We start from the raw sequence: 115343 nt of genomic DNA, 5'->3' as shown, positions 1-115343 counted from the left end.
CAAACGGCTCGATCGATCGATTAACCAGAAGAATCTTTCCTTTCTCCTCGACCAGTCATCGCTGGCTTTTGAAAATGCCGCCCGGTATGTTTCGGCCAGGAATCTGATCAATATCGATGAATTGACCGGTCTCTTCAACTATCGTTACCTGGAAGTGGCCTTGGAACGAGAGGTCAAAAGGGCCGAGAGGTATGGTACCAGCTTATCCGTCATTTTCCTGGATATCGATCAGTTCAAGGAGATTAACGACACCCATGGCCATCTTGTCGGCAGCAAGGTTTTAAAGGAGGTCGGCAAGCTGCTCAAGGGGTCGGTTCGGGAGATAGACACTGTTATCCGTTACGGCGGGGATGAGTACACCATATTGCTTGGCGAGACCAGTCTTGAGACCGCCGCAGGTGTGGCGGAGAGGATTCGAAGATCGATAGAGCGGCATCGTTTCCTCGCCAGCGACAGGATGAACATCCATATTACCGCCAGCCTCGGCTATGCCTGTTATCCCGAGGATACCAAATCCAAGTTACAGCTGATCGAACTGGCCGATCAAGCCATGTACCGCGGTAAAGCAAGCGGCCGGAATGTGGTCTTCTCGGTTGCCAAGACCCGTCAATAACCCTTTTCCCGATCTCCCCTGTAAAGGGGCGAGTCGGAGCCTGTTTTTCCTCTGACATTTCAAACGAATAGTTGCGGTTGGCTACAGGTTTTATTTTACACCCGGCGTCGATTTTGTTAGGATTGCTCTCCATTCAAAGCCCTCTATGACCCATCGAGCCGAACATACACCGATGATGAGACAGTATCTGGAGATAAAGTCCTTATATCCAGATGCGATACTCTTTTTTCGCCTGGGCGATTTCTACGAGATGTTCCTGGATGATGCGGTCAAGGCCTCCAGGATACTGGATATAACTCTGACCTCGCGCGGGAAGAGCAACGACGGTAATGACGTGCCGCTGTGCGGTGTCCCTTTCCATTCGGCATCCCCTTATATTGCCAAGTTGGTGGAGGCAGGGGAGAAGGTTGCGATCTGCGAGCAGGTGGAGGACCCGAAGAGTGCCAAGGGGATCGTCAAGCGGGAAGTGGTCAAGGTTGTTACTCCGGGGCTCGTGGTTGATACCGAGTCTTTGCACCCCACCGAAAACAATTACCTTGCCGCGATTGTCCCGGTTTCGAACGGCTCGTGGGGATTTGCCTGTCTCGACATCTCGACCGGCGAGTTCCGGGCGGCTGATTTCCCGGATATAAATTCGATTATTTCGGAATGTTATTGTGTCAATCCCCGCGAGGTTCTGCTGCCGGCTTCATTGAAAGACGGCGATGGCCTTGTGCCGCTTGATGAACCTTTGAGCGAGCGGACGGTTACTTTCATCGACGAATGGGTGTTCGAGCCGGACTATGCAAAGCGGTTACACCAGATGGCCTTTTCGGCGCCGATCCCTTCTGCGCCGGAAGGTGGAGAGATGCATGGCGGTGCCTTGGCTGCCGGGTCATTGCTGCATTATCTTCGCGAAGCCCATATGGGCGGGGGCGCTTCCCACCTGCGGCCAGTCGTCCCCTACACGGTCAGGAGCCACCTTGTTCTGGACGAGATGTCCCGCAGGAACCTGGAACTCAACGCGACCATCCAGGATGGAAAGAAAAAGGGGTCGCTCCTCTGGCTGATTGATAGAACCGTCACCGCCATGGGGGGGAGAAAGCTAAAGCAGTGGATTAATTATCCGCTGGTATCTGTACGGCAGATAACCGAACGTCTTGAGGCTGTTCAGGAACTGCTCGAATCTCAGGTGCTGCGCGGCGAGCTTCTTGCCAACCTGGATGGAGTAGCCGATCTGGAACGGCTGAACGGCAGGATCAGCCTCGCCTCGGCGTCTGCCAAGGACCTGGTGGCATTGAAGCAGTCACTGATGCGTCTCCCGGACCTACTCTCGACTGCCCAACCGTTACAGGCATCTTTGCTGCGGGAAACCCTCTCCGGCATCGATCCCTTGCGGGACGTTACCGAACTGGTCTCCAAAGGGATCGTGGACAACCCGCCGTTCATACTTCGCGAACGGGGGGATAATCGCTCCAGGATACAATCCGGAACTGGACGAGCTCAGAACGATCAGCAGGGAGGGGAAAGGATACATCGCTCAGCTGGAGGCCAGAGAAAAGGGGCGCACCGGTATATCATCGCTCAAGGTCCGCTACAACAAGGTGTTCGGATATTACATCGAGATAACCAAAGCGAATCTGGCCGGAATCCCCGCTGATTACATCCGCAAGCAGACCCTGGTCAATGCCGAGCGGTTCATCACCCCGGAGCTGAAGGAATACGAGGAAAAGGTGATCGGCGCCGAGGACCGGATTGCCGAGCTTGAATACGCACTGTTCCAGGAGATCAGGGGAGAGGTTGCCGCACAGTCCGAACGTATAGCCAGGACTGCGGAAAGCATTGCCACCCTGGATGTGCTCGCATCACTGGCGTTGTTGGCGCATGACCGCGATTACTGCCGCCCGGAGATCGACAATGGCGATATCATCGAGATCGTGGATGGCAGGCATCCGGTTGTCGAGGCGATGCATGCCGCGGAGCGGTTCGTGCCAAACGATACCATACTGGACAATGACGAGAACCAGTTGCTCATGATTACCGGGCCGAATATGGCCGGCAAATCGACCTATATGAGGCAAGTTGCCCTCATTGTGCTGATGGCGCAGATTGGTTGCTTCGTGCCCGCTGCAAGGGCCCGGATCGGGATTGCCGACCGGATCTTCACCCGGATAGGCGCTTCGGACAATCTGTCCAAAGGTCAGTCCACATTCATGGTGGAGATGGCAGAAGCCGCTTCCATCCTGAGGCATGCGACCCCCAGCAGCCTGGTGCTGCTTGATGAAATCGGTCGTGGAACCTCTACTTTCGACGGGGTTTCCATTGCCTGGGCAGTCGCCGAATTTCTCCATGACACGCGGGATCATGCCGCAAGGACCCTGTTTGCCACCCACTATCACGAGCTCACCGAGCTTGCCGTGACCCGCAAGGGGATAAAGAACTTCAATATTGCGGTACGGGAATGGAATGACCAGATCATCTTTCTGCGCAAGATCATACCTGGTGGCGCATCGCATTCGTACGGGATTCAGGTGGCGAGACTGGCCGGCCTGCCGCATGAAGTCGTACAGCGGGCGCGGGAGATACTGAAGAATCTTGAACAGGGGGAATTTACAGAAGGTGGAGAGCCGAGGATCTCCGGCAGGAAAGGGCGGCGCCCGGCCGCCGACGCTGCCCAGCTTTCCCTCTTCGCCGCTCCGGACGACGATCTTCGCCAACGATTGAAGAGTATTGAGGTGGCGAAACTTACCCCTCTGGAGGCACTGAATATTATCGATGAACTGCAAAGGATGGCTTGAGGTTATGGGTGGTAACATGTTGCGAATCATATGTTTTTTCGTCCTTGTGATGCTGCTGCCGGTCTGCGGTTCGGCGTCGGCCGAGGAGAGTAACAGCGCCAAGGCTGGCGCCAAATCCGGCACCGATAAGTCAGTGAAAGGAAAAGCCGCCAAAAAGAAAGCCAAGAAAACCGTAACCAAGAAAGCCGATTCCAAACGGGTAAAAGCCAGGAAGGATCATGTTCCGGCCGTGCATGTCAAGCCGCCCGAGGTGAAGTTGCCGGCAAACGTCAAAGAGTTGCGATCCTGGTCTAACCCTGACTATACCAGGATAGCCGTTACCCTCGATCGCGAGGCGACTTTTGAGTATCACCGTATCGGCCAGAATCCCGAGTCGAATCTGGCGGGCCGCCTTTACCTGGACATCAATGGCGCGCGTCTGAATCCTGATGTAAAGGATGTCCCGGTTGCCGACGGTCTCCTGAAAACGGCCCGGATCGCGCAGTACCGCCAGGATACGGTTCGCGTGGTTCTCGACCTGGAAAGCATCAAGGACTACAAGATCTTCACATTTTCCGACCCGTTCCGGATCATGATCGACATCCGGGGGGACCGCAGGCAGGAGATCTCGACCCTGAAACCGGTTATTGAAGCAGCGCCGCCCGCTCCGCCGGTTGCCAGGGACCAGGCAGCGAACAAGCCCCATCAAAAGGTGCCACCCCCAGCCGTTTCGAAAGTCAGACGCATAGTTATCGATCCTGGCCATGGCGGCCACGATCCGGGCGCTGTGGGCCCGGATGGCACCAAAGAGAAGGACGTAGTGCTGGCAATCGGCCTGAAGCTGGCAAAAAAGCTTCGCGAAGAGATCGGTCTCGACGTGGTGATGACGCGGACGACGGATGTCTTTCTGGAGCTTCAGGAACGGACTGCTATTGCGAACCAGGTTGGAGCGGACCTGTTTCTTTCGATCCATGCCAATGCCGCTCCCAACAGATCTGCTTCCGGCATTGAGACCTATTACCTGAGCCTTGCGAAGACGGAAAAGGCTGCCCAGCTTGCCGCCAAGGAAAACGGTACTTCCCTGGAAAAGGTAAGCATGCTGCAGGCCGTGCTGTTCGACCTGATGGCCAATTACAAGATCAATGATTCGGCCCATCTTGCCGAGATGGTGCAGAAAGAACTCCACAAGAAGGTCGACAGCCGTTGGCCGGTCAAGTCACTCGGAGTGAAACAGGGGCCGTTTTATGTGCTTGTCGGCGCCAGTATGCCGAGCATCCTGGTCGAGACCGCCTTCCTGAGCAACGAAAAGGAAGAACAACGGCTCAAGGATGCGCATTATCAAGACACCACCGCAGACGGAATTGCTGTCGGGGTCAGTGCCTACATTTCCGGCGCCAAGTAGTTTCCATCAGGAAATAGCTCTTTTCCGCCCTGCCGGTTAGTAACAACGAGGTCTTATGGAATTCGATATCAACAGGTATTTCCCCGATGAAGCCCTACATTCCGGCGATTCCGGGCGGGCATCCTTCGAGGAAAAACGGCCGCTCTATCTAGCCGCCAGCAAACATTTCCTGGCCCATTACCGGGAAACGATCAAAAAACGGCACCGTTCCGGTACGCCAGGAGATGAGGTTGTCGCTGACATCACCAGGATGACGGACACCCTGATAGTAAAACTGTTCAAATGCATCATGGCCGATATGCCGCCGGTAAGACGCCGGGACGAGCAGCTTACCCTGGTTGCAATCGGAGGATACGGCCGGGGAGAATTGAATCCGTTTTCCGACATAGATCTGATGTTCCTTTACCTTGGGAAGGACCCGCAGCGTATCGAGGATATCGCCCAGAAACTGCTCTACTTTCTCTGGGACATGCGGCTAGATGTCGGTTATTCGGTGCGGACAATCCAGGACTGCGTGGAGATGGCGGCAAGCGACCTGACGGTCAAGACTGCCCTGCTTGACAGCCGCTACCTGGTCGGCGGAAGGGTGCTGTTCAAGGAGTATCAAAAGGTCCTGCTCTCTCAGGTTGTGGCAAAGGGGAGCGATGCCTTTATCAGGGAAAAACTGGCCGAGATGCGCAAACGGCGGGAAAAGTACGGCTCGTCCATATATATCCTGGAACCTAACCTCAAAGAGGGGGAAGGCGGTTTAAGGGATCTGCACTCGGCGATCTGGGTGGCAAAGATCAAATACAAGGTCAGCAGCCCGAGAGAGCTGATCGTCAAGGGGATACTGTCTGAAGAAGAGCTGCAGGGCTATTATCAGGCCCTTGCCTATCTCTGGCGGATCAGAAACGAGCTCCACTATCTCGCGGGCCGCAAAAACGATCAGTTGACATTCGAGGCCCAGGCCAAGGTGGCCGAGTATCTGGGCTATGCCGATTCCGGCCGAGTGCTCGCGGTTGAGGAGTTCATGCGCGACTACTACCTGCACGGCACGCGGGTGGAGCATTTCTCTTCGCTCATGGTTTCAAAGTGCGTAGTAAAGGATGTCGGACCGCTGAAGCTGTTGGGGTATTTTATTCGGCGTCCTCTGGGTGAAGGGTTCTATGTTCTGAAAGGGGAACTGGTGGTTCCGGATGAATCGGTCATTCAGAAAGATTCGTCCCGGTTGATGAAGCTGTTCGAGTATGCCCAGAAACAGGGGGTTGTTCTGAGTCTCCGGGTCAAGTCCCTGATCCGGGAGAGCCTTGATCTGGTTAATGACAAATTCCGGCGCAACCGGGAAGTAAACGCCTCGTTCTTCAGGATTCTGCGTAGCGAGAAAGGGGTGGCCGAAACCCTGCAGTTGATGCATCACCTTCAGTTCCTAAACCGCTTCATCCCTGAATTCGAGAGAATCTACTGCAAGGTCCAGCACGATCTTTACCACATTTACACGGTGGATATTCATTCGCTGTTTGCCGTGGAAGAGATCATCAGGCTCTGGAAAGGGGAGCACGCAGAGGATCTGCCGCTGATGACCAGCGTTGCCCGTGATATCGACAAGCGCGAACTCCTGATGCTTGCGGTTCTGTTGCACGATATCGGCAAGGGGGACGGTGGAAGGCATGCCGAGCGCGGCGCGGAGATGGTGCCCACCATTGCCAGGCGGCTGGGGCTTTCCAAGGAAGACAGCGAGCGGCTGGAGTTCCTGGTGCTGCATCATATCCTTTTTGCCCATATATCTCAGCGCCGGGATCTCAACGACGAGAAGATGATAGTTCAGTTCGCGCGGCAGATGGAGACCAGCGAGAATCTCAAGATGCTGTATCTTCTCACCTATGCGGATATCAAGGCGGTTGGCCCCGATGTCTGGACGGAATGGAAGGCCAGGCTGACCCAGGAACTTTATGAAAAGGCATTCCAGGTCCTCGAACGGGGCAATTTCAGGCTTGAAGCGAGCAGTGAGCGAGTCAAGAAAGTAAAGCGTCAGGTTCTCGAACTGCTTGGGGATGAGTATCCGCAGGCGGCCATCAGAGAAGAGCTGAACGCGATGGCAACCAGGCACATCCTTTCAAACGCACCCCGGACACTGGCGGAACATGTCAAGGTGCTTCTGGCCCTTGAAGGACGTAATATCGTTACTATTGTGGAACATGACCAGGAAGGCGGGTTTTCCAACTTCACTGTCTGCACTCTGGATGTCCCGGGGCTGTTTTCCATGATAACCGGGGTCATGGCCGCCAACGGCATGAACATACTGGGTGCCCAGATCCACACCAGCACGAACGGCAAGGCTCTGGATGTCCTTCAGGTCAATGCTCCCCAGGGGTTTGCGATTACGGACGAATCCCGCTGGAATCGAGCCCGGGAAGATCTGCAGCAGGTATTGGAAGGCCACGCCAATGTCCGTAAGCTGGTGGAGAAGCGTCAACGGGTAACTCCGCTGGCCGAAAGGCCGAAGCCGCGCTTTCCCACAAAAGTGGAGATCGACAACGAGGTCTCCGCCGAGTACACGGTCATCGATATCTATACCCACGACAAGGTCGGGCTGCTCTATCGCATTACCAGTACACTCACTGAGCTCGGTCTTTACATCGGGATATCGAAAATATCCACCAAGGTGGATCAGGTTCTCGACGTATTTTACGTTAAGGACATCTTCGGGCATAAGGTGACCAGTGAAAGGAAGATCCAAGAGATTCAGGAGCGCCTTTACACGGCAATCGATCAGGAATGAACCAATATCTCGATCTGTTCCTCGGGTATCTGACTGTAGAGAAAGGATTGTCCCGGAACACCCTTGAGGCCTATAGTCATGACGTCGGGAGGTACATAGATTATCTCTGCACCCGGTGCGGGATTAATGAACCTTCAGGGATCACGCCTCTGCAGGTGTCCGGCTTTCTCGCATTACTTAAATCATCCGGTCTGGCCCCGCCGAGCAGGGCTCGCGTTCTCTCCAGCGTCCGGATGTTCCACAAATTTCTCATGATTGAAGGGTATGCCGAGGTAAATCCAGCCTCTCTGATCGAGGCCCCGAAGACGCTGCGCCTTCTCCCCGAGGTTCTGTCACCGGCTGAAGTCGAAGCACTGCTTAGTGCGCCAAAGACGGAATCGGCACTTGATTTGCGTGACCGGGCCATGCTTGAACTCCTTTATGCAACCGGTTTGAGGGTCTCTGAACTTGTTTCCCTGAAACTGCAAAACCTGAATCTGCAGGCCGGGTACCTGATGACCATGGGCAAGGGGAACAAGGAGCGTGTCGTTCCGATGGGGGAATCCGCTCGCCGGAGCCTTGAGCATTACTTGCTTTCGTGCCGGGCACAGGTGGACAAGCGAAGCGGTTCCGAATATCTTTTCATCAGCAGGCTGGGTGACCGGATGAGCCGGCAGGCGTTCTGGAACCTGATCAAGAAACGCGCCCTGGAGGCAGGGATTGTAAAGAACATCTCGCCGCACACCCTCAGGCATTCATTTGCATCGCACCTGCTGGAGAATGGGGCCGATTTGAGGAGTGTGCAACTGATGCTGGGACATGCCGACCTTTCCTCGACCCAGATCTATACGCATATTACCAGGGAAAGGTTGAAACGTTTGCATGCGGAACATCATCCCAGGGGGTGATGCAACAGGGGATTCACATTTGACCAGTTTTGCGGTATTCTCAGCACTATTTCAATAAAAAGGAAATAATCTGATGAAGCATATAGTATTGCTCGGCGACGGAATGTCCGACGAAAAGCTTGCTCAACTCGGCAATAGGACCCCTTTACAGGCTGCGCATACCCCCAACATGGATTTCATAGCCAGGAGGGGGAAATTGGGGATTGCCCGGACAGTGCCGGCAGGATTTGCGCCCGGCAGCGACGTGGCAAATCTCTCGGTTTTCGGTTACAACCCGCAGACATGTTATACCGGGCGTTCCCCATTGGAGGCTGCCAGTATGGGGGTTGAACTCGGACCCGATGACGTGGCGTTTCGGGTGAACCTGGTCAATCTTCAGCCCCGGGGTGGCCGGCTTATCATGCAGGATTACTCGGCCGGGCATATCAGCACCGAAGAGGGGCAAGAGCTTATCGAAGCCCTCAGAAACGATTGCAATGGAGGTGAGTTCCAGTTTCACCCCGGTGTCGGTTACCGGCATCTGCTCGTATGGCGCGGCGGAGTGGTGGATCTGATTACTACACCGCCGCACGACATAACCGGCAAGGATATCCTCCCCTATCTGCCGCAGGGAGAAGGGGCCAAGGGGCTGATTGAGCTTATGAATAGCTCGCAGACGCTCTTCTTCAACCATCCCCAGTACCGGAAGAGGCTCGAAGCGGATAAGGTCCCGGCAAACTCGATCTGGCTCTGGGGGCAGGGTAAATCGCCCACCATGGTGCCGTTCAGCAAGAAGTTCGGTCTTACCGGTGCAGTGATATCGGCTGTTGACCTGATCAGGGGAATAGGGGTTTGCGCCGGCCTGGAAATCATAAAGGTTCCAGGCGCGACCGGATACATTGATACCAACTACCGGGGCAAGGCTGAAGCTGCCCTGGAGGCCCTGGAGAGGCATGACTTCGTTTATCTTCATGTGGAGGCGCCGGACGAAGCAGCGCATTCAGGTAACCTGGAACACAAGATGAAGGCCATCGAGGATTTCGACGCGCAGGTTGTGGGGCCGATTCTTGCCGGTGTAAAAAAATTCGACAGTTACCGGGTGCTTTGTACGCCGGACCATCCCACGCCGGTGGCCAAAATGACCCACACCTCAGATCCCGTACCGTTTGTCCTTTATAGCGGAGAGGATCAGGAAAACCATTCCATAGCAGGGTATGACGAGGATTCTGCCCGGATGACCGGTTTGGAACTGAAGGAAGGGTTCCGGTTGATGGAAATGCTACTAAAGGGTTAGCCTTGGTGTAAACTATTTCGACATTTGTATTTATCATACGAAAAGGGGTGTCCATCCGGACACCCCTTTTTGTTACTGCACCAAATATTACGGCTACTTTTTCATTTTTCTGCGGATCAGTCCGGCGCCAAGGAGACCGGCACCGAGCAGCGCGAAAGTGGATGGCTCGGGAACCGGAGCCGATGCCCCGCCTTCGATAACGTCATTACCGCAACTCTCCCCCCAGTGAAAACCGAAGTTGTTGAAATTGTCGAAGAAATTGGTGGAAAGGTCGAAGATTAACTCATTGGTGTCCTTGTTGATCGACCATGTCCCGGCATTTTGTGCTATCTGGCCGTAACGGGTGTTGATCTCGACTTCCTGGTAGTTTCTGTAGGTCCCGTTTGCGTGCGAGAGAACAATATTATTGTTCGCACCGCTGTTGTAGACGTTGTACAGACCCAGGGTGCCGCTCGTGCCTCTGAAGTCCTTGCTGTGCACTTCCGAACAGGCATTCAGGACAAGGGCGTATTCCCACTGTTCCCCGGTCGTGTTTGTGTCATAAATCCCGGCAGCTGTATAGCCGTTGGTGCTGATGAAGAGATCGCCCATATGGGTATCGTATTTACCGAGATAATCAACATAATTTGTATTGATCCTTACCCGGTCAAGGGCTCTGCCGTTGAAGTCGACCGCCATCTTATTGATTCCGAAATACGCAGCATCACCCACTACATCCTTGCCGTCCCAGGAAGTATTGCTGTTCGTCCCGCCAGCGGGGTTGCCGCCGATATATGTGTCGTTGATCGTAACCGTTGTATAGGCCTGGGCTGCTCCGGCAAAGGCTGCCGAGGCGATCATTGCCGTAAAGATAAGTTTCCATGGTTTCATCGCATAACTCCTTGGGTGTATTGCTCGGGGGTAATAATTAAACAGAACAATCTGAATACTAAAGAGTTATCCAAGAATGATGCCAAGATGGGGGAGGGTGGTAACGTATCGATAACGAGGCGTTTTTATTGATGTTGGAAGAGTTAATTAAAGCGGTGATGTCTGAAGTGTAAATAATCCCGACAGTGCATATTGTTACCAAATATCGGTCTTGATACCCAATGGCCGCTTCGGGAGCGGGGTGTCATGCCCGTGGTAGTAGGGATCGACCAGGTTGGTGCCAGGGATGAGGAAAGGGAGTTTTCTTTCTTGTTCAGGTGTCCAGAGATGGGACTGCCGGATGGCAATCACCGGCAAACGGGCAGATTCCCATTTTGTTTTTGTCTGCCTCTCCGGTTTTACTTCGCCAACAATAGTGATCGGGACTCCTTTAGGATAAAGATCTGTATCCAGCAAAGTTGGCGATGTGGCGAGAAACCGTCCCGAAGATCCAAGCGAATCATCAGGGAAACCATCCTCGTCCAGCCGGTATTGGATAACTTCTATTTCCGCTCCCTGCGGCGAGTTGAGCACATTGCTGATTACTCCGCCGAGCATCACAGTTTTTCCCTGATAAGCCTGGGGCTTATCCCTGATCTCTTCATAGCTTGCCGGCGAAACCTGCAGGGATTCGTCGCTGTTCATTACATGGACACAACCCGACAAAACTGCGATAGAAATGGCAACTGCTGCGACGCTGGTTTTCATCGGCCGACTCCCTTTGTCCCTAAATTTCATTCATAAATATGAACATAAGCGCACTGTTTGTCAAACGGCTCAATTAGTCTCAAGAAAACCGGTAACTTGCCGATCTGATAAATCATTACTAATTTGATGCTTGCCCGGAGGGACTATGCGCCGTTTATATCTTGCGATCCTCATTTTAACAGCAATCGGTATCGCCATGGTTCGACCTTCCAGCTGCTTTGGCGAAGAGTCGCTGCTGGAACAGGGGGTCAGGGAATACCGGGATGAAAATTTCGAAGAGGCGATGGTCACGCTTAAAGCCGCAAGGGGAAAAGAGCCCGGTTCATCGGTCGCAGCCTTTTACCTCGGGCTGACATTCAAGCAGACAGGTGAATACAGCGCAGCTGCCGAACAGTTTCGCGATGCGTTCCGTTTAACCCCGCCGATTCTGGACGCGCCGCTGGAACTGGCAGAGACCCTCTTTACCATGGGGGATGTTGCCGGGGCGAAAAAGGCGTTGATCGACGCGGAAAAGAATAGAGTGCGGCCGGCAGCGGTATCGTTTCTAAAGGGAGTAGTGCTGGCCAAAGAAAACGAAATCGACGATGCAATCGACTGTTTCCGGACAGCGGCAAAGCTTGATCCATCACTTGCCCAGCCTGCGGAGTTGCAGATTGCCATTCTGCAGGCCAGGGAGCGTAGAATTTCCCAGGCCCGCAAGAGCCTCCGGACGCTCATCGCCATGGACCCGGCGTCTGATGCGGCATCCATGGCCAAAGAGTACGAGACCACATTCACGAGGCTGATCGAAGCGCACAGGTCATGGCGGCTTACCGCAGGTGCGAATTATCTTTATGACGATAACGTCATATCCAACCCTGACAACGATACCCGCCTGGATCAGCTCGACAGAGACAGTGCCTTTGTCGGGACCTTCAGGATCGATTATGCGCCCCTTATTGATCCCCCTTGGGGGATAATCGCCCAATACAACTTCCAGAGCACGACCTACGGGACTCTCTACACCATGAACACCCTCGTCAATTCCGTATCCATTGTTCCCAGCTACACGCAGAGAAACGGCGCTGCCAGTTTGCCGGTTTCCTACAGTCATGTTCTGCTGGCAGACAAAAAATATATGGGGATTGCCTCTGTAAGGCCGACCCAGAGCCTGCTCTTGCCATTCAGCCACATTGTCCAGTTGAATCTGGCTTATACGCGTCGCGAGATGTTGCGCGATCCGTTGCTGTTCGATGAAGATCGCGATGCCGACATTTTCGGGGCCGGAGCGGCATACGTAGTTCCTTTTGCCGAAGGCAACGGGATGGCAAGCCTTCGGTACGAGTTTTCCTACGACAATGCCATCGGCCAGAATTGGGTCAACAGGGGGCACAGGGTAAACATCGGCGCAAACTTCCCGGTAGTCGACGGCCTGTCCATCCAGGTCAACGGCGATCTATTCGATCAGGACTACCTGCACCGGCACACAACCTTTGGCAAGGTGCGCGAAGATACGATTTATACGGCAATTGCCGGCCTCACCTGGGATATTTCAGCCAATATTTCGCTCAATTTCCAGTACAACCATACCCGATCGGTTTCGAATATCGATCAGTATGATTACCGCCGGAATACCGTAATTGCCGGTCTGGAAGCAAGCTTCTGAGGAGAACGCCATGAGAATCGACCAGGACCGTTTTCGAAATCTGATCCGGATAGTAATCTTATTTGCATATTTGTTGCTGTCTTGCCCGGTGCTGTACGCCGCAGACGATGGCGTGGGGGTATTCAGCAGGATCGATGGTGCTGTCGATCTGATGCGGGGTGGCGCTCTGCCCGCAGTTCCGGTAAAGGCGGGTGACCCGGTCCGGAGCGGTGATTTTATCCGGACCAAGAGCAATGCCCGGGCCGAGGTGACCTTTAAGGATGGTAACATCCTGAAGATCGCCCAGCGAAGCAGGCTGGATGTCTCCGAATATCTTGCCGCCGGCAGTGGCGACCGGAGAAAGTTCAACCTGCCGCGGGGCAAGGTCCAGGCAGTGGTCACCAAGGGTGGAACCGGGGAAAACAAGGGGAGCCGTTTCGAGATCCATACCCCCAATGCCGTTGCCGGTGTCAGAGGGACCGACTTCTTTGTCTATCACGATCGTAACGTTACCGGCATCCTGGTAAAAGAGGGCTCGGTATATGCTTTTAATCCGAAATTACCGCAGAACATAGTAACCGTCCCTGCCGGCACGGTTACTACCGTAACGGCCAAGGGGGCGCCGTTACCGCCGAGGTCTGCGACCGATGCGGAAAAACGGAACGTGGAAAAAGAGACGACACTAAAGCAGAAGGGTAATGGAAAGTCTGAGAAAAAGGACGAAGCGGATCAGGGACAGACCGAATCCCAGCAGACTTCCGGAATGAACGGTTCTGGGGCCGGACTTGCCTCTGAGCCGCTGCCGGATTCAGCCATCAGTTCGACCACATCGACTCAAGCTGATACCATCATACCGCCCAAGGTTGATCCTCCTCCAATTACGGAAACACAGCCGGATCAAACACTCCCTTCGCAGGACACGGTTCCGCCGGTAATCACTCTGGTCAAGCCACCACCCGCCACCAGTACCGGGACGCCAACCACGTTTTCCGTGCAGTCGAGCGTAAGCGGGACAATCCGGTACCGGCTTGACAATGCAGCGTGGCAGGATTATCCCGGGAGTATCGGAGGGCTGGCCGAGGGGACTCATCTGGTCGAGTTCCAAGTGGTCGATTTGGCCGGCAATGCGTCGGCTCCGGTGGCCACTACCCTGTTTGTCGGCTCCCGAGCCATTGCCCTGAAAGGGAAGATGACCGGACCTCCGGGTTCTCCTGCTGATCTTACCGGACGTTTGTTCGAATTCGGGGACAGGAGCGCCGGTTCCTGGCAGTTCAGCGCTTCCGGAACCGGGACCCCGACCCAATTTGCCCTTCAAGCCGGTGGGGTGGGAAATCTCGACGGCACAACCTTGGACGGTTTCTGGCAGCTCAGGAGTCCGTCCCTTTCCGTAACCAGCGGTTCAATTGCCGGAGACTTCACTTATACTTACCTTGGTGTGGATCGCTTCGTCAGCTCTCCCGGCATGGTTTCCGGCAGTTATGACGCCTCAGGGTGGAATTTTGCCGCTACCGGCAGCGTTACAGCCGGCTATTCGACCCCGCTCGGATTTGTTAGCGATATCAACGTAGGTCCCATGTCCAGGGCGAACAGCATCGATGCGAACAGCAATCTCCTGACCATAGAAAACCAGGGTAATATGAGCGGGCTTCTCGGTGGAGAGACCGGCCTCTGGAGCAGCCCCACAGTACCGATTACTCTTATGGGCATATATCAGGGGCCAGGAAGCCGCAACAGCTACTGGAACGGAAAGATCAGTTCCCATAACTACCTGACCGGCGGCATCGGCAGTTACGACGGTGCTGCATTCAGCGGCTTTATCGGCGGCGCCAATCTCGATCCGATCGGGACAACGTCCGGCAATATTTCGGCAATCTATGTGGCGCCCCGGGGCAATGGTGAGTTTGGCGCCGGATTAATCTACGGCAACTTCAAAGGCAACCTCGGTAACGGTTTCTGGGAGGGGAGCGGCTCCATGGAGCGGCAGGAACTCAACAGCACAATAGCAACGGATCCGGCAACCATGCCGGCGGACTGGTGGCAGACCAAGACGGTTTCGGTTACTCCCCCGGTCGTCACCGGTCCTGTGTTTTCTCATCTGAATAACGAGAATAATTCCGATGGATTCCTGCTGGACGCCTCTTTGAATATATCCTCCCGGATGAAAAATCGTGGCGACGTGATGAACCTGACGGTATTTACCCCTGATCCGACTTTTGGCGTCTGGCAAAGGGAGTCTTTCGGCAGTTTCTCCGGAACAGGCACCGACCTGGTGCTGGTGACCGATGCCGCCATCGCTGCACCAACAAACGGAAAAGGGGGACCGGACCATATTTTCAATGTCGTATCTTACTGTGCCTGGGGAACTAATGGTGATATTTCCGGCAAGGCATATGGCGCCTGGGGTGACTGGAGTGTCGGCAAGGCGCGGCTCCTGAGCGGGACCATGACCGGCAGTTACAACCAGGGGGTTGGGACGTTCGGAGCAGTGACAACCGGTGCCTGGCTGGATGTGAGCCGTTTTCTCTCCTTGACGCAGGCTGAACGGCAACAGGCGGGCTTCCCTGGCATTCAGACCGGCACGTTTGCCCTCAGCGGCAGCAATACCGCCGGAAGTTCGGTGACCTTCGCCAATATCCGCACCTTCACCCATGCTGCCGGCGACCGACTCTCGCTCTGGGCGACTGATTCGGTCAGCGGCACCTTTAGCGGCGCCATACCGGAGGGTGAACAAATCGCCGTAAGTGATGGCTCGCATATCATGGGGACCTTCCGCCTGGAGCACGGCGGTATCAGCCCGACAACCGGGAATAACGTCTGGCTTGCCGAGATCAACGGTCTGGGAGAAACCAGCGGCTCGTTCCGGTCTTCATTCAACGGCGTTGCCGCAGGAACCTGGAGCGGTTCGACCTTTTCCGGGACGGCTGCCGGGATCACCCATCCGATCACCTATTACAGCAGCTTCGGCAGTGTCAACCTGTTAAAAAGATACGACGGTTTTTCCGGTTATCAGTATGACGGCGCTCTGAGCGGGGTATTCGGCGGATTGTCTCTCTGGAAGGCTAACGAAAACGAGCGGTCCGAGTTCGATATTGTCGGTCTGCATACACCGGCCGCGTTGAAATACAATAATTACATCTTCAGCACGGCTCTCGCTTCGTTCGACGTTCCGACCGGTTCTGGCGGAACTGCCGATGGCGGGGCATACAAGGGCTATCTGGCCGGAGCGCTCAGCAACGGGGGATCTTATCCTGAAGAGCCGATTGACGGCAGGATTGCTGCCATTTATGCCGCCCCTGACGGCAGAGCCGGCATTCTTGCCGGCAAGTTGTCCGGATATCTTGATATGAACGGTGTCTGGGAAGCGCATGGGGATTGGTTCCCGATAGAGATCCTTTCCCTGCCCGGTTCAGTACCGCCGTCGACTTGGAACGTGCAGACCGCATTCCTGCCGCTAAACATGGCTCAATCCGGTGCCTTCATCGGAACCGGCGGCAGTATCATAACCCCAATTACTCCTGGTAACGGCTTCGATCGCACCTGGATATCCACCATTCCGGTATGGGGGGTATGGAGTCTGGCTACGGCAGGAAACTACAGCGGTCCGACCTCTAATAACTGGAAATACAAGCTATCCGCAACCGACGGGAATTTTTCCGTGGACGGGGAGATCCTCGGCGACCGGTGGGAAGCATTGCCATTCATGCCGCCGGCTGCTTCTCCTGTTGCCGGGAAACTGCACGGTATTGTGGGGGGAAGCTGGGTGGATATGTCTCAGGCCGTGCCGATGACCGGCATCCTGATCGGAGAGAATATCGGCACGTTTGATCCGAACTCTGCAAATTGGCAGGCCATGGCTGTCGGAGCATTCATGGAGACCAACACCTTTCTCCAGATGGCGGCAACCGCAGACGGCCAGGCAAAGCTAAGGCAGTTGAACATCCCGGCCTTCGAGATCGGCAGTGCCAATTTCACCGGCTCAGGCGGTGCCAGTGGCGATACCGTCACCATTAGCAGGGCCGACGTGAAATTTTTCGCACCAACAGCCGGAGGCCGGCCTATTATCTGGGCAACCGGTAATATCCTGGGGAGTTACACCGGCAATCCGCTGGCGGTCGGAAACGTGCCGCTCAGCGGGTCCAGCGCGACCGTGAACGGCTTATCGCCGACGCTTACCATGGATAGCTGGACCGGCGGCAAGTGGCGGGCATCCATAAGCGATACCACCGGCACCGGCACGGTAGGGGGCCACACGAATATAAACATGTTCGGCAGGGGGGCCGGGAGCTACTCAGCAGGGAGTTTCAGCGGCACGGCAAGTGGAATGACCCGATAGCTTTATTTTTCCGTGAGTTGCAGCGGTTCCATCTCGGGGCAGGGAATTATTACCGGAGGCAGGCCAGGCTCGGCGAGAAGGGCGACACTGTGAAGCTCGACCGGGGCCTGTCTCCCTTTGACGATTACGTTTGCCAGCCCCTGGATTATGATGCCGTTCATGGCCCCTGCTTCGATAGCAGGCAACAGGGCCTTCAGCGTGCCATCCGTAATCAGGATCGGGGCCGCGAATTTTCTGGTCTGGGACTCCACCCTTGATCCGAGGTTCACCTGGTCGCCGATTACCGTGTACTCCATCTTCTTCCCTTCGGCGCCGATATTGCCGACTACCACCGCACCGGTATTGATGCCGATCCCGGCCTCCAAAACCGGCTTACCTTCGGACCGCCAATTGTTCTGCAGTACGGCGACCCGTTTCTGCATAGCCAGCGCGCATTTCACCGCCAGTTCGGCATGCCGGGCCGTTTTGATCGGGGCATTCCAGAACACCACAATGGCATCGCCGATAAACTTGTCGAGCGTCCCCTCATGCTCAAGGATTATCTCGGTCATGGCAGTCAGGTACTCGTTCAAAAGTCCAACCACCTCCTCCGGTGTATGGTGTTCAGAAAAGGTGGTAAAGTCCTTGATGTCCGAGAACAGGACGGTTATTTCCCGTTTTTCGCCGCCAAGTTTTGCCATCTCCGGGTTTTTGATCAGTTCGTTGACTATGGTCTGGGTAACGTAACTGGAGAACATTGCCCGGATCTTCCGGGCATGGCGTTCTTCAACTGCGTAGTTGTAAGCCGTGACGGCAACGGTTATGAAGATGGCGTTGTTGAGCGGGTAGGCAAGGTTGACCCATATCCCCCATCTGCTGAACAGCAGCACCCCGGTTCCGCCTAGCAGGGCCAGGGCAGCCGCGGTAATGAATACGTCGCCGACCAGCTTGCTCCTGGCAACGAGAATGGAGAGCAGCAGGCCGCTCACCCAGAGAATTGCGATGTTGGCAGGAGAGCCGGTTTTGGTTACGAAGCGCTTGTCCAGGATCGAGGCGATAACGCTGGCATGTTTTTCGATCCCCGGCATTGCCGCGGCATATGGAGTAACCCTGAGGTCGTAGATCCCGACGGCAGTTGCGCCGACCAGGACTATCCGGTCTTCGAGCAACGAAGGCGCAATCTTGCCGTCAAGAATATCTGATATGGAGATATGGCGGAAGGTACGGTCCGGCCCGTAATAATTGATTATGGTCCGACCCCACTGGTCGGTGGGGATTACTGTTTTCCCGATCTGGACCGATTCGGCGGCGTTTACTGCCAGCCGGTCTGCCGGGATGCCGAGGTATGCGGCGGCGCTTTGGAGACCGAGACAAGGGTAGAGCATCGAGTTATAAAGTATCGCCAGTGGTTCCCAGCGTAATGTGCCGTCTGCATCAGGAAACATGTTGATGTGCGCCATGGACATTGCCGACGACCGGAGCGGCTGGACCGGAAGGAGGATACCGCGTGCCTCTATCGGCGGGAACCTGGAGAAGTTCTGCTCGTTTGACAGCAGTTGAAAGGCCGTTGCCTGGAGGGAGGGATCGGCTATGGGATTGTCTTTTCCGGAGAAGTCGAAGACGATCGGCAGAATCACGTTCCCGGCCTGCTGGAGAGACTTGGCGAGAACCGGATCGTTGCGTTCCGGTTCCGACAGTATGATGTCAAATGCAATAACCCCTGCATTCGCAGCGGCAAGTTTATCCACCAGCCTGGCCAGAACCGAACGGTCCCACGGCCAGCGCCCCAATTCTTTTATACTGTGCTCGTCAATGGCCGCAATAACGACCTTGTCCGGTGTTGATAATGAGCCGCGTAGCTTGAAACGGAGATCAAGAAGCTTGACTTCCAGGGTTTCGAAAGGGGGGAACTGCAGCAGCAAGAGGAGAGTGGACAGGACGGTTGCTGCAACGCCGACCAGCACCCGCCGAAATATCAATTTCCGATCCATGCAAACCCTCCGCAACTACACTGAGTACCACACACCTGGTTGGATGGCAACCTGACCGGACAGATTTCTCTTCTGTTTCCGCTGCGCATCGAATTTGCGACAGGTCCGGAATGTTTTTCTTGACAGACAACAGCTACATGAAGTATATAGTCACTTCTGCGAGCCATTCATAAGCTCATTGCCTCTTTGGGCCACCGGAGAGGTTTTTGTATCTGTAGTAGGTTGATTTCGGCGGTGTAGCTCAGCTGGTTAGAGCATACGGCTCATATCCGTAGTGTCCGGGGTTCAAGTCCCTGCACCGCCACCAATTGATAGTCCGGCAAAGTCCGGTTTGTATAAAAGCCCTGAGAACTCAGGGCTTTTTTGTTTATCCGTAGTCTTTTGCCGTCCAGTTGCATCCATTGACATGCCGTAACTTATTGGATACTGCAAGAAGGCAACATATTTTGTTGCTTTCGTCGCGTGTTTACTCCCTTTCTCACCCCTTTCTGCCACGAAACTACAAATCTCAAGAAACGAAACTGTGTTGATGATTTCTCAGGTAAATAAGCGCAACCAATATGTCTAAGATATCCTGAGTGTACTGTGGTTGTAACTAGTCGATAAGGCAAGATAATGAGGTGGTTTGCGGGATTAATCGAAGTCTGTTTGCAATATCTGTGGCAGCTGACAAAAAACAACAATGCACATATGGAATCGTATTATCAGCAAACTTATGTGCTGACTGTGTCAGTAAGTGATTAATATGTTGCAGCTGAACTCTTCGGAGGGCAATAGAGATGCTTTGTAAAATATTAAAATCATTAAATATTTGTTTTGGGTAGAAAAGGCGCAAATGGTGCTAAATCATTTTTAACTGAACTTTGATGAAAGTGGAAAATGCAAGCCCAATAAGGATTTAAGCTGTCACTATTCCCACTAATAATACTGGAATGGGAGGATGGTTAAAATGATCATATTTCTGCTCAGATCAGTGCGCAGGTTCTTCACTGCAACTTTCATGGTCGTTACTATCATGGCCTTGCAAGGACATGCAGATATGACAATCACCAGTCCTGACTTCAGAAAGCCGATCCTATCTCCGGAGTCCCAGACAAATGCCTGGACTAATGTGATTCCAAACGCCCTGGCAAGTTACTTCACCTATGTCCCTTATCGCACTGCCGATGCCGTGAAGTTGGGATTCCCCTCCACATGCGGCAGGTTGCCGGACGATCCCGCCAGTAGCGAAGACTGTTATACGATCACCGTTAAAAAGTTTCAGCAGGCCTTGGATCTTCACGGGATCTTCGGCGGGGGGCAAGGGTTGCTTGACGCGGCTGGCACTCCGTTTGGCCCCATTACCTGGGTCCATGGCTACGGGTCCGGCGGGCAGAACTGGGTTCCGCCGGGAGCGCCTGCGGGGGTATCGGTAACCGGCAACGCTCCAGCTCCTTTTGTGGATAATACCTTCGGCACATCCGGCATTTGGCACTTCCCAGCCCCAACTGTCAAGGCAACGAAAGGAAGGCCGGTCCGGATCACCTGGCTCAACGAACTCCCCAACGAGAAGCCAACCGGTTTCGACCCCACCATCTGTGATAACATGCCCGAGAACTGCTTCCCGTATAACCGGATCGTCACGCATTTGCATGGTGCCCATGTCACCCCCGAAAGCGACGGCTATGCTAATGCTTGGTACACGCCCGGTTTTGCCATCAAGGGTGAGGGGTGGGAATCAACCGCCCAGTATGGTCCGGAAGGGACCTATCGCTATCCGATGGACCAGCAGGCGAGCACTCTCTGGTATCATGACCATGCCATGGGTTTAACTCATAGCAACACCAACATGGGGATGGCCGGATTTTTTCCTGTCACGGACGATAATGAAAAGTGTCTTCAGGGGGTTGGCGCCGGTTGTACCAAGTATCTCCCCACCGGTAACTATGAACTCGGCTTCGCCCTGCAGGACCGTGTTTTTTACTCTGATGGCCAACTGGCCATGAATGACACTCCGATCATCGATTCCAGGGACATCGTCGACCCAATTAACCTCGCAAACCCCCTCAACTGTACCTACACCTATCAGAGTGACGGCACCATCACCCCCAATGATCTTTCAAAGTGTGCCAATACACCGCTGTTTATGAAGGATCCTGCGGATGGGCACCTCATCCCTTATGTGGCAGCCCCAGGTGTACAGCCGCTATTGGCCACAAGTACCACGCTTGAGTTCTTCGGCAATCTGCCGGTAGTCAATGGTGTTGTGAACGGCAAGTATGATGTGGAGCCCAGAGTGTATCGGATGCGTTTCATCGGCGGCACCGACTCACGTACCTGGATCATGCAGCTAAAAAATGGTACGGAGACCATACCTTTCTGGCAAATCTCAACCGAGCAGGGCTTTTTGAAAAATCCGGTTCGGCGCGACAGCATGGTATTAATGGGTGGCGAGCGACTTGATGCGCTGGTGGATTTCAAAGGCGTCAAACCCGGAACGCGGGTAGTCATGAAGAATCTGGGTCCGGATGATCCCTTTAACTCCAGCGGTACCCAGGATTCATCGGTAATCATTCCCCAGATCATGGTGTTCGATGTTGTAAATTTCGCCAACGATCCAAAGACCGGACAACCTTATCCAGATGTTCCAGCGCCCAATGCCAGCCTCTCCCTCAACACCATTCAGCCGCTCACCCCGACCCCGGGGGTTGCAGTACGGAAGGTTTCTCTCTGGGAGATCATTGACCCGTATGGTCGAATCATGCCGACCATCGATGGCCGCGGTTTCGGAGGCGGGATATCCGAGCTTGTCAGATTTAACGACACCGAGCAATGGGACATAATCAATACCACCGTAGACGCCCACCCGATGCATCTGCACCAGGTTGCTTTTAAGCTCATCAACCGTGAGCCAATCCAAGTTCTGGGCACTGATCCGGTCTCCGGAGACCCGATATTGAATGTCACCAACGCCGGTGTTCTGCCAGGGCCGCTTACGCCGCCAGACTACGTCGGCACCGGCCAGATTGAACCTCCTGGCGACCATGAAAATGGTTGGAAAGATACGATCATGTGTCCTCCTGGCAAGGTCACCAGAGTCATCGCCAAATTCGACATACCCGGCCTCTACGTCTGGCACTGTCATATCCTGTCGCACGAAGAACACGATATGATGCGACCATTCGTAGTCACGACAGCAGCCGATCATGTGAATCTCGCGGCATCCTCGACAATCAGCTCACAGTTTTCCGAGCCGGTTAAACCGGTAACACTTACTGCTTCGACAGTCACTACTCTGGCCGCCTATCCAAATGGTAGCGGATTTGAGTACCAATTCAGCGTTATGCCCCCCCAAGGGGTGCCAGTTACCCAGCCAGTGCCAAATCAGTCGATGTTTACCGGGTCTGCCGCTGGCTTTACCTTGATGCGGGAAGCAGTCTGGACTCCGCCCAAAGTTCCCGGGACGTATGTGATAACCGTGAATGCCAAGCCAGTCGGGGCTCCAGCCAGAGCACCCGACATGGTTACCGCTTCCCTCAATTATATCGTCGCGCCTGTGACAGGTGACTTGAATGGAGATGGGCGGGTAGATCTCGTTGATGCCTTGATGGCTTTGAAGATCAGTATCGGACTGGCAACGCCAACTACGGAACAGCTTGTTCGCGGGGATGTGGCGCCAATGGCTAATGGCGTACCGATTCCAGACGGTTCTATCGATACTGGGGACGTTATTGTAATACTGAAACGGGTCATCGGCCTCCTGAGCTGGTAAACTAAATCGGATTCGGATGAGACCAAGTAAACTTCATAAAGGTGGTGTGAAATGATCATTAGATCGGCGAAAAAATGTGCGATGCTTGCGGTGCTGGCAGGATGCTTGGCCCTCATGACCGGCTGCGGCGGTGGCGGCAGCAATAACAGCAGCAGTACTCAAACATTCAAACTTTATCTGGCAGCAGCAAACGTTCCGACCGGGGTACAGCTTGGAACTATCAAAACCTCAATAACTCTACCAGCGGGGGTTTCAATTCCGGCCGACAATACCGGGCTGGTGGATGCTAGTTCGATTGTTGCGACCGGCACAACTGTGAGCGGCACGTCGCAGGTATTGGGGAATTACCAGGCTTCTGCCCGGACGCTGGTCATTGGCCTGGTAAATACTACCGGGTTCGGTAATGGCGACTATCTGGTCGTCACGTTTGATGTCAACAATGGCACTACAGTAACGGCAGCAGATTTCTCCGTGACCGTAACTGAGGCGAAGGACAATGGCCCAACCTATGGTCAGGTTTCTGGGGTGACTGTCGCAGCCAGATAAGCGCGGAACCAGGCGGAGGAATCGATTTTCTTTACGGCCTTTTTCCGGGCTTTTTTGCGTGGATGGCATAGCAATGACTTGATAAACGCTTGCCCGCTAACGGAGTTTTGTTTATCATGCCGCAAGGCAAAAATTTGGCGGCTAAACCCGGCCTGTCCGGTTTGTAATATAAGCCCTGAGAATTCAGGGTTTTTTTGTTGATGCGACTACCGGCAGAAGTTTTTGGTGGCAGTTCGCAACCTTAGAGAGGAAACAACTCCCAATGGCATTACCCTCAACTGTCTATAAGGCAAGCTTGCAGCTCTCGGATGTTGATCGTGGCATTTATGAGACCTTGTCGGCAACAGTAGCCCAGCATCCATCGGAAACCGAAGAGCGGCTGGTGGCCAGGTTGCTGGCATTGGCGATCTTCTATGAGACGGATTTGACCTTTACGAAGGGGTTGTGTGCGACCGACGAGCCGGATATCTGGGTAAAGGGTGGCGATGACCGGGTAAAACTTTGGGTTGAAGTCGGGATTCCTGATGCCGACCGGGTCGTAAAGGCGAGCCGCCACGCCGGGCGGGTGGCGCTACTGGCTTATGGCCGCTCCCTTTCGAGTTGGGATCAGCAGCATCTCCCCAAACTGGCAAAAATTTCGAACCTGACTGTCGTCAGTCTCGATCAGCGGTTCATCAATGGCCTTGCATCTCGATTGGAACGTGTCATCAACTGGTCGATAACCATTACCGAAGGGACCCTGTATCTAGCTGTTGGCACCGAGACCCATGAAACCGCCATACAGGTCAAGGCAGGAATAACCGCCGAATGAATAAGGATCTATTGCGACCATGTGTTGAGGCTACCGGTGATTCGGATGAATTACTGGAACTGGCTGCGATGCGAATGCCGTTCGGCCGGTACCAGGGTTTGTTGCTGATCGACCTGCCGGAACCTTACGTCGTCTGGTTTGCCAAGAATGGATTTCCGGAAGGCAAGCTGGGGCGGATGTTGCAGACGGTTTACGAGATCAAAGTCAACGGGCTGGAGTATCTGTTTGATCCATTGCGGAAATAAGGACAGCCATTTCCCCGGGGTTACGCAAAATATCAATATAACTTTGTAATATACGCCGGAGGAAAAAATAAAAACAGACTGTTTTTCCGGCACCGATTGGATATAATGTAATCAAGGTATCGATACCTGAAGCAGTAAGATTGAAGTAAAAGGAGCAACATCGAAGTAGAAGTTCCAGACGGAAGTGCATGTCACAGGAGGATTGCATGACTGAGGACACTCCACCAGGCTGTTTATGGAACATAGGATTTTGAACGAAAGGCTGTAATACTAAGCCCGATTACCCTTGCAATGGGTAAAATAAGATGAATCTTAAGAGGCCCGTGATGTTTCCGGGCCTCTTTCCATTATGCGATACAAGACGACACTGCCTGTCAATACAGATGGTCTTACTGATCGGGAGTCTACACCAGCTCAGGTCAGTAATATTTTGATTGCTATGATCAGAAGAACGGCACCAAATAACTTCTCCAGCACCACGCCCGACTGGCTGGTTGAAGGCGACGCATCTCCACCTTGGTTACACAAATGTTGCAGCAGCAATATCCATCCCTTACCCACAATATTGACGGTTAATTAAGCGCCTACACAAACTTCACAGTGAATTGCTGCAAAATATATTTCAGCCCGAATCTGATGGTGATTTTCGTAAAAACCCATATATCGCCATTCTACGACCACATTCCCGCGGGCACGGATTCTGCTTTTGTGGGTATGGCAGGTGAAACTCTTCCATCCGGAAAGGAACGAGCAATGAAGGGACATGAAAAGATCATCGAGCATCTGAATCTACGACTCGCAGAGGAGCTCACTGCAATCAACCAATACATGGTTCATGCTGAGATGTGCGACAACTGGCGTTATGAACGGCTGCACAAGAGCATTGAAAAGCGCGCTTTTGGCGAGATGAAGCATGCTGAGAAACTGATCGCCCGTATCCTGTTCCTGGAAGGAAGGCCGATCGTCAGCGAACTGAACAAGCTGCATATTGGTGGTGCCGTGCCCAAGATGTTTGAAAATGATCATGCTGCCGAGGTGAGCGCCATCCGCGGTTATAACGAAAGTATCCGCCTGGCGGTCGAACTTGCCGATAACGGTACCAGGGAAATGCTGGAGCGAATTCTCAAGGATGAAGAAGAACATATCGATGAGATTGAGGCCCAATTGGACCAGATCGGACAGATGGGGGTACAGAATTACCTTGTGGAGCAGATCGATTGATCCTGATATGCGCCGTTGGCCTGGCGTCCTTCGGAAAAATACACCGGATAACGGTGAGTTGTCTGTAAGGAAATCCGAGGTCGGGAGACACCTTGGATATGGCACGAGGTAGGAATGCTGACCGATAAGATCCTTGAATTCATCGCTGGCAAAGATTTTGCCTTTGTGGCCACGGCAAACGGGGCAGGGGTGCCGCACATTGCAACTGCCAGGTCGCTTCAGGCCGACGCCAACGGCCAGCTGATATTTGAAAACTGGTTCTGCCTCACGACCTTGGAGAATGCTGCCGTGAATCCGCAGGTGGCCGTTGTCGTTGCTGATCCGGCCACCGGTTGCGGTTATCAGTTCATAGGCCGAATTGTAAAATTCATCGATGTTGCGGTGCTCAACGGCTATGCGCCAGAACTGGAAAAGCCGGGCGGGCCGCAGGCACTGACCAGTCTCACCATACAGTCAGACAAGGTCATGGAGTTCAGTTCGGTGATTCATTCCGACATGCAACTGCCCTGATAAGGCCGGGGTTTCTCGTACATTCCAAACAACTGTCGAGCGATGCTAGAATACTCTTCCCCGACCTTCCAGCAGCTTTCTTTCCATTGTTGAAACGCCATCATTGATTTGATGATTCAGGTTCTTATGCAATAATAATTGCTATTCGCAGAAATGTATCCTTTGGCCGGTTCATGGTAGCCGTATAACCAGAAATGCTCTCAATGCGAGGGCGTAGGATCTACAAATTTTGTTCGGATCTTATGATGGCCCGGACTGTTTCGTGCTGGCAGCGGGGTGCCTATGCCGATAAAAAAGCAGTTGCTTGCCGGAGTTCTGCTGGGCGTTGCCGGATTTGCCGGCAATTGGTTCCGGTATCCGTTGTTCCTCAATATTGATTTCCTCTTCGGCTCCTTTTTTGTTATGTCGGCGCTCTTGCGTTACGGTATCGGTGCCGGGGTTGTGGCAAGCCTGCTGGCGAGTTCCTGTACCTGGCTGATGTGGAAGCATCCGTACGCCATAATTATTTTCACTCTAGAGACGGTCATTGTCGGCATTCTGAACAGTAAACGAAAAAAGGCCGACATTCTGTTCAATGACATTGTCTACTGGTTCTGCTTCGGAGCGCCACTGGTCTGGCTTTGCTATCATAATCTGCTCCATGACAACCATGCCTCCACCATCCTGATAATATGCAAGCAAGCGATGAACGGCATTTTCAACGCCCTGCTGGCCTCGATTTTTTTCCTGATTCTCCTGTCGCGGGAAAAGGCTGCTGCAAATCTCCCATCATTTCGTCAGCTGTTATGCACCATTATGATTTCCTTGGTGCTTTTCCCAGCATTTATCCATATCTTTTACAATCTCAGAACCACCTCCGGCATAAGCAGCAAACTGTTGGCCCGGCAAACAACAAATGCCGCCAGTTCGGTCGGGGCAATTGCCGGATTCTGGCTTTCGGATCATCAAAGTGGAGTAGCCGGCGGCTTGCAGACCGAGGCTTTATTACGCCAGATCAAGGCTATCGTTGGGGCGCAGGAGATGCATATCACCATACTCAACCAGGTCGGGCGGGTGGTGGTTAGTACCCGTAACGATCTTGGCTCCGGGATGCCATTCCAAGGCCAGGTCAACGGTTCGAAGCGACCGATCACTTCTGAGGTTGACCATTTGATCCCGGCACCGGAAAAGGGCAGGAACCTGATGCAGCGCTGGGCTAAATCCTGGTATGTCGCGGAAATAGAAGTCAGCCCGGAGAGCCGCTGGCAGGTAGTTGTCGAAAATGCCTATGCGCCGCTATTGAATGATTTACGCGACAATGCCACAACAGCCCTGGCCGGGCTGGTATTTTTATCACTTCTGATTGTTCCTCTTTCAAACTTGCTGAGCTACCGCCTGACGCGCTCTCTGGAGAAACTCAGGAATACCACCCGATCGTTACCGGAGGACATCAGGAATAATATGCCTGAATCGCTTCCGTTAAGTTCGATCCGGGAAGTTGCCGAACTGGTTGAGAATTTTCATGTTACGCGGGGGGTGTTACAGGAACAGCATGACGAGCTTCAGCAATATAATGAAACCCTGGAGGAGAAAAATGCTGTTCTGGTTGCCAATGATGCTGCCATGAAATTGCTTCTGCAGCGCTTTTCCCAGGCTCAGAAGGCTGCCGATGCAGGGTTGTGGGATTGGGACATGCAAACGGACAAGCTTACCTGGTCGCCGGAGCTGTTCATGCTGTTCGGGCTCGACGCGGAACGGGATGAGGCCAGCTTCGAGCAATGGCAACGGGTAATGCATCCCGACGACTGGTTGGGTGCAGAACTTCGAGTCAAGAGCGCCGTTGAAAACCGGGAACGACTTTACAATGAATACCGCATCATGAGGGGGAGCGAGATCCGCTGGATCTCCAGCATCGGCGATACAACCTATGATGAGCCCGGTGCGCCTGTGCGGATGTCTGGGATTTGCCTCGATATCACCAAAAGGAAGCAGGCGGAAGAACGGCTGCATCTTCTTGCGGATACTGCCGGCATGCTGCTGATGAGCGACTCTCCGCAGGATGTGGTCGATACCCTGTGCAAAAGAGCCCTGCCGATTCTCGGTTGCGACGCTTTCTTCAATTACCTTGTTGACCAGGGTAGCGGGCGTCTGCGGTTGAATGCCTGCACCGGTATCCCTCAGGAGGACAGGGAGAAGATCCTGTGGCTCGATTTCAGGGTGGCCGTTTGTGGCTGTGTCGCTCGCGACGGGTGTCGCATTGTGACCGAAGATATTTTGTCTACACCGGATGATAATACTGACCTGATTAAATCATTCGGAATAAATGCTTATGCCTGTCATCCGCTCATGCTTGGCGAGGAGGTTTTGGGTACTCTTTCCTTTGGGTCCTGCAGCAAAGATCGTTTCAGCGAGGACGACCTGGCTGTGATGAAGGCCGTGGCAGACCTGGTCGCAATAGCGCTAGAGCGTAAGCGTTCGGAAGTGATAATTCAGCAGGCAAAACGGGAGTGGGAACTGACCTTTGATTCAGTACCGGACCTGATTGCCATTCTCGATGAACAGCATCGGATCATCCGGGTGAACCGTTCCCTGGCTAAACATCTCGGCCTGGGACCGGCTGAATGCATCGGGCGGTATTGCTATGATGTCGTTCATGGTTTGGTCCACGCGCCGGATTTCTGCCCCCATGCCCATACACTTTGCGACAATAAGACACATGCGGTGGAGGTCTATGAAGAGTCGTTGCATGGAGATTTCCTGGTGAGTACCACGCCATTGCATCAGGATGACGGCAAACTGATCGGAACGGTGCATATTGCCCGGGATATCAGCGACCGGAAGAAGGCGGAAAACAAGTTGCAGCAGACCTTGGATCAGTTGGAGGAAAAGGTTCGAGAACGTACTGCTCAGTTGGAAGATACGATCACAGTGCTTCAAGAAGAGGTTAATGAACGGCAAAAGGCCCAGGAGTCGTTGAGAGTTGAAATGTTGGAACGGGTAAGGATAATGGAATCTCTGCGGGATCAGGAAAAACTGATGATCCTGCAGAGCCGCCAGGCCGCCATGGGAGAAATGATCGGCAATATTGCCCACCAGTGGCGGCAGCCACTCAATATTCTCGGTCTGCTTCTGCAGCAGATGGAGCTGTTCTTTGAAACCGGGAAATTCGATGCCAATTATCTTGGACAAAGTGTTGGCAAAGGGATGGGAATCATCCAGCACATGTCTCGCACCATTGACGATTTCCGGAACTTCTTCCGTCCCGACAAGGAGCAAAAACGGTTCAGCATCAGTGAAACGATCAACAACACCATTGCCCTTATCAGCGACAGTTTTGTCAGCCATATGATATCAATAGAGGTAAATAATACATGTGAACTTGAGGTTGACGGTTACCCGAATGAATTCGCCCAGGCGTTGCTGAATATTTTGCTCAACGCCAAAGATGTTCTGCTGGAGCGGAAAATTGCCGGGCCGCGGATCTCGATTGCCGTCAGCAAGGCAGCCGGTAAAGGGATGATTGTGATCAAAGACAATGCCGGCGGCATTGCGGAAGAAATCATCGACAAGATTTTCGATCCCTATTTCACCACCAAGGGGCCGCAACAGGGGACGGGATTGGGTCTTTACATGGCTAAGATGATCATTGAAAAGAGCATGGGCGGGGATTTGCGGGCCAGAAACGGTGAGGAAGGGGCGGAGTTCTTCATTGAGGTCGGTAACGTCACTACCTGAAGGTGAATTTCCGCCCTTCCGTTAATATTGCTGAAAAAGCCATGTGCTGATGCAAACTATCGAGTAAGCAATTTGCATCCAAGCAGTCTTTGAAAGTCCCGGTTTCCCAGCTTTCAGTGGTTCCCGCTTATGTCACAGTAATGTCGAAGTTTCCTTCCCATAAGCCATGAAGGTTGCAGTGCTGCCGTGCAACCAGGGTAATTTTACCCTCTGTTGCCGATTCTTTAGGGATTGCTAGTGTGAATGCCGCCTTCGGCTTCATGTATCCTTTGGGCTGCAGATCAATCCTCCCTGCCGGTTCATTGCCTATGGAGAGTTCGATGTACTGAATCCAGTGTGCTGGTCCCATGGGGTGGAGGGTCTCTCCTACTGAAACCTCGACGGTGAATAGGTCACCGGCCTTGACCGATGCCGGCGCGATGATTACTGGCGCGTGACCCTTTTCCAGAGGCGTTTTAGCAGCCGGGTCTTTAACCCTGTTAATGTTTTGGAAAAGAGCCTGGTCGACCTTGGTCGGAAAATAGCTGATTGCCGCAGCCGTTCGGTAGCTGACAGCAACTACAGCTCCTGTCAAAGCGCTTTGCAGAAACATTCTTCGGTTCATTACGGTTGCCCCTTTCTGTTCCTTGGATAATGCGGACAGCCTCTAATCATGGCCGGTATACTTACTCCCGCATCTACTATTACAGCCGTTGTTCCGGAAATATTATAAGCAGACAGTGTGCCGTAGTAATAAAGTGGCGCATTAACGGTATGTTTCGCCCAGGTTGCCGGGGGTGGATGTCTGCATTGGTGTAAAAGTTTGTTGAAGCAGTAAAGTTTATCCGGGCAGGCAAAGAGGCGAGTGGCATGGTAACAGAGTGCTAGACACACTTGTTGCTATTGCAACGTTTAATGACTATGAAATCTGTCAGGGGGGGGTGAGATTCACAAAATACAACTGGGCTTCCTTGACTGCGTGTCGAATCTCTCCATTCAATTGATGACGGCGTAACTTATTGCCTCCATGTTATAATAAGACAGAAAGGGGGTGTTGATATGTCAGGCAATATCCTGGAACCCCGGGAAGAGCGGTGCGATACCCGAATCTGGTCGGGTGAATGCAAGCATGAAACTACTGTCAGCAATGGCGATAATTATCTCTGTGTTACCTGCGGCACGATCCGGAACCTGGACCATGAGGTGGGTCACGAACTATTTCCGCACATAAAAGGTGATACGGACAATCTTTATTGACTGCCGAAAAATGATGAATGTACGTACATGAGGCCCGGAAGGGTCTTTTTTCGTCCGGATGTTACACCCATTTTGGGGTGGGGTCAGGTCTGTTCAATTATGCGGGGCTACTCGATTACCTCTACCCGGCCTTCCATCCCTTTTTCTCTGTGGCTTGAGAAAAACAGCAGTTTTTTACTGCAGTAGATCGGAAACGTGCCGGTTTTTGTCGCGGAAAACCTGACCAGTTTCGGTTCTTCACTTAAGGAGACCTCAAAGGCCATACCCGCCTCAGGAGAGTCCATGGCAATATTATGTGGTACCCACCCCGGTTCTTTGCTCACCTTTAATTCCACAGGTACATTCACCTTGACGATGATATGTTTGGGCCTGAGAAAATAGCCGCCTCCTAGCACCACGACCCGCTGGACCCCATCACTGTCGATGGTTGCCCGCACCGGGGTTTCTTCGGCATTTGCTCTCGTCACGATTGTTAAACAGGCAATAATCATCACCATCAAGCTCATAATTGAACGCATTCGGATTCCCCTTTCTGTCTTTTTGCGCGTTTCCCTGCAGCTGGCGGCAACTACGGCAGTGTGGCCGGATTGCCAGTCAACGGAGGTTACTGCCATAAAAGCAGGTATCATGCCCGGACTCGAAAGAGCAAATCGCCTGTGATCACAAGAAGTTGACAGTGGGATTCATTGTGGCTAGATGACACTTGCGTGCAACACTAATTGCGTTCAGTGCTTGTGTTTCACCATCCGACAGTTCCGGTTGTCATTGACTCGCTGTTGTCATTTCAAAACTTACCGGCAATCTTCATTGCACTCTGCTCTCCCAATTGAACCAGATAATCGCATCTAATGTGCTGATATTAAGCGGGTATTCCCTGATGCAACACTGGCATGGCCTCTGCTTGTGAAACTGTGTGAAATCGTATCCGAAAGGAGCATTACTATGGCAGATATCAGGTGGGAACGTGATCTATATGTCGCGATACAACAGGCAATAAGCAGTAAAAGGCCGCTGTTTCTTGATTTCTGGTTCGACGGCTGACTCGGCTGCAGTGCTATGAATACGGGTCCGTATTCGGAAGAAAGGGTCCAACAATATCTGCAGGAAGAATTTGTGACGATGAAAAGCCAGTGTTTTTGGGACAACCGCACCGATCTTATGAAGCAGTTCACCGTAACCTGGACCCCGACGCTGCTGGTGCTTGATCAGACCGGTAAAGAACACCACCGTATGGTGGGCTATGTTCCGGCTGAGGATTTGCTGGGGCAACTGAAACTGGGTAAGGCGAAGATGCATTTTAATCGGTTCCGCTTTGCCGAGGCATTGACCGCTTTTGCCGAGGTTATCGATAATCATCCCGCGGCTGGCGCGGCTGCTGAAGCGATCTTTTTTCACGGCGTTGCGGGGTACTGGCAGAGTCATGACCCCAAGAGGCTGAGGATGGCATATGATACGCTGCTGGTAAAATTCCCAAATGACGAGTGGACCCGCAGAGCAGCTCCCTATGCCGCTATCCCACTGTAGGTTAGCGTGGAAACTGGGTGAAGTGGATAGTTGGACAGCAGGACAGGCAGGTTGGACAATGGAATAACATTTCAGGCGACGTGCCGATGAACGGCATGAGTGTGGACGGTGATGAATCCAGACAGCATAAGTGGTTGCAGTGTCCCGGCGCTTAATACCTCCTGAGCGCCGGGGTTTTTTTATGTGGTTCCATGTTGTCTAGAAACTAAAAAGAGGTTACGGGAAATTAACCCGTAACCTCTTAATAATTGGTGGAGCTGATCAGGATCGAACTGACTACCTCTTGAATGCCATTCAAGCGCTCTCCCAGGTGAGCTACAGCCCCAAAACAGACCCGTTTTATATCAAACCTGCCTGACTGTGTCAATAATTTTTTATGCCTTGACGCACCGCTATTGCACGGCTATAATCCGCTCGTTTCTGCCGGAGTGGTGAAATGGTAGACACAGCAGACTCAAAATCTGCCGAGGGCAACCTCATGCCGGTTCGAGTCCGGCCTCCGGTACCATCGCATAATCCAAGGTAGTCCAATGTAGTATATAAAGCCCTGAGAAATCGGGGCTTTTTCTTTTTTGTTTGTCCAATAAAGTCTTGTTTGATATGCTTAAATCCAGCAAGTTTGGGGGCTGATTAGGCCCCAAACGGCCCCCAAGGAATAATGCAGGCCCCCAAAAAAGGAGGGATGCCAATGCCAAAGCGGATTAAGCCACTTTCTGAACTCCAGGTAAAGAACGCAAAGCCAGCCCCCAAAGAACAGAAAATATTTGATGGTGGGGGCTTGTATCTCCTCGTCACACCTTCAGGTGGAAAACTCTGGAATTTTAAGTACAGGTTTGAGGGCAAAGAAAAGAAAATCGCTTTAGGTGCATACCCTTCCATTACCCTTGCCGATGCCAGACAGCGCCGGGAAGATGCGCGTAAGCTTATCGCCAATGGTGTTGACCCCTCCGAATTCAAAAAGGCTCAGAAAGCCACTACGCTCTCAGAAACAGAAAATTCCTTTGAAGTGGTTGCCCGTGAATGGCACCTGAAATTTTCTCACACATGGTCGGAAGTCCATTCAACAACTCTCAAGGAAAGGCTTGAAAAGGACGTTTTCCCTTATCTCGGGGCGCGACAGATTGGAGAAATCAAGCCCCCTGAACTTCTGGCAGTGTTACGCCGGATTGAATCCAGGGGGGCGCTTGACACGGCTCACCGTATCCGCTTCATGTGCGGTCAGATATTCCGCTATGCTATCGCCACAGGGCGGGCTGAACGTGACCCAGCAGCAGACCTTAGAGGGGCATTGCCTCCGGTCAAATATGGTCACAGAGCGGCCCCCACAGATCCGGTGAAGGTAGCCCCCATACTTCGGGCCATTGACGAATATGAAGGCTCTTTTGTGGTTAAGTGTGCGTTACAGCTTGCGCCGCTCTGGTTCGTTCGCCCCGGTGAACTTCGGCATGCCGAATGGTCGGAAATCGACTTTGACAATGAGCAGTTTAATATCCCTGCCGTAAAGATGAAGATGAAAGAGCCTCATATTGTGCCGCTCTCCATGCAGGCAGTTAAAGTGCTACGTGAACTCCAGCCGCTCACAGGATCGGGCCGATATCTATTCCCCTGTCATCGTTCTCCGCTACGCTGTATGAGTGACAACGCAATCAATGCGGCCCTTCGTCGGATGGGATTTGAGAAACACGAAATTACCGGCCATGGATTCAGGGCAATGGCGCGGACGATCCTTGACGAAGTGTTACAGTTCCGGCCTGATTTCATAGAACACCAGCTTGCACATGCCGTTAGAGATCCGAACGGACGCGCCTATAACCGGACTTCACATCTTGCCGAGCGCCGGAAGATGATGCAGACATGGGCTGATTACCTTGATGGTCTTAAAACTGGAGCGAAAGTAATTCCATTCAAGAAGGCTGAGGGTGATGTTTGACCTACTTATCTAGAATATTTCTTTTCATGGAAATCAAATGCAGAATGAATTGGCTCAATCACTTAGACAAATAGTATGGAGAAGGCGTGCTGGCAAATATATCGAATTAGGAAAGCAATTTATTGAACGCAACAAAGACTTGGAGGTCGATTATGATCTCAAGTGGTTTCTGATTTGCCAGGAGCTGGAATTACTTGATATTGAGTTTCCTGTCATTAAGTCTACCCTGAATATTGAAATTGATATTCGCCGATCAACCACTGAAGATATCAATAGATATTTCGACGATATCATCAAGCCTCTCAAAGAAGAAGCCTTACGACAAAGAGCAGCACTTGTTCGTTCAGCAGGAATGGCCGCTCCATTTTTTGCGTTTGACAGCATAGAAGATAGTACGGGACGTAAGCGAGACTGGAATGAAGTCTTTCTGATATGGGAGAAATGCCTAAAAATATATGACCTCTTTCAGGAACAAAAACTGAAAGGCAAGACAAATATGGCAGAAATAGCCCGTCAAATCGGCTGGTTTCCGGATGAACCTGATGCCGACAACCGTTGTTACCCCTCTCGAAAGATCAAAAAATATCTATCCCTTGCAGAACGTCTCATCAAAGCTGCTGGCAATGGCACATTCGCAACTGAAGCAGTAAAGCCACTTCCATAAAATTCCGATCTATTGTTGCACCCTCATCTTTTTACACGAGTGCATACAGTGATATTTTTGGATGCCATAGGATCTCCGTGACACCAATCGTACAAAGGAGATTCCCATGGATACAGAAATATTATTCCACAGCATCCCAACAACTGGCTACTTAAGGCTTTCCCAGATAATTGGAACCCTTGCGGCTTCACCCCGGAAAAAAACAGCCAACACAGATAATGATGCCGACGGAAAATCTGGTCGCAAGACTGAAGCACCTTTTTACCCACCGCTCATTCCAGTAAGCAAATCAACCTGGTGGGCTGGGGTCAAGTCTGGCAGATACCCAGCTCCAGTACATCATTTGGGTCAAAGGATAACGGCATGGAAGGCAGAAGACATTAGAAGTTTCATTGAACGCTCATCGGAGAAATAACGCCAATGAGTCGCGTTAAACGATCAAAGGATAAAATAAAATTGCCTCCCTTTGTGCCGTTATCGTGGGAGCTTTTAAACTCAAAAGCATACATTGACCTGACACCATCAGCGGCGAAAGCATTGCCTTATTTCTACGGTAAATACCATCACTACACACTATAACTTTTAAAAATTCTTGACCTGTTGTTACACGACAGATTCTGACGTGCCACGGGTGTATTCCTGAACCATAAACAAAATTCAGGAGGCACCCAATGGCTGACAACGACAAGCAAAAGAAAGATCAGGGGCTCGATGACTATGGCATCATCTACATCTCAGGAGCCATAAACAACGGGACCGCAGAAGCGGTCTGCAAGCAGATCATCGAGTACAACATCAAGGGAGAGACCAGCCAGATCCAGATGGTCATCAACTCTCCGGGCGGTTCGTGCCCGGCAGGTTTTTCGATCATCGACATCATGGAATGGTCCCGTGTCCCGATCTACACCACCGGCATCGGCATGATCGCCTCCATGGGGCTCCTGATTTTCATGACCGGCGAAAAAGGGCGCCGGGTAATCACCCCCCGCACCTCCATACTCTCTCACCGTTTCTCCGCCTTCAACTTCGGCAACCACAGCCAACTCATCGCCGGCCGCAAGGAAGAAGACCTTGAACACGATCGGATCCTGTCCCACTACCTCACCTATTCGAACATCAAAGACCGGGCAGAACTGGAAAAGTATCTCCTGCGTGACGTCGATACCTGGCTGACCCCGGATGAAGCCATCCAGCATGGGCTTGCCGACATCATCGAACCGATCAGAAGAAGGGGGTAACCAATGCACGGCACTGTCATGCAAACAGGATACAGCCCAACCGACCAATCTGCGCAGGTTATCTCCATCTCCGGCCGTCAGGACCCTCTCCTTGAACTAAAGCCGTTCAGTACCAACAATGAACACCTCCAAGCGCTTGAGTTGGAGGCACGTCTGATGGTCGCTGTTGCGGCACTCAGGAGAGGAGCAGCTGGTTGGGACGATGATGAAACACCGACCAGCAAATTCCCTTTCCTTCCTGAAGGGGCAGACGTCAATCAGGCCAAGGATCTGCTCGAGAAGGTGACCCAGGAGAACCGTTGCCGTGAAGGGTTAACAACGGACCAAGGCCTCAAGCTTAACTTTGTCGAGTTCTGCGACAGCTTCGAACTGGACGAGATCGAACGGAAGATTGTGCTCCTGCTGCTGATGCAGTTCTCATCATCCGAATTTTACGCCACATTCGAGTCAAGCCGCCTGGAGCGCCACTGTGACAATGGGATGGAGATAGGGGTAATCCTTTCGATCATAACCGGAGAGTTGGGGGAACAGCTGGCATATCGCCGTTACTTTGCCATTGATGGAAGCCTCATGAGGAACGAGGTTCTCCATTCCGACACGGACTGTCTGGGTAATACCCAAAGCATCATAAAGATGTCGGTATATTTGCAAGAGCGGTTCGTGAGGAGGATTGTCGGGGACAACAACCGATACCATGCGGCCTTTCGCTTCATCAAGTTCGAAAAGAGCATCGTGCGGCTTGAGCAGGTGGTGCTTCCCGAACAACAGAAGCAGGAGGTCGTACGAACTGCTGAGCGGTTTCTGGCAAGCCGTCAAAACGGCACTTTGAGCGAGATTGACGAGTTCTTCGGCTATGGGACAGGGCTCGCATACCTGTTCCATGGTCCTTCCGGCACCGGCAAGACAATGCTTGCCAAGGGGCTTGCAAACTATCTCTCCTGTCCGCTGGTCTCCCTGAACATGGAAGAAATGAGCAATATCCCGATATCGGACGATGATGTCCTGGAATTGCTTTTCCGCGAAGCAGCGCTTATGGGAGGAATCGTATTTCTGGACGAATGCGACGACATATTCAGTGAATCCTTTAACACCAGACGTAGCCGCGCACTTCTGATGGAGATCGAGAAAGCAAGATGCATAACCATACTTGCCACCAACAAGGCAGTAGATCTCGACCCAGCCATGGATCGAAGGATCAGCATGAAGGTCCTGTTCTCATTACCCGATGAGGCACTTCGGCTCAAGATGTGGCAGGCGTTGATTCCCCCCCGAAGTGACCTTGTCAGCCGATGCCAATCTGGAGTCTTTGGCAGAGCGGTATCAGTTCAGCGGCGGGCTGATCAAGAATGCCATTCTCATGGCGATCAATGCCGCTGAGGAGGATGGGAACAAGGGTAAGCTGTTAACCCAGGAACAACTAGAACACGCCGCAAGCCTGCAAACCGCATCGATTAGTGAACTCAGCAGGATATGCACCACCACCAATCCGGTAGCAAAAGTGGTAGACCTCCCATTCAGCCAAACACAAAAGAACGAGTTGAACGGGGTCATGGTTGCTTGGGATTGGATGAGACAGAGTGGACGAGGGTTCAATCTACTGATAAGCACAACCGACGCAACAACAGGAATACATGCGGTCTCTGCATTAGCCGGGGAACTTGGAGTGCCACTCAGGGTATTCGATTTCGAGACGGTTTCCTCAATATTGCGTGATGAAATGCTTGTCGATCCGGTTACCCAGAGAAAAGTATACCCCATGACGCTTGCTTTCTCCGATGCCAGGGCTGACAGCGCAATCACTCTCTTCGTTGACTGGACCGGCGAGGCAGCGCGAATAATAAATTCCGAATTTGATAATGATAGTTGTTCGAAATACCAAGAAATGCTGGCCAAGCTTCGTACGCAACGAGGTTTTTTCTGCCTTGTGACCAAGGGGATCAAGTCGCAAAAAATCCCTGTCGAGTTCCACCACCATCTGACTCTTACTTTCCCGTCAAACGCTTTGCAGGTTAGGCAATGGCAAGCCAATCTCGCCAACGAAGTGTTCTCAGAACAAGAACTGACGGCGCTGGTGGAGAAGAATCCAATGCACATCGCCGAAATAGATTCCCTTGCCACGAAAGCAGAGGTTCGGGCGTTGATACAAGGGAGGAACGAACCTGGGCTCCGCGACATTTACGAGACCATAGCCCAACTCCGCGGGAAGTCGGTGATCCCGGTTCTCTTCGGTGGAGGGTAAATTCCTTGAAGATTTCGGGTTAACTTGTCGTCCCTTCAAGCCGAAGAAATGAAATATACCTGCCCGCGACAGGTTTTGTCGCGGGCTTTTGGTAGGGTAAGGCATAAAGGAGACAACGAATGCCTGATAATAGGACCAATAACAATCATTCCCTTAGCAAATCCCTCTACGTAAAGGGGCTTCAATGCCACAAGTCCCTCTGGTTGCATAAGAACAAGCCTGAACTCAAGGATAAGGTCAGCGTCACCCAGCAGGCGACGTTTTCCACCGGCACCGATGTGGGCATTCTGGCGCAGCAGCTGTTCCCAGGCGGTGTCCTGGTTCCCTTTGAGGAGTTGTCATACGAAGACCAGATCTCCATGACTGAGGAGGCTATCGCTTCCGGAAAGCGAACCATTTACGAGGCGACATTCCGTTTCGACGGGATATTTATGAAGGCCGACATCCTCCATCGGGGCAAGCGGGGATGGGAACTTTACGAAGTGAAGAGTTCGACCGGAGTCAAGGATGTCTACATGGACGACCTGGCCATCCAATACTATGTGATAACCGGCTCGGGCCTGAAACTGAACCGATCATCACTGGTTCATATCAACAACAAGTATGTCCGAAACGGTGAGATCGACGTCAACGAGCTGTTTGCCGTAGCCGATCTGACTACCGACATCATGTCGATGCAGAAAGATGTGGCCGCCAACCTGAAAGCCATGAAGAAGATGCTTGCCGGGAAGATGCCTGATATCGACATCGGCCCACACTGCTCCGACCCATACGAGTGCGCTTTTTCAGGGCATTGCTGGCAGCATATTCCTAAACACTCGGTTTTCGATTTCGCTGATATCGGCAAACCTGACCCCTTCCCACTATACCAGCAAGGGATCATCCTTATGAAAGATGTCTCGCGGGAGGAGCTTGGGTGGCGCCAGAAACTCCAGTTGGACGCCATGAAAATGAAGAAAGTAATTGTAGAGGAAGAGAAGGTAAAAACCTTCCTTGATGACCTCTGGTATCCGCTCTGCTTCCTCGACTTCGAGACAACCTATATGACCCCGGTACCGCTCTTTGAGGGGACCTCACCGAACAAGCAGGTACCGTTTCAATATTCACTGCACGTCGTTGATAAGCAGGGAAAGAAGCCACGACATTTTGAGTTCCTGGCTGAACCGGGCAAAGACCCACGTAAGGATTTTCTCAACAGCCTGCTGGAAAACCTGCCTGCGGATGGCTGCATTGTGGCCTGGAACCAGAATTTCGAAATCAGCCGATTGAAAGAACTGGGGGCGCAGTTTCCCCGCAAGCAGAAGAAGATTGCCGCTTTAATCGAACATTTCCGGGACCTGATGACCCCGTTCAAGAAGAAGGATATTTATCACCGGGACTTTGATGGGTCGTACTCGATCAAAGCTGTTCTCCCCGCCTTGATCCCTGACCTGTCATACAAAGGTATGCCGGTGAGTAATGGGGAAGAGGCATCCATTGCCTGGCTCTCCCTGTGGGGGGAAACGGACAAGCGGAAAGTTCAAGAGACTCGGCAGCAGCTCCTAGATTATTGCTGCCTGGATACGCTTGCCATGGTGAAGATCCTGGAAGTCATGAGGAACCTCACGACAACGAGAGCATAACATTATGGGAAGGCGAGATTGATCACTCCGAAGGGTGGTGGCCATGAAAAAATTCGTCCGGCATATCAACATACTCAGGTGTCTGAAGAAATATCCGGAACTGCAATCGACAACCCAGATCCAGACCTGCCTGAAAAATCTTGGGGTTCCATTCGGTAGCTTGCGCACCATCCAGCGAGATCTGGATGAATTGAGCAAGGAGTTCAGTATTTATGGGGACGAAAAAAACCCGCAAGGATGGAGCTGGGCAAAGGATGCCGCAGTCCTTCTCCCGGGGATGGATCTCCATACGGCTCTCACGTTCCGGCTGATGAAAGAGTTCATGAGTCCTCTGATCCCAACAGCCTGCCTGGAATCAGCTAAGCTTCATTTCAAAGAAGCAAGTGCGGTCTTGAGTAAGGATAGAAATGGAAAGCAGCATCGCGCCTGGCTTGACAAGGTCCAGCTCATATCCCGAGGGCAACCGCTTACCCCACCGACCATCGACGAACAGGTCTTGAGCGTGGTCTACGATGCGCTATTCAATGATTTGCGATTCTCAGCCACATATCGGCGGAGGAATGGCAAGGTCATAGAAGAATGTGTCATTAATCCCGTTGGGATTGTTTTCGTCAACAAGGCTGTTTGTCTGGTCTGCACCCTGTGGGATTATGACGACATCAAGCAGATGCCGTTGCACCGGTTCGAGTCGGTAAAACTCCTGACAACGCCTGCTCGGGAAATCGAGGGCTTTTCTTTGCGGGATTATGTCGAGAACCAGAAAGAATTCCATTTCCCGGTCAGCGCCAGCGACATCAAGCTGGTAGCGAATTTCACCGCGGGTGCAGCTTATCATCTGTCCGAAACCCCTCTGTCAACGGATCAGGAAATCAAGAAACTTTCCGATAGCGAGGTGGTAGTTACGGCAACGGTTGCCGATACAGCGCAGCTCCGTTGGTGGCTACTCGGGTTTGGCAACCAGGTGGAGGTCGTGAAGCCCAAGAAACTGAGGGACGAAATGATCGAAACGGTTAACGGGATGATTAAGAGATACAAGGCTTAATGTCTCGTTAAATTCGGAAAGGATATTGAATGGATTGGCAAGGTTATTTCGAAATGATGGCCGACTGGAAAAAGCTGCCTGCATATAAGGCGGAACCGCGGATCGATAGCCTTGTTGGGTATTACCTGCCTGACTTTATGAGTGATTTCCTGGGAATCAAAGTTGCCGGGATCATACCTGAATTGCCTCTCCGGCTGGGCACCGTCAATGATGCCTATGAAAAGACAAACATGGCCGACAGGTCATACAAGGTTGATTTCTTTATCGTCACCGATAATGGTATGAACTATCTTGTGGAATTCAAAACAGACAGCGGCTCTTTACGACCTGGGCAGGACAAGTATCTGGAGGCAGCGAAATCTAAAGAAATGAAATTGATAATTGAAGGCATCGTGACGATATCAGCTGCCTCAAATTACAAAACTAAATATGGGCATCTGCTTGAGAAGCTCCAAGCTCTCGGCCTGCTCAATGCCGATAGGGAATATTCGGGGACCAACTCGGGCATTGAGATTATCTATGTTCAGCCGTCAAATCCGAATAAAAATAGAAATATTATCGATTTTATCTGGATTGCCGATTGGCTTGAAAGCAAGTACGCAGGGTCAGAATTTGAAGCTGAATTTTCAAAGGCACTGAAATTATGGAGTTCTGACTGATTTCCTTTTCGAGTTTGCACTACAGGTTCTGACGAGTCCGGGTGGGTTCTTTGCTGCAAAGGAGAGAAAAGCAAACATGTACGACCGACCCGCTTCGGCAATCAAAGAAGCAGAAGCGTTCATAATCACTGCCGGGGCTGGAATGGGAGTGGATTCGGGACTACCGGACTTCAGGGGAGATCGCGGATTCTGGAAGGCATATCCAGCGTATGAACGTCTTGGGCTTTCTTTTGCCGAATGCGCCACTCCCCAGCATTTTATCAATGACCCCCATTTTGCCTGGGGTTTCTATGGGCATCGCACCAACCTTTACCGGGAAACAGTCCCACACGAAGGTTTTCATATCATCAAGAGGTGGATAGAGAAAAACAGGGCCGACTACTTCGTTGTCACCTCCAATGTGGACGGCCAGTTCCAGAAAGCCGGTTATGCCGAGGACCGTATTCATGAAGTTCATGGCTCGATTCACTGGTTATTGCCAGGCCTTCTATGCCGCTTTAGTAGATACCGCAAAAATAGCCGGCGTACTGACTGTCGGTGTTGTCCCTCAGAACTCTCTCAAAGAGCCTTACTTGATGGATTCTGCAACATTGATTTCGGTATCGCCTGTACCCCTTCAAAATTTACTTATAATACCTGCGAGTGGTTTCCCTGAGCATATCGCTCTAATTACCAAGCTTCATATTCATTGAAGTGTAAATCTATCCTTGCCTATATTCTAGTTTCTCCTCCCATGACAATAACCAATGGAATTGGAACGCAAAGTTTGCCAGTGCGTGAAACCTCATTCATTGAGCTCAATATTTGAACAGGTAATAAGTAAAATATACCCAATGATTTAAATATGTTGTGTGTGGCACGGTTTAAGCTAAATAAGGATATCGATTATTAGGTATATTCATTTACTAATTTCATCTGGTAATACAGCGAGGACAGGAGCCATGATAAAAATTTCGGTTTGTTACGTAAATGGTCAAAAGGGAATGGTGGATGCAGAAGATCTTGACATGCTTATAAAGGCTAGGAAAATAATTTCTTTCCGGCGTTCTAGTGGCTGGGTGCGTGTTGCATTAGATCAAATTCGGGGGCAGGGAGGAGAAGATTATTCGGGTTCTGATAGAAGAAATTTCTCTATATATCAGCAGATGGCAAACTTACGATATATTTTTACTACTAATGAAATCAATAAGCACAGTTACATGCATCGGAAGTTTATGAATCGTATTTTCAGGCACTATGATTATAGATAGAGGGGCTAGGCACAGCAGATGCCCAATCCTTGACACTCAACCGCTGCTAGTAATGAAGCCGGCAGCAGGGGATTTCGGGGGCACATGAAGCAAAAAGGGCCACTCAATATCGGAGCGGCTCTTTGTTTATAGCTTGGGAGAATAGACATTCGTGCAAACAACATGAGGATGAAAGCTAAAATTCCTTCCTTTCATTCTTCCCCGGCATTGGAACTCCTGATGCCGGGGATTTTTTTGTTTAAAATGGGGATATATTCAAATGCTGCAGGGACTATTTATGTTATGCCAACGATTTTACCGGCTCTCATTAATGGGTTGGCACATCAAATGCTATACATTTACCCTGTGATATAACGCTAAAGTGTTATTAGTCACTTTATCTAAATGTTTAATACGGAGGTGTTCTCCATGACAACCTGTGAACATTTGACAATGTGTCATTATATTAGTTCGAAATTGGAGACTTCCCCGGCAACTGCACAGCTGCTTAAAGGCGCGTACTGCAAAGGTCACCCTGCTGAGTGCGCACGTTACAAGGTTGCCCGCATTTCCGGCATAGAGACGGTACCACTTGACTTATCTCCGTCTGATGACGACATTGCTGAGAGATTATTGTCTGTCCATAATTGCTAGGCCGTAATCTCGCCATAACGAGAGCAACGGAAGCGAAATGGCTATAATGCTTGATTCCCCTTGCGAGGCAAAAAAGAATGGGGGGGCATTGGAGGAGGATTGGGGAGCAAGTTGGATATGCTGCTTTCGGCTTGGTAAACGAAAGGCCCCAGATTTTCTCGGAGTTTCAATCCCGATTTTCCAGAGCCTCAGGATGGAAGGAATTTCTTCTTTCCATGGTTTAAATATACTCCTTTTGGCTTGTTACGTCAACATATGACACGCCGCATTATCACGCAGAAAAGTCATATTAAACTGATAATTACGGTATGTCAGGCCTGATTGAAGTAACAGCCGACTGAATGCTTGATGACTCTATCCAATTCATCAATATAAATAGGTTTTCTAAGGTATGCCTTGGCTCCGAGTTCTTCACACTTAGTAACGTTTTTCTCTTGATAGCTTGAGGTAGTGATAACTACTGGGATTCCATTGTTGCGCAGCGAATCGCTCGCTCTCTCCAGAAATTCCACTCCATCCATAATAGGCATGCGAATATCCAACAAAATCAGGTCAGGTTTTTCCTGAACCAGTTCCGAGGAATATATTGAACTGCCGCCAAACAGGAAATTAAGCGCTTCCTGCCCGTGTCGTACAACTTTGACGTTGTAGAATTTTAGCTTTGTCAACAACCGTAAGATAAGGAATTCATCTTCAAGGTTGTCTTCAACAAGCAGAAACATTAAATCTTTGTCTGAGTCATTCCCAAATTCTTTTGAATCTGTGGGAGTCGAATCATCAAAAAACTGTAGTTGCGTCGATCTGCTTGAGGGCTTTTCGATTGTTTCTTCATCAGCAAGAGCCGTATCCCGGGGAATAGACGAAATCCTGGACAATTTTTTCTTGATTTCAGCCAGTTTCCGTTGTTCTTCCTCAATCCACAATCCCATATTATCAGACACTTTGACCATCTTCCCGTCCCTTGGATAGCAGTGCATTTCATTTATATATTAATAGGTTAACATAAATGACAACATGTTAATGCAACATTTAACTATGTCAAGAAGTAATTAATATTATAAATGCTTAAATAAGCGAATGAATCGTACAGATGCAAGAGTATTGAGCCTGGCTAACGGAATTGGGAAAATATTGGAGCGAATGATTTGCCTGCTCCTGGGCATGGATTTAGATCCCTAAAAAGCTGCCTTCTGATAAAACAGATATTTCCATTTACCTTTAGATTAGTTATACACTGTACGTCTTCGCAAAGAGCCAGAACAGCTCAATGCCAACGCCTTGTCATATGACGTGTTGAGAACAATAATAGGAGGACAACATACTTACTTTTCTCCACACTGCTGATATCCACCTTGGTAAGACATACCGAACCGGTAACGGAGAGTCGGAACGCTATGATGACTTCTTTCGCATGCTTGGGTGCATTGTTGACGATGCCATTGCCGAACAGGTGGCTTTTGTCCTGATCGCCGGAGACCTGTTCCATACCGGTCAGATCCTGCCGCGTACCTTTGCCCGTACCATCGAGGCTCTGCAGCCGTTGAAGGACGCCGGTATCCCCTGCATTGCCGTGGAGGGGAACCATGACTGGATTCACCGCCGTGACAGTATCTCTTGGATGGAGGCGCTGTCGCAGATGGGGTATATCCATCTGTTGCGGCCCACTCGCACCGAGAGCGGCGGTTACCGTTTCGATCCCTACGATTATGAACATGGTATTGGCGGGCATATAGAGATCAAGGGGCTGAATATTTACGGCCTCGGCTATATCGGCACTCAGGCAGGAGCCCACGTGGCGCGGCTTTGCGAGGCCGTAACCACAAAGAACAACATCCTTGTTTTTCATGTCGGCGTCTGGACCTACTCGCCGGTGGAGATCGGTAACATGAAGCCGGAAGAGGCGTTGCCGCTGGCCGATCTCTTTGACTATGTAGCCCTCGGTCACGGTCACAAGACGTATATCATCGACAATCAGAAGGGCAAGCCCTATGCCTTTAACCCCGGCTCTCCAGAGTGTGTCAATTTTGGCGAGGAAAAATACGACAAAGGATATTTCCTGGTCAGGGTGGAAGAGGGGCGCTATAAGCACCAGTTTCGCAGCACCTTACCACGGCCAATGATCGTAACCGCCATCGATCTTGACGGGTCGTCAGATGCCGAACAGGCGCTGGAAAGATTCCGGGAACAGATGGCCGTCAAAATCGCTGCAATCACCGATGAGCGGGAGCCACTTCTGGAGGTAAAACTAATCGGCCGGGTCAGTTTTCACCCCTTTGAACTGGGGCGGGAACGGCTGCGGCTGGTAATTGATGAGCTTTGCAAGCCCCTACATCTGGAGATCAAGAATCACCTCTCCCTGATTGCCCGCTCTGCAGGCAGTGAGGGCGAACAGAAGAACCTCGCCGAGATTGAAAAGGACGTACTGCGGGAGCTGATCTCGGCCCGAAGTGAATACAAAGGGCGGGAGGATGAACTGGTTCGGCTGGCGCTGCTGATCCGCGATCAGGTGCAGAAGGGCGACCTGGAAGGTGAGGAACTGCTCGGCATCCTGGGGGAAAGCTAGCCATGCAGATACTCTCCATCCATTTGCAGAACATTAAGTCTCACCGTGACACGACCATCACCTTTAGTGCCGGGATCAATGTCCTTGCCGGACCGAACGGTGTCGGCAAGAGCACGGTCTTTGAGGCGATCGGCTATGCCCTGTTTGGTGTCGATGCCCGCGATTTCGTTTCCAACGTGGAGCGCTTCCTCTCCTTCGGCGCCAAGCGGGGAGAGATCTCCGTTATCTTCCGGACCGACATCGGCGACAGCTGGCAGGTGACCCGCACCGTCGGTACTCCGTCCAGATGGCTGCTGGCCAGTGAGAGCAGCGGTTCCTTTGAAGTGGAGGAACATGCCAATGCTGAGGAGACCGAGGCAAGGATTGCCGAACTCCTCGGTCTTAATAACGGCCGGCAGCTTGCCGAACAGTTCAAGCTGGTCATCGGCCCGTTCCAGAACGAATTTCTCGGCCCGTTTGTTATAAAGCAGCCGACCAAACGCCAGGAAGCCTTTGATGAGATCCTCGGCATCGACGCCTGGCGCAAGACTTACAAGGGGACCAGTTCGCTGCTCACGGCGATTCAGGAGCGGATGAAGCTGCTGGCTGCCGAGATGAGGCTGCTTCAGGACCAGGTCGTCATCATGCCGCAGAAGGAAGAAGAGCTGACGGGTATCAGGGCGGCTCTGGAGCAGAAGCGTAACGAACTGACCGAGAAAGAAACGGCGCTGAAAGAGGTGGAAGCGGTTCATGCAGAGCTGGATGCCAGGGAAAAGGGGATCAGCTCCCTGGCTGCGGAGATCAAGCAACTTGAGGACCGGATCAAGGACGGCGGCGAAAAGATTGTCACCCAGAAACAGCGGGTGGAGGAGTCACAGAACGCGAAGAGGATTGTCAAGCGATCCAGACCAGGAAAAGATGCGTACGACAGGATTGAGGCCCTCCTGGTAGAGCTGCGGAAAAAGGAACAGCAGCGCCGGGTTATTGAAAAGGAGATAACCGGTCTGCAACAGGAGGCGCAGCGCTTGCTCCAGGCAGTAACTCATGAGCAGGAAGAGATTGCGAAGATCGAGATCCAGCTGCAGGAGGAAGAGATTCGGCATGCCGAAACGCGACGATCGCTTCAGGCTGACGACGCCTTGATGAAGGCGGCGGCGCAGTTGCCTCAGCTGCGCAGTGAACTGGACCGCCTCAAGGGGGAGCGTTCTCTGCTCGCAGGTCGCAGGGCAGGTCTGGAAGAGGGTCAGGAAAAGCTGGCTGAAGGGATCTGCCCGTTCTTCCAGGAGAAGTGCAAGAAAGTGGTCGACAATACGCCTCGGTCTCTGTTCTCCGGGAAGATTGGCGACATTGACAGCGCAATGACCGCACTGGATGCCCGAATAGCCGCACTGGGCCGCAAAGCGGAGGAGGCCGAAGCGGGAGAAAAGGAGTTGAACGGCCGTGCAATACGTTTGCAGGAACTGGATAAGCAGGTCGTTGGCTTGGACGAGCGGCGAAAGATAAACCGGGAGCGTGCCGAAAATCTCGGCCGGCTTAAGGAACACCAAGGAGCCGCCGCTGGCCGGGTTGGTCAGCAACAAGCCGCATTAATGGCGTTTACCACCCTAGATACCGATATTGACAAGGCCGTTCAGGAACGAACACGACATCAGGCAGACCGCGATGCCTACACGACCCATCTGAAAGATGCCGACGATCTTGAAACTCGCAACCAGACTCTTGAGAAGTGGCAAAAGGGGCTCGACGATCTCAGGCAAAGAATGATCGATCAGCAGGGGGAGCTTGCCGGTCTGGCCGCGGGGTATGAGGCGGAACGGCATCAGCAGGTGAGGGGAGAGAGGGTCCGTCTCCTTACCGACGTTGCCACGCAACGTCAGCAGATCGAGGAACTGGGCAAGAACCGGCTGCGCTTGGACGAGGAGATCGGGAGACTCAAAAAACTTCAGGAGGATGTGACGGCCAAGCAGGCGGAGATTGCCTCCTACGTGGATAAGGAGAAGCTGGTCAAATTCCTGCGCAACCAGGTCTTCAAGAATGTTTCGACTCAACTCTCCGAACGGTTCAGGGAGGAGATCTCTCTGCGGGCCGACCGGATCTACCGGATCATTGCCGAGTCTGACGAAGAGTTGTATTGGGGGGATAACTACCGGATTATGCTCAAGGATATGCATGATGGCAAGCTGCGGGAGCGGAGCGATGACCAGCTTTCCGGCGGCCAGATTATGAGTGCGGTAGTTGCCTTGCGACTGGCGCTGCTCCAGACCATTGGCGCCCGGATTGCCTTCTTCGACGAGCCGACCTCCAACCTGGACGCTGCCCGCCGGGAAAACCTGGCCCAGGCCTTCAGGTCAATCGATGTTGGCAGGGAAGAAGTAACCGAGCACTGGTACGACCAGTTATTTCTGGTCAGCCACGATGTTGCTTTTGGCGAGATAACGGACCAGATGATTCAGGTCGGTGAGGTGAGATAATTTGGCTGAGTTGGCAATGGAGCTGACGATTTCCTGAAGTTGATTGCCGCCGGTTTCGTTAAGTCGGCGTGATCTAACAGCCCTGGCAGGAGGGGTAGCATGTTACTCTGGCAGATATTCATACTTTTTACCCGCGTGGCGCTTTTTTCATGGGGAGGAGGCCCGGCCTCTCTGGCGCTGATGCAAAGAGAGGCCACAACCGCACTTTGGCTACCGCCAGGAGCAACAGAACCGGCTCCATGGGTATCGCCGATCGAGTTCTCCGATGCCGTGGCAGTGGGAAATGCCCTCCCCGGGCCGATTGCTCCGCAGGTTTCCGCGTATATCGGGTATAAGCTTGCGGGGATACCCGGTGCCGTAGCAGCTGCAGCAGGCACAGTACTGCCGACCACGATTCTGATGCTGGCAATGGTAGTCTATTTTTTCAGGGTCAAGGACAGTTTGCTGGTTCAGTCCATGCTTAGGGCGGTTCGTCCGGTGGTGGTCGGTCTGCTGCTCTGGACTGCCTACGACATGGCTTTTACCGTATTCGGCGTCAAGCGTTACGGTTGGATGGGTTCTCTGACCTGCGGTTGGGACAAGGTCTTGTTCGTGGCAGTTGCTTTTTGTCTGCTGACAATGACCAAGATCAATCCGGCACTGGTAATATTTGGCTCTGCTATTGTTGGCGGCATTTGTTACCGATAAGGGGCGGGTAATCATTATTCCGCATGAATAAAAAAAGCCCCGATATTATCGGGGCTTTTGGGAGTTGCAGAAGTCGGCTGTTAGAGCCTGGTCACATTTGCGGCCTGCAGCCCTTTCGGACCCTTTGTTACTTCAAAACTTACCCTGTCTCCCTCAGCAAGGGATTTAAATCCATCGCCACTGATGGCGGAAAAATGACAAAATACGTCGTCACCATTTTCCTGCTCGAGAAAACCAAAACCTTTGCTGTCATTAAACCATTTTACTGTTCCGTTTACCATTTGCTTACATTTCTCCAATTTTCTTGTTTTTTAGTTCGGTTAATTCCAAACTTTGTTCACCTTAACAGTATTAATTGCAGATGGTCAAGCTTTAAAATACATTTAAATGACAAATAATTGATAATTGTTAAATAAAGCTTAAATGCCGGTATGTTACTGTGTAAAATAAATTTATATTCAGATGATGCTTGCTATTATATATGCATTGCTTCATTCTTAGTAAGTTGAGGTGAATAAACAGTATTTGCCCTTCTTTTATTATTATATGGATCAGTGCTGAAAACAAGAGAGGAGTCTTTAATGACTATCACCGCAGGCAGCATTGTTAAACATCAAGGTGCCCCTGAATGGGGTTCCGGAAAAGTTGTCGAGATATCCGCTTCCAGGGTTACCATTGATTTCAGTGACGGCATCAGCCGTAAAATTGCCGTCTCCCATTTCGGTACTCTGCAACCTGCCGACAGGGATTCCTATCTGCCGCCTCCTAAGGCTGAGTCTGTTCTGATTAAACCGCGCCGTGTGACCAGAGTTGCAAAAAAGAAATGAGTTAATACAGTACCTTATCAAGATGACATTGTCCTTCCGCCCCGGAAAGAAGCCTGTTCCCGGGGTGGAGGCGAAGTCCCGCCCCATGCGTAGTCATTTCCCAGGATTATCCCTGCAAATCCATTACTGAACCTGAAACCAGCAGCTGATTTTTCCTGATTGATCCGAGTGCTTTGATAAAGATAGATCATAGTAGATATGACTATTCATTAGAGCCGGAAAGGTATATTGTGTTACTGTTTAAAACAAAATTAGCAGCTTCGGGAGATACAAATGGCATTGGGCAAAACGCTGCATGAACTGGCCGACCATCTGGGCGGGAGAGTAACCGGCGATCCCTCGATTGTCATAAAGGGGCTGGGAACGCTGGATACTGCCGAGGAAGGACAAATCACCTTTCTGGCAAATCCCAAATATGCGGCAAAGGTGGCAACGACGCGCGCGTCGGCAATCGTTCTGACGTCATCTGCCGAGCATTTCGGCCGTAACTGCATAGTGGTGGCAAACCCCTATCTTGCCTTTGCCAAGCTGCTCACTCTGTATACCACCCGTCCCAGACAGGCCAAAGGTGTGATGGCCGGAGCTTTTGTCGGTGAAGGTGTTACCATGGGGGCGGAGGTATCGGTCTATCCCGGCGCATATATCGGCGATGGGGTACGGATCGGTGACCGGGCGACAATTCACCCAAACGTCACCCTGTATGATGGTGTTGTTCTGGGAGACGACGTCACGCTCCATGCCGGGGTTGCAGTGCGGGAAGGGAGCAGGATTGGCAACCGCGTCACCATTCAGAACGGTGCGATTATTGGCGGCGACGGCTTTGGCTACGCCCCGGACGGCGAGGCATGGTACAAGATCCCCCAAGTAGGTATCGTTGTCATCGAAGACGACGTGGAGATCGGCGCCAACTGTACCGTTGATCGTGCCGCCCTGGAAACGACCCGGATCGGGCGCGGCACCAAGATCGACAATCTGGTTCAGGTGGCACACAACTGCCAGATCGGCGAGGACTGTATCATCGTGGCCCAGGCCGGTATTGCCGGGAGCACGACCCTTGGAAAACATGTGACCCTCGGCGGCCAGGTGGCGATTGTCGATCACCTGACGATTGGCGATAACGCCATGATCTCCGGGCAGTCCGGGGTGTTCAACAATGTTGCGGCCGGCGCAGTGATGAGCGGCACGCCGGCCATCCCTCATCAGTCGCGGCTCAAATCCGCCGCAGTGTTCCCGCATCTGCCCGAGATGCGCAAAACCCTCTCCAGGCTGGGAAACCGAATGGCAAAGGTAGAGGAGCATCTTGGGGAGACTCAGGTCAGCTAGAGGCGCCTTGCCGGCAAATGATCAAACCAGTGAGTTTGTGGTTTTTCCGCTCACATGTTATTAAGAATTGGGCTCCAGAAAATGGGGCCTTTTTTCTTATGCTGTTGATACGTTGCCCTTGGAACTCAGCCACGAGAGAACTGTTTTCATTGTCATGGTTTCGATCTCAACGGGTCAGTAGTCGCCGTCTGCGCTTTTCGAGCAATATTGCGGTGCTATGATAAAATATGCCTTGCAGTCTTAAAACTGAGCGGTCACAGGGGGAACCCATGATAATCGCAGTTCCGAAAGAGATTAAAACAGAGGAGTATCGGGTTGCCATTACTCCGGCCGGAGCAGCGGAACTGGTCAAGGGCGGTCATAAACTCCTGGTGGAAACCGGAGCCGGCGCTGGCAGCGGTTTTAGTGACGAACTCTACCGACAAGTCGGCGCAGACATCGTTGCGACCCAAGAGCTATATCGCCGAGGGGAACTGGTGGTCAAGGTCAAGGAGCCTCTGCCGGAAGAATTTGATCGATTCCGGCCGGGACAGACACTCTTTACCTACCTGCATTTGGCTCCCAACCCTTTATTGACCGAGTTTTTGCAAGCCAGGAAGTTAACCGCGCTGGCTTATGAAACTTTAGAGGTCAATGGTACTCTCCCTCTGCTTGCCCCTATGAGTGAGGTTGCCGGACGGATGGCTCCTCTGGTGGCGTCCTGGTGCCTGCAGCGAATCAACGGTGGAGCAGGTTTGCTCCCTACCGGCGCAGTGGGAGTGCGGCCGGCCAAGGCACTAATCCTGGGAGCCGGAACAGTGGGATTCAATGCCGCGCGGGTGGCGTCTGGAATCGGGATGGAAACCGTTGTGCTGAACCGCGGGGTCGAGCGGCTGCAGCGGATCGACGAGTTGTCCGGCGGCAGGGTGCGCACCGGGATGCTGGTAACTGAGAGCATTACTGCCGAAATCAGGGATGCCGATCTGATTATCGGAGCAGTGCTGGTACCGGGGGGGAGAACGCCACTGCTCCTGCCCAGAACGATGCTGGGTGAGATGAAAAAGGGCGCGGTAATTGTAGATGTGACCGTTGACCAGGGGGGATGCGCCGAAACCACCCGGCCGACGACGCACGACGCCCCGACCTATCTGGTGGACGATATCGTCCATTATGCGGTTGCCAACATGCCGGGCGCCTACCCGCGAACTTCCACCATTGCCCTGACCAATGCCACACTGCCTTATCTGATGCTGCTCGCCGGGCACGGTGTAGACGGCGCCATCGAGCGATTGCCGGCCCTGGCAACCGCTGTCAACATAAGGGACGGGAAAATTGTTCATGCAGCCCTTGCCGCATCTATCCAAGGGATTTAGATCGGTGTAATCATCGCTTTTGCTCGAAATCCGGAGACTTCGCCGTTGAACTGTACGGTTTTCCCAGTGTAAACCAGAAGGTCGCACCTACTCCCTCCTCTCCTTCCGCCCAGACATTCCCGTTGTGGCGCTCCACGATCCTCTGCACTGTGGCTAGGCCTATGCCTGTTCCGGGGAAATCATCTTGATGGTGCAGACGTTGGAAGGGCACAAACAATTTGTCAACGTACTCCATGTTGAAACCGGCGCCGTTGTCGCGGACAAAGTACCGGCAACTGTTGCCGTCGTTTAGCATCCCGATCTCCACAACCGGAGTTGTTTCGCGTGAGGAGAATTTCAAGGCATTGCTGATCATGTTCAACAAGCAGATTTTCATCAGGCTGGCGTCTGCGGTGCAACTGATTCCTTGCTGAATGGTTACGGTCGCTCCGGACAGCTCTGTCTGGGCCTGGAGCTCGGCAGCTGCTTCCGTGGCCAGGGCGGAAAAGTCGGTCTCGCGCAAAGTCATTTCGATTCTCGAAAGACGCGAGAGCAGCAGGATGGCGTCAATGACTTTTTGTAGCTGCTTGCTGGCAACGTCGATCCGTTTGGCAATGAAGTGACATTCCTCCAAGTCAGGGTCGCCGTTGACCAGTATGTCGCTGAACCCCTGAAGCCGGGCAACCGGCGCACGCAGCTCGTGGGATATCGCATAGCAAAAGACCGCCAGTTCGTTATTGGTGCGCTCCAGCTCTGAGGAGCGCAACGCTACCAGCTCCTGCAGTTCGCAATTCACGACGGCTAGTTCCGAGGTTCTCTCCGCAACCTCGCTTTCCAGGATATCGTAAGATTCCCTCAGTCTGTTGATCATCGAGTTGAACGACGCGGCAAGCCTGCCGACTTCATCTTTGCCGAGAACCTTCACTTCTCCCTGCGGCATGCCGGTAGCCGTGATGGTGGAAACCGCATTGTCCAGCTCTGTCAGTCCTGCCGTCAGCTTGCCGGAGAAGCGGTAGGCGATCAGGCCGGACAGATACAGGGCTAAAATGGTCGTACTGATAAAGATAATGGTGAACCAGGTCAATGCCTGGTTTTCTGTGGTGCTGAGGGACAAAGAGAGCTGCAGTGCCGAAAGCGGGGGAGGGAAGGAGAGCGGGCTGGTCGGACTGGTCGCATTGGGTCGGCCCACGGACCAAACAACATCCTTACCGGACCGTATCTGAATCCCTTCCTCATTTTCTCCCAGGGAAATCTTGAGTTTCACCATTAAAGCATCGACAGGGATTTCCAGGGCAAGAAATCCTTCAGCGGTCCCTGTTGCCGGGTATATGACCGGATGACATATAAGAAGGGTATGCTGTTTATCCCTCATCAGGCTTGCTACAGGTTTTGCAGCATTCACCGTTGTCTCAACAAGACCTGGTTTACCCTTGTAACTGCCTGGCTGGGGCTCGCTGGATGCAATGATGTCCCCTTTGAAATCGCAAAGGCTTAATCGGTGCGGGACATCAAACGGCAGGCGGCTCGACTGCAGAAACGGTACCAGATAACTGTCGCGGCCGTGGGCATCAACAATGGCATTGACGACAAGGGTGTTTTTCGAGAGGCTTTCAGTTGTTGCATCCAGCGTCTGCAAAGCGGATTCAATCTTCTGTGCAGTCAGTTCGACTCGTTTTTGTGTGGATATCTCTGTGTTTTTCTTGATGAAATGAAGTATGGTCGCATAAGCCCCTGCCCCATAAAGTACGGCAAGTACGAGCGAGAACCCGATGCATGAGATCGCAATGCGCCAGGTAAGGCTTTGGTACCAATGGGCAGCTAAATTGGATATGATCCTTGTCATGTCTCAGTGGTTGCCGGATTCAGATTTCAATGCAAACCGTTGCTTGCCAGACTATTTGATTCTGACCAGAGTCCCATCGGCAGTATACCTGGCCATAAACACATCTTCGACCGAAAGCGCCTCGTGACGTGTCGGAGAGAACGGCTGACGATATGTTTTAATCAGGCCGTTATATGGTCCGAGTTGCTCCAGGGCGTTGCGTACCGCTTTTCGATCGGTTGTCCCGGCCTTGTTGATCGCCAGTGCCAGGATATGGGTCAGGTCGTAGGCATGGGCATACCCAACCGGTGATATCAGCTCTGCAGCTGACTTTTTACCGAACAACCGTCTTGCTGCGTTCATAAAATGAGAAACCTTTTTGTTCTGCGTACCGATAAAACTGTAGGTCTGGACCAGAGCCAGATCAACCTTGTACAGCGCTTGGCCGGTCATAGCAGGGAAATCCGATCCGGAGATGCTCCAGTGGCTGATCAACGGCAGCCGGTCTTTTTTGGGAAGTGCCGCTATCTCCTTGATCAGGATTGCCCCTTCGGTCTCGGCAGTAATGATAACAATTGCTTCGGCCCCGTTCTTTTTCAGGGCGTAATATTTGTCGAGCAGGGTCTTTTCACCGTAGTTGAACCATTCCGTATCGACGAGCCTCATTCCCTGCGCCGGGATCAGCTTTTTCAATAGTTCAAAATTGCCGCGCCCCCAGGTGATATTCGGAACCAGAACTCCGAGTCTGGTAAACCCTTTCTTTTGGGCATACGCAAGCATGGTCGGCACTGCCCAGCTGTCTTTTAACGACAACCTGAACGCATAGTTGGGAGATCTTTTGTTGTCAACGATCTTGTCGCTTGAAGCCCAGGGGTCCAGTAAAGGAATGCCGTATTTATGGATGGGATCGATGGTTTCGATCACGACGGTTGAGAACCTGCCGCAGAATATTGCGACAACATCAGGGTTTTCCGCCAGTACTCTGGTGTTTTCTATCCCCCGTGCCGGGATCGACCGGTTGTCTGTCTCCATCAGGGCCAGCTTCCTTCCCCCCAGCACCCCGCCGGAGTTGTTGATCTCCTCGATGGCGATCAAGATCCCCTGTTTGATGGAATCGTCTGCAGTGCTCGACGCTCTGCCAAATTCAGCATCCAGGCCTATGAGTACCGGTGGCTTGTCATGTGCCCCTAATACAGCGTTGCTGCTGAAGATCCAGAAGAAAATGGTCAATAATAGCTTCTTCACGATATCCTCCAGCCTTAAGTCAATTTAATTTGATTATAGCCATAAAACGAATGCCCGCAAGTCAGCATTCTTGATTGCAGGTGTCTGTGACGCAATTCTGAATAATCGTAGGGAATGCGAAAATAGTTGTCGAATTCAGGGAAAGGTAAATATAGCAGGTGTAAATCGCTCCGATAATCTGTTGGAATTATCGGGGAATCATTTCCAGTCGGAGGGTTAGCTATCAGGAGTCTGAAAGGCTAACTATTCAGTCTGAATCTGCCGACCAGCCTGTGCAGCTCGTCGGCAAGTGAAGAGAGCTCTACGGCGGCGGCGGCTGAGATGTTGGCCCCTTTGGCAGTGGTATGGATGACCTGGGTCATCTGCTGGATGTTGCTGCTGATCTCATTGGTAGTGGCGGTCTGTTCCTCGGCGGCAGTGGCAATCTGGTTTATCTGTCCGGACAGGTCGTTGACCTGCTGAATGATACCCTGAAGGGCCGACCCGGACCGCTCGGCTCCTTCAAGCCCCGACTCCACCTCTTTCACGCCGCTTTCCATGGAGGCAACGGCTTCACGGGTGTCGCTCTGCACCGCCTTGATCATGGCCCCGATCTCTTTGGTCGCCTTGGTTGTCCGCTCTGCAAGCGCCCTGACTTCGTCCGCCACTACGGCGAAACCGCGTCCCTGTTCCCCGGCACGGGCTGCTTCGATGGCGGCATTTAACGCCAGCAGATTCGTTTGTTCGGCTATATCCTCGATTGTGCCGATGATCGCGCCGATTTCGTCCGAGCGTCTTCCCAGCGCCTCGATCGTGCCGGCCGACTCCCTTACCCGTTCGGCGATCCGGACCATCCCTTCAACTGTTTCCCTGACTACGGCAGAACCGTCTTGTGCCGCACTGCTTGTCGATCTGGCGCCTTCGGCAACGTGAATGCAGTTCCGGGCGATATCCATGGAGGTAGAGGCCATCTCTTCGGCTGCAGTTGCTACTGTCGCCGCCTGACGGGCGGCCTCTTCCGCTCCGGAAGCGATCTCCCTCGACGTTGAGGTCAGTTTGCCCGCTGATTCATTGACCCCGGAGCTGTTATTGGACACAATCGCCAGCAGGCTGTTCAACTGCTCGCTCATGGAATTCATGGCGCAGGCAAGTTGTCCCGTTTCATCACCTGAGGTAGTAACGATCTGCTGCGTCAGATTGCCATCCGCTATGGTTTCTGCCAGATCGACTACTTCTCTGATCGGTCTGGTGATCATTCGGGCAAAGAATACCCCGAGGCTGATGGCTAGCAACACGCCTATGCTTGAAAACAGGACTGTCTGGATCAGGGCTGATTTGGCAATCTTGTTGTTGAGCTCGTCCCGCCCTTTGGCCTCGGTGATCTTGACCTCGATGAGCGCCCGGACCGCTTCCTCGATCTGTTTTTCAATGCTCAGACCCTTGCTGCGCATGATCTCCAGCGCTGCGTCCTTCTTGTCCGCCAGCTGCAGAGTCACCACTTCCTGCCAGATCGGGCCGTATTCTGTGACAAGCGCTTTAACCTGGTCCAGTTCCTTTCTGCCGGTCTCACCGGTAATGCTTTTTTCGAATTCAGCCAGATTTTTCGCAACATCTTCATACCTGCTTTTGACCCCTTCGGCATTGGCCTCCATCCGGTCCCGATCGGTATCAAGCATCATCCCCCGCATGCTGACCCGTGCTTTCTGAGAATTTATGGCCAAATGGACCAGCGTTCCCATTGGAACCGTGCTTTTCAGGTACATTTCTGTGCCGACCTGCTCGACTTTTCGAATCTTGTAGATCCCGGTTGCGCCGATTATCCCTGCAATTGCCGCAACAATGGAAAATCCGATGATCATCTTGGAGGATATCTTGAGAGTAGACGTGATCTTGGTCATGGGGAACGCCTCGGTGAGTATTGGTTATGAATTACATCCACTAATTATTTTCGGCAATGACGAATGGAACTTGATAAATAATTCCCGCATTAGATGTAGTTACAATCATAGAGGATAATATTAAAAAACCAAACAATAACGAAGTGATAACACAGTATGGCGCACATTGTAAGGTAAAATTTTTATGTTAAAGTTTTCTTGCAATTCGACGAAATATAATTTAGTTATTCGTATGTCTGAATTTTTAGATAAATGTCATGAGGAGGCAATAAAGTGAACGTCAAGCTGTCGCGCAGGACATTCCTTAAGATCTCCGGAACTGCCACTGCCGGGATAACCGCTGCGGCAACCTTGCCCGAATCATTCCTTTCCTGGGCCGAATCAGCTCCTGAGGAGATGAAACAGGTACCGACATTTTGTGAACTCTGCTTCTGGAACTGTGGGCTCATTGCCAAGGTACAGAACGGCAAGGTGGTAAAAGTCGACGGCAATCCTTTGAGCGAGCGGGGAAGGGGCAGGCTGTGCGGCCGGGGCAATGCGGCGCTGGGTTCGTTGTACGATCCGGATCGCCTGAAAACTCCCTTGATAAACATTGGCAAACGCGGCGAACCGAAATGGAAAAAGGCTACCTGGGACGAAGCGTTGGGTGTCATTGCCGGAAAGCTTGCCGTAATCAAGGAGAAGCATGGTCCTGATGCGGTCGCCCTTTTTTCCCACGGCAGCGGTGGCGCGTTCTGGAAACACCTGCTCAAGGCTTATGGCAGCAATTACTATACTGCCCCATCGTTTGCACAATGCCGCGGACCGAGAGATGTCGGGTTTACCATGACGTTTGGTACCGAGGTCGGCTCCCCGGAATTTTACGATTTCGGCCAGAGCAGATTCATTGTGCTGCTCGGGTCTCATCTGGGTGAAAACGCCCACAACAGCCAGGTGCAGGACCTGGTTCACGGCCTGGAACGCGGCGCCAAGCTGTGCGTGGCGGACCCCCGCTGTTCCAATATTGCATCCAAGGCGGACTACTGGCTGCCGATCCGGCCGGCCACCGACCTGGCACTGCTGCTCGCCTGGATCAGGATCATTGTAAACGAAGATCTGTATGATGCCGACTATCTGAACAGATATGCCTCCGGTTTTGCCGAGCTGAAAGACGCTGTTCAGGAGTACACACCGGAGTGGGCGGAAAAAGAGACCGACATCCCGGCCGGCAAGATTGTTGAGGTTGCCCGGGAGCTGGCTGCCGCCAGGCCGAACGTGATCGTTTCCGGCGGACGATTCGCGGCCTGGTACGGCGACGATGCCCAGCGGGCCAGAGCAATTGCCCTGCTCAACGCGCTTCTCGGTTCATGGGGGCGGCCGGGTGGGATTTATCTCCCTGCCGGAGGCGGAGTGCCTGAATATCCCGGGCTTCCCGACTACCCGGAACACACGGCCGGAATCCCCAAGCTTGACGAGGCATATCCGTTTGCCCTCTCCCAGACAACGACATCCATCCGCAATGCGGCAATAACCGGTCAGCCTCACCCCATGAAAGGGTGGCTGGTATATGGCTGCAACCTGATGAAGACCATGCCGAACCGTGAGGAAACCATCAAGGCGATCAACAATCTCGATCTGCTGGTTGCCATCGATATCGTCCCTGCCGACATCATCCAGTGGGCAGATGTTGTGCTCCCGGAATGCACCTACCTTGAGCGTCATGACGCACTGAGCCTCGGTAAGTTCAAGAAATTCGAGATCTCCATCCGTCAGCCTGCAGTTCAGCCGATGTGGGAAAGCAAACCGTCCTGGTGGATCACCAGGGAGCTGGGGAAAAAGATGGGGCTGGAGGCCTTCTTCCCCTGGAAGGATGGCGAAGAGTATCTGGCGAAAAGGTGTGAAGCCGGGGGGATCAACTTCGCCGAGCTGAAGCAGAAAGGGGTGCTGACCATGGAGGAAAAGTCCGCCCCATACATTACTGACCAGAACCAGCCGACATTCGACACCCCTTCCGGCAAGATCGAACTGTACTCAAAGCAGCTTGCCGAAAAGGGGTTTGACCCGGTGCCGAAATACAAAAAACATCCGCAACCTCCGGAGGGGCATTTCTCGCTGCTTTTCGGCCGTTCCCCACTGCATACCTTTTCCCGGACGACCAACAATTTCCTGCTGACCGACCTGGTACCGGAAAACTCTCTCTGGATCAGCCGGAAAAAGGCCAGGCAACTCGGTCTGAAGGATGGCGAATATGTCCGGCTGCAGAATACGGCCGGGGTCAAATCTTCAGGCAAGGTCAAGATCCGTTGCACCGAGCGGTTGCGAGAAGACTGCCTGTACATGGTACACGGTTTCGGCGTTCACTCCGGTGGCATGAAGCGGGCCGACAACAAGGGGGTTGGCGATGAGGAACTGCTTGCCGGGTATCGGATCGACCCGATCATGGGTGGTACGGGGATGCGCTCGAATTTTGTGAAAATAGTGAAGGAGGGATAGAGAGATGGAACTCATCGGAGTCATTCTTCCTGATAAACAGAGGCTAGTCTCGGTTATTGCCGACATTCTCAAGGGGAAAGGCGGCATTCACCTCTACCTGTTCCTGATCGGGCTTGTTGCCGGCTTTTACGGGATTGCGGCCATTTTCATAAAAGGGCATGCCCACACCATCAACACCAGCAACCTCGTGCCGTGGGGGATGCAGATCTCCACTTATGTCTATTTCGCCCTCCTCAGCACCGGCTGCACGTTTGTCAACTTCTTCGGCCATGTCTTCTTCGAGGAAAAGTATCGGCCGTTTGCATCACGGATAATCTTTGTCGGCATTATCACCGCTGTTGCCGCCTTCTTCTCCCTGGCCACAGAGATGGGGCGGGTCGACCGGATGTACATGTTCCTGGTTTCCCCGAACCCAACATCGCCGATGTTCTGGATGGCCCTCTGGTACAGTTGCTATGTATGCATCATCACGGTCGAGTACATAAACATCCAGAGAGGCAGGCATTCGGTACGGGTCATGTGGGGGGCGTTCTTCATCGCCATCATAACGCACAGCACGCTCGGAAGCCTCCTGGGCACGGTCAGTTCGCGGGTCTACTACTACAGCGCGTTGATGCCGATCTACTTCCTGTTTATCGCCTTTCTCACCGGTTGCGCACTGACCACCATCATTGCGGCCCATACGGTCAAAATAAAACGGCTTGATGAGGCGTTTCATCTCACGCCGTTCGTGATCCTGCTGAAGGTCGGCTTGGGGCTTGCCCTGCTGATAACCTTCTGGCGGACCATGACCGGGCTTGCCGGTCGCCTGGAAGGGTCTGAGGTCTTTTCGCTGACTCTGATCAACAGTTTCGTATTCGGCATAGTCGTGGTAATCATCGTGCCGTACCTGCTGCTGAAGATGGGGAAGAGTGCCGACTGGCTGATGTTTGTCGGGGGCTTCATCATGGTGACCCAGCTCAAGGCCCGTAACGACCTGGTGGTGGGGGCGTTCAAGATCCCGGTGTTCAGGGTTTACGAGATGCCGGAGATAGTTCATTACACCCCGTCTGTTTACGAGTTCCTGGTTGTTGCGGCCTCGACATCCCTGGTAGCCCTGCTGTACATCATCTTCAACCGCTCCGGGGTGTTCGACGTCAATACCGGGAAGGAGGTTAACTGATAATGGAAGACAGAGACATCCTGGAAATTATGCATAGCGATCTCCAGCGGGCGTTGAAGAAGCCGCGCAATCAGCGCCGCTGGGGGATGGCCATTGACCTGAAGAAATGTGTCGGCTGCCACGCCTGCACCACCGGCTGCATGTCCGAAAACCTCACCCCTCCCGATATCCATTACCGGCCGGTGAAAGAGGAGGAGATCGGAGAGTTTCCCAATGTCTCCATGCGATTTCTCCCGCGCCCCTGCATGCAGTGCGATGCCCCGACCTGTACCCCGGTCTGCCCGGTAACGGCGACTTATAAGCGCGATGACGGTATTGTCGTGATCGATTATAAGAAGTGCATCGGCTGCCGCTACTGCCTGGTTGCCTGTTCTTACGGAGCTCGGTCGGTAGATGTCGGCCACTATTATACCGGTGACATGAAGGGCGAGACCTACGAGGTGGAAAACTCCGGCGAGTATGGCAAGAGCTTCAAACGGAAGACCCACTGGCACTCACCAATCGGCAATGCCCGTAAATGCCATTTCTGCAGCCACAGGATCGAAAAGGGGGAACTGACCCGGTGTACAACGACCTGCCTGGGGCATGCGACCTATTTCGGCGACCTGAACGATCCGCAAAGCTTGATCGTCAAACTGATTGCCAAGGTCAACGTCTTCAGATACAAGGAGGAGATGGGGACCAAGCCGTTAGTATATTATATCGTGTAGATGATTGTTACAGGGATGGAAGATACTTGAAAATATAACTGGAAATCCGGTACTATCCGGTGAAACATTAAAAAACGGGAGGAAATCAGATGAAACGCATACTTGCTCTTCTTGCCGCCACACTCTTTACCCTCAGTCTCACCGGGCTCGCCTTTGCAGAAGAACCGAAAAAGGACGATGCTGCTGCAAAAGAGGGGAAAGCAGAGAAGAAAGAGGTCAAAAAAGTAAAGAAAGACGCAAAAAAGGATGCAAAAAAAGGATGCCGAGAAGAAGGAAGAAGCCAAGCCTGCCAAGAAGAAAAAGGAAGCAGCCGGCTGTTGAAAATGGCTCTTACGGATCAATGCCGCCCCCGGAAATCTCGGGGGCTTTTCTTTGGCGCGTTATTAGAAAAATCCCGCCTTATTTAGAAATACCAGCGCCACCAGGATTGGTGATACATATCTGATCAGGAAGCGCCAGGCAGGATAGAGATTGATTTTGTCACTCCCCTTCAGCAGTTCCCCCTTGATAATCCCTTTTGACATGACCCAGCCGGCAAAGATCGCTATCAACAGCCCACCGAGCGGCAGGATGTAGTTGGTGCAGGCAAAATCGATGGAGTCGAGGAAATTGCGTTCACCGATGATATGCAGATCCTTCAGGATATTGTTGGACAAGGCTGATGGCACTCCGAGCAGAAATATGATCCCACCCATGACAAGGGTTGCCTTGCGGCGGTCCCAATGCTTTTCATCGCAGTAGTAGGCTACTACCACCTCCAGCAGCGAGATGCTGGAGGTAAGGGCGGCAAAGACCAGCAGCAGAAAGAAGAGGATGGCGATCATCGATCCGCCCGGCATCCGGCTGAAGAGGATCGGCAAGGTCTTGAACACCAGGCCGGGGCCGGCGGCGGGCTCCATTGCGTAAGTGAACACGATCGGGAAGATCGCCAGCCCGGACAGGAGCGCCACCAGGGTATCCATAAGGGAGACGGTGATGGCCACCTTGGGGATGCTGGTCTCTTCATCGGAGTAGCTGCCATAGGTAAGCATCGCTCCCATACCCAGGCTCAGGCTGAAGAAGGCATGCCCCAGAGCTTCCAGCATGGCTGGAGGGTCCAGCTTGGACCAGTCCGGCGAGAACAGAAACCGGAGCGCCTGTGCCCCGCCTGGTGAGTTCAGACCAAAACCGGCCAGGATCAGCAGGATCAGGAACAGTACCGGCATCATGATCTTGTTGGCTCGCTCCAGGCCGCTTTTGACCCCGCCAATGACGATCAGGATCGTCATCCCCATGAAAACAGCCTGCCAGAACAGCTGGCTCAGGTCGCTGCTGAGCAGGTTGGCGAACATTTCCGGCACCTGGACGGCGTGTTTAACGGTAAACGTACCTTTCAGCGACAGCCAGAGATAGTCAACAGCCCAGCCGGCCACGACACAGTAGTAGGAAAGTATCAGGAATCCGGCAATGACTCCCAGCCAGCCGGTCAGCAGCCAGCCACCTCCGTGCAGGCTTTTGAAGGCGCCGACCGGATCTTTGCGGGTATGCCTGCCGATGATCATTTCCGCGATCATAAGAGGGATACCGACCGTAAGGATGCAGAAAATGAAGAACAGGACAAAGGCGCCGCCGCCGTGCATGCCGGTGATGTAAGGGAATTTCCAGATATTGCCGAGCCCGATGGCAGAGCCTGCCGATGCCATGATAAAGCCGAAACGGCTTGACCAGAGGCCACGTTTGTTTTTTGGTGCATGCTGATGGGTCATGATGGGGAATAGATAGCAGAGTTTGGCGCAAATATCCAGATCAGCAGCGAAAAAAATACCCCCGGAGCAGTTCCGGGGGTATTGAAACAGCTATTCCAAGGAGGTTATCGGGATATTTCCACTTTCCCTTCATCGATCTCAACCTTGGCGTTAAGGAAGAATACGCTGGGATACCCTTTCCCTTTGAGGGTGTGGTAAGCCATTTCCGCGAGGGTGCCGGAGTTGCAATATGCCACGATCCTCTTTTCCTTCGGCAGTTGTGCCAGGCGTTGGTCGATTTCGGTTGTCGGGATGTTGACGGCACCGGCGATCGCCCCTTCCTTGACCTCGTCAGGTGGCCGGACATCTATCAGGATCGTGTCGGCAGGGATAGCTGCGATCAGGGTCTTGAAGTTGTCGATGGAGATCTCGCCCGCCTTGGGCTTGGGGATATAGGCGATCTTGGTTGCCAAAGCGCCGTTCTCCACCGGCAGGCCAGCCTTTTGCCAAGCGGCAATTCCGCCGTCAACTACCAGTACCGGCGCGTACCCAGCCTTGACAATCCCCTGGGCAACAGCCTGGGAATTCCCTTTGCCGTCCGCGTCGTAGACGAATATCGGGGCTTTAACTGCCTTTTTCGGGAGCGTCTTGAGCGATTTCTCGTCAACAACCGGGAAGGTTACGGCATTTTTTATGAAACCCTTTTCCGCTTCTTTTGGGCTGCGGGTATCAAGCAGGACGAACGGCATCTCCTTGTCCAGCCATGCCTCCTTGATGAACTTGACCGTCATTACGCCTGGTTTGCGCTGGAGCCATCCGGGCATCCCTTCACGGAATACCTTGGCGTTCCTGTAGCCGAGCTGTTCCGCTTTTTCCAAAGACTTCGGGCTCATTGTGCAGGTGATCCCGGCGCAATAGAAGACAATCAGACGGTTCTTGTCCGCAGGGAGCTTGTCGATATTCTTGTCGAATGCCGGGTAGGGGAGGTTGATGGCGCCGGGGATGAAGCCGTCCTGGTAACGGGGGAAGGGGCGCGAGTCGATAAGGGTGAAATTCCCTTTTTCCGGCCCAAGTGCAACCAGCCTTTCCACATCGTCGATCTTGATCAGCTTGGCCTCATCGACCTTGATCGGCGGTTTTGCCACAATTGCCTTGGCAAACAGTGCCCCGTTCTTCAGTTCGACCACCACTTTTACCTCATGGTTTTTCTTGATCCCCCTGAGTTGTTTTTCAACGTCGGCATCCTTGACGTCCGGGTTGGAAACCTTGATCGTTCCCTTGTCAAACTTGATTATCTCTGACTTTTCATCGACTTTTACCTGTAAGGACAATGACTTCATAGAGACGTTTTCGAAGTATCCCCTGTAGGTGCCTGCCTCAACCCTGTGGCAGGTGCTGCAGACCTTGGTGTTTTTCCCGTCGATCGATCCTGCCGGCGCTCCGTCTGCCGCCAGAAGCGGCGTTGCGGCAAGTACCCCCGCTGCAGTAAGAGCAATAATGAGTTTTCGCCAGTTGGTGTTACTTGACAGCATGTTTGTCCTCCCAGAGTATTTTGTTTGCTATCTGCCCGATCAGCGCAATACTATATGTTAATGCATTTTTTTGAATGTATATCAGATTCCCGTAATAAAACAAGAACAATTAATATTAAATCTCAAATTATTCGCTTGACAACAGTACGATGCAAAGAGACCATTGGCGCGTGTTCCGATCATCTGCAGCTCTATTTTCATCCCTATTCAGTAAACGCATGGTTGCCTTACTGCTATGTGCCGCGATCCAGGCCTGTTCATCCGGCCGTTCGCCTTCGAGTTCGTGCACGATCTGTCATCATGCATTGGAATCGGCATCTGCCAGCCATACCGACTGCATCTCCTGCCACTTCAATTTCAGGGGCAGCGGCAGCCATCAGCCGCTCAACCCCGGCGACAGCGCAAACTGGGAACAGGGGTGCGGCCCTTGCCACCTCTATCAGCTCAACAGGGTCAAGAGCGGGTTGATGTATACCAACCGGGGGATGATCCGAAACATCCAGCTCACCTGGGAAGGGGATGACGGCAAGGAGTATGCCTCTCATGGGGTGGAGGGATTCGACGCCGACGGGAACCGGATCAGGCTGCGGCCGGCAGCAGAGCTTGACAACCTTTCCGGCGAGCTGTACCGCAAGTTCTGCTCCCGGTGCCATCTCGGGGTCGAGATCGCCGATGCCTACCGTTCCAACCATGCTGGTGGTTGTGCAGCCTGTCATTTTCCGTTCAACGAGAATGCTGCCTATGCCGGCAGGGATGCGACCGTGTCGGGCAAGGGGCCGCTATCGGCTACCCATGGTATCGAGCCGCTTCCTTCGTCAACGGTGTGTGCGCAGTGCCACAATCGGAGCGGCAGGATCGCCCTGTCATATCTCGGCCTATATGACGGCAACAATGGCCATGTGCCTATCCGCAAGGGGCAGTCTGGTCCGGAACAGCTTTCCGGGAACAGAAACGCGGTGCATATTGAGCCGGATATCCACGCCGCTGCCGGAATGGAGTGCATCGACTGCCACACATCCCGCGATGTTATGGGAGACGGTTACAGTTACCGGAACATGTATCATCAGGTGGAGATCTCCTGCGAGGATTGCCACGGCGGGAAGAGTCCGCCTACATATCGGGTTGTGACCTTTGACGGCGACGAAGCAGTCAGGGAGTCCCGGGCCTATAAGGTGCAGGTCAGACCGGGGATGAAGACGGTTCTCACCGCCAAAGGGCGCCCGTATTCCAATGTGATTGTTGTTGACGGCAAGGTCCGGGTTATCGGAAAAAAGAGCGGCCGGTTTTATACCGGCAAGGTCATTACCGGAACGCCTGAACACGCTATCAAGGGCCATGAACGGCTGGAATGCTATGCCTGCCACTCGCGAACGGTCGTACAATGTTATGGCTGTCATACGAGCTACGACCGGCGTGAAAATGCCATGGACTTCATCAAGGGAATAGAGACGCCGGGCGCTTTCAGCGAGACCGAAGATTACCGGACCCTGTACCCTTTCCCCCTGGCGATCAACCAGCGCGGCAAGGTATCGCCGGTAACCCCTGGTTGCCAGACCTTTGTCTCGGAGGTGGATGAGTCGGGTAAGACGGTTCGGGATGACGAAATCGCCCGCTTCCGGGGGAAACGCCGGCTCCGCTTTGCGCCGTTCTATTCGCACAACACCGGGTCCAAAGCGGTTGGCTGCCGAGAATGCCACTCTAACCCGAGGTTCCTCGGATTCGGGCAGGGCGTGATTGAAGGAGCGGCCATCGAAGGGACCATGCTGTGCGACAAATGCCCGGACAAGCCGCTCGACGGTTTCCTGAAAATGGCCGACGGCCGGGTCGCGGCATTTGCGGCAATCACCAGGGAGAATTCCAGACCGTTGAATGGCGTTGAAATCAGGAGGATATTCCGGGTAAACCTCTGTCTTACCTGCCATGACAAGGGACGGGACAAAGACCGGATCTATGAACGGAGGCTCGATTACGGTGCGCTGGCTAACCCTCTGCATCGCCGCATTCTTGACGGTCATTAGCATCTCTTCTGCTGTTGCGGCGGAGAACTGCCGTGTCTGTCACCGGGTTGTCGTCACCGGTGGCCACGCCGGCCTCGCCTGTCTTGACTGCCACGTGAGCGAATCTGCAACTATTGCCGACCCCTCTGTACCGATGGGTGGAGGCACGCCGTGCCTCAGGTGCCATAAGGAATTCGGCGGTATCTTTTCCGGCCCGATGACGACCCGGTCCAATGAAATTGCCTTTGTAGCTAGAAGTTACGGTCGGGGGGATGGACGCTTCTTTGAAAAGAACTGTACTGGTTGCCACCTAAAGAGCTGTCTGGACTGCCATGAAGGGGGAGGGCACGATCTGCGCAAGCCAGCCACGGAGCGCTGCCTTTCGTGCCACCGTGGATATTACGTCGGCTGGGACTATGCGGGACGGGCGCCGCGGGAAGAGAGCCTTCGCTATCAACGGGGGAGGAGCGCCTCAGGAGAGCATTACCTGACAATGCGGCCCGACATCCATTTTGAAAAGGGGCTGGCCTGCGGAGACTGCCATTCGATGAAGAGTCTTGCCGCAGGCAGGAAATCATCAAGAAACTGCACTGATTGCCACAAAATCGGTTCCGGTCCGGTCGAGCACCGGATCAAGGCGCACCTGGAAAAGATGGAATGTTTCACCTGCCATTCTGCCTGGGCGCCGCAGGAGTACGGTACATTTTTCCTCCGTTTCACGGAGAGCCCGTCCCGGGAGGATTTCTGGCTCAAGGGGAGCGAGGTGCCGGGTGAATATCTTAGGAGCGCATATCTCAAAAGGCAGGACGAGCCGCCGCTCGGTATGAACAGCCGCGGCAAAGTCAGTCCGATAAGGCCCCAGTTCATAGCTTATTACACCCATATCCGGCGCGAGCAGGTTGCGGGGAGAGAGAACCGTTTGCTCGCAGCGGAATGGCTGGCGTTCTTTCCGCATACCATACGGCGCGGTACACTTTTATGCGACGGCTGTCACGACGCACCGTCAAGATTTCTCGTGGAAGCTCGAAAGGAGAGGATCTTCAGACCGGCAGATGACGGCATGGGGCTGGAGTCTTTTTGGGATCGGAGAGGCCAGCGGGTTGCCAACGGCTCTTTTCTATCAGAGGATCGGGTAAAGAAATTACAGACGCGCGGACCGGAATTCCAGAAGGGATATCTCGAAAAATGGCAACTCTTTTCGAATCGCGTCGAAGGTTCGTTCTGACACTGATGGGGGGTATTGCCTTGCTGGCCGGGATTGGCCGGTTTCTCAAACCAAAGCCCAGGCAAAGGAAGGTTCTTGTCAATGCCCCAATTGCCTCGGTCCCGGCTGAAGGAGCCCTGGTCTTCAGGTCCGAGCGTGTTGCCATCGCCAGAGCCCGAGATGGATTCTATGCCTTGCGGCTTGTCTGCACTCATCTGGGCTGTGCCGTTTCGGTAACTCCCGACGGTATCTTCTGCCCATGCCACGGCAGCAGGTTCGATGTCCAGGGAAACGTTATGCGAGGCCCGGCCACCAGGCCTCTGGCGCGACTTCAGGCTGTGGTCAACGGCGACCGGATTGTTGTCAGCGATTGAGAGGATCATGTTCAGAGATTTTGTCAAACACCTCTTTCCGCGGGTGGTTCTGAAAAGGAACCTGAGATTTACCTACACGCTCTGTCTGGGTGGGCTCGCCTTTACTGTTCTGCTGGTTTTGCTCGTATCCGGTTCACTTCTCCTGTTCCATTACGAACCGGCGCCCGATCGGGCCTATGCCTCCATCTTGGTGCTGGAGCGCGATGTCTGGGGCGGGATCTACATCCGCAACCTGCACCGGTTGTCTTCGCATCTCTTTTTCGCCTTCATTTTCATGCATACGGTAAGAGTCCTGTTGACCGGGGCTTACCAGCGTCCACGGCAGCTCAATTGGGTTATCGGCTGCGGACTGATGGCACTGGCCATTTTTGCCGGTTACACCGGCTATCTCCTGCCGATGGATCAACTGGCTTTCTGGGCGACGCAGACCGGCACCGAGCTGTTAAGAACGCTCCCCTGCGGAGATTCTCTTTACGGTATCCTTGTGCCGGACCAGGTAGGAGGGCACTTATCTTTGCTGCGGTTTTATATCCTGCATATAACCATTCTGCCTTTGGCGATCCTGGGATTTTCCGGGCTCCATTTCTATCGGGTCCGCAAGAACAGGGGGGTGTTGCCGTATCTATGAATAAGACCCGGTACAATAAAGCCGATTACGTGAAAAGCTCCCCGCATTTTTTCAGGCTTATTGCCCTGGCGGCACTGGTGCTCGGTATTACTCTTTTCTGCGGCTCCATCCTGTTGCCGGCCCCGCTGCTCGGCCCGGCTAACCCGGGCGCCGCGCCCAATCCGGCCAAGTCCGCATGGTTTCTTCTCTGGATTCAGGAGCTTGTAAGTCACGGTAACTTTCTTGTCTATCCGGTCATTGCTGTCGGAGGCATATTCCTGTTGCTTCCATGGCTTCCTGTCTACAAGCCTGTATGGCGGGCCTCATGGTTTTCTAACGGTCAATGGTTTGTCAACCTGATCACTATTGCCACGGTTAGCGTTATTATTTCCCTGAGCGTTATCGCGGCATTTTTCCGGGGGCCACAGTGGCAGTTCGTCTGGCCTTTCTGATCGCAGTACTGGCATTCTCCGGCGCCTATTCGGCAATGGCGGCGTCTTCGTCATGTCTTAAATGCCATCAACCTCATTATATGGAGATTGCCGCCTGCATCGACTGCCACGGGGGGGATGACCGCACCCTGAGAAAGAATATCGCCCATTTGGATTTGATTCCGGGGCACCTGGTCCGGTACAGGATCAAAGACAATGAAGCGGTAGTTTCTGGGGGGAAATGGCTGGAGCTGGCCGCGTGCCGGAGATGCCATAATATCAGGGGCAAGGGAAATCATCTGGCCGCTGATCTTGACCGACTTTCCGGGCGACATCCGGCCAGGCTGCTGGCTTCGATCATTACGCCGGTCGAATATATGCCGGATTTCCGGTTTGACAGAGCAACCGCATCCTTGCTAGTGAATGCTGTTCTGGCGTCAGCAGTTGTGCAACAACGAAAGATACCCGAAGCTCCGGTTAATGTCCGGTTCAAGCAAGGCGTGAAAACTGCCAATGTCTTTGAACAACATTGCGGCGCATGTCACAAAATCCTGACCGGATCGGGGGGATTCGGCAGAGGCAATATTGGGCCGAATCTTTCCGGGCTGTTAAGCATTTATTATCCGAAGACCGGCAACAGCGCAGCGCCATGGAGCGCCGAAAGGCTGGAGGGCTGGTTGCGCAATCCCAGGAAAATCAGGCCGCTGGCAAAAATGCCGCCGGTACAGATCGACAAATATCATTTCGAACAGCTGTTGTTGCTCATGACACCAGTCTTATCACCGCAATCTCAAGAGTTCTCTCGCTAAATCACAAAAAAACTCCAACAGGGATTAGTAGTTATCCCTATGATCAATTTCGCAAAAACAGCTGGTTATGGCTAATGGTTTAAATATTGCATTTTCCATATATATAGCTAGTGGGAATATTGGCTTGACATGCGTTAAATCTACGATTAAAATACGCTAAATTAACAAAAAAAACAGTTATACCGGTGTATTGCACCACAATATGCACCAATTAATACGGGAAAGGGAGGAGAGATGAACAGACTTGGGAAAAGGCTGGTAACTGTTACTTTGGCGGCCGGGCTGGCAATGCCTGCAGTGGCAATGGCGGCGGATGACCTCACACAGAAGATCGATATGCTTCAGAAAGAGGTCGATGCCCTTAAGCAGCAAGTGAAAAAGCACGAGGACAAAGCGATTGAGAAGTGGCTGACCATTGGCGGTGACTACCGGTTCAGGCTTGATTCGCTGAGGGGCGAGGTGCCGGCATTTGCCAACGCAATGACGTTTGCCAATACCTTCATGAGAACCGGAGATCAAAATGCCGCAATGGCAGCAGCAATGACCCCGGCGGCAAAGCCGGAAAACAAGACCCTGTACACGAACCGTTTCGGCCTCGATCTCCATGCCAAGGCCACCTCTAATGTTACCGTCAACGCCCGTCTCCTCATGTATAAAACCTTTGGGGCGCAGGATGACAATGCCGTGACCGGCGCATATTTCTCCGACAGGGTAGGCGTCTTTGACGGCACAATCGGCCACATCCCGGCAGACGGCGCTCTCGTGGTTGACCGCGCCTATGCCACCTGGGCCAACATCGCCGATTCCGGGGTCTGGTTTTCAGCCGGTCGCAGGCCATCCACCAATTGGGCTCCGGAGCACCTTCGTCTCAATAATGAGCGCCCCGGCAACGGCGGAGTACCGGCTCTCATGGTCGATTACGCCTATGACGGCATGACCCTTGGCTGGGCGCCGGATATTGAAGCCCTTCCGGGTGCTTATGCAAAACTGTGCTATGGTCGCGGTTTCGAGTCCGGCCTTTCATCGAGCGCCAACAGTGTCAAGCATGACATGGACATGTTCGGATTTAACCTTACTCCCTATGATACCGATCCGCTCAGACTGTTTTTCCAGTACAACCGCGGCTTCAACCTGACTGACACGGTTGTCATGAATAACACCGCCTTTGGCAATACCGCGCCTTCAGTTCAGCTTGGTGACGTAGACTGGTTCGGAATCGGCGCTGACAGCATAATCAAGAAAGTTGGACCAGGTACTCTGAATACATTTGGCCAAGCTGCGCTGAGCGTTTCCCGGCCCAACGGGTCAGTTTCCGCACAGTTCGGGAATGTGGGGCTGATGAACGGCACATTCATGGGACAACCAAGCGGTGCCGGTTTTGAGGATAAGACCGGCTGGGCAGTTCTTGTCGGCGCCCGTTATGATTATGATCGCACCAAGACCAAGCTTGGTTTCGAGTACAACCATGGTTCGCAGAACTGGATAACCATGACGCCGGCATCGGACGATATGTGGACCAGCAAGTACGGTACTCGTGGTAATGTATATGAAGGGTATGTGATTCAGGAACTGAATATGAAACCGGTATCTTCCTATCTTGCCAAGGTATTCTTCAAGGTTGGCTACCAGTATTATGATTTTGAGTACACTGGCAGCAATAACTGGGTTGGTGCGGCGCAGAAGATTTCCGATATCAAGCCGACTACGTTGCAACTGCTCGCCCCGGTAAAGAGCGCTCAGGATCTCTACGCAACATTCGAGGTTAAATTTTAGTATTGATATATATGAAAAGCTGAATTATAGTATTTGAAATTTCAGGGGGGCGCAAGCCCCTCTCGTTACGTCAGCAGAATTTGCAATTAGCAGCTTGTCATGTATGGAGAGCTTGTTAAGATTTATACATTAATGCCTCACTGGACAAAGGAGCAAAGCAATGAAGAGAATCGTATCAATCTTTCTGATGGTAGCAGTAATGGCGGTAGGATTGTTTTCTTTCAGCCGGAACGCCAGCGCCGAAGAAAAGATGACCGGGTCGGTTGCCAAGATAGAAATGGCCAAAGATGGCGGCTCGGCCACGGTAGTGATTAAAAACGATGATAAAGAGATCACGGTAACGGTTAATGATGCTGAGACACTGGACAAATTCAAGGACCATCGGATCAATGAAGGTGACGAAATCAAGCTCAAGTACGATGTTATTGACGGCAAGAATGTAAGCAAATTTTTCCGTAAAACTGCAGGTTGTTGACAGAAGACTTTGGCCGACGCAGCCTGCTGAGGCAGGCTGTTTTTTTGCCTATAAGTATATAAAAATCAATATATTTAATTTATGGCAATATTTGAGTATGTTAATTTAAAGATTATAGGGAGATCTGCACATGTTAAGAACAATGCTTGCCGCTGCCGGTATTATATCAATTTTCATTACCGGAACCGCCTTTGCCGGTGATCACAAGGAGGGGCGCGAATATATAGAGAAGAATGGGTATGACGGCCCAAAAACCTGTGAAGTGTGTCACGAGGGTACTGCAAAGACTTTTCTGGATACTGTGCACTGGAAACATGCATCCAAGGTGGACAATGTCGAGAACCTTGACCAGAGTAAGGAATACGGGATGAAAAATCGTATTTACACGATGTGCAACGGCAACGACATCGTCAATAACCTGAAGGAGATCCCGAAAAGCCCGGAAACCGGTAAGACCAAGTTTTCCGGGTGCAATACCTGCCACCCCGGAAACCATCTCTTCGATGTCGGTAGTTCCGGTGCCGAGGCGCAACAGGCGATAGACTGCCTGGTTTGTCACTCGTCCAGCTATGATTTCAGGGAGCGCAAGCCGTTTAAAAACGAGAAGGGCGAAGTGGTTCTGGGGCAAGACAGGAGCAAGAAGGCGGCACTTGGTATCGGCAAGCCGACAGTAAAGAACTGCATGGTTTGTCACGAGGCTGCCGGTGGTGGCGTTTACGTCAAGAGAGGCTTTGCCTTTAAGAAAGACACCGATGTCCATGCGGCCAAAGGAATGGTTTGCGTAGACTGCCACAAGGCGAGCAATCACCGCATCCCAACAGGTTATGATCCTAACAACTGGGCCAACGACGGCATCCGGCTTTCGTGCGACGACGCATCCTGTCACGGCGCCAAGCCGCATAAGGACGCCGATCTTAACCGGCATACCGCAAGAATCGCCTGCCAGACATGCCATATTCCCAGAACCGGCGGTGCAGTGGCTAAGGACTTTACCGCCTGGGAGAAGGGGGCCGACAAGTTTTATGAGCCGTCAACCCTGAAGCGGGAGGCGAACGAGAACGCCCCTATCTACGCCTGGTATAACAGGACTGTCCGCAATGTGCCCGATTTCATCGGCCCGAAAGGGAGCCGCGGCGATCGCGAAAGCAAGATCTATGCATTCAAGGTGTTCCAGGGCAAGGCGTTCTTTGACAAAAAGACCGGTAACCTCCTGGCAATGGATTTTGCCCCACCGATGGCAACCGGCGATACGCTTGCCGGCGTTGCATCAGCGGCAAAAACCATGGGGATCAAGGATTATGAGCCTGTCCCGGGTTGGCAGACGATTTACTTCGGGAGCAATCACCTGGTAACCAAGACCAAGGCGCTTTCGTGCACAAACTGCCATGCGCCCAATGGTCTCTTGAATTTCAAGGATCTGGGCTATACGGAAAAAGAGATATCGAAACTCATAAGTCCTGAATTGTACCTTAAGAAGCTGATTGAAAAGCAGAAGGAAGACTGGTAGTCGGATTTAGATCATGCCCGTCCGGGAACTGCCCGGACGGGCAAGTATTTTAGAATTGTGATGATGCCTCCTTGTTAATCAAAGTATTTTACTGAATTGAATCCCCTGAAATCCGTAATTCCCCACGATGTTGCCGCTTAGTTGCCAACTTTTCGGATATATTTGCGTATACGCCTGTTGATGGATTAATTCCGATTGATGCGGCGGGCTGTTTTGAGTATACTACATCGATTTTTCCGAGATTAGTACCTATACAGAGGGGGTATCTGCTGATGATAGATTTCATGGGGGACTGGAAAAGAACAGGATATTGCGGGGCACTTACGAGTGCTGACCTCGGCAAGGAAGTGGTGCTGATGGGGTGGGCCATGCGCCGCCGTGACCATGGGGGCCTTATTTTTATCGATCTTCGGGACCGGGAAGGGATTGCGCAGGTAGTTTTCGATCCGGAGATTAATCCTGAATCGCATGCTAAAGCTGAATCTGTACGGAGCGAGTTCGTCCTTGCCGTGAAAGGGAAAGTTATTCCCAGGCCTGAGGGGACGGTCAATCCCAATATGAAAACCGGCGAAGTGGAGATCCAGGTCTCGGAATGCCGCGTTCTCAACCGTTCCAAGGCACTGCCGTTCACACTCGATGAGTATGTCGATGTCGCGGAAAATCTCAGGTTGAAATACCGTTATCTGGATTTGCGCCGGACCCAGCTCCAGCAGAATCTCATCTTGCGGTCACAGGTCGCACAGGTTACCCGCCAGTATCTTACCGATAGCGGGTTCCTCGAGATCGAGACCCCGTTTCTGACCAAATCGACTCCGGAAGGGGCGCGTGACTTCCTGGTGCCTTCCCGTATAAATCCGGGTAACTTTTATGCTCTTCCCCAGTCGCCGCAGATATTCAAGCAGATTCTCATGGTTTCGGGTTATGACCGCTATTTCCAGGTGGTGCGCTGTTTCCGCGACGAGGATCTGAGGGCGGACAGGCAGCCGGAGTTTACCCAGATTGACTGCGAGATGTCTTTCATTGACCGCGATGATATCATCAAGGTCATGGAGGGACTTATTGCCCGTATCTTTAAACAGGCAAAGGGTGTGGATGTACAGCTGCCGGTAGAGAGAATGACCTATGCGGAGGCAATAAGGCGGTTCGGGGTGGATAACCCAGATCTGCGCTTTGGGCTTGAACTGGTCGAGTTGACCGATCTGGTCAAAAATTCCGGTTTCAAGGTCTTTGCCGATGTCGCGGCATCGGGTGGCATCATAAAGGGTCTGAATGCCAAGGGGTGTGCCGGCTTCTCGCGCAAGGAGATCGACGACCTTACCGAATTTGCGAAGATTTACGGAGCAAAAGGACTTGCCTATGTGAAGATCGAAAACGGCGCGTGGCATTCGCCCATTGCCAAGTTCTTCACCCCTGAAGAGATTGATACGATGAACAAGGCGTTTGATGCCGGCGAGGGCGACCTTCTGCTGTTCGTGGCCGACAAGCCCAAGGTCGTCAACGATTCTCTCGGCAAGCTCCGTAATCACCTTGCCAACCTGCTCGGTCTGCTGGACAAGAACGTCTTCAGATTTGTCTGGATAACCGACTTTCCGCTCCTGGAGTGGGACGAGGATGACAAACGCTGGGCCGCCGTACATCATCCGTTTACGGCCCCGATGGACGAAGACCTGCAGTACGTGGAATCCGATCCTGGCCGTTGCCGGGCCAAGGCTTACGACCTGGTGCTGAACGGCAACGAGATCGGCGGCGGTTCCATCAGGATTCATCAGGAAAAAATCCAGTCTCTGATGTTCAAGATGCTCGGACTGTCCGAAGAGGATGCGCGGATGAAGTTCGGGTTCCTCCTGGACGCTCTGGAGTTTGGTACTCCGCCTCACGGCGGGATTGCCTTTGGCATGGACCGGCTTATTATGCTTCTTACCGGCAGTGACTCTATCCGTGACGTCATAGCCTTTCCGAAGACCCAAAAGGGAGCGTGTCTCATGTCTGAAGCGCCGTCCCCCGTTGATGCAAAGCAACTCAGGGAGCTTGGTGTCAGACTTGCGGTTAAACAGCAGCCTTAAGGGGGCTGGATGGCTGCGAAAGGTTATATCTTAATTTTATTTGCCGGTCTGCTGTTGCTTGTAACAGGGTGTTCCACGCCGATGCCGCTATGGTACACCAAGGCCGGACAACTGGTGCAGACGGTTCGTGCCGATGGAGCGCCGACCTTGTCGCCTTCGGAGTATAATAACCTCGCCGCAACCTTTGCCCGAGCAGAAGAACTGTTGCTGAACGATGAGGTTGAAGAGGCAGATAACCTCTTCAACCTCGTCATCCTTAAAGGGGAACTCCTAAAGGAAAATTTGGCTTCAGAAAAGAAGAGGATCGCTGAAGTTGAGCGGCTTCGGCAGCAGGAACTGCAGCAGCGCGAGCAGGAAAGGCTCGCTGCTCTGGAGCACGAAAAAGAGATTCGCAGGAAGGAAGCCGAAGAGCTTTTGGCGCGAATAGCCGAGCAGGCAAAACAGGATGCTGAAGAAGAAGCCCGCAGACAGGCAGAGCGCCAGAGGGCTCAAAAAGAGCACAGTCTGGTCGCGAGTCACACGGTCAAGCGGGGTGAATCACTCCCTCTGATTGCAGCTTTGCCTGAAGTATACAATGATTCCTTCCTCTGGCCGCTGATTTACAGGGCAAACCGCGACCAGATTCGCGATCCGAGCAATCTCTGGCCCGGCCAGACTCTCAGAGTGCCTAGAAACATGAGCCGCGAGGATATGCAGGAAGCCCGCCGCTATGCCCAGGAGAGGCGACTCCACTGACCCTCCGATTTCACTCCCACTATAGTTTTTCGCAGTAATTTCACCATTATTAAACGATTATATTTTTTCTTGACACGCTATAGTGCTTTGTATACTGTATACAAACTTTTCTGCATGCTCCGACAGGAGCCCCTGAAACCCGGCGAACTGCATACCTAGAGCCTCTGGCGATGTTGGAATAAAAATCAAGGAGAGAACATGACAACAGCAAAGATTATCTGGTCAAAAATTGATGAAGCACCCGCATTGGCAACATACTCCTTACTCCCGATTGTAAATGCATTCACAAAGGCCGCTGGAGTTGTCGTTGAAACAAGAGATATCTCTGTTGCCGGCAGAATTATCGCAAACTTTCCCGACTATCTGACCGAGAGTCAGAGAATGCCGGATTATCTGGCCGAACTCGGCGAGCTTACCCAGAAGCCGGAAGCCAATATCATCAAACTCCCCAACGTCAGCGCCTCGATCCCCCAGTTGAAGGCTGCCATCAAGGAGTTGCAGGAGAAGGGGTACAAACTCCCCGACTATCCCGAGGAGCCGAAGACAGACGCAGAGAAAGAGCTTCATGCACGTTACGCCAAGTGTCTGGGAAGCGCCGTCAACCCGGTTTTGAGGGAGGGTAACTCCGATAGAAGGTCGGCCCGTGCGGTTAAGGAATACGCCAAGAAGCATCCGCACAAGATGGGCGCCTGGAGCCCGGATTCAAAAACCCATGTATCGCATATGGACTGCTGCGATTTTTATCACAATGAAAAATCCGTCACCATGAAGAACGCCGGCAATGTCAGGTTCGAGTTGGTCGGTAAAGACGGAAAGGTCACCGTTCTGAAAGAGAAGCTGTCTCTACAGGCAGGCGAGATTCTTGACGGGACGTACATGAACTGCAAAGCCCTGCGTAAATTCATCGAGGAGCAGATTGAAGACGCCAAGGCGAAAGGTGTACTGTTCTCCGTGCATCTCAAGGCCACCATGATGAAGATCTCCGATCCGATCATGTTCGGTCATTTCGTCTCTGTTTTCTTTAAAGACGTTTTCGAAAAACATGCCGCAACATTCAAGGAGCTGGGTGTCAACCCGGACCTCGGTCTGGGCGATCTTTATTTGAAAATCAAGCAATTGCCGGAAGCCAAACAGGCTGAGATAGAAGCGGATATCCAGGCGGAGTACAAGAAGAGACCCGAGCTGGCCATGGTGGATTCGGACAAGGGCATTACCAACCTTCATGCCAGTAACGACATCATCATCGATGCCTCCATGCCGGTCGTTATGCGCGACTCCGGCGGGATGTGGGGTCCTGACGGCAAGCTTCACGATGTAAAGTGCGTGATCCCGGATACCTGCTATTCGGAGTGGTATCAGGCGTGTATAGATTTCGTTAAGAAAAACGGCCAGTTCGATCCCACCACCATGGGCAGTGTCTCCAACGTCGGTCTCATGGCGCAGAAGGCCGAAGAATACGGTTCCCATGACAAGACCTTCAAGATTCCCGCCGACGGGACAGTGCGCGTTGTCGATGAGTCGGGAGCAGTATTGTTCCAGCACGATGTGGAGGCTGGTGATATCTGGCGCGGCTGTCAGGCAAAAGACCTGCCGATCAGGGACTGGGTCAAGCTGGCGGTAAACAGGGCACGGGCAACCGGAGCACCGGCTATCTTCTGGCTGGACAAGAACAGGGCTCACGATGCCCAGATGATCGAAAAGGTGAATACCTACCTGAAGGATCACGATACGAACGGCCTGGATATTCGTATCATGCCTCCCGTGGAAGCGATGAACTTCGCGATGCAGCGGGCAAAAGACGGTAAAGATACCATTACGGTCTCCGGCAACGCCCTGAGGGATTACCTGACTGACCTGTTCCCGATTCTGGAACTGGGCACCAGCGCCAAGATGCTCTCCATCGTGCCGCTCCTGGCCGGTGGCGGTCTCTTTGAAACCGGCGCAGGCGGCTCCGCACCCAAGCATGTGCAGCAGTTTGTGCAGGAAGGGTACCTGCGCTGGGATTCGCTCGGCGAGTTCCTGGCCCTTGCCGTCTCCCTGGAGCATCTGGCAGCCACGTTTAAAAACGAAAAGGCCCAACTCCTGGCTGATACCCTTGATCAGGCCAACACCAAGTTCCTGGAGAACAACAAGAACCCGGCCCGTAAGGTCGGCCAGATCGATAACAGAGGCAGTCACTTCTACCTCGCCATGTACTGGGCCGAGGCCCTTGCTGAGCAGACCAAGGACAAGGATCTGGCGGCACGTTTTGCCAAAGTCGCTCAGCAGCTTCACGAGAATGAGGCAAAGATCAACGAGGAGCTGATCGGTGCCCAGGGCAAGCCACAGGATTTAGGTGGTTATTACCTTACGGATCCGGTCAAGACCGAAAAAGCAATGCGTCCCAGCGCAACATTAAACGCGATCATCGACGCAATCTGATTTATCTGTAGGCCATAACAGAGTAGGCAAATACCAAACTATTCAAGGAGGAAGGTCAGAATGGCACGTAAAAAGATTTCTCTTATCGGTGGTGGTCAGATTGGTGGCGTACTTGCTCAGCTTTGCGCACTTCGCGAACTGGGTGACGTAGTAATGTTCGATATCGTTGAAGGGCTCCCGCAGGGGAAGATGCTCGATATCGCCGAAGTCGGCTCTGTTGACAACTTCGATGCCAATCTCAAAGGGACCAATGATTACAAGGATATCGCAGGTTCTGATGTTGTTATCGTTACCGCAGGCCTTCCGCGCAAGCCGGGCATGAGCCGTGATGACCTGATCGAGGTCAACTCCAAGATCATGACTTCCGTTGCCGAAGGGATCAAACAGTATGCTCCGAAAGCAACAGTAATCGTAATTTCCAACCCGCTCGACGCAATGGTTACTCTCTGCCAGAAGATCACTGGCTTCCCTTACAACCGCGTTATCGGTCAGGCCGGCGTGCTTGACTCCGCGCGTTTCATCACCTTTATTGCCTGGGAGCTGGGCGTATCCGTGAAGGACGTAAACGCAATGACCCTTGGCGGCCACGGCGACGACATGGTACCGCTCGTTCGCTACGCCAGCGTTAACGGCATTCCGGTCATGGAACTTCTGGAGCAGAAGTACAAGAGTGCTGAGAAGGCCAAGGAAGTCATGGAAGCAATGGTCAAGCGTACCCGCGGCGCAGGCGGCGAGGTTGTTGCCCTGCTCAAGACCGGTTCTGCCTTCTACTCACCTGCTTCTTCCGCCATTGCCATGGCTGAGTCGATCCTCAAGGATCAGAAGCGCGTTCTTCCGACCTGCTGCTTCCTTCAGGGCGAGTTCGGCGTGAACGGCTACTACGTCGGTGTTCCTGCAGTACTCGGCGAGAACGGTGTTGAGCAGATCCTCCAGTTCAAACTTGACGCCGAAGAGCAGGCCATGATGGACAAGTCTGTCGCTGCAGTTAAGAGCCTCGTTGACAGCATGAAGTAATCTTCCGGCTTCAGCCGCACTGAAAGTACTCCGCAAGCAAAAGAAGGGCTTCGGCCCTTCTTTTTCCTGTTTTCTTCACCTGTCACCTCTTCTCGTCCCGAAATTCAGGTCCAGAAACAATGTCTTAAACCTGACTTGCTTTTAGTGTAAACGCTGTGCTATAGTCTCACGGTTTTTCAGCCCTATAGGCCCAATACACAAAAGGAGCGTATGTAGATGGAAAAGAAGCTTCCCACAATCGAAATCATCGAGAAGTACTGCAAGGGTTGCCACATCTGCGTGGAATTTTGCCCGAAGCAGGTCCTGGAGATGAAAGGGTTTGTCGCGGCAGTAAAGGATCTGGAGGCCTGCATCAAGTGCATGCAGTGCGAGCTCCGCTGCCCCGATTTCGCGATTAAGGTAACTGCATAAACAATTTACAGGAGGTAAGTAACGTGGCTAAGAAAGTTGCTTTTCTGCAGGGTAACGAAGCTGCGGCCCAAGGCGCACTGTATGCCGGCTGCAAGTTTTTTGCTGGTTACCCGATCACCCCTTCCACAGAAGTTGCCGAAGTAATGTCGGCCGAACTTCCGAAGGTCGGGGGCAAGTTCATCCAGATGGAAGATGAGATCGGCGCAATGGCCGCTATTATCGGGGCATCGCTTACCGGCGTCAAGACCCTGACTTCTACATCAGGCCCTGGTCTCTCGCTTAAGCAGGAAAATATCGGCTATGCATGCATCACCGAAGTTCCCTGCGTTGTTTTCAACGTCATGCGTGGTGGCCCTTCTACCGGTATGCCTACCGGACCGTCGCAGTCTGACATCATGTCTGCCAAGTGGGGTACCCACGGCGACCATCCGGCAATCTGTCTTGTCCCCGCTTCTGTTCAGGAAGTGTTCGAAGAGACTGTCAGGGCGTTCAACCTGGCCGAGAAGTACCGCACGCCGGTAATGGTAATGCCTGACGAGATCGTTGCCCATATGCGCGAGCGGATCGTATTCCCTGAGCCGGGCGAGCTGGAAGTTATCGATCGTACTGCTCCTTCCGTAACACCGGACAAGTACAAGCCGTACGACACATCTTTCGGTGACGTTCCTCCTCTGGCCGGCTTCGGATCCGGTTACAAGTTCCATGTAACCGGTCTGAACAAGATGCAGGACGGATTCCCGACCACCAAGGCTGAAGTTGTTCAGGCCGAGGAAGAGCGTCAGGTCCGCAAGGTTGAGGGGAATGCCGCAGATATAATGAAGTGGGAAGAGTACCAGATTGATGATGCGGAAATAGTAGTTGTCGCCTTTGGCTCATCCTCCAGGTCAGCTCGTTTTGCAGTGAATGAAGCCCGTAAGCAGGGTATCAAGGCAGGCCTCTTCCGTCCGATTACCTTCTGGCCTTTCCCTGAGCAGAGACTCCTCGAGATATCCAAGAAGGTAAAGGCTTTCATTTCTCCGGAGATGAACCTTGGCATGTGTGCAGGCATTATAAAAGGGTGCATCGAAGGCAATGCCCCGGTTCTCGGCATTTTCCGCGTTGACGGAGAGCCGATCAATCCAGGTCAGATCCTCGACAAGATGAAGGAGGTCAAGTAACCATGTCTTTTGATTATGATAAATGGCTTCGCCCCGGCAAGCTTCCCCATATCTGGTGTCCAGGCTGTGGCCACGGCATCGTCATGAAAGGTCTTATCCGGGCGCTGGAGACTCTCCAGCTGAAGAAGGAAAATACCGCCATTGTCTCGGGTATCGGTTGCGCTTCGCGTCTCCCGGGCTACATTGACTGCTGCACTCTGCACACCGCACATGGCCGTGCTGCTGCATTCGCTACCGGGGTGAAGATGGCAAAGCCTGAGATGAACGTTATTCTCTGCGGTGGCGACGGCGATGGCACTGCCATTGGCGGCAACCACTTCATCCATGCCTGCCGCCGTAATATCGACATGACCTATATAATCATGAACAACATGATCTACGGTATGACCGGTGGTCAGTTCTCACCCTGTACGCCTACAGGCGCAAAGGCTTCCACGACACCTTACGGCAACCCTGATCCGGGTTTCGATATCGCCAAGCTGGCAATCGGTGCCGGCGCATCCTTTGTTGCCCGCGGAACGGCATTCCATGCCAACCAGATCGATAAGCTCATTGTTGAAGCGATTCAGCACAAAGGTTTCTCTGTTGTCGAGATCCTTGACGACTGTCCGACAACCTACGGACGCCGTAACAAGTACAAGTCTGTTATCGAGATGATGAACCGGCTCAAGGATGTTGCAGTTCCTGTCAAGGCTGCCGAGAAGATGGACCCCGAGCAGCTCAAAGGGAAAATCCTCACCGGCGTACTCCATAAGCAGGATAAGCCTGAGTACTGCCAGGAGTATGCAAAGGTAATCGAGCGCGCTCAGGGCACTGCCCGCTAGAACGAACTTCGCCAATTCAAAGGAGAGAAGAAAATGGCTGGAAGATATGAGATTCGCTTTTCCGGTGCCGGCGGGCAGGGGCTGATCCTGGCCGGCGTCATCATGGCTGAAGCTGCTTCCATTTATGATGGCAAGCAGGCAGTTCAGTCGCAGAGCTACGGTCCTGAGGCCCGTGGTGGAGCATCCAAGTCGGAGGTTATCATTTCCGATGACACAATCGACTACCCAAAGGCAACAAAAGTCGACGCTCTCCTCGCTCTTACTCAGGAAGCATGCGACAAGTATTCACATGACCTCAAGGAAGGCGGGGTTCTCCTCATCGACTCGGACCTGATCACCAGAGAGCCGGCAGGGAGTTTCAAGGTGACTAAGTTTAATATCACCAATACCGCCAAGAACGAAGTAGGTCGTGAGATCGTTACCAACATTGTTGCTCTTGGTGCCATGGTTGCTTTGACCGGTGTCGTATCTAAGGAAGCTGCCGAGAAAGCTGTGCTTTCCCGTGTACCCGAGGCATTTCTCGAGCTGAACAAGAAGGCATTCAACCTTGGTTACGATAAGGCCATGGCTGCCAAGAAGTAATTACAATTTCCATATCTGAATAACAACGCCCGGCACACTTGTGTCGGGCGTTTTTTTGTTCTCTCCCCATGCAATTGACATTCTTTCAGCGCACTGTAACCTCAATGCAGGGCGATAATCATCGCTTTACCTATCTTTCGGAGAACATAAGATGAATGAAACCGAATATCTCAAGAGTCAACTTGAATACCGCAAGAAGTTCATGGAGCAGATCAATGAAATTCACTCCGCCACATCCCTCAATTCGATCCTTATCCAGTTGAAAGACAGTATCGCCGAACTGTTCAAAGCGGAACGGATCACGATATATGTGGCTGATACCAAGAAAAACATTCTGGTTTCACGGGTGAAGACCGGTGACGAACTGCAGCAGATTGTGGTGCCGATCAGTACAACGAGTATCGCTGGTTTCTGTGCCTATTCCGGGACCATTGTCAATGTCAAAAATGTTTATGACGATCATGAACTGCGGATGATCAATACCTCTCTCAAGTTCGACAAGTCATGGGATCAAAAGAGCGGTTTCAAGAGCACGCAAATACTGTCTGTGCCGATGAAGTTCAACAATGTGCTGATCGGGGTCATCCAACTGATCAACAAGAAGGACCACACCGGGTTCAACGATATGGACATCAGCTATGTCTCCGAGCTTGCCGCTTCGCTCTCCATAGCGATCCACAATATCTACCGGATCAGCGCATCCACGAAGATCATCAGGCAGAAATCCCGCTACCACTATCTGTTGGACAAGAATATCATTGACGAACGTGACATTGAAAAAGCGAGCAAAAGCAGCGAAATTGCCGCTCTCGGCCTGGATCAGATCCTGATGAGGGATTGTAAGGTCTCCCGTGATGATATGGCCAAGTGTCTTAGTCTCTATTTTGGTACTGATTTCACCCTGTTCGATCCGCAACTCCCGCCTATTGAAGATATCTTGAACAAGATCAAGCCCGAGAGGCTGAGAAAAGAGCACTGGGTGCCGGTGAAGATCGAAAACGGCGTACTCTCCGTGGCAATGGAAGACCCCACCGATCTTGGCAAACAGGATCTTATCAAATTCATCTATCCCGAATATCGCCGGATATCCTACGTAGCCTCTTTCCGGGAAGATATCGAACGTTTCATCGATCATTATTACCATCTTGAAGGGAGTAGTCCGTCCGGCGACTCCACCAGCATCAATGACCTCCTCAGCAGGCTGGAATCGGGTGATGAGCCGGATGTCGAGCAGGAGGTTCAAAGGGTCTCGGAACAGGACAGTGTTATCGTACAACTTGTGAACAAGATCATTTGCGATGCCTACAGGATGAAGGCATCTGATATCCATATCGAGCCTTACCCCGGGAAAAACGATGTCCTGGTGAGAATCAGGGTCGACGGCCGGTGCAAGATCTATCAGCGCATCCCGTACAAATTCAAGCATGCGGTAACTTCGCGCATAAAGATCATGTCCGGGCTCGATATTGCGGAACGCCGCAAGCCCCAGGACGGGAAAATCGATTTCAAGAAGTTTGGTCCGATCGATGTTGAGCTGCGTATCGCCACATTGCCTACTGCCGGTCAGCTGGAGGATGTGGTCATGCGTATTTTGGCCTCCGGAGAGCCGATTCCATTTGAAAATCTCGGGCTCACCGAGCGGAATTCGGTTGTGTTTGAAAAATGCGTCAAGCAGCCGTACGGATTGATACTGGTTGTCGGACCTACCGGGTCTGGGAAGACAACCACTCTTCACTCGGCTATTGCCCGGATTAACGATGCGGAGACCAAGATTTGGACTGCTGAGGATCCGGTGGAAATAACACAGAAAGGTCTTCGCCAGGTCCAGGTGAACCCGAAGATCGGTTTTACCTTTGCTCTGGCTTTAAGGGCATTTTTGCGTGCCGATCCTGATGTGATCATGGTTGGGGAGATGCGCGACGAGGAAACCGCCGCGATCGGTGTTGAATCATCACTTACCGGTCACCTGGTTTTTTCCACTCTTCATACCAACTCAGCCCCCGAAACCGTAACCCGGCTGCTTGACATGGGGCTCGACCCGTTCAGTTTTTCCGACGCCGTGCTGTGCATCCTTGCTCAGAGGCTGGCCAGGCGGCTCTGCAGCGAGTGCCGGGAACTTTACAAACCGGAGAAGGATGAGATTTACGATCTCGTTGAAGAGTACGGCAGGGCCGATTTCCAGCTTGCCGGTATTGATATCGATTCTATGTCTCTATATCGGCCGGTTGGCTGCGAAAAATGCAATAATTCAGGGTACAAGGGAAGGGTGGGCCTCCACGAGTTGCTTGAAGGGACTGATGCGATGAAAGGACTCGTGAAGCGAAAGGCGGAGGTTGAGCAGATACGGGAGCAGGCAATCAAAGACGGTATGACTACCTTGAAACAGGATGGTATCTTGAAAGTGCTTCAGGGGATAACCGATCTTAAGGAAGTGCGCAGGGTGTGTATCAAGTAGTTGCTGGCGTTTGCGGGTTATGCAGCAGGTTCCGATGCGTTTTTTTCCTGCGATCCGGTCCTGCGTATCTGATTTCTTGGGGGACAGGAGATTCTTTATCAGCCGGTTTTTCCCGGGTAGGGTCATTGCCGACGCTAACCCATTCATCCGAACGGGAAAATTCTATAACCTTACCTGTAACGATCAGGTACTCTAGGCAGTAGTCTTCAACGATGTCGTAATTGTCGTCATTGTAACGTACCAGAACAAGCATCCCGCCCTCCGGTGAGGTGATTGCAGTCTATAGCATATTATTTGCTTTCGTCAATCTGAGGGAAAACTTTAGAAAAAACCTTAATAATGTTGATTTTTTATTTTAAATTTGATGATGTTAATTAGAGCTGTTGCCACAGGCCCGTATTTTCAACGATTCCACAAGGCGGTAATCGAGAGGGACCTTTTTATCCGTGATACCCAGAACCGATTCACCTTCGTTGCCGTGAAAGTCTGAGCCACCGGTTATGACAAGATTATGCCTGCGAGCGATAGCCAGCAGGAATTCCGAATCATCCAATGTGGCCAGGGTGTTGTAGACCTCGATTCCATCCAGCTTGAGAGCCACCATCATACCGATAACATCCCTCAGAACACCCCGCTCTCTGGATATTGTTGTTGGATGCGCCAGAACCGCAACCCCTCCGATCCTATGTATCTCGGCTATTGCTTCCTCCACCGGGAAATACTCTTTGGGCACGTCGCACGGGATGAGATAGTCGTTAAATGCTTGACTCATGTCAGCAGCATGGCCTCTGGCGATCAAGACTCTGCCGATGTGCGGTCGTCCCAATGCCCCGTCACTCCCTTTGGCAACCTCTTCAAAGCTGATCCCCGCTTTTCCTTCTACTGAAAGTTTGGCGTTTATCTTGTTGATTATCTCTTCGCCACGGGAGTCGCGCCTGGCACGGAAACCGTTCAATCGTTCGTTGAAAATCCTGTCGTTATGATCCAGGTAATATGCCAGGAGATGCACATCATGGAACTTTTTGACCTCTATGGAGAGTTCCACTGCCGGGATCAGTTCGACACCGTACTGCTCACCTGCTGCAATAGCCTCGTCGATTCCGGATATTGAATCGTGATCAGCGATGGCTATAACCTTTACACCTTGAGATGAAGCCATTTTCACCAGTTCCGCAGGGGTAAAGACGCCGTCGGAGTGACTGGAATGGATATGAAGATCTACTACAGGGAAGTTCATGGGGTGGTCCTTTGCACCGGAGGATGATTGCTCCTGATCGAATTATGCCGCAGTAGTTTGCCGATGTCACGTTAAACTGGTTGCGGCGCGTCTGCAGATGGGCTAGAATCCGGCGAGCAGATGAAGAGGAGGTAACGGTATGGCTAAAAAGCAGGGAATAGGGCTGGCAATTGCCGCCTTTGCGGTCTATATATCCGGAGGGATCATGGCCTTCGGAGGACTCGGCCTCATTTTTCTCATGAAGGGAAAGGATCTGTTCGGTTGGGGTGAAGGGCGTACTATCGGGTATCTATTGTTATGCGTCGGAGCCTGTTTTTCCGTTCTGGGGGTGTTGTTGATGAGAATCTTCCGGAACAGAGGGCTTGCTTGAACGGTTTTGACATCCATGCTGCAATGGCCGTTCTGCGCCAGGAAGCAATAAACTGGCAGACCCCGGCAGTTACGATCGTTTCACAGAGAGAAGGGAACCCGTTCAAGGTCCTGATTTCGTGCTTGCTCTCGCTTAGAACGCAGGACAGCACAACCGGGCCGGCATCGGAGCGGTTGTTCGCCTTGGCGGCAACGCCCGAAAAGATGATGCTGCTCTCGCGCGATGAGATAGAGCGTGCCATATACCCGGTGGGATTTTACCGGAACAAGGCCAGCCAGATTAGTGAAATCTGTCACCGGCTGGTGGAACATTACGATGGCATGGTCCCGGACGAAATCGAACCGCTGCTCGAACTCAAGGGGGTTGGCCGCAAGACTGCCAATCTCGTTGTGACGCTCGGTTTCGGCAAGCCGGGGATCTGCGTGGATACACATGTCCACCGTATCTGCAATCGTTGGGGCTACATTGCGACCCGCACGCCCGAGCAAACGGAAATGGCACTCCGGAAATGCCTGCCCCAAGAGTACTGGATTGAAATCAACGATCTGTTGGTCGCTTTTGGTCAGAACATTTGCCGCCCTTTGTCGCCATACTGCACAAAGTGTCGGCTTGCCGATATCTGTAAAAGATGCGGGGTCACCAGATTCAGGTAGTTTTTTTGTTTTTGCCCCTTGTGTTGGCGCTTGTGAGATTGTATTATAAAAAAACATGGTTTGATTATTTATGAATGTTCAGGAGGTCGGGCATGCTTAAGAATATCGGTTTTTTGGGTTTGGGTACTGTAGGGCGCCACATGGCTGCAAATCTCACCAAGGGCCATTATGAGCTTTCAGTATACGACTCAGACCCATTTGTGGTTGCAGAACTGAGCAAGCTTGGAGCTACTGCTGCCGCCAGCCCCAAGGAAGCGGCAAAGGGTAAGGATCTGGTTATTCTGATCCGACCGGAGAAAGAGCGGCTGCGCCCCGATATTTACGGGCCTGACGGGGTCTTTGCCGGGATCGATGCCGGAACTATTCTGGTGGATATGGGGACGCATTCACTCGAAAGCACCCTTGAGATGGCGGAAGAGGCCGCAAAGCATCGTATCATGTTTCTTGATGCGCCGGTCTGGGGGACAAAAGAGCATGCCGCCAACGGCCTGCTGACTATCCTGACTGGTGGTGATTCGGCACTGGTAGGGAGATGCCGGGAGCTCTTTTCTTATTTCGGGCTGAATATAGTCCATGTGGGAAATGTCGGTGATGCAACCAAGATGAAATTCATTGTCAACCTGGTTCAGGCCGAGTTGATTCAGGCGCTTGCCGAGGGGCTTGTGTTCGGCGAGAAGATGGGGTTTGCTGCCGACAAGATTCTTGAAGTGCTCGATTCCGGCGGCGTTGCCTCGCCGCTGTTCCATTCAAAGGGGAGAAGTATTGCCAGAGGTGATTTTACCCGGAACCTTGCCCTCAAGTATGTGAATGAGCAGCTTGAACTGGTGATGGAGGCTGCCGCCAAAGTCGGCCTTACTCTGCCGGGCGCTGAGTCGGCGCATTCCCTGTATGCCCAGGGGGTTAAGGATGGCCGGGGCGAGGAGGATTTTTCCTCGGTTATTAAAGTCCTCAGGAAATAAAATCGGTTGATAGGCAACACGGTTGTTTTGAAAATGGGATCCGTTGCCGGATCCCATTTTTCGTCATTCTCTCGTGAGCAGCGCCACGTTCTCGATATGGCTGGTCTGGGGAAACATATCCACCGGTTGAACCTTTATTGTCCGGTAACCGAGCCGGGAAAGGATATCGAGATCCCGGGCCAGCGACCATGGCGAGCAGGAAACGTAGATGATTCTCACCGGTTTCAGCTTTGCCGCTTCATTAAGCACCTTTTTATCGCACCCCTTGCGCGGCGGATTCAAAACGATCAGGTCCGCATTTTCCCATTCTTCCCTGATTTCAGCCAACAGCTCTCCCGCATCCCCTGACGCAAAGCTGCAATTGTCAATTCCGTTCATCCTGGCATTTTTGTCGGCATCCTGAACCGCTTCCTCAACAACTTCAATGCCGATGATCTCTCCAGCGCCGGCAGCCAGAAACAGTGCTATCCCTCCGATACCGCAGTAAAGGTCGATCACCCTCTCTTTGCCGGTCAATTCCCCCCAGGCGGCGACCTGATCGTAAATTATTCCTGCAGACCCGCTGTTGACCTGTAAAAATGAACGGGGTGACACGGCCAGCCGTACCTTACCAATCTGGGAAATGAGAGCATGCTGTTTTGTAAGAAAATGAAATTTGTCACCAAGAATGGCATTCCCGGAAGAAGCGTTTTCATTCTGGACCATGACAGTGACTTTGGGCACTGCCGTCTGAACATGCCGGCTAAGATGGTGGATTTCGTTGAAGCTTCGGAAGGCAGTCACAAAGATCACCATTGCCTGCTCGCCGTCATCAGAGACCCTTATGACCAGATACCTCAGGAGTCCGCTCCCGGTCGTCGGAGAATAGACCTGGATCTTGCCGCGGGTAATGCCCTCTTTAACTGCCGCAATTATGGTGTTAATCAGGGGATGGTGCAGCGGGCAACCTTCAATATCGACGACATCATGACTGTGTCTCCGGTAGATCCCGATCTTTGGCGAACGGAATGTGCCGCCAATGATAAGCTTGGCCGCTGTCCTGTAGTGAAGCGGATTCGGCGACGGTATGACGCTGCTAACCGGAATGTCTGCGAGGCTTCTGTACGCGGAAAGACACCTGGACACCATATCCCGTTTGATTTCCAGTTGTGATGCGTATTCGAGCAGTGCCAGCTGGCAGTTGTCGCAAACCTTGCACAGGCCGGACGGTTGAGTCGTCCGGAGCAGGGGGGAGGGCTTCAGCAGTTCCAGGCAACGACCGGTAAGGGTCTGTTTTCCGATGTGCGTTATTAGTACCCGTGCGGCTTCTCCGGGGAATGCCCCGGATACTCTCAGCTTCCTGGCCCCCCAAGTGGCCACGCCATACCCTTCTTCGTCTATGGCGGAAATTGCCAGATCAAGCACAGATCCGGGCCTGAGTTTATCGTTTTCCTGGTGTCGATTCTTTACTGGTGGTTTTTTCATCCCTTCACTAAACAGCAATTACCGTTTTATGTCAATCTTCAGATGTGTGTGTTGGTATTTGAGTCGTTTAGTGAATCGACTGTGTATAAAACATAATCACCATAAGAAGGTGTCTGTTTGCGATGATGAAATATCGGGCATGCAACTGACTGAAAATGCAGCAGATGCTAAAATAGTCAGCATGAAGTGCTTCTGCTGGCGCATTATGTGCATTTAATGTGCACTTTAGTGACGCATGCAGCAATTTAGTTGTTAGCGGGTTGCAGCCATGTGCCTATAAATACATCACGGAGGATATTGTATGACTATGCAGCTCGACGAGAAATTGGAAGGAATCTATCAGGACGTTCTCAAAAGAAACCAAGGTGAAGTGGAGTTCCATCAGGCTGTCCGCGAGGTTCTCGAATCACTCGGACCGGTCATGGTTAAGCATCCGGAGTACATGGAACGGAAGATTATCGAGCGTATCTGTGAGCCAGAGCGCCAGATCATTTTCCGGGTACCCTGGCAGGACGACAAGGGTCGCGTACATATCAACCGCGGATTTCGCGTTGAGTTCAACAGCGCCCTTGGCCCATACAAGGGTGGTCTCCGTTTCCATCCCTCCGTTTACCTCGGCATCATCAAGTTTCTCGGCTTTGAGCAGATTTTCAAAAACTCGCTCACCGGAATGCCGATCGGCGGCGGTAAGGGCGGTTCTGACTTTGATCCCAAAGGGAAATCCGATGACGAAGTAATGCGTTTCTGTCAGAGCTTCATGACCGAACTGTATCGCCACCTCGGCGAGCATACCGACGTCCCAGCCGGTGACATAGGGGTAGGCGGACGCGAGATCGGTTACATGTTCGGCCAATACAAGCGGATCACCAACCGTTACGAGGCCGGTGTGCTGACCGGTAAGGGGCTCAACTGGGGCGGTTCCCTGGTTCGTCCGGAGGCTACCGGTTACGGTGCAACATTCTTCATCAATGAGGCATTAAGGGTCCGGAAGGATACTTTTGAAGGTAAAACCTGCCTTGTTTCTGGTTCCGGCAATGTTGCCATCTACACCATCGAGAAGATTCATCAGCTCGGCGGCAAGTGCGTTGCCTGTTCCGATTCCAATGGCGTCATTTTCCATGAAAGCGGACTCGATCTCAATCTGATCAAGCAGCTTAAAGAGGTGGAGCGTCGTCGTATTCAGGATTACACCCAGTACCACAAGGACGCCAAATACGTTGCAAACGGCAATATCTGGGAGATCCCATGCCAGGTTGCCATGCCGTCCGCAACCCAGAACGAGATCAATGGCAAGGATGCCAAACTGCTGGTCAAGAACGGCTGTATTGCCGTGGGCGAAGGCGCTAACATGCCGACTACTCCGGAAGGGGTAAAGGTATTCCTCGACGCCAAGATTGCCTATGGCCCGGGCAAGGCTGCCAATGCCGGCGGCGTTGCAACTTCCGCTCTGGAAATGCAGCAGAACGCCAGCCGCGATTCCTGGACCTTTGAGTTCACCGAGAAAAAACTTGAAGGCATCATGGTCGGCATCCACAACAATTGCTACGCTACATCTGAAGAGTATGGCGCACCGGGCAATTACGTCCTTGGCGCCAACATCTGCGGGTTTATCAAGGTTGCCGATGCCATGGTGGCCCACGGCCTGATTTAATCCTGTAGGAACAGAATATATTCGTTGAGTTATGCGGGGTGCCGTTTTCGGCACTCCGCTTTTTTTCGTAATTACATGTGCAGGTCTTAAGTATTCTCTGAGATAGGAATTGACAAAATCCCCTGAAAATTGTATACAGTATCCGCTTAACCGTCTGCAATTCGTTAGGAAATCACCTGAAAAGACACGTAGTTCAGGATCAATCAATCAGAGGAGGATGACCGCATGATCGAAGCATATCTCGCCCACGAAGCCGAGCGCAAGGCCCAGGGAATCCCGGCATTGCCGCTCAACCCGGAGCAGACCACAGGTCTCTGCAAGCTGCTGGAAGCACCCCCTGCCGGAAAAGAAGAGTTTCTGCTCAATCTTTTGAAGGAGCGCGTATCTCCCGGCGTTGACCCTGCTGCCGAAGTAAAGGCCGGTTTTCTCGCCGAAATTATCAAGGGGACCAAGAAGTCGCCGCTGGTAAGCCGCAAGGATGCCGTACAGATTCTCGGCACCATGCTGGGCGGTTACAATGTTACCCCGCTGGTTGATGCCCTTAAGGACGCCGAGCTGGCCGAAGGTGCCGCCAAGGCCCTTTGCGGCATGACCCTGGTCTATGACGGCTTCGATAAGGTCCTGGAACTCTCCAAGTCCAATGCCGCCGCCAAGAAGGTCATGGAATCCTGGGCCAATGCCGAGTGGTTCACCAATCGCCCCAGTCTTCCCGAGACCATCAAGGTCAAAGTTTTCAAGGTCGAAGGCGAGATCAACACCGACGACTTCTCCCCGGCCGGCGATGCCTGGAGCCGCCCCGACATCCCGCTGCACGCGCTGGCCATGGGCAAGACCCGCTTCCCGAACCGTCTGAAGACTATTGCCGAGTGGCGCGCTGCCGGCAATCAGGTGGCATTTGTCGGTGACGTCGTCGGCACAGGCTCCTCCCGTAAATCTGCCTGTAACAGCGTTCTCTGGCACATGGGCCAGGAGATCCCCTGTGTTCCCAACAAGAAGACTGCCGGTGTCATCATCGGCGGCGTCATTGCCCCGATCTTCTTCAACACCGCCCAGGATTCCGGCGCTCTGCCGCTCAAGGCCGACGTCACAAAGATGAACGACGGCGATGTCATCACCATCAACACCAAAAAGGGTGAGATCACCAACGAGAAAGGGGAGGTCATCTCCACCTTCAAGATCGCCCCAAACACGCTGGCCGACGAGTTCCGCGCCGGTGGCCGGATCCCGTTGATCATTGGCCGCGCCGTAACCGAGAAGGCCCGCAAGGCCCTGGGACTCGGTGCAACTGATGTCTTCACCCTGCCGGTCAATCCCGCTCCCAAGGCTGATCAGGGCTACTCACTGGCCCAAAAGATGGTCGGCAAGGCCTGCGGCGTTGCCGGTATTCTCCCCGGTACTGCCTGTGAGCCGAAGATGACCACGGTCGGCAGCCAGGACACCACCGGTCCGATGACCGCCGATGAGCTCAAGGAACTGGCCTGTCTCAAGTTCCTGTCGCCGATGTTCATGCAGTCGTTCTGCCACACCGCCGCCTATCCTAAGCCGGCCGACGTGAAGATGCACAAGAACCTCCCCAAGTTTATCACCGACCGCTGCGGCGTACCGCTGAAGCCGGGTGACGGCGTCATTCACTCCTGGTTGAACCGCCTGCTTCTCCCCGATACCGTCGGTACCGGCGGCGATTCCCACACCCGCTTTCCGATCGGGATCTCCTTTCCGGCCGGTTCCGGTCTGGTGGCCTTTGCCGGCGCCATGGGGTTCATGCCGCTCGACATGCCGGAATCTGTCCTGGTCCGTTTCAAAGGTAAGCTGAACCCGGGCATCACCCTGCGCGACGCGGTTAACGCCATTCCGTTCTGGGCCATCAAACAGGGGAAACTGACCGTGCCCAAGAAGAACAAGATCAATATTTTCAACGGCCGCATCCTCGAGATGGAAGGTCTGCCTGACCTGACCGTTGAGCAGGCGTTCGAGCTGACCGACGCCGCTGCCGAACGTTCGGCTGCTGCCGGCTGCATCCAGCTCTCCAAGGAGAGCGTGGCGACGTATCTCCGTTCCAATGTGGCCCTGATGAAGCAGATGATCAAGGACGGTTACCAGGATGCCAAGACCCTGCAGAACCGGATCGATGCGGTTAACGCCTGGCTCGCCAAGCCCGAACTGCTCGAAGCCGACAAGAACGCCCAGGCAACCGGTGCCTATGCCGACGTGATAGAGATCGATCTAGCCGAAATCACCGAACCGATTCTGGCCTGCCCGAACGATCCGGATGACGTCAAGCTCCTCTCCGAGGTAGCCGGCACCCCGATCCAGGACATCTTCCTCGGTTCCTGCATGACCAACATCGGTCACTTCCGTGCTGCCGCCGAGATCTGGCGCGGCCTGAAGTTTAACCCGAACGTTCGCACCTGGATTTGCCCGCCGACCCGCATGGATCAAGCCAAGCTCAAGGACGAAGCCTACTTCTCAGTCTATAGCGCCTTTGGCGCCCGGATCGAAATCGCTGGCTGCTCGCTCTGCATGGGCAACCAGGCCCGCGTGCCCGACGGCGTGAACATGTTCTCCACCTCGACCCGTAACTTCGACGACCGGATTGGCGATGGTGCCAAGGTGTTCCTCGGTTCCGCCGAACTGGGCGCGGTTACCGCCACCATGGGCAAGCTCCCGACGGTTGCCGAATTTATGGCAGTCTACAAGGAGAAGGTTGAGCCGAAGAAGGAAGCTATTTACAAGTACCTGCAGTTCGATGAGATGCCGGATTATAAGTAAGCCTTTGTTATGAAAGGCTTAAGGCTGAAAGGCTGACGGCATAAAACGATAAACCCCCGTTCGGGCTTGCCTGTACGGGGGTTTATCTATTAAATGCCTTCTGACTTTCCGTAGTAATGGCCCCTGGTCCCCGGGGAATCACTGATGTTTACTGACTTGAACCGTAAAGTTTGTGCCAGCACAGCTTCGATCCATTATAAAATATAATGTAATGTCATTTTGCAACGGAGCACCGATGAAAAAAAAACTCCGGATCTGCCAAGAAATCCCAGGATCGGCCGGCAAAAATAAGCCCTGTATCCGAAACGGAATCCGATGATATTAACCTGTGGCACGAACCTTTAGTGCATGTATTTCTGGTTCTTATCACCGGCTTTCTCGTCTACTTCAATACCATCACCGCCCCGTTCATGTTTGACGATTTCCCTTATTTAGCGAACAACCCGGCTGTCAAAAACTTCAGTTTTTTTACCGATACCCACCAGGTTCTCCGGCTCGGAATACCTGCTGACGTCCAAAACAACTTTATCCTGCGGCCCGTTTCCTATTTTACCTTTGCCTTGAATTACGCCCTCCACGGACTTGACGTGCGGGGATACCACCTGACGAACCTGATCATTCACATCGGCAACGCACTGCTCGTCTATCTCCTGCTCTTCCTCATGTTACAGACTCCTTCAATGGCAACGGAGGCAGAGGAGAAACCTGCCGTTGCCCTGACAAAATACCGTTACCTGCCATTATTCTGTGCCTTGTTATTTGTCTGCCATCCCCTGCAAACCCAGGCTGTAACCTATATCATCCAACGCTTCAGTTCACTAGTTGTCCTGTTTTATCTCGGATCTCTGGTCATGTATCTGAACAGCAGGCTTGCGACAGCGGCGACTCCCCGAATCACATGGTATCTTCTGGCGCTTTTCTCTTGCGTACTTGCGATGAATTCCAAGGAGAATGGATTCACCCTTCCGGTCGTCATCGCACTGATTGAGTTCATGTTCTTTTCCGGGGACATCGGCAAGAGAGTTGTTCGACTGGCGCCATTCATCTTGACCATGGCGATCATTCCCATAAATCTCATGTTTCTCGCTACCGTGGCAAAGCCGGCAGAAAGCGACCTCCTGGTCGACTCGATCAATCTGGTTAATTTTCGCGGTGTCTCATCATGGGAGTACCTGATGACCCAGTTCGGGGTCATCACCAAGTATCTTCGCCTGCTGGTTTTGCCAATCGCTCAGAACCTTGATTATGACTACCATCTTCAGCGTTCCTTTTTCAGCGTTTCGGTGCTGTTGCCCCTTTGCCTGCTTCTGACAATCCTCGGAGCCGGGATCTATATTGGCTTCCGGTCAAGGGATCGTCGGCAGCCTCAATTTCAGGTCTACAAGCTCATCGCCTTCGGTGTTTGCTGGTTTTTTATTGCCCTGGCAGTAGAATCCAGTGTCATCCCGATCGATGATCTGATTTTTGAACACCGGGCATACCTGCCGTCCGTAGGCTTTTTCATCGCAATCATTGCCCTGGCAACAGCAGCCTACGGTCACCGAACAGGGAAATCCATTTTTGAATCCAAAACTGCCACCATGTCCCTGATCGTGGTCGTGATATGTCTGACTGGCGCCGGCATTGCCAGGAACAGTGTCTGGGCGGACAAGGTAACCCTATGGCGGGATGTGGCCGATAAGAGTCCGAATAAAGCCAGGGTTCACCATAATTTGGGTGTGGCCCTGACCGAACGGGGTGACCTGGAGATTGACGACAGGATCACCAGGGAGGATGTCAAACTCAAATTTAGGACTACCGGAAATGAAGCAATAGAGGAAGGGATCAAGGAGTTCCGTACTGCGATACGGCTCAGACCTGGGTTTGTATTGGCGCATATTTTCCTGGGTAACGCCTTGAAAACTCTGAAACGGTACGATGAAGCAACAACAGAGCTGATGACTGCCGCCCAACTGAACCCCAAGAACCCTCTTCCGCATATTATTCTCGGGGAACTGCATGAAGATCTAGGCGAGTCTGACAAGGCCAGGAGTGCCTATTCTAAGGCGATTACACTCGATCCGATGTTCCCGCTGGCTCATTTGCGCCTCGGAAGGCTTTATGCCCGGGAAGGGCTGCTTACCGATGCCATAACGGAACTGGAAAAATCTGTGCAACTGTATCCTGATCAAGCAATTGAGAGTAGTATTGCCGAGTTGAAGGGCAAAGTAGGCAGGCTATGAAGAGCACCGTCGTGGTGCTGTTCAGGATGTTGCTTCCATCTGATGCATGATCCGGTCATACTCCCGACCGGCCGCAGTCTGGGCAGCAAGGCGGTGTTGGTTGATTTCGTTGAAATTATCGGCCAGGGCTTCAATCAATTTTACATCGAGTGATTCGCTTTTCCCCATGCTGTTCAGCACCGACATGACTGCTTCAGGGGTCATCCCCTTGCGGTAAGGACGATCTTCGGTAATGGCGGTGAAGACATCGGCAACCGCCATGATCCGTGCCCCCATGGTAAGATCGGCCCTTTCCAGATGGAACGGATACCCCTTGCCGTTCAGATATTCATGATGGAACGAACACCAGGAATTAATGGTTTCCATGTCGCTGATCCGCTCCAGGGTGCGGTAGGTGTAATAGGGGTGGGAACGGATAATATCGCGTTCCTGGGGGGTCAGTACCCCCGGTTTTTCCAGAATTTCCGTTGGTACGGCCAGTTTACCCAGATCGTGCAGGAATCCCGCTACCTTCATCTTTTCGCATTCCGTTTCCGAGAAGCCGACCATTCGAGCCAGTACCGATGCACTGGCGGCAACGCCGCTGGAGTGGGTGGCAGTGAAGCGGCTCCTGAAATCGATGATTTCCGAAAACACCTGTCCCAGGCTCAGGATGCCGTCCAGATCCAATTCGAGGGTTTCCAGGCTTACCCTGCGCTTCAGCAAAGAGCTGACCGTGGGCGAAATCAGATCGAGCCAGAAATACTCCTTCTCCGCCAGCTTCAGGAATGCCTGGGCCACGTCCGGCATGAACATCACACCAATCTGCTGTTCGACAGACTGGCAAATTCGTTTTGTTTGCGCGAGGACCGGCTTATTTTTATTCAGCAGCACCGCCACCCGGTCAGCCAGGTGCAGGATATGACTGCCGACCGGCACCGCCATCCCCTGAAAAGAGTTGCCGCTACCATTTCCCCAGTTGACGTGGTGGAAGTGGATCAACTCTGCGGTCTCGGCAAGCGGTTTAAAATCGCTCAGAAGCAGCCAGCCGATTTCGGCATGCCGATGCGGGTTGACCAGTTCGAAGTTCATGGTATTGAGTCGTTCCTGGCACGACAGGGCGCCGATGTCGTGAAGCTTCCCGGCCATAAGCAGGTTGTAGCGCTGTCGATGGGGGAGTTCCAGCTGGCTGCCGACAAGATAAGCAATGTAGCCGACCATGGTGTGGTGGTTGACCAGATCCGAATTAACCATATCAATGACATCGGAGAGACAGGAAATCAGGTCAAACAGAGGGATGTGAAAATCTTTTCTAACCAGCATACGGCCTTCTTTCTGTTGTTGGACCGCATCGGTAGAAACTTGTTGCCAGATTATGCCGGTTCATCCTAAAAACATGTCCGATCATTTTGAGATAACAACCAAAACCCACCCGGAACCGGGTCTTATTAAAACTCTGCCTCGATTGCCATGGCAGTTTTCCAGTTACACTTCCGAATAAAATAAATGTACATTGATGACGGCTTATGTCAAGCGGCTTGCGTCTTGTCAGAGATAGTTAGTGTAATAACCGAAAGGATCATGTCATGCCCGAACTACCCGAGGTGGAGATAACCCGTCGGCGCTTGGAGCCGCTGCTAAAGGGAAAGCAATTCGACCGGGTCGTGCTGCGGACTCCCAAGCTGCGGCTGCCGATACCGCAGGAGCTGAAAACGGAACTACGGGGCCGGATCGTACAGAGTCTGGGCCGGAGGGGGAAATACCTCCTGCTGTTCTGCGACAGCGGCTGCCTTGTCATTCACCTGGGGATGACCGGCTTCCTCCGGTTGGTTGGGGCAGATACCCCGCCAGGTGGATACGATCATCTCGATTTCATATTTACCGACGGTCAGATACTCCGGTTCCATGACCCGCGCAAATTCGGCACCATCCTCTGGGTTACTGGCGACCCGTTGCACCATCCGCTCATAGCCGGGATTGGACCCGAGCCGCTAACCGACAGCTTCAACGGCGGCTATCTTTATGAAATGAGCCGCAATCGCCGGGTGGCTGTGAAGCAGTTCATCATGAATGCCGCCATTGTTGCCGGGGTCGGAAACATCTATGCCAACGAAGCGCTGTTTCAGTCCCGGATTCGGCCCGACCGGGCTGCCGGAACAATGATAGCGGAGGAATGCGACCGGCTGGTACAGTCTATCAAGGAGGTGCTGGCCGGATCTCTGGAAACCGGTAGCACCTACCGGGTGGCAGAGGAAACCGTTGCCTATCATCCCCTGGATTTCAGAGTCTATGGCCGTGGCGGTGAACTGTGTCGAACCTGCGGGACTGTCTTGGAGTCGCTCCGTATCGGGAACCGGAGCACGGTTTTTTGCAGCAGTTGCCAGTGGTAGCGGGAAAGGAAGGGGGCCGGTCACAGTCTGATCAACTGCGCCGGCCCTGATGTAAATCGCGGGAAGCTGTCAATAGGCCCAGTAAGGGCCGGTTCCCAGGCTGGAGGAGGTGCCGTTGATACCGACGTAGACGGTTCTGCCGAGGAAAAACGGGAGCCCCCAGTCAAACCCTCCGGCCATGCTTCCCCCTAGTTCGGAGAAGACGGAGTTGTCGGTGCTGAACAGATAGCTTGCGTTCCCGACACTGAAGTAGACCGTGCCGCTTGGCGAACCGGTGTATCCCTTGTTGACCGCTGAGAGGCTTACCGTAGATGCGGGGCAGAACCAGCCGGAATAATAATGAGACCCGCAGTCGGGGACCAGCGACGATTGCGATGTGAAGAACAACCCGTTCGATCCGGTATCGATGAAGCTGGAGTAGGTGGTCCCCTGGAAGGATGTGTAAAACTCGGCGTATTGGTTTGCCTGGTACCTGGTGACCGCTGCCGGCGTATTGTTGGCTTTGGTGCCGATCCCCAGGACCAGCGAGCCGTTCACGGATCTGGTTCCTCCTGCTGACACAGCAGGAAGCTGTACAATGACGCCGTTGTTGTCTTCCGGAAGACGTGCAACCGGGTTGGTTACCTGCTTGACAAGGGGGGCACTCGCGCCGCCGCAACTTGTTCCGCTGCAACTGAAGTACATGCCGTTGCCGGCGGTGCCGGTGCAGTCGGAGCCGCAGTCCTCGGCAAAGAGGCCGACCCCCAGTATGCCGTTGTATCCCGCGGCGACCGGGTCGCTATCGGCGTTGTAGCATGAAGCCGGAACAGAGCCGAACGAGGCGTTGATCACCTGGATCGGCACCTGAACTCTAGGTTCGCCGCCGAGAACGACGTCTGCCATCCTTACCGGTCCCCAGAGCGATGATCCGTCCCCGAACTGAACGCATTCCGCCAGTGATCCGCTGCCGCTGGCCACCGGAGTGAGGGAAACCGAGGGGAGGGCGCTCTCGAAGATCCGCAACCCGTAGCTTCCGGTATCCAGCAGGATGTCGTTAACGGTCTGGCAGGCCGAACTGCCCGGGGAGCAGACCGTTACGCTCACGCACGGCTTATTGACATAGGAGCCGGAGGTGCTGGCGGAGCAGAGCGAGCCGTTGACAGTGACGGTAAGGATATTTTGGGTGGAGTTGCTGCCAGTAGTGCTGTCGCCGGTATTTGAGCCGTTGCCCGTTGTCGTACTGCCGCTGCCGCCAGATGTACCACTGCCGCCGTTTGCTGTCGTACTCCCGCCTGTAGATGTGGTATTGCTGCTGAAATTCGACATGGTGCTGGTCGATGAACTGGCGCTGCTCTTGGTGCCATCCGATCCGCCGCAGCCGCTTATCAACGCCATGAGTACGAGAGGAATCAGGAACTTATCTGATTTCATCGATCACCACCCCCGACGGGACCAGAGCCGGGGCATAGGCTCTTCCCTGCAGATTCCTCATGTGTCCCCATTTTTCGACAATTACCTGGCTTGATTCCACTTTCTGGCGCCTTAATCCCCTTTTGCGCGGGGTTTGTTTCAATGCCGACTGATACTCGCCGGCATAAGAGCCGAGCAGGGCATTGAGATCCGGGTGTACCCTGCCGTTCCAGGATACGGCAAAGACGACGCCGGCCGGTGACACATACTCCCGCACCGTGGTAGCATCGGATCCGATCTCCTGAACCGTATAGCCGCTCCGGACCGTGGTCGCACGCTGCACTGCCCGGAGGGCCTTGCGATCCGAAGCAATAGAGCCGGCGCTGTCTCCGAGCGCTGCCCCGGCTTGGCGAGCGGGCATAGAAAACGATATTGCCGCGGCTATCAGTACCACCAGGCCGCATGTTCTTCTCATTATCATAGGTAATTTCTCTCCGAATGCGTCAAGGCATCTGACAATTGGTCGCGATTCATCACATCCCAATATACAAATTATCAATAAAATGTGGAAGGATTATGAATGAAACATGAAAACTACGGGGAGCAGGTTATTCGATCTTTTTCCCAGCCAATCCGGCGGCATAGAAAATCCCTAAGGATATAACTATGGTGGAGGACGCAACAGTGTAAGCGAGGTTCCTTCCCTGAAACAGTTCCTCGAATTCCTGAACGGTTTCACTGAGAACCATATTCAGTTTGCCTCCCATTCTTTCCATCTCGTGCCTGAACTTCTTGGAGTGCTGATAGTCGTACACCATATTGCTGTCACTGTCAGCCGGTTCGGCGGCATTGACATAGATGGCGATTGCCGAACCCAGGCCAGCCACCAGTATAAACGCTGCCAGCAGGTATAAACGTATTTGCACTCTTGGCTGATCTGAAGTCACGGTTGAATCCCATGCGCCTAAAACTGAGAGTCTGACGATCGGCACTCCATAACGAGATTCAGCTCAAAGCATCGCCAGTGTTTGCTGGCGCCAGGTTACTGAATATCCCTTAACATGACAAGCAAAAAACCCGTCCGGATCTACGTGAATGAGGCTTGCAATTGCCCATTACTTGACACTCCACCTACACCCGTTACTCTCTTTATGAAGATCCTAATCTGAATTTCCCCGTCCTACGGGATCGAAATCCTGCCAAGGAGAATCATCATGAAGAGAATCGCTTTCGCAATACTCGCACTGCTGCTCTTCGGCACCCCGGCATTCGCCGGACTCGACGATTTCCTCTCCAATCTCAATATCCAGGCGCGGACCGATCTGAACGGCTTTTCCGCCCGGGTCAGCGCCCAGTTCGGCGTTCCCGAGCTGCAGGTCCGGACTGTTATCAACACGGTCAAGGAGCCTGCCGACGCCTTCATGGTCTTCCAACTCGGGAAAATGACCAGGCAGCCGCCCGAAACGGTCGAGCGGGTTTACCAGGCCAACCGTGGTAAAGGGTGGGGGGTGATTGCCAAGGAACTCGGCATTAAGCCGGGATCGAGAGAGTTCCATGCCCTGAAGCGCGGCGATTTCGAGCTGAGCGGCGCTCCGGCTAGTTCCGGAAAAAGCCACGGCAAGGGAAAAGGGAAGGGACACAACAAGTAACATCACTAAGGGGCAATCTGCAGCTGTTTGCCCGTTTAATCTGTATTGATGAAGAACCGAACCGGAGAGAACGCCATGCATCTCGTCCAGATACTGCTCCCACTCTACGACAACGGCGGCGATCCGTTCCCGCTGGCCGAATATGCGCGGGTGCGGGACGAACTGGCGGAGCGGTTCGGCGGGATCACCGCCTATGTCCGGTCACCGGCCGAGGGGCTGTGGCAGGAGACCCCCGGCACAACGGTACGGGATGATATCGTCATCTATGAGGTAATGACCGAACTGCTGGACAAGGGGTGGTGGCGGGGATACCGTGAACAGCTCTCGGCCCGGTTTCGCCAGGATCTGCTGATCGTGCGGGTGAGCGAGGTCCAACTTCTGTAATGGCGGGATCGGCAGCATCTTGTTCTTCCTCGCCGGTCAGTAAAAGAGATACCAGGCGTCCAGGAAGAAGAACAGCCATCCCGAGCAGGAAACCAGTCCGATGTACCAGAGATAGTGTCTTTTGGTCAAAGAAGCGACTGATGACAGCATGATGGCAATCTGCAGAAAGATCAGGCTGTAGCCGAAATTCCCCGCCATGGATTGGGCCTTTTCCTTGCTCTGCGACAGGTTCTCCGCCTTGGCCTTGATCTCCTTCTTTTCTACCTCGTAACGCTTGATCTGCCCGCTATAATCGGCAATGGTCTGCCGGAATCTTTCTGCTGCGGCCTTGTTCAACGCCGGGCCGCCGGCCAGGAGTTCCAGCTCCAGCCGCTCCTTCTGGATCTCGTAAGTATGTCCCTTGATGCTCTTGGCCTGGTAGTAGGCCCACTGGTTGCTCTCCTGCCCCTGCATCATAACGGCGCGTGAGGAATATTTCCCGACGTAGAGAGTGGTGATTGCCGCCAAAACGGCCATGACTGCGGTGGACAAGGCCAGCGCGCTCATCCAGCGTTCTTTCTGTTCTGCCATGGTGTGTCAACCTCTTGGTAAAGTGAATATTTCTGTGGAAAGATAAACCGTTAACGCGAATATTTCAAGTTTGGATGGAGCTGTGTTCAAGATAACGAGCGGAATCACCCGAAGCGGTAGATCAACCTGCCGTCTTGGTACAGTTCGATCGGGCCGTCCTGGGATACCTTGATTACCTTGCCGAAGAACGAGGCGGCACAGGCTGCTGTGGTGCGTCCGCCGCCGGTTACGACCTCGCGCGCATGGGATGTGTCGATTATGAACCCGGTCTCCATGAGTTTTCCGGCCCGGTTGAATATGGTCATGCCGTCGGAAGAAAGTATCCGGAGCAGAGTGCCGGCCTGTTTCAGTTCACTGATGTGCCGCCCCTTCACCCGGCTGATCAGAAACCTGCCGATGGCATCATCGCCGCCCACATACCCCTTTTTCAGCTTGTCGAGATTGCGGGCCGTGCCGTTGTAAATCAGGATCACGGTTCCGTGCCTGATCTTGGAGAGGGCGTAAACCGTCCAGAGCAGGTCGTCGGCAGACGCGTCGTCAATGCTTCCCTTCAGGAACGACCGGATAATGTCCGGGTCGAATATGGCCCAGACCCCTTTGCGGCGGACAAGGAGCTTGTCCGGGGTGGTCATGATCTCGATCTCGGATGATTCGTTTACCTTGACTGCAAACGAACCCGCTCCCGCGCTTCTGACTATGGAGAATATGCCCCGGTGCGTGAGCCGTTCGACTTCATTGGTTTCTTCCGAGCTGCAGGTCCTGATGACGCCGGTCACCTGCATCAGAATATTGGCAACGAAAAAGAGGTTGTTGCCGTCGATGAAGCGATAGGTTAGGGGGTTGGCAAAGAAATCGGCAGAGATGGCATGTGAAGGTTTGAGGGTGATCATGGTATGCTTCCGGTAACGGAGCAGCTTGTTCAGTTCCGGAAGAGTGGTCCGGTGTACGATGAAGCCAGTTGTGGCCGGCTTGTCTTCGTAACGCTGATAGGAAAGGTTTTTCAGGAGCTGAACCAGCTGCTGGATGGGCCAGAACCCCTTTTTACTGTCCCCCCTGAGAGACCGGGCAACCGTGATATCCATGATTGAGGCGAGCAGCGCGGTCCGGAAATGCGCGGCATAACCTTCCTGCCGGAACCCTTCATAAAGCGCGGCAAAAGCGGTCAGGAGCTCTCGGCAGAACCGCTCTTCCGAGCCGGTAAAACTTAGATGCGACCGGTATGCGGTAAAGGAGTAAGGGTGATCTTCAATGGCAACGGCCCTGGTTATGGTAAGCCGGTCATCGGGGAGACTGCCGCATTCCCCGGCCACCAGATCAACCTCGGCGCCCCCCAGAAAAGAGCTGATGTTCCCTTTTATGGCATCGAAAACAGTAATCGGCATGACCGCTCCGTCCGGATGTTTGGCTGAATTTTAACAGTTATTGCACAAAGGGCAAACCGGGTTGTGCGGGCGCGGCGGGGGGATCCGGATCTGGATGGCATTACAGTCCGGAGCTGCTACAGGAGATAATCCTTTACGATCTGCAGCATGCCGCCGGTTTCCTTTGCGGCTGCGGCATTGCGTTCGTCCTGGGATAGCAGATGCTTCAGATGACGGCGTGCCTTTTTCCGGTTGCCGGCTATGGTCTCCGTCATTTTACAAAGGATGCCGACCGGGAGTCCGTTCCGGTAACCTTCAACGAGTTTCGCAATCTCTTCGCTCTTTCTTTTTTCGGTCCAGGTGCTGAACTCCGCAGCACCCAGGTCATTATTCTGAAAAAACATGAAACCTCCCAAATTCGGTAGTTGTCCGGAACAGGCGACATCGTACTGAAAGAGTGCGGTTATGTCCAGAATTTTGACCGTTATTTTGCCGACATCTTAACATACATGTAGATTATCAGCAGGAATGGAAATGACGAAAAAGCCGCTTCCAGATTCCCTTTGAAGAGCGAGAAAGTCGCAAAGCAGATTACTGCCGTTGCGAACAGGAGAGTCAGTAAGGCGGGGATTTTTTTCATGCTGAGGCCACCGGAAGGGTCATCGCAGGAGTCTCAACTTTACCCGGAGCCGTAGAATGGCCTGACCATGCAACTGGCAGATCCGCGACTCCTTCAGGTTCATTACTTTGCCGATCTCTTTAAGGCTTTTATCCTCATAATAGTATCGGGACACAATTTCCTTTTCTTTGTCCGGAAGCTCGCCAATCGCTTCCTGGAGCCGGTCCGCTGTCTGTCTGCGGACGATCTGGTCGTGCGGGCCGTCATTCGAGACATCTTCAATCAGGTCCAGCAACCCGAAAGTGGCGCCTTCATTGTCTTCCCACGAATTGTCGAGGCTTACCACGGAAAGGTAACGGACGTCATCAAGCAGGCAGAAATAGTCCTCAAGGCTCATCCCCATAGACTCGGCCACTTCATCGCTCGCGGGGTCTCTGCCGAGCTGATGTTCAAGTTCGGCGAATTTTGTCTCAAGCAGTTTGAATTTCTCGCGCAGTGATCTGGTCAGCCAATCCTGGGCCCTGAGTTCGTCCAGTATTGTCCCCCTGATGCGCTGTTCGGCAAAAGAGATAAACTGAACCCCCCTGGTGGGATCGAAGCGGTTTGCTGCCATGATCAGGCCAATTACCGCCGCACTCATCAAGTCGTCCCGGTCCAGGTGCGGAGGGAGGTGTGCGGCAATCTTCCGGGCAATCCTTCTGGCATGGTTCAGATGGGCGACGATCAGCTCATCGCGTACCTGGTTTCCTGCTTCGGGATTGTCTGAAGTTTCCTGGGTCATTTCTGCAAGCCTTGAGTCGAGGTCCGAAAATGAATATGGGTCGATTATACCAGTGAATCAGACAATTGATATAGCGCATCAGTGATAATGGCGCACGGTTTGGGGCGCCAGCCGGCCGGTGCGCTTATAGGGCCGAATTAAGGGTATCCCTCAGTTCCGACAGCTTGTAAGGTTTCTGTATGAATCCGGCCATACCTTTGCCGGCAAACCTCTGGTTGATTTCATGTTCGTTGTAGCCGCTGGAAATGATCACCTTGACGTTAGGGTCGAGCTGCTGCAGCTCAAGCAAGCAGTGTTCACCATCCATGTGGGGCATGGTCAGATCCAGAACAACCACGCCGATGTCTCTTCTGGTCTTGAAGACGGTAATGGCTTCCCTGCCGTCATTGGCCGTTAGCACTTCAAATCCCAATTCCTTCAGCATCTCGGAGCCGATGTCCCGTACCGTCTCCTCGTCGTCGACCAGCAGCGCAGTTCCGCTTCCCTGCCATAAACCATCATTGGCCTCATTGTGGCATTGCTCGGCCGGCTGGGTACAGATCGGGAACAGGACTTTGAAGCTGCTTCCCTTGTCCGGTTCGCTCTGAACTCTGATGGTCCCTTTATGGCCGCGGATGATGCCCAGGACAGCAGCCATCCCCAGGCCGCGGCCGGTGAATTTGGTGGTGAAGAAGGGATCGAAGATCTTGCCCAGCGTCCCCTTGTCCATGCCGCAGCCGGTGTCGGCAACTTCCAGAAAGACATAATTACCTTCGGGAATCCGTTCTGGCATCCATGCCTCTTTCAGGTACTCTTCATTGCAGTTTAGGCAACCGGTAGTGATTGCGATGACCCCGCTTTTGTCCCCGATCGCTTCAGAGGCGTTGATAACCAGGTTCATGATGATCTGGCGGATCTGGGTGGCGTCGGCCTCGACCGAAGGGAGGGGTAGGGTAAGGTGATAGCGCAGGATCGCCTTCTTGGAGATGGAGACCTCCAGCATATGCCCCATCTCTTCTACCAGGCGGTTCAGATCGATGTATTCGATCACGAATTTACCTTTGCCTGAGTAGGCCAGCATCTGCCTCGCCAGGTCCGCTGCCCGTGCCGCGGCATTCTCGATCCGCTGCAGGTTCTCCAGAACCGGCGATTCCGGGTTGAGCCTCATCAGTGCCAGCTCGGCGTTGCCGATAATGGTGGTGAGGATGTTATTGAAATCGTGGGCAATGCCGCCGGCCAGCACACCGAGGCTTTCCAGCTTCTGGGTATGAAGCAGCTGCTTTTCCATGTTCAGCCGCTCTGCCTCGGATCTCTTCCGCTCCAGCAGGCGCCACATCCCCTCCATCAACAGGGTCAACTGTTGAACATCCGTATTGTCATACGGTTCTGTCTTGTTGCCGACGCCGGCTACCAAGACTATGCGGGAGCCGACAAAGACCGGGATGTTCATATGACGGCTGATCGGGACATGCCCGTCCGGATGTCCTTTCTTGTACGGGCTCGGTGCCGGATAATCGTTGGTTATTATCGGCCGGCGCTGTCGTACCGCTTCACCCCACAGGCCGGTATTTTCAATCGGATAGACTATCGGCTTGTCGATGATTTTACATTCCGCCATTGCTGTTCTCGACCAGGAGTGCATGGTGAGAATGCTCTCGTCTTCGCTCATGAACGCCAGATACCCCAGGGCGCTTTTGGTCAGGCGTACCGCCTCCTCCAGGGCAAAATCGGTGAGTTCCTTAAGCGAAGCCTCGGTCATCTGATTCAGTTTCAAAAGCACCAGGGTCCGTTCCGAATTGAGTATCAGAGTCTCTGCGGCCCGCTTTCGCTCGGCGATCATCCATACTGAATCCATGAACAATTTCAATGTCATGACATCGGCGTCCGAATAATCGGTCTCCTTGTTGCCGACACCCACAACTGCAGTGATAACGCCATCCTGTATCAGCGGGATGGTAAGGAATCGCTTGAGCGGTACATGGCCATCCGGCAGTCCCTTTTTCTGCGGATGGGCGGCCTGAAAATCATTGAGCAGGATCGGCCTGCGCTGGCGTACCGCCTCACCCCATATACCGGTGTTGTCCAGATCGTAAACCGTCTTCTGTTCCAGTACAGTGCATTCTTTCATTACACCCTTTGACCAGGTGTTAAGGGTGAATTGCCGTTTCTGTTCGTCATAGAAATAAATATACCCGATCCTGCTTTCGGTAATCCTGATTACCTCGTCCAGAGCATGATCCAGGAACTCGCCTTCATTTGTGAAAGGGTACTGGGTAATGTTATACAGGGTGGACATCAGTTTTTCGCTGGTTCTGATCTCCTCTTCGGCGCGTTTTTGATCGGAAATATCCCGGGCAATGCCGAGATACAGCATTGCTCCGTCACTATCCCGGTATGGCGTGCCGTTGGCGATGAAAAGGCTCCATGAGCCATTGGCATGCTTGACCCGATACGGCGGGCTGGTTGCGCCTTGGCCGGTGGTAAGAACCTGTTGCAGATAGCCGGTGCAGGGGAGGACGTCGTCAGGATGGACGAACGGCGGGAATTCCCTGCCGATTACCTCGCTGACAGGATAGCCGAAATGCTTTTCCCAGGCCGGAGAGACAAACCGGAATACTCCGGCGCTATCAAGCACGAAGATCACATCGATCGAGCTGTCAACGAGGGTACGATAACGCATTTCGCTGGTGGCAAGTTCCCGGGTTTTGCTCTTGATCGCTCTTTTCAGCCCCCAGAGCCAGATGATCAATCCCCCTATGATTGCAGCGATGCCGCTGAGCAGGTACATGACATACCTTACATAGTGGGCATTGTTGAGCGTTCTTCCCATCCAGCGCACATCGATTGCCTGGTATTCTTGCGGAGAGATTGCCGCAAAGCCGTTTTCCAGGGTCGTTAGAAGTGCCGGATTCCCTTTGGCCACCGCTCGGTGAAACTCACCTGTGTACAAAGGCTCAGTAGACCGGAATTGGTCATGGAGCTTGAACTTGTGGAGATAATAGAGTGCGGGGGGGGCATCTACGGTGAATACCTTTACCTTGCCATCGCGGACCGCTTCGATCAGCTTTTCATAGCTCGGATACTCGGCAATCGTGGTGACGCCATGTTTTTTCAGCACCTCAATGACGTTGTCGCCGGCTTTGGCTGCCACCAGAAACCCGTTGAGATCATCCGGCCCACGGATTCCGGCAATGTCCTTGTGGAAAAAGAGCGGTACCTGCAGGCGCGCATATGGTTTGCTGAAGGCATACTGCTGCTCGCGTTCGGGGGTGCGGAACATTGTGTCGATGACGTCAAATTCACCTGCCGCCATCCGGCTTTTGGCGTCTTCCCAATCCACCCCGGTCAACTCAACAAGGATACCGGTCTTTTTCTCCCATAACCGCCACTGGTCGATGGTAATCCCCTTCAGGTTGCCATGGTCGTCTTTGAAGACATAAGGGGGATAATTGTTGTCCATTACCACGCGGATAACCGAATAACCCGGTATAGCAACGGATTCACCTGATGCGGCGGCAAACAGGAGAGACAGCATGACAAGCAGCAGTATCACCTGCCACCTGTTCCGGCAGTGACTGGTCGCTTGAGTCGCCATTGACACGGAAGTCATGGCTCTTGCACCTTGAAGGCCTTTATAAGCACCTCTTTTAACTCCGAAAGTTTGTAAGGTTTCTGGATGAACCCGGCCGTACCTTTGCCGGCAAACCTCTGGTTGATCTCATGTTCGTTGTAGCCGCTGGACATTATTACGCTAATGTCCGGATTCAGGTTGCGCAGCTCACGGAAGCATTGCTCTCCGTCCATCTGTGGCATGGTAAGGTCGAGGATGACAACGCCGATGTTGCTGCTCCCCTTGAATTTCTCCAGTGCCTCGACCCCGTCATTGGCTGTTATCACAGAAAACCCTAGCGCTCTCAACATCTCGGAGCCGATCGCCCGCACGGTCTCTTCGTCGTCTACCAGCAGCACCAGGCCGCTTCCCCGCCAGGTTTCCGCAGCATCGTTATCCAGCAGTTCAGTCGATCGCGCGCTTGCCGGCAGAAGCACCTTGAAGCTGCTCCCTTTTCCCTGCTCACTGTCGACCTTGATCGCCCCGTTGTGTCCCCGGACAATGCCCAGCACTGCCGCCATTCCCAGTCCCCGTCCAGTGAATTTGGTGGTGAAGAACGGGTCAAATATCTTTGTTTTGGTTTCCGCGTCCATTCCGCAGCCGGTATCGGCAACCTCCAGAAAAACATAGAGCCCTTGCGGTATCCGGTCAGTCAGCCACTCTTCCATAAGGTACGATTCGTCGCATTCCAGGCAGCCGGTTGTTATTGCCACCACTCCGCTGTTATCGCCGATCGCCTCGGAGGCGTTGATGACCAGGTTCATGACGATCTGGCGAAGTTGCGTGGCATCCACTTCGACAGTCGGTAGCGGGCGAGTGAGATTATAGCGCAGGATCGCTTTTTTGGAGATGGCGACCTCCAGCATGTGTGCCATCTCCTCCACCAGTCGATTCAGGTCTATCTGCTCCACCACGAACTTCCCCTTGCCTGAATAGGCCAGCATCTGCCTGGCCAGGTCCGCGGCGCGGCCGGCGGCTTTCTCGATCCGCTGCAGGTTCTCCAGAACAGGCGACTCCGGGTTGAGCTGCATCATGGCCAGCTCGGCATTGCCGATAATGGCGGTCAGGATGTTGTTGAAGTCGTGGGCAATGCCGCCGGCCAGCACGCCGAGGCTCTCCAGCTTCTGGGCGTGGAGCAGTTGCTGTTCCAGTCGCAGCCGGTCCTGTTCCTCGCGTTTTCGCTCGGTGATGTCGCGCACCACAGATAACAGGAATACCTTGTCTCCCAAGGGGAATGCATTGGTGGAAATTGACCCGGGGAACAGAGACCCGTCTTTTCTCCTGAAGGTGGCTACATAGTCGTAAATGTAGCCATGCGCAGTGACCATTTCCACAACATGCAGCCGTTCCTGTATATCTGCCCAGAGGCCGAGTTCTTCGGTTGTTCTGCCGATAATCTCATCCCGCGAATACCCGGAAAGCTTTTCGTTGCATTCGATGATCCGTCCGTCTTGGGCCTGGGTCAGAAAGATGGCGTCCTGGATGGTTGCAAACAGGGTCCTGAATTTGAATTCACTCTCTCGCAATGATTTTTCCGACCGGTTATGTTCGGTGATGTCCCTGACAAAGGCGAGAAATATCTCATATTCCGGAAGGAACGCCGTGCTGACCTCAACCTCGATTGCACTGCCGTCTTTGCGATAGTGCCTGGTCTCGAAACGGTCATATCCAGAATTCATTATTCTTGAGATGTGCGTTTGCAGCTGTCCGTTATCCTCAATGGCGTCGAAGTTGCGCAATGTTTTGGTGAGCAGCTCATCGTAACTGTAGCCATACATGAGGCAAATGGTCTTGTTGGCAGAGATTATCCTGCCTTCGGTATCAACCTCCCAGTAACCGTCCATCGAGGTATTGGTAAGGACTTCATATTTCCTGGATTCTTTCTGCAGAAGCAGTTCAGCGCGCTTACGCTCGGTGATGTCGTGGAGCGTGACAAATACCTGGTATGGGGATGCACTCCCCTCAGAAAACATGGGGATGGCGTTGATGGTCAACCAGACCCACGAGTTCCTGACAGTATTAAAGACCCCGGCAGTGAAATTCTTAACCGGCTGGCCGGTGTGCAGGGCAACCATTGAGGGATGATGTTCCGGTGGGAGTTCAGAGCCGTCCTCCCTGATTACACGCCAGGCAGGATCATAAGAGGTGCGCCCCATGAACTGATCCCTGGTAAGGCCGAACAGTTCCAGTGCTGCCGGGTTGACATCTATCAGCTCGCCGCTGGCCAGCTGATAGAATACCCCTTGCGGCATATTCTCGAACATGACCCGGTATTTTTGCTGCAGTTCAATCATGCATCGCTCCTAAGTATGCCTATCCTCGTCTGCTATGTCTGTTATTGGCCGGCCTGCTCTGCGTGTCTGATATGGGGAATGAATATTATCTTATCAAAATAGAAGAGATTATCCAGATAGGGAACGATCACTATCCCTGAAAATAATCGGCATCAAGCTGGATTAAGGATCAGAAATACCTGACTTCAGTACGGGGGGGGTGTTCAGCGGGTTACCGGGCACTGCAGGTGTCAACTTACAATTAGCGATTAGTGCGGATTATCGTCTTCATCGAAATGGTCGATGTATGTTTTTTTGTCGATTCGATCCAATCCGTGCGCAATAAGACGAAAACCGAACATCATCAGGACCAGCCCCCCAAATACGGTAGTTGCCGAATGACCGGCGAAACTGGCAATGCCGATAGTCATACTGACAATCCCCAGAACAGTACATTTTTTCTGCCTCTCTACCCCCTTGGAAGTGATCGAATATGAATAAAATTGGTAAAACAGTATGAAAAGCGGGACTAGGATTGCCAGTTCGATAATTGTCTGCATGAGGATTTGCTCCAGGTACAAATGACGTTTGTTTGACATCTGATTATGCCCAATCACTCTCATTAAAGCAAGGCGATATCTGGGGGAATCGTGAGCAGTTTATATATTCAGCCATGATCCTGGGTTTCTAATTCATGCATAAAAGTAAGTCAGGATATTTCAGTTGTGACTAAATTTTAGTCAGAGTAAACAATGTTTGATTAAAATTTACGCAAAAACCGTCTTGTCAATATTTGAAAGCTTTGCTAGGATTGCCGGCGCTCAAAATCCGGGTAATATAATCTTAGATAATATTTATGTTGATAGTGCCCACGAGAGGACACGCGAAATGCAACTGGTAGCATGTATCAAGCAGGTACCTGACACGACGCAGGTAAAGATCGATCCGGAGACGAACACGCTGGTGAGGGAAGGGATACCGTTCATCATGAATCCGTACGACACGCATGCCTTGGAAGAGGCGTTGCGGTTTCGGGACCGGTATGGGTTCAAGGTAACGGTAATATCCATGGGGCCGCCCAATGCCGAGGCGACCCTGCGCAAGGCGTTAGCATTGGGGGCCGACCGGGTGGTGCTGCTCTCCGACCGCTGCTTTGGCGGTGCCGACACCCTGGCCACCAGCCATGTATTAACTGCCGCCATCCGGAAGCTGAACGAAGAAGACGAAGTAGCGCTGATATTATGCGGCAAACAGACCATCGACGGCGACACCGCCCAGGTCGGGCCCGGCATTGCCACGCGTCTCGGCTGCATCCAGCTCACCCTGGTTGACAAGATCCTCGACCTTGATCTTGAATCCCGGCGATTGCGGGTCAGCCGCAAGCTCGAAGGGCGGCACGAGATCGTCGAAGCCCCGTTTCCGGCGCTGCTCACCGTAGTCCGGGAACTGAACCGGCCCCGGTATCCGACCGTACCGATGCGGCTGGCCGCTGCCGATGCCGCGGTCGAACTCTGGAACAACGAAGTCCTGCAGCTCGATGTCAACGAGATCGGTCTCAAAGGGTCGCCCACCTGGGTCGCCAAGATCTTCTCCCCCGAGCGGGACCAGGGCGAGATCATCGGCGACGGGATGAACGATCCCGACGGCACCGCCCGGCTCCTGCTCGACAAGCTGCAGGCCAAAGATTTATTGGCAGTATAAAAGTCGGTGAATAGTGAAAGGTGAATAGTGAAAAATGCCTTGGTTATATTCACCATTCACCTTTCACCATTCACGGTTTTTATTATGTTCACCATTCACAAAGGGAATTTGAAATGACCGAAGCGAAGAAACCGAAGAAACCCCGCGGCAAAGCGCGGCTGATCCCGGGCAAATGCATCGCCTGCGGGGCCCGGTGCCAGAGCGCCTGTCCGGTCAACTGCGTCGAGATGACCGACGCCGGCGAACCGGTCATCTTAAGCGACAAATGCATCGGCTGTTTGAAATGCATCAAAGTCTGCCCGGCCGAAGCATTAGAGATCCAGTTCACCCCCGAAGAGCTGGCCCTGCTTGAAGAGCTCGCCCGGCAGCAGGGTGGGGCGGTTGCCGAAGAAGAGCCCGACGACGAAGCAACGGCCCTGGCCGCCATGCTCTCCGCCTATCGCGGGGTCTGGGTCTTCATCGAACAGACCGAAGGCGAGGCGGCCAAAGTCTCCTGGGAACTGCTCGGCAAAGGGCGGGAACTCGCCGACGCCATCGGCGTACCCCTTTCCGCCATCGTATTAGGCGATCAGGTCGAACCGCTCTGCCATGAAGCCTTTGCCCATGGCGCCGACCGGTCCTACCTCATCGACGCCCCGGTATTAAAACATTACCGCACCGAATCATACCTGCGGTGCGTCTGTCACCTCATCGGTCAG

92 protein-coding genes, 3 tRNA genes and 3 pseudogenes (1 of these 98 running past the window's edge) are annotated in these 115343 nt (G+C 53.0%); 70 read left to right on the top strand and 28 right to left on the bottom strand.

The features are described 5' to 3' along the window. The 6 genes and pseudogenes from OR1_RS08065 to OR1_RS08040 all read left to right on the top strand — a co-directional run. Positions 1–613: the 3' portion of a diguanylate cyclase gene (locus OR1_RS08065; protein WP_041971175.1), read on the top strand. It extends 770 nt beyond the left edge of the window; only the last 613 of its 1383 coding nucleotides appear in the window; its start codon lies beyond the left edge, outside the window; the stop codon is at positions 611–613. Between the two features lie 145 nt (positions 614–758). Then, positions 759–3390: pseudogene (gene mutS, locus OR1_RS08060) on the top strand (DNA mismatch repair protein MutS). Between the two features lie 16 nt (positions 3391–3406). Continuing rightward, complete coding sequence (locus OR1_RS08055; RefSeq protein ID WP_041971298.1) at positions 3407–4771, top strand: N-acetylmuramoyl-L-alanine amidase; 1365 nt, start codon at positions 3407–3409, stop codon at positions 4769–4771. 55 nt (positions 4772–4826) lie between these two features. Beyond that, the gene (glnD, locus tag OR1_RS08050; RefSeq protein ID WP_041971174.1) at positions 4827–7532 is read left to right on the top strand and encodes a [protein-PII] uridylyltransferase; all 2706 of its coding nucleotides are present in this window, start codon (positions 4827–4829) and stop codon (positions 7530–7532) included. Beyond that, positions 7529–8419, top strand: coding sequence for a site-specific tyrosine recombinase XerD (xerD, locus tag OR1_RS08045; RefSeq protein WP_041971173.1), 891 nt, complete (start codon positions 7529–7531; stop codon positions 8417–8419). The genes glnD and xerD overlap by 4 nt, the downstream gene beginning before the upstream one ends. A 73-nt stretch (positions 8420–8492) precedes the next feature. After that, positions 8493–9692, top strand: a complete 1200-nt coding sequence (locus OR1_RS08040; RefSeq protein WP_041971172.1) for a cofactor-independent phosphoglycerate mutase — start codon at positions 8493–8495, stop codon at positions 9690–9692. Between the two features lie 93 nt (positions 9693–9785). On the opposite strand, the gene OR1_RS22735 is transcribed toward OR1_RS08040, so the two are convergent. Then, positions 9786–10562, bottom strand: coding sequence for a PEP-CTERM sorting domain-containing protein (locus OR1_RS22735; protein ID WP_041971171.1), 777 nt, complete (start codon positions 10560–10562; stop codon positions 9786–9788). A 195-nt stretch (positions 10563–10757) separates the two neighbouring features. After that, positions 10758–11309 (bottom strand): Slp family lipoprotein, encoded by a 552-nt coding sequence (locus OR1_RS20695; RefSeq protein WP_052440329.1) that lies wholly within the window; start codon positions 11307–11309, stop codon positions 10758–10760. A gap of 145 nt (positions 11310–11454) precedes the next feature. On the opposite strand from OR1_RS20695, the gene OR1_RS08025 reads away from it, so the two are divergent. Beyond that, positions 11455–12954, top strand: coding sequence for a lipopolysaccharide assembly protein LapB (locus OR1_RS08025; RefSeq protein ID WP_052440328.1), 1500 nt, complete (start codon positions 11455–11457; stop codon positions 12952–12954). Positions 12955–12964: 10 nt separating this feature from the next. Next, positions 12965–17266, top strand: a complete 4302-nt coding sequence (locus OR1_RS08020) for a FecR domain-containing protein (protein ID WP_041971170.1) — start codon at positions 12965–12967, stop codon at positions 17264–17266. 2 nt (positions 17267–17268) lie between these two features. Here OR1_RS08020 and OR1_RS08015 read toward each other — a convergent pair whose 3' ends face one another. After that, positions 17269–19236: a CHASE2 domain-containing protein gene (locus tag OR1_RS08015; protein WP_041971169.1), complete on the bottom strand. Its 1968-nt coding sequence runs from the start codon at positions 19234–19236 to the stop codon at positions 17269–17271. A 230-nt stretch (positions 19237–19466) separates the two neighbouring features. Here OR1_RS08015 and OR1_RS08010 point away from each other — a divergent pair. From OR1_RS08010 to OR1_RS20690, 8 genes and pseudogenes are all read left to right on the top strand, one after another. Beyond that, positions 19467–19543: transfer RNA gene (locus tag OR1_RS08010), tRNA-Met, on the top strand. 633 nt (positions 19544–20176) lie between these two features. Further along, positions 20177–22399 (top strand): annotated as a pseudogene (locus OR1_RS08005) (multicopper oxidase family protein); the annotation flags it as partial. 639 nt (positions 22400–23038) lie between these two features. After that, positions 23039–23533, top strand: a complete 495-nt coding sequence (locus tag OR1_RS08000) for a hypothetical protein (protein WP_041971166.1) — start codon at positions 23039–23041, stop codon at positions 23531–23533. 262 nt (positions 23534–23795) lie between these two features. Continuing rightward, positions 23796–24344, top strand: a complete 549-nt coding sequence (locus tag OR1_RS07995; protein WP_041971164.1) for a YaeQ family protein — start codon at positions 23796–23798, stop codon at positions 24342–24344. Next, positions 24341–24589, top strand: a complete 249-nt coding sequence (locus OR1_RS07990; protein WP_082002866.1) for a DUF3820 family protein — start codon at positions 24341–24343, stop codon at positions 24587–24589. The genes OR1_RS07995 and OR1_RS07990 overlap by 4 nt, the downstream gene beginning before the upstream one ends. 753 nt (positions 24590–25342) lie before the next feature. Then, a complete protein-coding gene (gene bfr / locus OR1_RS07985; RefSeq protein ID WP_041971163.1) occupies positions 25343–25810 on the top strand; it encodes a bacterioferritin in 468 nt (155 codons plus the stop codon). Positions 25811–25924: 114 nt separating this feature from the next. Continuing rightward, positions 25925–26320 (top strand): pyridoxamine 5'-phosphate oxidase family protein, encoded by a 396-nt coding sequence (locus tag OR1_RS07980; RefSeq protein WP_041971162.1) that lies wholly within the window; start codon positions 25925–25927, stop codon positions 26318–26320. A 282-nt stretch (positions 26321–26602) separates the two neighbouring features. Further along, positions 26603–30034 (top strand): PAS domain S-box protein, encoded by a 3432-nt coding sequence (locus OR1_RS20690; protein ID WP_052440327.1) that lies wholly within the window; start codon positions 26603–26605, stop codon positions 30032–30034. Positions 30035–30161: 127 nt separating this feature from the next. Here OR1_RS20690 and OR1_RS07970 read toward each other — a convergent pair whose 3' ends face one another. Continuing rightward, positions 30162–30638: a class II SORL domain-containing protein gene (locus OR1_RS07970; protein WP_041971160.1), complete on the bottom strand. Its 477-nt coding sequence runs from the start codon at positions 30636–30638 to the stop codon at positions 30162–30164. A 434-nt stretch (positions 30639–31072) separates the two neighbouring features. Between OR1_RS07970 and OR1_RS07965 the strand changes: the two genes are divergently transcribed. Further along, positions 31073–31270 (top strand): hypothetical protein, encoded by a 198-nt coding sequence (locus OR1_RS07965; protein ID WP_041971159.1) that lies wholly within the window; start codon positions 31073–31075, stop codon positions 31268–31270. A gap of 107 nt (positions 31271–31377) precedes the next feature. Here OR1_RS07965 and OR1_RS07960 read toward each other — a convergent pair whose 3' ends face one another. Next, complete coding sequence (locus tag OR1_RS07960) at positions 31378–31788, bottom strand: quinol oxidase (protein WP_041971157.1); 411 nt, start codon at positions 31786–31788, stop codon at positions 31378–31380. A 538-nt stretch (positions 31789–32326) separates the two neighbouring features. On the opposite strand from OR1_RS07960, the gene OR1_RS07955 reads away from it, so the two are divergent. Beyond that, on the top strand, positions 32327–32794 hold the full coding sequence (locus OR1_RS07955; RefSeq protein ID WP_041971156.1) for a thioredoxin family protein: 468 nt from the start codon (positions 32327–32329) through the stop codon (positions 32792–32794). Between the two features lie 249 nt (positions 32795–33043). On the opposite strand, the gene OR1_RS07950 is transcribed toward OR1_RS07955, so the two are convergent. Continuing rightward, positions 33044–33119, bottom strand: a tRNA-Ala gene (locus OR1_RS07950). A gap of 97 nt (positions 33120–33216) precedes the next feature. Between OR1_RS07950 and OR1_RS07945 the strand changes: the two genes are divergently transcribed. The 13 genes and pseudogenes from OR1_RS07945 (at position 33217) to OR1_RS07885 (ending at position 43438) form a co-directional block, all read left to right on the top strand. Then, positions 33217–33302: transfer RNA gene (locus tag OR1_RS07945), tRNA-Leu, on the top strand. A gap of 180 nt (positions 33303–33482) precedes the next feature. After that, positions 33483–34724, top strand: a complete 1242-nt coding sequence (locus OR1_RS07940; protein WP_041971155.1) for an integrase arm-type DNA-binding domain-containing protein — start codon at positions 33483–33485, stop codon at positions 34722–34724. 37 nt (positions 34725–34761) lie between these two features. Further along, positions 34762–35388 (top strand): hypothetical protein, encoded by a 627-nt coding sequence (locus OR1_RS07935; RefSeq protein WP_041971153.1) that lies wholly within the window; start codon positions 34762–34764, stop codon positions 35386–35388. 106 nt (positions 35389–35494) lie between these two features. Then, positions 35495–35803: an AlpA family transcriptional regulator gene (locus OR1_RS07930; RefSeq protein ID WP_041971152.1), complete on the top strand. Its 309-nt coding sequence runs from the start codon at positions 35495–35497 to the stop codon at positions 35801–35803. Positions 35804–36059: 256 nt separating this feature from the next. Beyond that, positions 36060–36626: an ATP-dependent Clp protease proteolytic subunit gene (locus tag OR1_RS07925; RefSeq protein ID WP_041971151.1), complete on the top strand. Its 567-nt coding sequence runs from the start codon at positions 36060–36062 to the stop codon at positions 36624–36626. Between the two features lie 3 nt (positions 36627–36629). Next, the gene (locus OR1_RS07920; RefSeq protein WP_041971150.1) at positions 36630–38003 is read left to right on the top strand and encodes an ATP-binding protein; all 1374 of its coding nucleotides are present in this window, start codon (positions 36630–36632) and stop codon (positions 38001–38003) included. Continuing rightward, on the top strand, positions 37933–38865 hold the full coding sequence (locus OR1_RS07915; protein ID WP_160295226.1) for a hypothetical protein: 933 nt from the start codon (positions 37933–37935) through the stop codon (positions 38863–38865). Before OR1_RS07920 ends, OR1_RS07915 begins: the two co-directional genes overlap by 71 nt. 119 nt (positions 38866–38984) lie before the next feature. Beyond that, positions 38985–40487: a DUF2779 domain-containing protein gene (locus tag OR1_RS07910; protein ID WP_041971147.1), complete on the top strand. Its 1503-nt coding sequence runs from the start codon at positions 38985–38987 to the stop codon at positions 40485–40487. A 43-nt stretch (positions 40488–40530) separates the two neighbouring features. After that, complete coding sequence (locus tag OR1_RS07905; protein ID WP_041971146.1) at positions 40531–41529, top strand: YafY family protein; 999 nt, start codon at positions 40531–40533, stop codon at positions 41527–41529. A 29-nt stretch (positions 41530–41558) separates the two neighbouring features. Then, positions 41559–42188, top strand: coding sequence for a hypothetical protein (locus OR1_RS07900; protein ID WP_041971145.1), 630 nt, complete (start codon positions 41559–41561; stop codon positions 42186–42188). 76 nt (positions 42189–42264) lie between these two features. Beyond that, positions 42265–42663: pseudogene (locus OR1_RS21515) on the top strand (NAD-dependent deacetylase); the annotation flags it as partial. Continuing rightward, entirely contained in the window at positions 42635–42880 is a 246-nt protein-coding gene (locus tag OR1_RS22730; RefSeq protein WP_041971142.1) for a hypothetical protein, read from the top strand. The pseudogene OR1_RS21515 and the gene OR1_RS22730, both read left to right, overlap by 29 nt. A gap of 249 nt (positions 42881–43129) precedes the next feature. Then, positions 43130–43438, top strand: a complete 309-nt coding sequence (locus OR1_RS07885; RefSeq protein WP_041971141.1) for a GSU3473 family protein — start codon at positions 43130–43132, stop codon at positions 43436–43438. Between the two features lie 944 nt (positions 43439–44382). Here OR1_RS07885 and OR1_RS20685 read toward each other — a convergent pair. Then, complete coding sequence (locus tag OR1_RS20685) at positions 44383–45021, bottom strand: response regulator (RefSeq protein WP_052440326.1); 639 nt, start codon at positions 45019–45021, stop codon at positions 44383–44385. Between the two features lie 368 nt (positions 45022–45389). Here OR1_RS20685 and OR1_RS07870 point away from each other — a divergent pair, with 368 nt between their 5' ends. The 3 genes from OR1_RS07870 to OR1_RS07860 all read left to right on the top strand — a co-directional run bounded on the left by OR1_RS07870 (position 45390) and on the right by OR1_RS07860 (position 49771). Next, positions 45390–46634, top strand: coding sequence for an exonuclease SbcCD subunit D (locus OR1_RS07870; RefSeq protein WP_041971137.1), 1245 nt, complete (start codon positions 45390–45392; stop codon positions 46632–46634). A 2-nt stretch (positions 46635–46636) separates the two neighbouring features. Continuing rightward, positions 46637–49084, top strand: a complete 2448-nt coding sequence (locus tag OR1_RS07865; protein ID WP_041971136.1) for an AAA family ATPase — start codon at positions 46637–46639, stop codon at positions 49082–49084. A gap of 99 nt (positions 49085–49183) precedes the next feature. After that, entirely contained in the window at positions 49184–49771 is a 588-nt protein-coding gene (locus OR1_RS07860; protein ID WP_041971134.1) for a chromate transporter, read from the top strand. A gap of 80 nt (positions 49772–49851) precedes the next feature. Here the strand turns inward: OR1_RS07860 and OR1_RS07855 are convergent, their stop codons facing one another. Further along, a complete protein-coding gene (locus OR1_RS07855) occupies positions 49852–50052 on the bottom strand; it encodes a cold-shock protein (RefSeq protein ID WP_041971133.1) in 201 nt (66 codons plus the stop codon). Positions 50053–50352: 300 nt separating this feature from the next. Here OR1_RS07855 and OR1_RS07850 point away from each other — a divergent pair, with 300 nt between their 5' ends. The 3 genes from OR1_RS07850 to ald all read left to right on the top strand — a co-directional run bounded on the left by OR1_RS07850 (position 50353) and on the right by ald (position 53273). Further along, entirely contained in the window at positions 50353–50598 is a 246-nt protein-coding gene (locus tag OR1_RS07850; protein ID WP_041971132.1) for a DUF3553 domain-containing protein, read from the top strand. 273 nt (positions 50599–50871) lie between these two features. After that, positions 50872–51921 carry a UDP-3-O-(3-hydroxymyristoyl)glucosamine N-acyltransferase gene (lpxD, locus tag OR1_RS07845; protein ID WP_041971130.1) on the top strand — a complete coding sequence of 350 codons (1050 nt, stop codon included), beginning with the start codon at positions 50872–50874 and terminating at the stop codon, positions 51919–51921. A gap of 269 nt (positions 51922–52190) precedes the next feature. Beyond that, positions 52191–53273 (top strand): alanine dehydrogenase, encoded by a 1083-nt coding sequence (gene ald, locus OR1_RS07840; protein ID WP_041971128.1) that lies wholly within the window; start codon positions 52191–52193, stop codon positions 53271–53273. 10 nt (positions 53274–53283) lie between these two features. On the opposite strand, the gene OR1_RS20680 is transcribed toward ald, so the two are convergent. The 3 genes from OR1_RS20680 to OR1_RS07825 form a co-directional block, all read right to left on the bottom strand. Next, positions 53284–55095 carry an ATP-binding protein gene (locus OR1_RS20680; protein ID WP_052440325.1) on the bottom strand — a complete coding sequence of 604 codons (1812 nt, stop codon included), beginning with the start codon at positions 55093–55095 and terminating at the stop codon, positions 53284–53286. Between the two features lie 51 nt (positions 55096–55146). Beyond that, positions 55147–56319: an ABC transporter substrate-binding protein gene (locus OR1_RS07830; protein ID WP_052440324.1), complete on the bottom strand. Its 1173-nt coding sequence runs from the start codon at positions 56317–56319 to the stop codon at positions 55147–55149. A 239-nt stretch (positions 56320–56558) separates the two neighbouring features. Further along, on the bottom strand, positions 56559–58196 hold the full coding sequence (locus OR1_RS07825) for a methyl-accepting chemotaxis protein (protein WP_041971127.1): 1638 nt from the start codon (positions 58194–58196) through the stop codon (positions 56559–56561). Positions 58197–58469: 273 nt separating this feature from the next. Between OR1_RS07825 and OR1_RS07820 the strand changes: the two genes are divergently transcribed. The 4 genes from OR1_RS07820 (at position 58470) to OR1_RS07805 (ending at position 62947) form a co-directional block, all read left to right on the top strand. Beyond that, complete coding sequence (locus tag OR1_RS07820) at positions 58470–60668, top strand: molybdopterin-dependent oxidoreductase (RefSeq protein ID WP_041971125.1); 2199 nt, start codon at positions 58470–58472, stop codon at positions 60666–60668. Positions 60669–60672: 4 nt separating this feature from the next. Then, complete coding sequence (gene nrfD, locus OR1_RS07815; protein ID WP_041971123.1) at positions 60673–61830, top strand: NrfD/PsrC family molybdoenzyme membrane anchor subunit; 1158 nt, start codon at positions 60673–60675, stop codon at positions 61828–61830. 2 nt (positions 61831–61832) lie between these two features. Next, positions 61833–62540 (top strand): 4Fe-4S dicluster domain-containing protein, encoded by a 708-nt coding sequence (locus OR1_RS07810; RefSeq protein ID WP_041971122.1) that lies wholly within the window; start codon positions 61833–61835, stop codon positions 62538–62540. Positions 62541–62629: 89 nt separating this feature from the next. Then, positions 62630–62947, top strand: coding sequence for a hypothetical protein (locus tag OR1_RS07805; protein ID WP_041971121.1), 318 nt, complete (start codon positions 62630–62632; stop codon positions 62945–62947). Here OR1_RS07805 and OR1_RS07800 read toward each other — a convergent pair. Continuing rightward, positions 62924–64285: a sodium-dependent transporter gene (locus OR1_RS07800; protein ID WP_041971120.1), complete on the bottom strand. Its 1362-nt coding sequence runs from the start codon at positions 64283–64285 to the stop codon at positions 62924–62926. The genes OR1_RS07805 and OR1_RS07800 overlap by 24 nt on opposite strands. Before the next feature lie 104 nt (positions 64286–64389). Next, positions 64390–65796: a rhodanese-like domain-containing protein gene (locus tag OR1_RS07795; protein ID WP_041971119.1), complete on the bottom strand. Its 1407-nt coding sequence runs from the start codon at positions 65794–65796 to the stop codon at positions 64390–64392. A 218-nt stretch (positions 65797–66014) separates the two neighbouring features. Between OR1_RS07795 and extM the strand changes: the two genes are divergently transcribed. The 18 genes from extM to OR1_RS07705 all read left to right on the top strand — a co-directional run bounded on the left by extM (position 66015) and on the right by OR1_RS07705 (position 86635). Further along, the gene (gene extM, locus OR1_RS07790) at positions 66015–67814 is read left to right on the top strand and encodes a selenite/tellurite reduction operon c-type cytochrome ExtM (protein ID WP_041971117.1); all 1800 of its coding nucleotides are present in this window, start codon (positions 66015–66017) and stop codon (positions 67812–67814) included. Continuing rightward, a complete protein-coding gene (extO, locus tag OR1_RS07785) occupies positions 67768–69018 on the top strand; it encodes a selenite/tellurite reduction operon b-type cytochrome iron-sulfur cluster-binding subunit ExtO (protein ID WP_041971115.1) in 1251 nt (416 codons plus the stop codon). The genes extM and extO overlap by 47 nt, the downstream gene beginning before the upstream one ends. Continuing rightward, on the top strand, positions 68979–69371 hold the full coding sequence (locus OR1_RS07780) for a ubiquinol-cytochrome c reductase iron-sulfur subunit (protein WP_041971114.1): 393 nt from the start codon (positions 68979–68981) through the stop codon (positions 69369–69371). Before extO ends, OR1_RS07780 begins: the two co-directional genes overlap by 40 nt. A gap of 7 nt (positions 69372–69378) precedes the next feature. Then, positions 69379–69999 (top strand): cytochrome b N-terminal domain-containing protein, encoded by a 621-nt coding sequence (locus OR1_RS07775; RefSeq protein WP_041971113.1) that lies wholly within the window; start codon positions 69379–69381, stop codon positions 69997–69999. Further along, the gene (gene extQ, locus OR1_RS07770) at positions 69996–70430 is read left to right on the top strand and encodes a selenite/tellurite reduction operon b-type cytochrome membrane protein ExtQ (protein WP_041971112.1); all 435 of its coding nucleotides are present in this window, start codon (positions 69996–69998) and stop codon (positions 70428–70430) included. Before OR1_RS07775 ends, extQ begins: the two co-directional genes overlap by 4 nt. Next, entirely contained in the window at positions 70406–71218 is an 813-nt protein-coding gene (gene extS, locus OR1_RS07765) for a selenite/tellurite reduction operon c-type cytochrome lipoprotein ExtS (RefSeq protein WP_052440323.1), read from the top strand. The genes extQ and extS overlap by 25 nt, the downstream gene beginning before the upstream one ends. A gap of 234 nt (positions 71219–71452) precedes the next feature. Beyond that, positions 71453–72991, top strand: coding sequence for a DUF3373 domain-containing protein (locus tag OR1_RS07760; protein ID WP_041971111.1), 1539 nt, complete (start codon positions 71453–71455; stop codon positions 72989–72991). Between the two features lie 160 nt (positions 72992–73151). Continuing rightward, positions 73152–73466 (top strand): hypothetical protein, encoded by a 315-nt coding sequence (locus OR1_RS07755; protein WP_041971109.1) that lies wholly within the window; start codon positions 73152–73154, stop codon positions 73464–73466. Between the two features lie 142 nt (positions 73467–73608). Further along, a complete protein-coding gene (locus OR1_RS07750; protein ID WP_370543339.1) occupies positions 73609–74973 on the top strand; it encodes a cytochrome C in 1365 nt (454 codons plus the stop codon). A gap of 272 nt (positions 74974–75245) precedes the next feature. Continuing rightward, the gene (gene aspS / locus OR1_RS07745; protein ID WP_041971106.1) at positions 75246–77036 is read left to right on the top strand and encodes an aspartate--tRNA ligase; all 1791 of its coding nucleotides are present in this window, start codon (positions 75246–75248) and stop codon (positions 77034–77036) included. 9 nt (positions 77037–77045) lie between these two features. After that, the gene (locus OR1_RS07740) at positions 77046–77771 is read left to right on the top strand and encodes a LysM peptidoglycan-binding domain-containing protein (RefSeq protein ID WP_041971104.1); all 726 of its coding nucleotides are present in this window, start codon (positions 77046–77048) and stop codon (positions 77769–77771) included. 198 nt (positions 77772–77969) lie between these two features. Then, positions 77970–80192, top strand: coding sequence for an NADP-dependent isocitrate dehydrogenase (locus OR1_RS07735; RefSeq protein ID WP_041971103.1), 2223 nt, complete (start codon positions 77970–77972; stop codon positions 80190–80192). 60 nt (positions 80193–80252) lie between these two features. Beyond that, positions 80253–81206 carry a malate dehydrogenase gene (mdh, locus tag OR1_RS07730; protein WP_041971102.1) on the top strand — a complete coding sequence of 318 codons (954 nt, stop codon included), beginning with the start codon at positions 80253–80255 and terminating at the stop codon, positions 81204–81206. A gap of 216 nt (positions 81207–81422) precedes the next feature. Further along, a complete protein-coding gene (locus OR1_RS07725; protein ID WP_041971101.1) occupies positions 81423–81617 on the top strand; it encodes a 4Fe-4S binding protein in 195 nt (64 codons plus the stop codon). Between the two features lie 23 nt (positions 81618–81640). Then, on the top strand, positions 81641–82774 hold the full coding sequence (locus OR1_RS07720; RefSeq protein WP_041971099.1) for a 2-oxoacid:acceptor oxidoreductase subunit alpha: 1134 nt from the start codon (positions 81641–81643) through the stop codon (positions 82772–82774). A 2-nt stretch (positions 82775–82776) separates the two neighbouring features. Then, positions 82777–83598 (top strand): 2-oxoacid:ferredoxin oxidoreductase subunit beta, encoded by an 822-nt coding sequence (locus OR1_RS07715; protein ID WP_041971098.1) that lies wholly within the window; start codon positions 82777–82779, stop codon positions 83596–83598. A 33-nt stretch (positions 83599–83631) separates the two neighbouring features. Continuing rightward, positions 83632–84180 carry a 2-oxoacid:acceptor oxidoreductase family protein gene (locus OR1_RS07710; protein WP_041971097.1) on the top strand — a complete coding sequence of 183 codons (549 nt, stop codon included), beginning with the start codon at positions 83632–83634 and terminating at the stop codon, positions 84178–84180. Between the two features lie 151 nt (positions 84181–84331). After that, on the top strand, positions 84332–86635 hold the full coding sequence (locus tag OR1_RS07705) for a GspE/PulE family protein (RefSeq protein WP_041971096.1): 2304 nt from the start codon (positions 84332–84334) through the stop codon (positions 86633–86635). Here the strand turns inward: OR1_RS07705 and OR1_RS07700 are convergent. Next, positions 86628–86888 (bottom strand): GSU3473 family protein, encoded by a 261-nt coding sequence (locus tag OR1_RS07700; protein ID WP_041971095.1) that lies wholly within the window; start codon positions 86886–86888, stop codon positions 86628–86630. The two genes, OR1_RS07705 and OR1_RS07700, sit on opposite strands and share 8 nt — an antisense overlap. A 117-nt stretch (positions 86889–87005) precedes the next feature. Then, positions 87006–87872 (bottom strand): PHP domain-containing protein, encoded by an 867-nt coding sequence (locus tag OR1_RS07695; protein ID WP_041971093.1) that lies wholly within the window; start codon positions 87870–87872, stop codon positions 87006–87008. Positions 87873–88011: 139 nt separating this feature from the next. On the opposite strand from OR1_RS07695, the gene OR1_RS07690 reads away from it, so the two are divergent. The 3 genes from OR1_RS07690 to OR1_RS07680 all read left to right on the top strand — a co-directional run bounded on the left by OR1_RS07690 (position 88012) and on the right by OR1_RS07680 (position 89854). Further along, on the top strand, positions 88012–88242 hold the full coding sequence (locus tag OR1_RS07690; protein WP_041971092.1) for a hypothetical protein: 231 nt from the start codon (positions 88012–88014) through the stop codon (positions 88240–88242). Further along, positions 88239–88895, top strand: coding sequence for an endonuclease III (gene nth, locus OR1_RS07685; RefSeq protein WP_193377091.1), 657 nt, complete (start codon positions 88239–88241; stop codon positions 88893–88895). Before OR1_RS07690 ends, nth begins: the two co-directional genes overlap by 4 nt. Positions 88896–88987: 92 nt before the next feature. Beyond that, the gene (locus OR1_RS07680; protein WP_041971090.1) at positions 88988–89854 is read left to right on the top strand and encodes an NAD(P)-dependent oxidoreductase; all 867 of its coding nucleotides are present in this window, start codon (positions 88988–88990) and stop codon (positions 89852–89854) included. A gap of 63 nt (positions 89855–89917) precedes the next feature. Here the strand turns inward: OR1_RS07680 and rlmD are convergent, their stop codons facing one another. Next, on the bottom strand, positions 89918–91318 hold the full coding sequence (gene rlmD / locus OR1_RS07675) for a 23S rRNA (uracil(1939)-C(5))-methyltransferase RlmD (RefSeq protein WP_041971089.1): 1401 nt from the start codon (positions 91316–91318) through the stop codon (positions 89918–89920). Between the two features lie 301 nt (positions 91319–91619). On the opposite strand from rlmD, the gene gdhA reads away from it, so the two are divergent. The 3 genes from gdhA (at position 91620) to OR1_RS07660 (ending at position 97960) form a co-directional block, all read left to right on the top strand. Beyond that, positions 91620–92969, top strand: a complete 1350-nt coding sequence (gene gdhA, locus OR1_RS07670; RefSeq protein WP_041971087.1) for an NADP-specific glutamate dehydrogenase — start codon at positions 91620–91622, stop codon at positions 92967–92969. A gap of 225 nt (positions 92970–93194) precedes the next feature. Further along, positions 93195–95738 carry a bifunctional aconitate hydratase 2/2-methylisocitrate dehydratase gene (gene acnB / locus OR1_RS07665; protein ID WP_041971085.1) on the top strand — a complete coding sequence of 848 codons (2544 nt, stop codon included), beginning with the start codon at positions 93195–93197 and terminating at the stop codon, positions 95736–95738. Between the two features lie 344 nt (positions 95739–96082). Further along, positions 96083–97960, top strand: a complete 1878-nt coding sequence (locus tag OR1_RS07660; RefSeq protein WP_237754254.1) for a tetratricopeptide repeat protein — start codon at positions 96083–96085, stop codon at positions 97958–97960. A gap of 21 nt (positions 97961–97981) precedes the next feature. Here OR1_RS07660 and OR1_RS07655 read toward each other — a convergent pair whose 3' ends face one another. Further along, a complete protein-coding gene (locus OR1_RS07655; protein WP_041971083.1) occupies positions 97982–99262 on the bottom strand; it encodes an HD-GYP domain-containing protein in 1281 nt (426 codons plus the stop codon). Positions 99263–99525: 263 nt separating this feature from the next. Between OR1_RS07655 and mutM the strand changes: the two genes are divergently transcribed. Further along, on the top strand, positions 99526–100329 hold the full coding sequence (gene mutM, locus OR1_RS07650) for a bifunctional DNA-formamidopyrimidine glycosylase/DNA-(apurinic or apyrimidinic site) lyase (RefSeq protein WP_041971082.1): 804 nt from the start codon (positions 99526–99528) through the stop codon (positions 100327–100329). A gap of 69 nt (positions 100330–100398) precedes the next feature. On the opposite strand, the gene OR1_RS07645 is transcribed toward mutM, so the two are convergent. The 3 genes from OR1_RS07645 to OR1_RS07635 form a co-directional block, all read right to left on the bottom strand. Further along, on the bottom strand, positions 100399–101739 hold the full coding sequence (locus OR1_RS07645; RefSeq protein ID WP_041971081.1) for a DUF3443 domain-containing protein: 1341 nt from the start codon (positions 101737–101739) through the stop codon (positions 100399–100401). Further along, on the bottom strand, positions 101726–102199 hold the full coding sequence (locus tag OR1_RS07640; RefSeq protein ID WP_237754253.1) for a DUF2844 domain-containing protein: 474 nt from the start codon (positions 102197–102199) through the stop codon (positions 101726–101728). Before OR1_RS07640 ends, OR1_RS07645 begins: the two co-directional genes overlap by 14 nt. 127 nt (positions 102200–102326) lie before the next feature. After that, the gene (locus OR1_RS07635) at positions 102327–102644 is read right to left on the bottom strand and encodes a hypothetical protein (RefSeq protein WP_152609841.1); all 318 of its coding nucleotides are present in this window, start codon (positions 102642–102644) and stop codon (positions 102327–102329) included. Between the two features lie 288 nt (positions 102645–102932). Here OR1_RS07635 and OR1_RS07630 point away from each other — a divergent pair, with 288 nt between their 5' ends. After that, a complete protein-coding gene (locus OR1_RS07630; protein ID WP_041971080.1) occupies positions 102933–103367 on the top strand; it encodes a hypothetical protein in 435 nt (144 codons plus the stop codon). A gap of 75 nt (positions 103368–103442) precedes the next feature. After that, on the top strand, positions 103443–103751 hold the full coding sequence (locus OR1_RS07625; protein WP_041971079.1) for a hypothetical protein: 309 nt from the start codon (positions 103443–103445) through the stop codon (positions 103749–103751). A 36-nt stretch (positions 103752–103787) separates the two neighbouring features. Here OR1_RS07625 and OR1_RS07620 read toward each other — a convergent pair whose 3' ends face one another. The 8 genes from OR1_RS07620 to OR1_RS07590 all read right to left on the bottom strand — a co-directional run bounded on the left by OR1_RS07620 (position 103788) and on the right by OR1_RS07590 (position 113504). Next, complete coding sequence (locus OR1_RS07620) at positions 103788–104321, bottom strand: DUF4337 domain-containing protein (RefSeq protein WP_041971078.1); 534 nt, start codon at positions 104319–104321, stop codon at positions 103788–103790. Between the two features lie 104 nt (positions 104322–104425). After that, the gene (locus OR1_RS07615) at positions 104426–105703 is read right to left on the bottom strand and encodes a hypothetical protein (RefSeq protein WP_041971076.1); all 1278 of its coding nucleotides are present in this window, start codon (positions 105701–105703) and stop codon (positions 104426–104428) included. 116 nt (positions 105704–105819) lie between these two features. After that, complete coding sequence (locus OR1_RS07610) at positions 105820–106086, bottom strand: hypothetical protein (RefSeq protein WP_041971075.1); 267 nt, start codon at positions 106084–106086, stop codon at positions 105820–105822. A gap of 80 nt (positions 106087–106166) precedes the next feature. After that, positions 106167–106322, bottom strand: coding sequence for a hypothetical protein (locus OR1_RS22460; protein WP_193377090.1), 156 nt, complete (start codon positions 106320–106322; stop codon positions 106167–106169). A gap of 19 nt (positions 106323–106341) precedes the next feature. Beyond that, positions 106342–107082, bottom strand: coding sequence for a sigma-70 family RNA polymerase sigma factor (locus tag OR1_RS07605; protein WP_041971074.1), 741 nt, complete (start codon positions 107080–107082; stop codon positions 106342–106344). A 124-nt stretch (positions 107083–107206) separates the two neighbouring features. Further along, complete coding sequence (locus OR1_RS21510) at positions 107207–110671, bottom strand: GAF domain-containing protein (protein WP_082002861.1); 3465 nt, start codon at positions 110669–110671, stop codon at positions 107207–107209. Further along, entirely contained in the window at positions 110668–112965 is a 2298-nt protein-coding gene (locus OR1_RS20675) for a PAS domain-containing sensor histidine kinase (protein WP_052440321.1), read from the bottom strand. The genes OR1_RS21510 and OR1_RS20675 overlap by 4 nt, the downstream gene beginning before the upstream one ends. Positions 112966–113213: 248 nt before the next feature. Then, positions 113214–113504 (bottom strand): hypothetical protein, encoded by a 291-nt coding sequence (locus OR1_RS07590; RefSeq protein ID WP_041971072.1) that lies wholly within the window; start codon positions 113502–113504, stop codon positions 113214–113216. Between the two features lie 328 nt (positions 113505–113832). On the opposite strand from OR1_RS07590, the gene OR1_RS07585 reads away from it, so the two are divergent. Both OR1_RS07585 and OR1_RS07580 read left to right on the top strand, forming a co-directional pair. Then, entirely contained in the window at positions 113833–114645 is an 813-nt protein-coding gene (locus tag OR1_RS07585) for an electron transfer flavoprotein subunit beta/FixA family protein (protein WP_041971070.1), read from the top strand. A gap of 113 nt (positions 114646–114758) precedes the next feature. Then, on the top strand, positions 114759–115343 hold a 585-nt coding region (locus OR1_RS07580), incomplete at its 3' end, for a 4Fe-4S dicluster domain-containing protein (protein WP_041971069.1).

It is taken from the genome of Geobacter sp. OR-1, assembly GCF_000813145.1.
Lineage (GTDB): Bacteria > Desulfobacterota > Desulfuromonadia > Geobacterales > DSM-12255 > Geoanaerobacter.
This window is presented reverse-complemented; position numbering and strand designations above follow the sequence as displayed.

Bases quoted from the DNA above. Each gene is read 5' to 3' on its own strand.
- OR1_RS20680 (WP_052440325.1), bottom strand. From the start codon at position 55,095: ATGACAAGGATCATATCCAATTTAGCTGCCCATTGGTACCAAAGCCTT.
- OR1_RS22735 (WP_041971171.1), bottom strand. From the start codon at position 10,562: ATGAAACCATGGAAACTTATCTTTACGGCAATGATCGCCTCGGCAGCC.
- extM (WP_041971117.1), top strand. From the start codon at position 66,015: ATGGTTGCCTTACTGCTATGTGCCGCGATCCAGGCCTGTTCATCCGGC.
- OR1_RS07755 (WP_041971109.1), top strand. From the start codon at position 73,152: ATGAAGAGAATCGTATCAATCTTTCTGATGGTAGCAGTAATGGCGGTA.
- OR1_RS07615 (WP_041971076.1), bottom strand. From the start codon at position 105,703: ATGCCGATTACTGTTTTCGATGCCATAAAAGGGAACATCAGCTCTTTT.
- OR1_RS07740 (WP_041971104.1), top strand. From the start codon at position 77,046: ATGGCTGCGAAAGGTTATATCTTAATTTTATTTGCCGGTCTGCTGTTG.
- OR1_RS07935 (WP_041971153.1), top strand. From the start codon at position 34,762: ATGCAGAATGAATTGGCTCAATCACTTAGACAAATAGTATGGAGAAGG.
- OR1_RS07690 (WP_041971092.1), top strand. From the start codon at position 88,012: ATGGCTAAAAAGCAGGGAATAGGGCTGGCAATTGCCGCCTTTGCGGTC.
- OR1_RS20685 (WP_052440326.1), bottom strand. From the start codon at position 45,021: ATGGTCAAAGTGTCTGATAATATGGGATTGTGGATTGAGGAAGAACAA.
- OR1_RS07795 (WP_041971119.1), bottom strand. From the start codon at position 65,796: ATGCTGTCAAGTAACACCAACTGGCGAAAACTCATTATTGCTCTTACT.
- OR1_RS21510 (WP_082002861.1), bottom strand. From the start codon at position 110,671: ATGACTTCCGTGTCAATGGCGACTCAAGCGACCAGTCACTGCCGGAAC.
- OR1_RS07760 (WP_041971111.1), top strand. From the start codon at position 71,453: ATGAACAGACTTGGGAAAAGGCTGGTAACTGTTACTTTGGCGGCCGGG.
- OR1_RS07585 (WP_041971070.1), top strand. From the start codon at position 113,833: ATGCAACTGGTAGCATGTATCAAGCAGGTACCTGACACGACGCAGGTA.
- OR1_RS07610 (WP_041971075.1), bottom strand. From the start codon at position 106,086: ATGTTTTTTCAGAATAATGACCTGGGTGCTGCGGAGTTCAGCACCTGG.
- OR1_RS07980 (WP_041971162.1), top strand. From the start codon at position 25,925: ATGCTGACCGATAAGATCCTTGAATTCATCGCTGGCAAAGATTTTGCC.
- OR1_RS07960 (WP_041971157.1), bottom strand. From the start codon at position 31,788: ATGCGTTCAATTATGAGCTTGATGGTGATGATTATTGCCTGTTTAACA.
- OR1_RS07800 (WP_041971120.1), bottom strand. From the start codon at position 64,285: ATGACCCATCAGCATGCACCAAAAAACAAACGTGGCCTCTGGTCAAGC.
- OR1_RS07990 (WP_082002866.1), top strand. From the start codon at position 24,341: ATGAATAAGGATCTATTGCGACCATGTGTTGAGGCTACCGGTGATTCG.
- OR1_RS07710 (WP_041971097.1), top strand. From the start codon at position 83,632: ATGGCTGGAAGATATGAGATTCGCTTTTCCGGTGCCGGCGGGCAGGGG.
- OR1_RS08015 (WP_041971169.1), bottom strand. From the start codon at position 19,236: ATGGATCGGAAATTGATATTTCGGCGGGTGCTGGTCGGCGTTGCAGCA.
- gdhA (WP_041971087.1), top strand. From the start codon at position 91,620: ATGACTATGCAGCTCGACGAGAAATTGGAAGGAATCTATCAGGACGTT.
- OR1_RS07705 (WP_041971096.1), top strand. From the start codon at position 84,332: ATGAATGAAACCGAATATCTCAAGAGTCAACTTGAATACCGCAAGAAG.
- OR1_RS07640 (WP_237754253.1), bottom strand. From the start codon at position 102,199: ATGATAATGAGAAGAACATGCGGCCTGGTGGTACTGATAGCCGCGGCA.
- rlmD (WP_041971089.1), bottom strand. From the start codon at position 91,318: ATGAAAAAACCACCAGTAAAGAATCGACACCAGGAAAACGATAAACTC.
- OR1_RS07655 (WP_041971083.1), bottom strand. From the start codon at position 99,262: ATGCTGGTTAGAAAAGATTTTCACATCCCTCTGTTTGACCTGATTTCC.
- OR1_RS07725 (WP_041971101.1), top strand. From the start codon at position 81,423: ATGGAAAAGAAGCTTCCCACAATCGAAATCATCGAGAAGTACTGCAAG.
- OR1_RS07625 (WP_041971079.1), top strand. From the start codon at position 103,443: ATGCATCTCGTCCAGATACTGCTCCCACTCTACGACAACGGCGGCGAT.
- OR1_RS07645 (WP_041971081.1), bottom strand. From the start codon at position 101,739: ATGAAATCAGATAAGTTCCTGATTCCTCTCGTACTCATGGCGTTGATA.
- OR1_RS08025 (WP_052440328.1), top strand. From the start codon at position 11,455: ATGCGCCGTTTATATCTTGCGATCCTCATTTTAACAGCAATCGGTATC.
- OR1_RS07860 (WP_041971134.1), top strand. From the start codon at position 49,184: ATGTTACTCTGGCAGATATTCATACTTTTTACCCGCGTGGCGCTTTTT.
- OR1_RS07855 (WP_041971133.1), bottom strand. From the start codon at position 50,052: ATGGTAAACGGAACAGTAAAATGGTTTAATGACAGCAAAGGTTTTGGT.
- OR1_RS07780 (WP_041971114.1), top strand. From the start codon at position 68,979: ATGGCAACTCTTTTCGAATCGCGTCGAAGGTTCGTTCTGACACTGATG.
- aspS (WP_041971106.1), top strand. From the start codon at position 75,246: ATGATAGATTTCATGGGGGACTGGAAAAGAACAGGATATTGCGGGGCA.
- OR1_RS07940 (WP_041971155.1), top strand. From the start codon at position 33,483: ATGCCAAAGCGGATTAAGCCACTTTCTGAACTCCAGGTAAAGAACGCA.
- OR1_RS07805 (WP_041971121.1), top strand. From the start codon at position 62,630: ATGAAACGCATACTTGCTCTTCTTGCCGCCACACTCTTTACCCTCAGT.
- xerD (WP_041971173.1), top strand. From the start codon at position 7,529: ATGAACCAATATCTCGATCTGTTCCTCGGGTATCTGACTGTAGAGAAA.
- OR1_RS07750 (WP_370543339.1), top strand. From the start codon at position 73,609: ATGCTTGCCGCTGCCGGTATTATATCAATTTTCATTACCGGAACCGCC.
- OR1_RS08020 (WP_041971170.1), top strand. From the start codon at position 12,965: ATGAGAATCGACCAGGACCGTTTTCGAAATCTGATCCGGATAGTAATC.
- OR1_RS07605 (WP_041971074.1), bottom strand. From the start codon at position 107,082: ATGACCCAGGAAACTTCAGACAATCCCGAAGCAGGAAACCAGGTACGC.
- OR1_RS07865 (WP_041971136.1), top strand. From the start codon at position 46,637: ATGCAGATACTCTCCATCCATTTGCAGAACATTAAGTCTCACCGTGAC.
- lpxD (WP_041971130.1), top strand. From the start codon at position 50,872: ATGGCATTGGGCAAAACGCTGCATGAACTGGCCGACCATCTGGGCGGG.
- ald (WP_041971128.1), top strand. From the start codon at position 52,191: ATGATAATCGCAGTTCCGAAAGAGATTAAAACAGAGGAGTATCGGGTT.
- OR1_RS07925 (WP_041971151.1), top strand. From the start codon at position 36,060: ATGGCTGACAACGACAAGCAAAAGAAAGATCAGGGGCTCGATGACTAT.
- OR1_RS07630 (WP_041971080.1), top strand. From the start codon at position 102,933: ATGAAGAGAATCGCTTTCGCAATACTCGCACTGCTGCTCTTCGGCACC.
- OR1_RS08000 (WP_041971166.1), top strand. From the start codon at position 23,039: ATGATCATTAGATCGGCGAAAAAATGTGCGATGCTTGCGGTGCTGGCA.
- OR1_RS07620 (WP_041971078.1), bottom strand. From the start codon at position 104,321: ATGGCAGAACAGAAAGAACGCTGGATGAGCGCGCTGGCCTTGTCCACC.
- OR1_RS07735 (WP_041971103.1), top strand. From the start codon at position 77,970: ATGACAACAGCAAAGATTATCTGGTCAAAAATTGATGAAGCACCCGCA.
- acnB (WP_041971085.1), top strand. From the start codon at position 93,195: ATGATCGAAGCATATCTCGCCCACGAAGCCGAGCGCAAGGCCCAGGGA.
- OR1_RS20675 (WP_052440321.1), bottom strand. From the start codon at position 112,965: ATGATTGAACTGCAGCAAAAATACCGGGTCATGTTCGAGAATATGCCG.
- OR1_RS07995 (WP_041971164.1), top strand. From the start codon at position 23,796: ATGGCATTACCCTCAACTGTCTATAAGGCAAGCTTGCAGCTCTCGGAT.
- OR1_RS07810 (WP_041971122.1), top strand. From the start codon at position 61,833: ATGGAAGACAGAGACATCCTGGAAATTATGCATAGCGATCTCCAGCGG.
- OR1_RS07900 (WP_041971145.1), top strand. From the start codon at position 41,559: ATGGATTGGCAAGGTTATTTCGAAATGATGGCCGACTGGAAAAAGCTG.
- extQ (WP_041971112.1), top strand. From the start codon at position 69,996: ATGAATAAGACCCGGTACAATAAAGCCGATTACGTGAAAAGCTCCCCG.
- OR1_RS20690 (WP_052440327.1), top strand. From the start codon at position 26,603: ATGCCGATAAAAAAGCAGTTGCTTGCCGGAGTTCTGCTGGGCGTTGCC.
- OR1_RS07965 (WP_041971159.1), top strand. From the start codon at position 31,073: ATGTCAGGCAATATCCTGGAACCCCGGGAAGAGCGGTGCGATACCCGA.
- OR1_RS07825 (WP_041971127.1), bottom strand. From the start codon at position 58,196: ATGACCAAGATCACGTCTACTCTCAAGATATCCTCCAAGATGATCATC.
- OR1_RS08040 (WP_041971172.1), top strand. From the start codon at position 8,493: ATGAAGCATATAGTATTGCTCGGCGACGGAATGTCCGACGAAAAGCTT.
- OR1_RS07970 (WP_041971160.1), bottom strand. From the start codon at position 30,638: ATGAACCGAAGAATGTTTCTGCAAAGCGCTTTGACAGGAGCTGTAGTT.
- OR1_RS22730 (WP_041971142.1), top strand. From the start codon at position 42,635: ATGAAGTTCATGGCTCGATTCACTGGTTATTGCCAGGCCTTCTATGCC.
- OR1_RS07955 (WP_041971156.1), top strand. From the start codon at position 32,327: ATGAATACGGGTCCGTATTCGGAAGAAAGGGTCCAACAATATCTGCAG.
- OR1_RS07590 (WP_041971072.1), bottom strand. From the start codon at position 113,504: ATGCAGACAATTATCGAACTGGCAATCCTAGTCCCGCTTTTCATACTG.
- mdh (WP_041971102.1), top strand. From the start codon at position 80,253: ATGGCACGTAAAAAGATTTCTCTTATCGGTGGTGGTCAGATTGGTGGC.
- OR1_RS07700 (WP_041971095.1), bottom strand. From the start codon at position 86,888: ATGCTTGTTCTGGTACGTTACAATGACGACAATTACGACATCGTTGAA.
- OR1_RS08055 (WP_041971298.1), top strand. From the start codon at position 3,407: ATGTTGCGAATCATATGTTTTTTCGTCCTTGTGATGCTGCTGCCGGTC.
- OR1_RS07905 (WP_041971146.1), top strand. From the start codon at position 40,531: ATGAAAAAATTCGTCCGGCATATCAACATACTCAGGTGTCTGAAGAAA.
- bfr (WP_041971163.1), top strand. From the start codon at position 25,343: ATGAAGGGACATGAAAAGATCATCGAGCATCTGAATCTACGACTCGCA.
- nrfD (WP_041971123.1), top strand. From the start codon at position 60,673: ATGGAACTCATCGGAGTCATTCTTCCTGATAAACAGAGGCTAGTCTCG.
- OR1_RS07930 (WP_041971152.1), top strand. From the start codon at position 35,495: ATGGATACAGAAATATTATTCCACAGCATCCCAACAACTGGCTACTTA.
- OR1_RS07885 (WP_041971141.1), top strand. From the start codon at position 43,130: ATGATAAAAATTTCGGTTTGTTACGTAAATGGTCAAAAGGGAATGGTG.
- OR1_RS07850 (WP_041971132.1), top strand. From the start codon at position 50,353: ATGACTATCACCGCAGGCAGCATTGTTAAACATCAAGGTGCCCCTGAA.
- OR1_RS07680 (WP_041971090.1), top strand. From the start codon at position 88,988: ATGCTTAAGAATATCGGTTTTTTGGGTTTGGGTACTGTAGGGCGCCAC.
- OR1_RS07775 (WP_041971113.1), top strand. From the start codon at position 69,379: ATGTTCAGAGATTTTGTCAAACACCTCTTTCCGCGGGTGGTTCTGAAA.
- OR1_RS07715 (WP_041971098.1), top strand. From the start codon at position 82,777: ATGTCTTTTGATTATGATAAATGGCTTCGCCCCGGCAAGCTTCCCCAT.
- glnD (WP_041971174.1), top strand. From the start codon at position 4,827: ATGGAATTCGATATCAACAGGTATTTCCCCGATGAAGCCCTACATTCC.
- OR1_RS07695 (WP_041971093.1), bottom strand. From the start codon at position 87,872: ATGAACTTCCCTGTAGTAGATCTTCATATCCATTCCAGTCACTCCGAC.
- OR1_RS20695 (WP_052440329.1), bottom strand. From the start codon at position 11,309: ATGAAAACCAGCGTCGCAGCAGTTGCCATTTCTATCGCAGTTTTGTCG.
- OR1_RS07920 (WP_041971150.1), top strand. From the start codon at position 36,630: ATGCACGGCACTGTCATGCAAACAGGATACAGCCCAACCGACCAATCT.
- mutM (WP_041971082.1), top strand. From the start codon at position 99,526: ATGCCCGAACTACCCGAGGTGGAGATAACCCGTCGGCGCTTGGAGCCG.
- OR1_RS07910 (WP_041971147.1), top strand. From the start codon at position 38,985: ATGCCTGATAATAGGACCAATAACAATCATTCCCTTAGCAAATCCCTC.
- OR1_RS22460 (WP_193377090.1), bottom strand. From the start codon at position 106,322: ATGAAAAAAATCCCCGCCTTACTGACTCTCCTGTTCGCAACGGCAGTA.